Origin of the sequence: Rhodopseudomonas sp. P1, from assembly GCF_039642825.1 — a bacterium.
Classification (GTDB): domain Bacteria; phylum Pseudomonadota; class Alphaproteobacteria; order Rhizobiales; family Xanthobacteraceae; genus Rhodopseudomonas; species Rhodopseudomonas palustris_H.
In genome coordinates this window covers 5,217,844-5,318,559 of the sequence record NZ_CP088006.1, presented here as the reverse complement: position 1 = coordinate 5,318,559, position 100,716 = coordinate 5,217,844, and the positions used below count along the sequence as shown (strand labels likewise).

At 65.7% G+C, this 100,716-nt stretch carries 91 protein-coding genes, 1 tRNA gene and 2 riboswitches (1 of these 94 only partly in view); of the genes, 50 read left to right on the top strand and 42 right to left on the bottom strand.

From position 1 onward, the window contains the following. Positions 1-1,235: 1,235 nt before the first annotated feature. Positions 1,236-1,502 (bottom strand): 30S ribosomal protein S20, encoded by a 267-nt coding sequence (gene rpsT, locus LRC39_RS24570; RefSeq protein WP_107346358.1) that lies wholly within the window; start codon positions 1,500-1,502, stop codon positions 1,236-1,238. A 364-nt stretch (positions 1,503-1,866) separates the two neighbouring features. On the opposite strand from rpsT, the gene LRC39_RS24565 reads away from it, so the two are divergent. The 3 genes from LRC39_RS24565 (at position 1,867) to LRC39_RS24555 (ending at position 3,782) form a co-directional block, all read left to right on the top strand. Further along, a complete protein-coding gene (locus LRC39_RS24565; RefSeq protein WP_107357337.1) occupies positions 1,867-2,184 on the top strand; it encodes a hypothetical protein in 318 nt (105 codons plus the stop codon). Positions 2,185-2,352: 168 nt separating this feature from the next. Then, positions 2,353-3,009, top strand: a complete 657-nt coding sequence (msrA, locus tag LRC39_RS24560) for a peptide-methionine (S)-S-oxide reductase MsrA (RefSeq protein ID WP_346295947.1) — start codon at positions 2,353-2,355, stop codon at positions 3,007-3,009. Between the two features lie 131 nt (positions 3,010-3,140). Next, a complete protein-coding gene (locus tag LRC39_RS24555) occupies positions 3,141-3,782 on the top strand; it encodes a polysaccharide biosynthesis/export family protein (protein WP_264053737.1) in 642 nt (213 codons plus the stop codon). Positions 3,783-3,809: 27 nt separating this feature from the next. Here LRC39_RS24555 and LRC39_RS24550 read toward each other — a convergent pair whose 3' ends face one another. Both LRC39_RS24550 and LRC39_RS24545 read right to left on the bottom strand, forming a co-directional pair. Beyond that, positions 3,810-4,481, bottom strand: a complete 672-nt coding sequence (locus tag LRC39_RS24550; protein WP_346295946.1) for a dienelactone hydrolase family protein — start codon at positions 4,479-4,481, stop codon at positions 3,810-3,812. Positions 4,482-4,536: 55 nt separating this feature from the next. Further along, positions 4,537-4,905, bottom strand: coding sequence for a hypothetical protein (locus LRC39_RS24545; RefSeq protein ID WP_346295945.1), 369 nt, complete (start codon positions 4,903-4,905; stop codon positions 4,537-4,539). Between the two features lie 219 nt (positions 4,906-5,124). On the opposite strand from LRC39_RS24545, the gene LRC39_RS24540 reads away from it, so the two are divergent. Beyond that, a complete protein-coding gene (locus tag LRC39_RS24540; RefSeq protein WP_107346352.1) occupies positions 5,125-6,228 on the top strand; it encodes an HD domain-containing protein in 1,104 nt (367 codons plus the stop codon). Between the two features lie 114 nt (positions 6,229-6,342). Here the strand turns inward: LRC39_RS24540 and LRC39_RS24535 are convergent, their stop codons facing one another. Then, positions 6,343-7,929, bottom strand: a complete 1,587-nt coding sequence (locus tag LRC39_RS24535; protein ID WP_346295944.1) for an AMP-binding protein — start codon at positions 7,927-7,929, stop codon at positions 6,343-6,345. A 278-nt stretch (positions 7,930-8,207) separates the two neighbouring features. On the opposite strand from LRC39_RS24535, the gene LRC39_RS24530 reads away from it, so the two are divergent. Further along, on the top strand, positions 8,208-8,486 hold the full coding sequence (locus LRC39_RS24530; protein ID WP_346295943.1) for a DUF3551 domain-containing protein: 279 nt from the start codon (positions 8,208-8,210) through the stop codon (positions 8,484-8,486). 21 nt (positions 8,487-8,507) lie between these two features. Here the strand turns inward: LRC39_RS24530 and LRC39_RS24525 are convergent, their stop codons facing one another. From LRC39_RS24525 to LRC39_RS24515, 3 genes are all read right to left on the bottom strand, one after another. After that, complete coding sequence (locus LRC39_RS24525) at positions 8,508-8,735, bottom strand: FmdB family zinc ribbon protein (protein ID WP_107357330.1); 228 nt, start codon at positions 8,733-8,735, stop codon at positions 8,508-8,510. An 83-nt stretch (positions 8,736-8,818) separates the two neighbouring features. Next, positions 8,819-10,669, bottom strand: coding sequence for a DNA helicase RecQ (gene recQ, locus LRC39_RS24520; RefSeq protein WP_346295942.1), 1,851 nt, complete (start codon positions 10,667-10,669; stop codon positions 8,819-8,821). Positions 10,670-10,744: 75 nt separating this feature from the next. Continuing rightward, positions 10,745-11,098, bottom strand: a complete 354-nt coding sequence (locus LRC39_RS24515) for a MerR family transcriptional regulator (protein WP_346295941.1) — start codon at positions 11,096-11,098, stop codon at positions 10,745-10,747. A 71-nt stretch (positions 11,099-11,169) separates the two neighbouring features. Here LRC39_RS24515 and LRC39_RS24510 point away from each other — a divergent pair, with 71 nt between their 5' ends. Then, positions 11,170-11,544 (top strand): EthD domain-containing protein, encoded by a 375-nt coding sequence (locus LRC39_RS24510; RefSeq protein ID WP_346295940.1) that lies wholly within the window; start codon positions 11,170-11,172, stop codon positions 11,542-11,544. A 51-nt stretch (positions 11,545-11,595) separates the two neighbouring features. Here LRC39_RS24510 and LRC39_RS24505 read toward each other — a convergent pair whose 3' ends face one another. Together LRC39_RS24505 and LRC39_RS24500 are read right to left on the bottom strand one after the other, a co-directional pair. Continuing rightward, positions 11,596-13,146, bottom strand: a complete 1,551-nt coding sequence (locus tag LRC39_RS24505) for an AMP-binding protein (RefSeq protein WP_346295939.1) — start codon at positions 13,144-13,146, stop codon at positions 11,596-11,598. Between the two features lie 165 nt (positions 13,147-13,311). Then, positions 13,312-14,454, bottom strand: a complete 1,143-nt coding sequence (locus tag LRC39_RS24500) for an iron-containing alcohol dehydrogenase (protein ID WP_346295938.1) — start codon at positions 14,452-14,454, stop codon at positions 13,312-13,314. A 278-nt stretch (positions 14,455-14,732) separates the two neighbouring features. Between LRC39_RS24500 and LRC39_RS24495 the strand changes: the two genes are divergently transcribed. The 9 genes from LRC39_RS24495 to LRC39_RS24455 all read left to right on the top strand — a co-directional run bounded on the left by LRC39_RS24495 (position 14,733) and on the right by LRC39_RS24455 (position 24,817). Next, complete coding sequence (locus LRC39_RS24495; RefSeq protein WP_012497916.1) at positions 14,733-15,608, top strand: S-methyl-5'-thioadenosine phosphorylase; 876 nt, start codon at positions 14,733-14,735, stop codon at positions 15,606-15,608. 110 nt (positions 15,609-15,718) lie between these two features. Then, a complete protein-coding gene (gene mtnA / locus LRC39_RS24490) occupies positions 15,719-16,843 on the top strand; it encodes an S-methyl-5-thioribose-1-phosphate isomerase (protein ID WP_346295937.1) in 1,125 nt (374 codons plus the stop codon). A 179-nt stretch (positions 16,844-17,022) separates the two neighbouring features. Then, positions 17,023-17,331, top strand: a complete 309-nt coding sequence (locus tag LRC39_RS24485) for a hypothetical protein (protein WP_346295936.1) — start codon at positions 17,023-17,025, stop codon at positions 17,329-17,331. An 82-nt stretch (positions 17,332-17,413) separates the two neighbouring features. Then, complete coding sequence (locus tag LRC39_RS24480; protein WP_346295935.1) at positions 17,414-17,752, top strand: PepSY domain-containing protein; 339 nt, start codon at positions 17,414-17,416, stop codon at positions 17,750-17,752. Then, on the top strand, positions 17,752-18,417 hold the full coding sequence (locus LRC39_RS24475) for a response regulator transcription factor (RefSeq protein WP_107346761.1): 666 nt from the start codon (positions 17,752-17,754) through the stop codon (positions 18,415-18,417). The genes LRC39_RS24480 and LRC39_RS24475 overlap by 1 nt, the downstream gene beginning before the upstream one ends. Beyond that, positions 18,414-19,790: a sensor histidine kinase gene (locus tag LRC39_RS24470; RefSeq protein ID WP_346295934.1), complete on the top strand. Its 1,377-nt coding sequence runs from the start codon at positions 18,414-18,416 to the stop codon at positions 19,788-19,790. Before LRC39_RS24475 ends, LRC39_RS24470 begins: the two co-directional genes overlap by 4 nt. Before the next feature lie 88 nt (positions 19,791-19,878). After that, complete coding sequence (gene htpG / locus LRC39_RS24465) at positions 19,879-21,765, top strand: molecular chaperone HtpG (protein ID WP_346295933.1); 1,887 nt, start codon at positions 19,879-19,881, stop codon at positions 21,763-21,765. 87 nt (positions 21,766-21,852) lie between these two features. Beyond that, positions 21,853-23,538, top strand: coding sequence for an outer membrane beta-barrel protein (locus LRC39_RS24460; RefSeq protein WP_346295932.1), 1,686 nt, complete (start codon positions 21,853-21,855; stop codon positions 23,536-23,538). A gap of 85 nt (positions 23,539-23,623) precedes the next feature. Next, positions 23,624-24,817, top strand: a complete 1,194-nt coding sequence (locus tag LRC39_RS24455) for an ABC transporter substrate-binding protein (protein WP_346295931.1) — start codon at positions 23,624-23,626, stop codon at positions 24,815-24,817. Positions 24,818-25,081: 264 nt separating this feature from the next. Here LRC39_RS24455 and LRC39_RS24450 read toward each other — a convergent pair whose 3' ends face one another. From LRC39_RS24450 to LRC39_RS24435, 4 genes are all read right to left on the bottom strand, one after another. After that, on the bottom strand, positions 25,082-25,474 hold the full coding sequence (locus tag LRC39_RS24450) for an MAPEG family protein (protein ID WP_346295930.1): 393 nt from the start codon (positions 25,472-25,474) through the stop codon (positions 25,082-25,084). 67 nt (positions 25,475-25,541) lie between these two features. Then, positions 25,542-26,630: a lipocalin-like domain-containing protein gene (locus LRC39_RS24445; RefSeq protein ID WP_346295929.1), complete on the bottom strand. Its 1,089-nt coding sequence runs from the start codon at positions 26,628-26,630 to the stop codon at positions 25,542-25,544. After that, positions 26,620-29,085, bottom strand: a complete 2,466-nt coding sequence (locus LRC39_RS24440; protein WP_346295928.1) for an FtsX-like permease family protein — start codon at positions 29,083-29,085, stop codon at positions 26,620-26,622. Before LRC39_RS24440 ends, LRC39_RS24445 begins: the two co-directional genes overlap by 11 nt. Continuing rightward, positions 29,082-29,735, bottom strand: a complete 654-nt coding sequence (locus LRC39_RS24435) for an ABC transporter ATP-binding protein (protein ID WP_346295927.1) — start codon at positions 29,733-29,735, stop codon at positions 29,082-29,084. The genes LRC39_RS24440 and LRC39_RS24435 overlap by 4 nt, the downstream gene beginning before the upstream one ends. Before the next feature lie 272 nt (positions 29,736-30,007). Here LRC39_RS24435 and LRC39_RS24430 point away from each other — a divergent pair, with 272 nt between their 5' ends. Continuing rightward, positions 30,008-31,294 (top strand): MFS transporter, encoded by a 1,287-nt coding sequence (locus tag LRC39_RS24430; RefSeq protein ID WP_430624913.1) that lies wholly within the window; start codon positions 30,008-30,010, stop codon positions 31,292-31,294. Positions 31,295-31,411: 117 nt separating this feature from the next. On the opposite strand, the gene LRC39_RS24425 is transcribed toward LRC39_RS24430, so the two are convergent. Beyond that, entirely contained in the window at positions 31,412-32,632 is a 1,221-nt protein-coding gene (locus tag LRC39_RS24425) for an ABC transporter substrate-binding protein (RefSeq protein WP_346295926.1), read from the bottom strand. A 235-nt stretch (positions 32,633-32,867) separates the two neighbouring features. On the opposite strand from LRC39_RS24425, the gene LRC39_RS24420 reads away from it, so the two are divergent. Continuing rightward, complete coding sequence (locus LRC39_RS24420) at positions 32,868-34,124, top strand: hypothetical protein (RefSeq protein WP_346295925.1); 1,257 nt, start codon at positions 32,868-32,870, stop codon at positions 34,122-34,124. Positions 34,125-34,148: 24 nt separating this feature from the next. Here the strand turns inward: LRC39_RS24420 and LRC39_RS24415 are convergent, their stop codons facing one another. The 3 genes from LRC39_RS24415 to LRC39_RS24405 form a co-directional block, all read right to left on the bottom strand. Continuing rightward, positions 34,149-34,343 carry a hypothetical protein gene (locus tag LRC39_RS24415; protein ID WP_164571050.1) on the bottom strand — a complete coding sequence of 65 codons (195 nt, stop codon included), beginning with the start codon at positions 34,341-34,343 and terminating at the stop codon, positions 34,149-34,151. A gap of 172 nt (positions 34,344-34,515) precedes the next feature. Next, entirely contained in the window at positions 34,516-34,803 is a 288-nt protein-coding gene (locus tag LRC39_RS24410; RefSeq protein WP_107346332.1) for a hypothetical protein, read from the bottom strand. 174 nt (positions 34,804-34,977) lie between these two features. Continuing rightward, positions 34,978-36,999: a TonB-dependent receptor plug domain-containing protein gene (locus tag LRC39_RS24405; protein ID WP_346295924.1), complete on the bottom strand. Its 2,022-nt coding sequence runs from the start codon at positions 36,997-36,999 to the stop codon at positions 34,978-34,980. A 109-nt stretch (positions 37,000-37,108) separates the two neighbouring features. Further along, positions 37,109-37,311: riboswitch (cobalamin riboswitch) on the bottom strand. 131 nt (positions 37,312-37,442) lie between these two features. Between LRC39_RS24405 and LRC39_RS24400 the strand changes: the two genes are divergently transcribed. The 3 genes from LRC39_RS24400 to LRC39_RS24390 all read left to right on the top strand — a co-directional run bounded on the left by LRC39_RS24400 (position 37,443) and on the right by LRC39_RS24390 (position 40,786). After that, positions 37,443-38,159, top strand: a complete 717-nt coding sequence (locus LRC39_RS24400; protein ID WP_346297555.1) for a DUF938 domain-containing protein — start codon at positions 37,443-37,445, stop codon at positions 38,157-38,159. 75 nt (positions 38,160-38,234) lie between these two features. After that, positions 38,235-39,482 (top strand): MFS transporter, encoded by a 1,248-nt coding sequence (locus LRC39_RS24395; protein WP_346295923.1) that lies wholly within the window; start codon positions 38,235-38,237, stop codon positions 39,480-39,482. Between the two features lie 86 nt (positions 39,483-39,568). Next, positions 39,569-40,786 (top strand): MFS transporter, encoded by a 1,218-nt coding sequence (locus LRC39_RS24390; RefSeq protein WP_346295922.1) that lies wholly within the window; start codon positions 39,569-39,571, stop codon positions 40,784-40,786. A gap of 54 nt (positions 40,787-40,840) precedes the next feature. On the opposite strand, the gene LRC39_RS24385 is transcribed toward LRC39_RS24390, so the two are convergent. Beyond that, positions 40,841-41,386 carry a carboxymuconolactone decarboxylase family protein gene (locus tag LRC39_RS24385; RefSeq protein ID WP_346295921.1) on the bottom strand — a complete coding sequence of 182 codons (546 nt, stop codon included), beginning with the start codon at positions 41,384-41,386 and terminating at the stop codon, positions 40,841-40,843. Positions 41,387-41,551: 165 nt separating this feature from the next. Between LRC39_RS24385 and LRC39_RS24380 the strand changes: the two genes are divergently transcribed. Both LRC39_RS24380 and LRC39_RS24375 read left to right on the top strand, forming a co-directional pair. Continuing rightward, a complete protein-coding gene (locus LRC39_RS24380) occupies positions 41,552-42,736 on the top strand; it encodes an acyl-CoA dehydrogenase family protein (protein WP_107346758.1) in 1,185 nt (394 codons plus the stop codon). A 165-nt stretch (positions 42,737-42,901) separates the two neighbouring features. Further along, the gene (locus tag LRC39_RS24375) at positions 42,902-44,041 is read left to right on the top strand and encodes an acyl-CoA dehydrogenase family protein (RefSeq protein WP_346295920.1); all 1,140 of its coding nucleotides are present in this window, start codon (positions 42,902-42,904) and stop codon (positions 44,039-44,041) included. A 403-nt stretch (positions 44,042-44,444) separates the two neighbouring features. Here the strand turns inward: LRC39_RS24375 and LRC39_RS24370 are convergent, their stop codons facing one another. The 9 genes from LRC39_RS24370 to LRC39_RS24330 all read right to left on the bottom strand — a co-directional run bounded on the left by LRC39_RS24370 (position 44,445) and on the right by LRC39_RS24330 (position 54,565). Further along, a complete protein-coding gene (locus LRC39_RS24370) occupies positions 44,445-45,479 on the bottom strand; it encodes an amino acid ABC transporter substrate-binding protein (protein ID WP_164571057.1) in 1,035 nt (344 codons plus the stop codon). 40 nt (positions 45,480-45,519) lie between these two features. Continuing rightward, positions 45,520-46,113 carry a L,D-transpeptidase gene (locus LRC39_RS24365; RefSeq protein WP_107357306.1) on the bottom strand — a complete coding sequence of 198 codons (594 nt, stop codon included), beginning with the start codon at positions 46,111-46,113 and terminating at the stop codon, positions 45,520-45,522. 41 nt (positions 46,114-46,154) lie between these two features. After that, a complete protein-coding gene (locus tag LRC39_RS24360; RefSeq protein ID WP_107346324.1) occupies positions 46,155-46,286 on the bottom strand; it encodes a DUF2474 domain-containing protein in 132 nt (43 codons plus the stop codon). Further along, positions 46,283-47,287: a cytochrome d ubiquinol oxidase subunit II gene (gene cydB, locus LRC39_RS24355; RefSeq protein WP_346297554.1), complete on the bottom strand. Its 1,005-nt coding sequence runs from the start codon at positions 47,285-47,287 to the stop codon at positions 46,283-46,285. The genes LRC39_RS24360 and cydB overlap by 4 nt, the downstream gene beginning before the upstream one ends. Before the next feature lie 19 nt (positions 47,288-47,306). Then, the gene (locus tag LRC39_RS24350) at positions 47,307-48,713 is read right to left on the bottom strand and encodes a cytochrome ubiquinol oxidase subunit I (protein ID WP_107346322.1); all 1,407 of its coding nucleotides are present in this window, start codon (positions 48,711-48,713) and stop codon (positions 47,307-47,309) included. A 508-nt stretch (positions 48,714-49,221) separates the two neighbouring features. Then, positions 49,222-49,833, bottom strand: coding sequence for a sigma-70 family RNA polymerase sigma factor (locus LRC39_RS24345; protein WP_346295919.1), 612 nt, complete (start codon positions 49,831-49,833; stop codon positions 49,222-49,224). 204 nt (positions 49,834-50,037) lie between these two features. After that, a complete protein-coding gene (locus tag LRC39_RS24340; protein WP_107346320.1) occupies positions 50,038-50,778 on the bottom strand; it encodes a response regulator in 741 nt (246 codons plus the stop codon). Further along, positions 50,775-52,514: an ATP-binding response regulator gene (locus LRC39_RS24335; protein ID WP_107346319.1), complete on the bottom strand. Its 1,740-nt coding sequence runs from the start codon at positions 52,512-52,514 to the stop codon at positions 50,775-50,777. Before LRC39_RS24335 ends, LRC39_RS24340 begins: the two co-directional genes overlap by 4 nt. Then, positions 52,484-54,565, bottom strand: a complete 2,082-nt coding sequence (locus LRC39_RS24330) for a sensor histidine kinase (protein ID WP_346295918.1) — start codon at positions 54,563-54,565, stop codon at positions 52,484-52,486. The genes LRC39_RS24335 and LRC39_RS24330 overlap by 31 nt, the downstream gene beginning before the upstream one ends. Positions 54,566-54,738: 173 nt before the next feature. Between LRC39_RS24330 and ugpB the strand changes: the two genes are divergently transcribed. After that, on the top strand, positions 54,739-56,067 hold the full coding sequence (gene ugpB, locus LRC39_RS24325; protein WP_346295917.1) for a sn-glycerol-3-phosphate ABC transporter substrate-binding protein UgpB: 1,329 nt from the start codon (positions 54,739-54,741) through the stop codon (positions 56,065-56,067). Positions 56,068-56,073: 6 nt separating this feature from the next. Here the strand turns inward: ugpB and LRC39_RS24320 are convergent, their stop codons facing one another. From LRC39_RS24320 to LRC39_RS24310, 3 genes are all read right to left on the bottom strand, one after another. Continuing rightward, a complete protein-coding gene (locus LRC39_RS24320; RefSeq protein WP_346297553.1) occupies positions 56,074-57,045 on the bottom strand; it encodes a helix-turn-helix transcriptional regulator in 972 nt (323 codons plus the stop codon). A gap of 163 nt (positions 57,046-57,208) precedes the next feature. Continuing rightward, entirely contained in the window at positions 57,209-58,015 is an 807-nt protein-coding gene (locus LRC39_RS24315) for an SDR family oxidoreductase (protein ID WP_346295916.1), read from the bottom strand. A gap of 60 nt (positions 58,016-58,075) precedes the next feature. Further along, positions 58,076-59,134 (bottom strand): polysaccharide deacetylase family protein, encoded by a 1,059-nt coding sequence (locus LRC39_RS24310; protein WP_346297552.1) that lies wholly within the window; start codon positions 59,132-59,134, stop codon positions 58,076-58,078. Between the two features lie 155 nt (positions 59,135-59,289). Here LRC39_RS24310 and LRC39_RS24305 point away from each other — a divergent pair, with 155 nt between their 5' ends. From LRC39_RS24305 to phoB, 10 genes are all read left to right on the top strand, one after another. Continuing rightward, entirely contained in the window at positions 59,290-60,684 is a 1,395-nt protein-coding gene (locus tag LRC39_RS24305) for an OmpA family protein (protein WP_263989995.1), read from the top strand. Between the two features lie 3 nt (positions 60,685-60,687). Further along, the gene (locus LRC39_RS24300) at positions 60,688-60,984 is read left to right on the top strand and encodes a hypothetical protein (RefSeq protein WP_107346314.1); all 297 of its coding nucleotides are present in this window, start codon (positions 60,688-60,690) and stop codon (positions 60,982-60,984) included. 247 nt (positions 60,985-61,231) lie between these two features. Then, positions 61,232-62,266, top strand: coding sequence for a lysylphosphatidylglycerol synthase domain-containing protein (locus tag LRC39_RS24295; protein ID WP_107357295.1), 1,035 nt, complete (start codon positions 61,232-61,234; stop codon positions 62,264-62,266). A gap of 3 nt (positions 62,267-62,269) precedes the next feature. Further along, the gene (locus tag LRC39_RS24290; RefSeq protein WP_199851777.1) at positions 62,270-63,619 is read left to right on the top strand and encodes an ATP-binding protein; all 1,350 of its coding nucleotides are present in this window, start codon (positions 62,270-62,272) and stop codon (positions 63,617-63,619) included. A 148-nt stretch (positions 63,620-63,767) separates the two neighbouring features. Further along, positions 63,768-64,778: a phosphate ABC transporter substrate-binding protein PstS gene (gene pstS, locus LRC39_RS24285; RefSeq protein WP_346295915.1), complete on the top strand. Its 1,011-nt coding sequence runs from the start codon at positions 63,768-63,770 to the stop codon at positions 64,776-64,778. A gap of 210 nt (positions 64,779-64,988) precedes the next feature. After that, on the top strand, positions 64,989-65,990 hold the full coding sequence (gene pstC, locus LRC39_RS24280; RefSeq protein ID WP_107357293.1) for a phosphate ABC transporter permease subunit PstC: 1,002 nt from the start codon (positions 64,989-64,991) through the stop codon (positions 65,988-65,990). Position 65,991: 1 nt separating this feature from the next. Next, positions 65,992-66,855: a phosphate ABC transporter permease PstA gene (pstA, locus tag LRC39_RS24275; RefSeq protein ID WP_107357292.1), complete on the top strand. Its 864-nt coding sequence runs from the start codon at positions 65,992-65,994 to the stop codon at positions 66,853-66,855. Beyond that, the gene (pstB, locus tag LRC39_RS24270) at positions 66,852-67,673 is read left to right on the top strand and encodes a phosphate ABC transporter ATP-binding protein PstB (RefSeq protein WP_107357291.1); all 822 of its coding nucleotides are present in this window, start codon (positions 66,852-66,854) and stop codon (positions 67,671-67,673) included. The genes pstA and pstB overlap by 4 nt, the downstream gene beginning before the upstream one ends. A 23-nt stretch (positions 67,674-67,696) precedes the next feature. Then, positions 67,697-68,413 carry a phosphate signaling complex protein PhoU gene (gene phoU / locus LRC39_RS24265; RefSeq protein ID WP_107357290.1) on the top strand — a complete coding sequence of 239 codons (717 nt, stop codon included), beginning with the start codon at positions 67,697-67,699 and terminating at the stop codon, positions 68,411-68,413. A 73-nt stretch (positions 68,414-68,486) separates the two neighbouring features. Further along, positions 68,487-69,200: a phosphate regulon transcriptional regulator PhoB gene (gene phoB / locus LRC39_RS24260; protein WP_107357289.1), complete on the top strand. Its 714-nt coding sequence runs from the start codon at positions 68,487-68,489 to the stop codon at positions 69,198-69,200. Between the two features lie 349 nt (positions 69,201-69,549). Here phoB and LRC39_RS24255 read toward each other — a convergent pair whose 3' ends face one another. After that, positions 69,550-70,059 carry a GcrA family cell cycle regulator gene (locus LRC39_RS24255; protein WP_012497883.1) on the bottom strand — a complete coding sequence of 170 codons (510 nt, stop codon included), beginning with the start codon at positions 70,057-70,059 and terminating at the stop codon, positions 69,550-69,552. 476 nt (positions 70,060-70,535) lie between these two features. On the opposite strand from LRC39_RS24255, the gene LRC39_RS24250 reads away from it, so the two are divergent. From LRC39_RS24250 to LRC39_RS24240, 3 genes are all read left to right on the top strand, one after another. Beyond that, a complete protein-coding gene (locus tag LRC39_RS24250) occupies positions 70,536-71,747 on the top strand; it encodes an aspartate aminotransferase family protein (RefSeq protein ID WP_107357288.1) in 1,212 nt (403 codons plus the stop codon). After that, a complete protein-coding gene (gene argF / locus LRC39_RS24245) occupies positions 71,747-72,682 on the top strand; it encodes an ornithine carbamoyltransferase (RefSeq protein WP_107357287.1) in 936 nt (311 codons plus the stop codon). Before LRC39_RS24250 ends, argF begins: the two co-directional genes overlap by 1 nt. Positions 72,683-72,936: 254 nt before the next feature. Next, on the top strand, positions 72,937-73,977 hold the full coding sequence (locus tag LRC39_RS24240; RefSeq protein ID WP_107357286.1) for an Hsp33 family molecular chaperone: 1,041 nt from the start codon (positions 72,937-72,939) through the stop codon (positions 73,975-73,977). Between the two features lie 105 nt (positions 73,978-74,082). Here LRC39_RS24240 and apaG read toward each other — a convergent pair whose 3' ends face one another. Further along, complete coding sequence (gene apaG, locus LRC39_RS24235; RefSeq protein WP_011160302.1) at positions 74,083-74,475, bottom strand: Co2+/Mg2+ efflux protein ApaG; 393 nt, start codon at positions 74,473-74,475, stop codon at positions 74,083-74,085. 249 nt (positions 74,476-74,724) lie between these two features. Here apaG and LRC39_RS24230 point away from each other — a divergent pair, with 249 nt between their 5' ends. Genes LRC39_RS24230 through LRC39_RS24220 form a run of 3 tightly spaced genes read left to right on the top strand, consistent with a single transcriptional unit; the run spans position 74,725 to position 77,743 of the window. After that, on the top strand, positions 74,725-75,990 hold the full coding sequence (locus LRC39_RS24230) for an OpgC domain-containing protein (RefSeq protein WP_107357285.1): 1,266 nt from the start codon (positions 74,725-74,727) through the stop codon (positions 75,988-75,990). After that, on the top strand, positions 75,987-76,766 hold the full coding sequence (locus LRC39_RS24225) for an SGNH/GDSL hydrolase family protein (protein ID WP_107346303.1): 780 nt from the start codon (positions 75,987-75,989) through the stop codon (positions 76,764-76,766). The genes LRC39_RS24230 and LRC39_RS24225 overlap by 4 nt, the downstream gene beginning before the upstream one ends. Next, a complete protein-coding gene (locus LRC39_RS24220) occupies positions 76,766-77,743 on the top strand; it encodes an SGNH/GDSL hydrolase family protein (protein ID WP_346295914.1) in 978 nt (325 codons plus the stop codon). The genes LRC39_RS24225 and LRC39_RS24220 overlap by 1 nt, the downstream gene beginning before the upstream one ends. Positions 77,744-77,885: 142 nt before the next feature. Here the strand turns inward: LRC39_RS24220 and LRC39_RS24215 are convergent, their stop codons facing one another. Beyond that, positions 77,886-79,097, bottom strand: a complete 1,212-nt coding sequence (locus LRC39_RS24215) for an O-succinylhomoserine sulfhydrylase (protein WP_346295913.1) — start codon at positions 79,095-79,097, stop codon at positions 77,886-77,888. A 74-nt stretch (positions 79,098-79,171) separates the two neighbouring features. Then, a riboswitch (SAM riboswitch) is annotated at positions 79,172-79,251 on the bottom strand. Between the two features lie 110 nt (positions 79,252-79,361). Between LRC39_RS24215 and LRC39_RS24210 the strand changes: the two genes are divergently transcribed. Then, positions 79,362-80,468 (top strand): 2'-deoxycytidine 5'-triphosphate deaminase, encoded by a 1,107-nt coding sequence (locus tag LRC39_RS24210; protein WP_107346300.1) that lies wholly within the window; start codon positions 79,362-79,364, stop codon positions 80,466-80,468. Between the two features lie 251 nt (positions 80,469-80,719). Here the strand turns inward: LRC39_RS24210 and LRC39_RS24205 are convergent, their stop codons facing one another. Then, a complete protein-coding gene (locus LRC39_RS24205) occupies positions 80,720-82,063 on the bottom strand; it encodes a PQQ-dependent sugar dehydrogenase (RefSeq protein WP_346295912.1) in 1,344 nt (447 codons plus the stop codon). A 148-nt stretch (positions 82,064-82,211) separates the two neighbouring features. Between LRC39_RS24205 and LRC39_RS24200 the strand changes: the two genes are divergently transcribed. Next, complete coding sequence (locus tag LRC39_RS24200) at positions 82,212-83,261, top strand: hypothetical protein (RefSeq protein ID WP_346295911.1); 1,050 nt, start codon at positions 82,212-82,214, stop codon at positions 83,259-83,261. A 110-nt stretch (positions 83,262-83,371) separates the two neighbouring features. Beyond that, complete coding sequence (locus tag LRC39_RS24195) at positions 83,372-84,808, top strand: MATE family efflux transporter (RefSeq protein ID WP_346295910.1); 1,437 nt, start codon at positions 83,372-83,374, stop codon at positions 84,806-84,808. On the opposite strand, the gene LRC39_RS24190 is transcribed toward LRC39_RS24195, so the two are convergent. Continuing rightward, complete coding sequence (locus LRC39_RS24190) at positions 84,805-85,383, bottom strand: methylated-DNA--[protein]-cysteine S-methyltransferase (protein WP_346295909.1); 579 nt, start codon at positions 85,381-85,383, stop codon at positions 84,805-84,807. The two genes, LRC39_RS24195 and LRC39_RS24190, sit on opposite strands and share 4 nt — an antisense overlap. A 195-nt stretch (positions 85,384-85,578) precedes the next feature. Here LRC39_RS24190 and LRC39_RS24185 point away from each other — a divergent pair. Continuing rightward, a tRNA-Gly gene (locus tag LRC39_RS24185) sits at positions 85,579-85,652 on the top strand. Between the two features lie 256 nt (positions 85,653-85,908). Then, the gene (locus tag LRC39_RS24180; RefSeq protein WP_159059388.1) at positions 85,909-86,058 is read left to right on the top strand and encodes a hypothetical protein; all 150 of its coding nucleotides are present in this window, start codon (positions 85,909-85,911) and stop codon (positions 86,056-86,058) included. An 833-nt stretch (positions 86,059-86,891) separates the two neighbouring features. Here LRC39_RS24180 and LRC39_RS24175 read toward each other — a convergent pair. Beyond that, positions 86,892-87,425: a hypothetical protein gene (locus LRC39_RS24175; protein WP_346295908.1), complete on the bottom strand. Its 534-nt coding sequence runs from the start codon at positions 87,423-87,425 to the stop codon at positions 86,892-86,894. A 510-nt stretch (positions 87,426-87,935) separates the two neighbouring features. On the opposite strand from LRC39_RS24175, the gene LRC39_RS24170 reads away from it, so the two are divergent. Then, complete coding sequence (locus tag LRC39_RS24170; RefSeq protein WP_346295907.1) at positions 87,936-89,552, top strand: alpha-amylase family glycosyl hydrolase; 1,617 nt, start codon at positions 87,936-87,938, stop codon at positions 89,550-89,552. A gap of 137 nt (positions 89,553-89,689) precedes the next feature. Here the strand turns inward: LRC39_RS24170 and LRC39_RS24165 are convergent, their stop codons facing one another. The 3 genes from LRC39_RS24165 to LRC39_RS24155 form a co-directional block, all read right to left on the bottom strand. Further along, the gene (locus tag LRC39_RS24165) at positions 89,690-91,375 is read right to left on the bottom strand and encodes an alpha-amylase family protein (protein ID WP_346295906.1); all 1,686 of its coding nucleotides are present in this window, start codon (positions 91,373-91,375) and stop codon (positions 89,690-89,692) included. A 129-nt stretch (positions 91,376-91,504) separates the two neighbouring features. After that, on the bottom strand, positions 91,505-91,858 hold the full coding sequence (locus LRC39_RS24160; RefSeq protein WP_107357210.1) for a PRC-barrel domain-containing protein: 354 nt from the start codon (positions 91,856-91,858) through the stop codon (positions 91,505-91,507). Between the two features lie 479 nt (positions 91,859-92,337). Beyond that, positions 92,338-94,509: a TonB-dependent receptor gene (locus LRC39_RS24155; RefSeq protein ID WP_346297551.1), complete on the bottom strand. Its 2,172-nt coding sequence runs from the start codon at positions 94,507-94,509 to the stop codon at positions 92,338-92,340. A 186-nt stretch (positions 94,510-94,695) separates the two neighbouring features. Between LRC39_RS24155 and nikR the strand changes: the two genes are divergently transcribed. Then, positions 94,696-95,136: a nickel-responsive transcriptional regulator NikR gene (nikR, locus tag LRC39_RS24150; RefSeq protein WP_346295905.1), complete on the top strand. Its 441-nt coding sequence runs from the start codon at positions 94,696-94,698 to the stop codon at positions 95,134-95,136. Positions 95,137-95,152: 16 nt separating this feature from the next. Here nikR and LRC39_RS24145 read toward each other — a convergent pair whose 3' ends face one another. After that, on the bottom strand, positions 95,153-95,923 hold the full coding sequence (locus tag LRC39_RS24145) for a DNA-3-methyladenine glycosylase family protein (RefSeq protein WP_430624912.1): 771 nt from the start codon (positions 95,921-95,923) through the stop codon (positions 95,153-95,155). Between the two features lie 49 nt (positions 95,924-95,972). After that, positions 95,973-97,142 (bottom strand): IS481 family transposase, encoded by a 1,170-nt coding sequence (locus tag LRC39_RS24140; protein WP_346295641.1) that lies wholly within the window; start codon positions 97,140-97,142, stop codon positions 95,973-95,975. A gap of 117 nt (positions 97,143-97,259) precedes the next feature. Between LRC39_RS24140 and gluQRS the strand changes: the two genes are divergently transcribed. After that, on the top strand, positions 97,260-98,141 hold the full coding sequence (gene gluQRS / locus LRC39_RS24135) for a tRNA glutamyl-Q(34) synthetase GluQRS (protein ID WP_346295903.1): 882 nt from the start codon (positions 97,260-97,262) through the stop codon (positions 98,139-98,141). Between the two features lie 99 nt (positions 98,142-98,240). Beyond that, positions 98,241-99,458: an ATP-binding protein gene (locus tag LRC39_RS24130; RefSeq protein ID WP_346295902.1), complete on the top strand. Its 1,218-nt coding sequence runs from the start codon at positions 98,241-98,243 to the stop codon at positions 99,456-99,458. Here LRC39_RS24130 and LRC39_RS24125 read toward each other — a convergent pair. After that, complete coding sequence (locus tag LRC39_RS24125) at positions 99,385-100,278, bottom strand: YihY/virulence factor BrkB family protein (RefSeq protein WP_346295901.1); 894 nt, start codon at positions 100,276-100,278, stop codon at positions 99,385-99,387. The two genes, LRC39_RS24130 and LRC39_RS24125, sit on opposite strands and share 74 nt — an antisense overlap. Positions 100,279-100,416: 138 nt before the next feature. Here LRC39_RS24125 and LRC39_RS24120 point away from each other — a divergent pair, with 138 nt between their 5' ends. Together LRC39_RS24120 and LRC39_RS24115 are read left to right on the top strand one after the other, a co-directional pair. Further along, on the top strand, positions 100,417-100,611 hold the full coding sequence (locus LRC39_RS24120; RefSeq protein WP_107357205.1) for a twin transmembrane helix small protein: 195 nt from the start codon (positions 100,417-100,419) through the stop codon (positions 100,609-100,611). A 52-nt stretch (positions 100,612-100,663) separates the two neighbouring features. Further along, on the top strand, positions 100,664-100,716 hold the start of the coding sequence (locus LRC39_RS24115) for a cob(I)yrinic acid a,c-diamide adenosyltransferase (protein ID WP_346295900.1). 520 nt of this gene lie beyond the right edge of the window; only the first 53 of its 573 coding nucleotides appear in the window; its start codon is at positions 100,664-100,666; its stop codon lies beyond the right edge, outside the window.

Sequence of the window (100,716 nt, the reverse complement as noted above, 5' to 3'; positions counted from 1 at the left end):
TTCAGCAGCTTTTCAATTCCAGAGTTACGGGCCATCGCAGCGGCGAGCCATGACGGCTCACGCCATCGCCGCGACCAGCGAGTTGAGTTCGGACATGGCTCCGCCGCTTCGGCTGAAGCAGCCGGCGTCAGATCAGGGCCGAAGAGAGATGGAAAAAGGTCAGCTCAGCGGAGGACTCGACGGATAAACCGGAGTGTGAGCACGGCAATGACTATTGAAAAACGCATGGCCCGCGAAGGCGGAAAATTCAACCGGATGATCGGCAGGTTCGAATGATACGTCGACTTCGGTGCTCATGAAACCTCCCCCTCTCGCCGCGCTTGCGCGCGGCCAGACGTCGCCAAAACAAAACCGCGTCGATGCTCTCACCAAGACTGCGTCTGCATTCCGATGGATCGCCGGTGCCGTCGTTCGTCAGAAACCTTCGAACGAAGGCCTCCGCTTGAATTCAGACACGGCTTCGCCAGCCCCATATTGCTATGAGTTGCAGTTCGACCGTCATTTGGAAAAGCCACCAACATGCACACCGCCGCCGATTTGCATGTCCGCCCTTGGTTCTCAAACCGCGCTGATCTGAAGAGCCGTGGGCGTCGCGGGTGGACTATGAAAACCACGACGGCCCCTCCGCTGCAATGGATATGATTCCGAGGGGAGGGTGAAGATTTCGCCTCGACCGATAGCAGAACAGGCAACTAATCACTTCGGGATCGGCAAGATTTTGAATCTGTGCATAGATTCGATGTGCGCTGCGAGCGTGACATTTTGGCCGCGTGCCTAAAAGAATTTCATGAATCCTTTACCTTTGACGCTCGGGCGAGGGCGTTTTCCAAATGGTCGTCCGCGCTTTGCCGATAAGTGGTTCGCTCGCCGCGGATTTTTGTGAGCGCTCGGACAGGGTAACCCTTGTCACAAACGACCGCGTAGTTGCACGAGGAAGCGCGCGTCGAAAGTCAAGCGAGTCCGACAAAGATCGGAGTTCCTGCTGTGCCGCAGCGTTTTCTTGAGCCGTGCGTCAAGCACGGTTGACGCTTGGTGGTGTGTTGTTCCGGAACGAGGCAGGTGACGGCGAAGACGCGCGTCATTCGATTCAAATTATGAGCGAGCGCGTACCGTAATCGAGTGAGCAACTACGCGACCGGGCGCGGCGAGTATGACTATGCTGGCGCAAGCTGTCGCCGAAAAAGAAAATGCCCGGCAGAGCCGGGCATCGAAACCATCCAAGATGATGGTGAGAATTACTTCGCCAGCTTGGCGATGCTGTGGGTCAGGCGCGACACCTTCCGGCTCGCGGCGTTCCGGTGGATGATGTTGCGCTGCGCAGCGCGCATCAGCTCGGGCTCGGCGCGAGCCATTGCCTTCAAGGCCGCTTCGCGGTCGCCGCTCGCGATCGCCTCTTCGACGGTCCGGACCGACCCACGCATCTGAGTCCGACGCGACTTGTTCACCGCGGTGCGCCGGGCGATCTTGCGGGTCGCTTTCTTGGCGGAAGACGTATTAGCCATGATCTCTCAAATCCTGCAGCGGCCTCTGCTCGAGCGGCCGGGGCTGATTGGCGGAGCCGCAATCGCGACGCGCCGTGTGTTCCGGATGTTGCTGAAGATGCTCCCGGAGCCGACACGGCCGCAATTCACGGCGCCGCCCAAAGAACAGCGGCGGCAGGATCGCCCCTACCGCCATCGGCCGCGTTATACTGGCAGGGCCTTCCAGCGTCAACGGGGACGCGCGGTTCTAGGGCCCGGGGCGGTTCCGGCTCAGGGCCCGAGGCACGCCAGACGTGGTCCAAGTTGCTGACGAGGTTGAATTCTGCCGTTCCGCCCGGTAAGCCCGGCCTGGGGCACAGGCGAATTTCTGATCGGGGTGGTTGAGATGATCCGCGGCTTCTTTCGGCTGATCGGCCTGCTGTTCCTGACCGGGGGGTTCATCTTCCTGGTCTATGACGGCGCGCGGTCGGTCGCCGACAATTCGGTGCAGTGGACCAAGCTCGGCGACTTCTGGAACGACATCCACCAGGCCAGCCAGCAGTCGTTTCGCGACTGGGTCGAGCAGACCGCGCCGTGGCTTTGGACCCACGTGGCCAAGTTCGTGCTGACCCAGCCGACTTTCGCGGTGCTGGGCGTGATCGGGCTGGCGCTGATGCTGCTGTTCCGCCCGCGCAAGCCGCTGATCGGCTACGCCCGCGACTGACGGGCAGAGCGCGGCGTAACAATCTCGCCGCCGCTGCGAAGACACCTATATCCTGAAATTGAGTTGAGAGCCGATTGCATCAGCGCCACGCTGAGGCTCGGCTGTCGCCATCATGCGTGCGCGGACGCGCGGCACCCGCCGCCATCGGCCGCGCCGGGAGGGTCTTCGATGTTCTTCATGCGCAAATCGACCGCGATGCCGAGTGCCGACGAGGCGTTGCCGGGCCGGCCGACGCCGATCCCGACGGCACGGATGCATTTCGTGAACGGCAACCGGCTGCAGCCGCCGTTCCCGGAAAGCCTGCAGCAGGCGGTGTTCGGGCTCGGCTGCTTCTGGGGCGCCGAGCGCAAGTTCTGGCAGCTCGGCGACGGCGTTTACAGCACCGCGGTGGGCTATGCCGGCGGCTTCACGCCCAATCCGACCTATGAGGAGGTCTGCTCGGGCCGCACCGGCCACACCGAAGTGGTGTTGGTGGTGTTCGATCCGACCAAGATCTCCTACGAGGCGCTGCTCAAGACGTTCTGGGAAAGCCACGATCCGACCCAGGGGATGCGGCAGGGCAACGACGTCGGCTCGCAGTATCGCTCGGCGATCTACACCTTCAGCGACGACCAGAAGCGGGCGGCGGAAGCCTCACGCACGACCTATGGCGCGGCGCTGAAGGCCAAGGGCTATGGGCCGATCACCACCGAGGTCGCGCCGTCCGGTCCCTTCTATTATGCCGAGGACTACCACCAGCAATATCTCGCCAAGAATCCCGGCGGCTATTGCGGGCTCGGCGGCACCGGCGTGTCGTGCCCGGTCGGGGTCGGCGTCACCGCCTGACGATCGTAATCGTCCGCTGCCCCGACGGCGGACGGGCCTCGCGCGAGTACGGGGGCGGAAGCCAAACCCAAACCGTTTGTTAACCCTAACGGGGCATAAACGAAGCTGTCTCGTGGCAAGGGATAGCTCCAGTGCGTGTCGTAGGCGCGTTTCAAGTATCGATGATCATCGTGGCGACCGCGCTCGCGCTGGGCGGCTGCATGCGGCGGCCTGGGCCGGTCGCGATGGTGCAGCCACCGAACACCCTCGACACCATGGCCTATGGCGGCGGCGTTCCGCCGATGGCGGCTGCCTATGCGGCGCCGAGCGGGGAGCCGGCGTACCGGCTCGACGCCGGCGATCGCTTGCGCGTCGTCGTGTATGGCCAGGAAGGGCTCACCAACACTTATGCGATCGATGCCGCCGGCTCGATCACCATGCCGCTGATCGGCGCGGTGCCGGCACGCGGTCGCACGCCCGCCGGTCTGGCGGCCGAAATCACCGCGCGGCTGCGCCGCGGCTTCATTCGCGAGCCGTCGGTCGCGGTCGAAGTGGAATCGTATCGGCCGTTCTTTATCCTCGGCGAGGTCACCGCGCCCGGCCAATACCCGTACGTGCCGCATATGAGCGTCGAGAGCGCGGTCGCGATTGCCGGGGGCTTTACCCCGCGCGCCCAGCGCGACCGGGTCACGGTGACGCATCCGGAAGGCGGCGGCATGGTGCGCGAGGTTGTGCCGCTCGGCACGCCGCTGAGCCCCGGCGACACCGTCTATGTCGGCGAACGCTGGTTCTGAACCGGCGAGTGCGCCGTCAGATCCTGTTTACTTCAGATGCGCGGCGAAGAACGCCAGGCTGCGTTGCCACGCCAAGTCTGAGCTCGGCTTGTCGTAGCTGGCGCGTTCGTCGCAGCCGAAGCCGTGCTGCGCGCCCGGATAGACCAGAATCTCGACCTCCGGCCGCTTGGTCCGGATCGCGTCGACGTCGCGGAGCGGAATCCCGGAGTCCTTTTCGCCGAAATGCAATTGCGTCGGCACCAATGGCTTGTCGTCGGCGAAACGCACGATGGCGCCGCCGTAGTAGCCGACCGCAGCCTTCAGCCCGTGCAGCTTGGTGGCCGCCGCATAGGCGACGCTGCCGCCGAGGCAAAAGCCGATGATGCCGACCGGTCCGATGCTGCTGACGGCGTCGATCGCTGCCTGGGTGTCGCGCAGCATCGCCGGCCAGTCCGGATTGGCGACGAACTTGCGCGCCACCGCGATCTCGTCCGGCGAATAGCCGCTCTGGAAGTTGCGCTCGCTGCGATCGAAGATCGACGGCGCGAGAGCGACGTAGCCTTCCGCAGCGAGGCGGTCGCAGACGTTGCGGATGTGGTGATTGACGCCGAAGATCTCCTGGATCACCACGATCGCGGCTTTCGGCGTGCCGGCGGGATCGGCCCGATAACCGCCGAGTTCGAAACCGTCCGCAGCCTTCAGCGTGATGTCGTGTCCCACGGGCGATCCTTTGCGCGCGTTGATGATGATGTCGGTGCGACGAAGCCGGCGGCGGTTAGCGCCACATCCAGTTGCGGCCCCAGTCGCCCTTCCATCCTGCCAGCCGGCCGTGACGGAATTGCAGATACAGCCGGTCGCGGCGGTCGAAGAAGCCGCTGCCGCCCTGGGTGCGGATCACCATGAAAATCTCGTCGCCGGGTTTGCCGCTGACGTAGTTGAGCGGCATGCCGAGCGCTGTGGCCGCCTGGTTAGCATCCATGCCGAACACCAGCGGCGTGGTGTTGGACAGCGTCGCAACGAATGGCGGCGGGACGGTCACCGCGGGCTGTTGCGCGAACGCCAGCGCGGCCGATAGCAGCAGCGCGCCTGCCAGAGTTGCAGCACCACAGAGCCGAGGTGCGATCGCTAGATTTGTCGCAGTCATCTGTCCCCGTTCCGCCCCATTCATCCCGGCACTCTGTCACCGCAATCATAACGCTACGGCTGGTCAGAGCGAGACCTCGCATAATCACGGTTTTGACATTGTATCAAATGTGAATCGCGAAGGTCACGGCTCGTTAACAACGCCCATTAATCTCAGGGAACCAGTTTCTCGTTAGTGTAAGGACATTACCTGCCAACGGTAGCAATCCCGGTGACCTTCATGAATGCATTAGCCCGACAGCCCGCTTCCAACCCTGCGCCGCGCCGGCGTCTGTTGCTGGCGTCCGATCGCCGTGACGGCAGCGTCGACATCGCGGGCATTCTGGCGAGCGTGGCGGAGGTCGAGACGGTGCCGACGGCGCACCTGCCGGACGCGCCGGCGCGCGATCTGTCGGGCATCGTGGTCGATATCAATCTGCGCTCGGCCGACAGCGTGCAACTGGTTCGGCGCAAGCTGCTCGGCGGCGCCTATCAGCCGATGCCGCGGCTGTTCGTGCTCGCCGACGAGTTGCATCACGGCTCGATGCAGGCGTGGGCGCTCGGCGCGACCGACACCATCGCCCGTCCGTTCGATCCGCGCGATCTGTTGCAGCGGGTCCGCTCGGCGTTTCCCGATCCTTCCGAGGACACCGCGACCGCCCGCGCCGAAGCGCTGAGCGACGGCGTCACCGCCGCCCACAAGGTGCTGGTGAAGATCTTCGAGCGGCTGCACGGCAAGCCGCTGACGTTCCAGGACGTGATGCAGGCGGAAGGCCCGATCCTCAAAGCGATCAAGCGCTCGTCGCTCCGGGAATGGCTCGCCACCGTCGGCCGCCATCACGACGAGAGCTATCGGCTGTGCCTGTTCGCGACCGGCTTCGCGGTGGCGTTCGCGCAATATCTCGGCATGCGCGAAGAGGATCAGCGCCGGCTGACCCGCGCGGCGCTGCTGTACGACGTCGGCAAGGCGTATGTGGATGTCTCGGCGCTCGACAATCTCGACAATCTGAAGGGCGAGGCGCTGCGCAAATATCGCGAGCATCCGCGGCTCGGCTATGAGGCCCTGGTCGCCGAAGGCAGCTTCCCGCGCGAAACACTCGACGTCGTGCTGCACCATCACGAACTGCTCGACGGCTCGGGCTATCCCGACGGGCTGCACGGCGATCAGATCGCCGACATCGTCCGCATCACCACGATCGTCGATATCTTCGCGTCGCTGGTCGCGCCGCGCAAGAACCACAAGCCGATGTCGCCGCTGCAGGCCTTCATCACGATGGAGAACATGGGCGGCAAGATCGACCAGCGCCTGCTGCAGGCATTCCGCCCGGTGGCGATGGGCGGCTGATCGAGGCCTGTCGTTTCCGGGACACGAAGCGTGGACCCGGAATCGCTTCGTCCCGGCCCCCGAGATTCCGGGTTCGCGCCTCGCGGCGCGCCCCGGAATGACGCGCGGGGATGATTACTCCGCCAGCATCTTGCGGAGTTCGGCTTTCGCCACCTTCTCCAGCGTCGAGCGCGGCATGTCGTCGACCAGCCGCACTTCGCGCGGCCGCTTGAAGTCGGCAAGCGCGGCCGCGCAGGCGGCGGTGATGCGATCGGCAAAATCCGGCGGCGCTGCGGCGACGCCGCCTTGCGGGATCACGAACACCACCGGCACTTCGTCGAGCATCGGGTGTTTCTTCGCCACCACTGCGGCTTCGCGCACGCCCGGCACGGTGATCACCACCTGCTCGATTTCGGATGCCGCGACATTCTCGCCGCCGACCTTCAGCATGTCCTTGGCGCGGTCGCCGAACCGAATTGCGCCGTGCTCGAGCCGCGTCACGCGATCGCCGGTGATGAAGTAACCGAACTCATCGAAACTGTCGCGCGTCGCCGTCTCGTTGTGCAGATACTCCTTGAACAGCGACAGTCCCGGCACGCCCTTGATCAGCAGGTTGCCGGTGTCGCCGACGCGTGTCGGGGCGCCGTCGTCGCCGACGATGCGGATCGCGTATTCGGGCGCAGCGCGGCCGATCGACATCGGCGTGTTGGGCTGATCGGCTTCGGCGATGATGCCGTGGGTGATGGTCTCGGTCATGCCCCACCAGCCGATGATCTTGATGCCGAACGAGGCGAACGGCGGCGGTTCGGCGACCGCGGTGCCCCACAGCCGGAAGCGATGCGTCTTCGGGACCTCGTGCTCGAGCAACGCCTTCATGCAGAACGGGATCGTCGACAGCCAGGTGCAGCCATGCTCCAGCGAGACCTTCCAGAAGCGGCTCGCCGAGAACCGCGGCTGCACCACGACAGTGCCGCCGACCCACAGCGTCGACAGCATCGAATAGGCCAGCGCATTGGTGTGGAACAGCGGCAGATACAACAGGTGCACGTCATCGGCGCGCAGCGTCTGGTGTGCGGCGTTGATCTTGGCGCCCCACAGTGCGTTGGCGTGGGTCCACAGCACCGCCTTGGGTCGCGAGGTCGTGCCCGAGGTGTACTGCACGCTGCACGGCGCCAGCGGATCGGTCGGGCGACGCGGCCGATCGGCGCTGTCGCCAAACAGACTGTCGAACGAGTCGCCCTTTGCGACCGGCTGCGCTGCGATTGCCGCGCCGGGATCGTGTCCGATCACCGCCATCCATTTCAGCTTCTTGCAGTTCGTGGCCACCAGATCGGCATAGGCCGGCTGGGTGATGGCGGCGACCGCGCCGCAATGGTCGGCAAAGTACTCGATCTCTGCGGCGGCCGAGCGGGTGTTGGTGGTGACCGCAATTGCACCGAGCTCCGTGCAGGCGAACCAGGCGAGCAGAAACTCGACGCAATTGTCGAGATGGATCAGCAGGTAGTCGCCCGGCTTGATGCCGCGCTTGGCGAGGCCGGCGGCGAGCGCGCCGACGCGCTCATGGAATTCGCCGTAGCTCCAGCTCCGCGACGGGCCGTCGAACGGCGCCCAGATCACGAAAGGATGCTCGCGCCGCGCCTCTGCGTGCAGCTTCAGCAGCCACGGCACGTCCATTCCGTCGAATGGCGTCACCACGCCCGACGCTTCGATCAGCTGCGACATGTCTCGTCCTCCCTTTGTCCCGCGCGTGCTGCGCGTTGTTGTTGGCGTTCCGCGTTGCGCAATTCGCACGCGGTCGCATGATGGGGAGGTTTGCCATCCGCCGCGACGGCGCGCAATCGGTCCGGCCGGCGTCACCGGACGCGCGGATCGCAAGGCTCAGCGCGCAGTGCGGCGGCGACGCGTCGCAGCTTCGATGATGCTTTTGTGAAAGCCGGTCCGGAACGGCACTCGGACGCTGCGGTTCTGTCTCGCATCGGTGACAACACAAGGAGAGCGAGATGAGACGTCTGGCATTGGCAGTGATGGCGCTCGGCGCACTTGGCACGACGCAACTGATCGGCGCGCAGCCGGCGGCGGCGAGCGTCGAATATCCGTACTGCATCCAGGGCAAGCAGCAGGGTTATCCTGGCGACTGCAACTACGCCACCTATTCCTCCTGCCGCTTCACCGCGAGCGGTACCGGCGGCAACTGCGTTATGAATCCGCGCTACAGCGCGTGGGATCGCGGCTACGACAGCTACGGCTACGCGCCCGCCAACGCAGTCGGCGGCTATTGATCGGCTCGCGTGGGCGCGGTCCTAGAGACCGCGCTCCTTGCGACTGAAATTCGACAAATGCCCCTCGCGTGCCGCCTGAGCGCGAGCGGCTTTCATCACGCTCTTGCTCTTGCCGGGCGGGGCGGGGCGAGACACCAGCCGCTCCATTCGCCGGCTGCCGCAGGCCGGGCACGGCGGCTTGTCGTCGAAGCCGACCAGCAATTCGCTGTCTTTGTCGCATTGCTTACAATGGAAGCCGTAGAGCGGCATCGCGACACCTCCTGAAGTCCGTCAGGAGAAGCTGTGCAGGATCCGGACCACTTCCTTTAGGCTGGCGATGGCCCGGCAGCCGGCTAACGGTGTTCGCCGATCACCGCCAGCAGTGCGGCGCCGTAATGCTCGAGCTTCTTGTCGCCAATGCCCGGAATGCCACGCATCTCGTCCAGCGTTCGCGGTTTTGCCGCGGCCAGCCCATCGATCGTGGCATCGTGCAGCACCACATAGGCCGGCACGCCGCGAGCGCTGGCCACTTCAGACCGCCACGCCTTCAGCGCAGCAAACAGCTCCGGATCGCCGCTGGTCTCGCGCTGGGCGCCGCCGACCAGATCGCCGCGGCGCGATTTCGACCGCGGCGGGCGGCCGGTCTGCTCGCGCAGCGCCACCTCGGACTCACCCTTCAGCACCGCACGCGAGGTCTCGGTCAGCTTCAGCGCGCCGAACGCCTCGCTGTCCGGCGTCAGATGCCCGAGCGACACCAGTTGCCGTATCACCGCGCGCCATTGTTTCTCGCCAAACTCGCCGCCGATGCCGAACACCGACAGTTTGTCGTGGCCGAACTGCGAAACGCGCTCGGTCAGCCGGCCGAGCAGCACGTCGATCAGGTGTTGGGCGCCGAACCGCTGCCCGGTGCGATAGGCGCAGGACAGCAGCTTCTGCGCCGCCACTGTGCCGTCGATCACCTTCGGAGGGGTCAGGCAGTTGTCGCAATTGCCGCAGTGCGGGTGCGGCGAGGTCTCGCCGAAATAGCCGAGCAGCCGCGTGCGCCGGCAGCCGGTGGATTCGCACAAACCGACCAGCGCATCGAGCTTGCCCATCGACACCCGCTTGAAGGCGTCCGAGCCGCTGCTCTCGTCGATCATCCGGCGCTGCTGGACGATGTCGGACAGGCCATAGGCCATCCAGGCGTCGGACGGCTTGCCGTCGCGGCCGGCGCGTCCGGTCTCCTGGTAATAGGCCTCGATGCTCTTCGGCAGATCGAGATGCGCGACGAACCGCACGTCCGGTTTGTCGATCCCCATGCCGAACGCGATCGTGGCCACGATCACGATGCCGTCCTCATTGAGGAAGCGATCCTGATTGCGCGCGCGCACCTCCGGCGGCAGGCCGGCGTGATACGGCAGCGCGGTGAGGCCGGATTTGCTCAGCGTCTCGGCGATGTCCTCGACCTTGGCGCGCGACAGGCAATACACCACGCCGGAATGGCCGCGGTGGCGGTCGTCGATAAAGGCTTTGAGTTGGGCTGGTGCGTTCTGCTTGTCGACGATGGTGTAGCGAATGTTCGGCCGGTCGAAGCTCGACACGAAGCAGGGCGCATCCGTCAGCGCCAGTCGCTCGGCGATCTCGCGCCGGGTCAGCGCGTCGGCGGTCGCGGTGAGCGCGATCCGCGGCACGTTCGGAAACTTCTCGGCGATGGCCGAGAGGCCGACATATTCGGGACGGAAGTCGTGGCCCCATTGCGACACGCAATGCGCCTCGTCGATCGCAAACAGCGACAGCTTGGCTTTAGCCAGCAGCGCCAGACAGCGCGGTGTCAGCAATCGCTCGGGCGCGACATACAGCAGATCGAGTTCGCCCTTGAGGAGTTGCTGCTCGATCGCGTTGGCCTCGTCGTAGGACAGCGTCGAATTCAGCGCGGCCGCACGTACGCCGCTTTCCAGCAGCCCAGCCACTTGGTCGCGCATCAGCGCGATCAGCGGCGACACCACCACGCCGCAGCCGTCGCGCAGCAGCGCCGGCAACTGATAGCACAGCGACTTGCCGCCGCCGGTCGGCATCAACACCAGCGCATCGCCACCATCGGCGACATGCCGCACGATCGCTTCCTGCTGGCCACGGAACGACGGCAGCCCGAACACGTGGTTGAGAACCGACAGCGCCCGGGCGTCGAGGTCGTCGTCGGTCTGACGCGAAACCGGAGCGATCATGGGAGGCAGGCGAAGCAGGACATCTGCTGCATATAGCCGAAACTGTGAGATTTGCCTGCTGCGATGGCGCGGCGGTCACCGCAGCGGAGTCTGTTCCAGATAGGCGCGCAGCAGGCGGCGACTGGCCGCCAGCGCGGCGATCTGGCCGTCGATTTCAGCGAGCCGCCGGCGAATACCATCGCGGAACGCCGGGCAGGGCCGGAATCCGCTCGAATCCGGCTCGGCGCAGGGCAGCAGCAGCCGGATCTTCGCCAGCGTCAGCCCGGCGGCTTGCAGCGTGGTGATTCGCTGCACGGTCGTGATGTCGGCCGGACGGTACAGTCGGTACCCCGCTGGCGAGCGGCCGGGCCGCAACAGCCCCTCTGTCTCGTAATAGCGCAGCATCCGCGCGCTGACGCCGCAGCGGCGCGCCAATTCCCCGATCTGCATCGCGGCCTCTTGACCCTGACAACGCTGTCAAAGCGTAGCCTTGGAGCCGCCCACAAGCCAAGAGAGGACCGATGCTCAAGCTCACGATGTTCGTCCGGCGCCTGCCGGAGCTGTCGCGTGACCAGTTCGACAGCCATTGGCGTGATCGCCACGGCCCTCTGGTGCGGTCGCACCAGCAGGTGCTGCGAATCCGGCGCTATGTGCAAACCGTGCCGCTGCCAGATCCGGCCCAGCAATCGATCCGCGCCAGCCGCGGCTTGGCGGCCGCCGATTACGACGGCTGCGGCGAATTGTGGTGGGACAGTTTCGACGACCACAGCTCCGCCCGGGCCACGCCGGAGGGCCTGGCGGCGCTGCGCGAACTAATCGCCGACGAGCGCAGATTCGTCGATCTGTCGCGCTCTATTGCGTGGTACGGCACCGAGCGGCTCATCATTCCGGACTGACGCAACGCGCTGTCTGCGGGCGGGCCGAGGCGCCGCTCGCAACCGGCTGCATCACACGATCCGGCTGTTCTTGTTGCCCCAGTATCTGTCGCGCAGCAGGCGCTTGTAGAGTTTGCCGGTGGGGAGCCGTGGCAGTTCGTCCATGAAGTCGATCGAGCGCGGCACCTTCTGTCGCGACAGCGATTGTGCGCAAAAGGCAATCAGTTCGGCGGCGAGGTCGGCACCGGCGGCGACGCCCGGCATCGGTTGGACTACCGCCTTGACCTCCTCGCCGAGATCCTCGTTCGGGACGCCGAACACCGCGGCATCCGCGACCTTGGGGTGAGTGATCAAGAGGTTCTCGCACTCCTGCGGATAGATGTTCACCCCGCCCGAGATGATCATGAAGGTGGCGCGGTCGGTGAGGTGCAGGTAGCCGTCGTCATCGACATAGCCGACGTCGCCGACGGTGCTCATGCTGCCGTCTTCGGAGCGGGCTTCCTGGGTCTTCTTCGGGTCGTTGAAGTACTCGAACGGCGTGGCGGTCTTGAACCAGATCTGGCCGGGCGTGCCTTTCGGGCACGGCTTCATGCCGTCGTCGAGAATATGCAGGTCGCCGAACATCACCTTGCCGACCGTGCCGCGATGCGCCAGCCATTCAGCGCTGTTGCAGGCGGTGAAGCCGAGGCCTTCGGTGGCGCCGTAATATTCGTGGATGATCGGTCCCCACCATTCGATCATCTGTTCCTTGACCTGCGGCGGGCAGGGCGCTGCAGCGTGGATTGCTACTTCCAGCGTCGACAGATCGTAGGCCTTCCGCACCTCTTCAGGCAGCTTCAGCATCCGCGAGAACATCGTCGGCACGAGCTGGCTGTGCGTGACCTTGTGCTTCCCGATCAGCGCCAGATACTGCTCCGGATCGAAGTGCTCCATGATGATCACGGTGCCGCCGTCGCGGATGGTGAGGCCGACCGCAGCCTGCGGCGCCGAGTGATACAGCGGCGCGGGCGACAGATAGATCATGCCGTCGCGATACTTCCACAGCATGTTGAGGAAGTGGAACAGCGGCAGCGGTTCGGACGGCGGCTGCTCCGGCAGCGGGCGCAGGATGCCCTTCGGCCGGCCGGTGGTGCCGGACGAATACAGCATCGCAGTGCCGAGGCTTTCGTCGGCGATCGGCGTGTCCGGCAGATCCTTGGTCGCGGCGGCGAGCCCGACGATCCGCTCGCTCTCGCCGTCACCGTCGACCACCACGCACAGCGTGACGTTGGGGCATTCTTTCAGCGCCTCGCGGGCGACGTCGAGCTTGGCTTTCGAGGTGATCAGCGCGCGCGACTCGCTGTTGGTCAGGATGTAGGCGAGCTCGGCCGGCGTCAGGTAGGAGTTGACGCAGGTGTAGTAATAGCCGCTGCGCTCGCCGGCGGCGCACGCCTCGATGTAGCGGTTGTTGTTCTCCATGAAGATCGAATAGTGGTCGAACCGCTGCAGGCCGTGATTGCGCAACAGATGCGCCAGACGGTTGCTGCGAGCCTCGAGCTCGGCATAGCTCACCGTCTCTCCGGTGGAAGCCATGATGAAAGCGGGATGGTCGGGGCGGGTCTTCGCGAACTGGCCGGGATACATCGTGCTCCTCGTGCTGATGCGTGCCTGAGCTTCTGGTTTTCCGTCGTCATTGCGAGGAGCGAAGCGACGAAGCAATCCAGCGACGTGCACTGCGCTCCTGGATTGCTTCGCTACGCTCGCAATGACGATCTCATCGTTGTTGGTTCCGCGAAAGCAGGCGCGTCTTCACGCTGCGAGCTCCAGGATTTCCCGGACCTGCGCCGGTCCTTCGATCGGGCGCGGATTGCGCGGCACCCATGGGGTGCCCATGGCCTGGGTGGCGATCCGCTCGAAATTCTCGGGCCCGACGTTCACTTCGCGCAAGCTGCGCGGCATGCCGAGCACCCGGATCAGCGCGTCGAGCACGTCGCCAGCGTCTTCGCCGGGATGGCCCATCGTGGCGGCAACCAGCGCCTGGCGGTCGCGGTTGGCGGACTTGTTCCAGCGCATCACCGCCGGCAGCATGATGCAGGAGGTATGGCCGTGCGGCACGTCGAACACCGCGCCGAGCACATAGCCGATGCCGTGGCTGGCTCCCATCGGCACGCCGGACGACAGCGCGCCCATCGACAGCCAGGTGCCGATCTGACAGTCGAGCCGGGCGTCGAGGTCGGTCGGATCGGCTTTCACCCGTGGCAGCCCCGCGGCGAGCATCGAAAGACCGCGCAGCGCCTGGGCGTCACCGTAGGGGTGCGCCTCGCGCGAGCAGATCGCTTCGACGCAGTGGTCGACCGCCCGGATGCCGGTCGACAGAAACAGCCATTCGGGCGTGTGCAGGGTGATGGCCGGATCGAGGATCGCGGCGCGCGGCATCGTCAGCGGATGCGCCAGCCTCTCCTTCACCCTGGTGGCTTCGTTGGTGACGCCCGCGATGGCACTGAATTCGCCACCCGAGATCGTGGTCGGCACGCTGATCTGACGGACTTTGGGGGCGACCGGCGCGTTGATGTTACGGACGCGGTCGATCTCGGCGGCGCTCGAGATGTCGTTGGCGAGGCAGATCTGCACCGCCTTGGCGCCGTCGGTGATCGAGCCGCCGCCGACGGTGACGATGATGTCGGCCTTGATGGCGCGGGCCTGTTCGGTGGCGGCGATGACTGCCGCGCGCGGCGTATGCGCCGGCATCGCGTCGAACACCCCGGCGCAGCGGCTGCCGAGCGCATCTTTAATCTTGGCGATTTCATCGGTGGTGCGGTTCAGCGTCCCCGACACCATTAGCAGCGCGCGCTGCGCGCCGATGCGGTCGAGCTGAGCGGCGAGCGCGTCCGCCGCCGGCTGACCGTAGACGACCTCCTCCATGGCGCCGAACACGACGCGTCCAGTCATCACGTTGTTTCTCTCCCCTTGGCCGCTTTTGCGTGGCCTTAGCGATGATCCTAATCCGATCATCGTAGGTTCGGGAACAGGAAAATTCGTCGCGGTGGCGGCGCGTCATGGGCTTGTCCGACACCACGGTAAGATAAGACGTTTGGCTGATCCGCCGCCGTAAGGGGTTGTCGCTGCCCCGCCCGCATGTTGAATGCGGCGGCAGATTTGTTGTGACGCGTTTTCTTCACGCGAACCGGTGACCACTTCGCTCGAAAACGCTTTCGTCGGGGAGACAGTCCATGACTAAGGCCGTGCTCGGCATTATCGGTGGCTCCGGGATCTATGATTTGCCCGGGCTGGAAGACGTCCGAGAGGAAGCGATCGCGAGCCCGTGGGGGCAACCGTCTTCCGCGGTGCGGCGCGGCAATATCGCCGGCCTGCCGATCGTGTTCATGCCGCGTCATGACAAGGGCCACCGGCTGTCGCCCTCCGACATCAACTACCGCGCCAATATCGACGTGCTGAAGCGCGCTGGCGTCACCGACCTGATCTCGCTGTCGGCCTGCGGCTCGTTCAAGGAAGAGCTGCCGCCCGGCACCTTCGTGCTGGTCGATCAGTTCGTCGACCGCACCTACAAGCGCGAAAGCTCGTTCTTCGGCAAAGGCTGCGTCGCCCACGTCTCGATGGCGCATCCAGTGAGCCCGCGGCTGCGCATCCACCTTGCGGCTGCGGCGGAGGCCGAGGGCATTCCGGTGGCGCGCGGCGGCACTTATCTGTGCATGGAAGGCCCGCAGTTCTCCAGCTACGCGGAGAGCATGACCTACAAGCAGCTCGGCTATTCGGTGATCGGCATGACCAACATGCCGGAGGCCAAGCTCGCCCGTGAGGCGGAAATCTGCTACGCGACGGTGGCGATGGTCACCGATTTCGACTGCTGGCACCCCGACCACGACGCGGTGACGGTGCAGGACATCGTCCGCGTTCTCACCTCCAACGCCGAGAAGGCCAAGAGCCTGGTGGCGCGGCTGGCGCAGGACTTCCCGCGCGAGCACGAGGAATGCCCGATTGGCTCCGACCGCGCCCTCGATGCCGCCTTCATCACCGCCCCCGAAGCGCGCGATCCGGAACTGCTGAAGAAGCTCGACGCGGTGGCCGGGCGGGTTTTGAAGGCGTAAACCTCGTCATTGCGAGGAGCGGAAGCGACGAAGCAGTCCAGTGCTGGCATGTGAATTTCTGGACTGCTTCGCTTCGCTCGCAATGACCGATTCGATCTCAGCGAGGCACCATGAAAGTCGACGGCAAGCATACCCGCACGATCTGGCTCGAGGCTGATGGCTGGACCGTCGGCACTATCGATCAGCGCCGGCTGCCGCACGACTACGAGGTGGTGAAGCTGACCAGCTCCGATGACGCGGCCGATGCGATCCGCACCATGCTGGTGCGCGGCGCGCCGCTGATCGGCGCCACCGCGGCCTACGGCATGGCGCTGGCGATGCGTGAGGATGCCTCCGACGCCGGGCTCGATGCCGCCTACGCCAAGCTGGTCGCAACCCGGCCGACTGCGATCAATCTGAAGTGGGCGCTCGACGAGATGCGCCGCGCGCTCGCCCCAATTCAGCCGGCGGATCGCGTCGCGGCGGCGTATCGGCGTGCCGGTGAGATCGCCGATGAAGACGTCGCGATCAATCAGGCGATCGGCGCCAGCGGCCTGAAGCTGATCGAAGCGATCGCGGCGACCAAGAAGCCCGGCGAGCGGGTCAATGTGCTGACCCATTGCAACGCCGGCTGGCTCGCCACCGTCGATTGGGGCACCGCGACCGCGCCGATCTATCAGGCGTTCGATGCTGGTATTTCCATCCATGTGTATGCCGACGAGACCCGGCCGCGTAACCAGGGCGCGTCGCTCACCGCCTGGGAGCTGGGCCATCACGGCGTCGACCACACTGTGATTCCGGACAATACCGGCGGTCATCTGATGCAGCACGGGCTGGTCGATATCGTGATCGTCGGCACCGACCGCGTCACCGCGGATGGCGATGTCTGCAACAAGATCGGCACCTATCTGAAGGCGCTGGCGGCGGCCGACAACAAGGTGCCGTTCTATGTCGCACTGCCGTCGCCGACGATCGACTTCACCATCCACGACGGCGTCCGCGAAATCCCGATCGAGCAGCGCGAGGCCGCGGAAGTGACCGACATGACCGGCCGTACCAGTGATGGGCGGATCGAGACGGTGCGGATCGTGCCGCAGGGGTCAAAGGTCGCCAATTACGGCTTCGACGTCACCCCGGCGCGCCTCGTCACCGGGCTGATCACCGAGCGCGGCGTGCTGAAAGCCGACCGTGCCGCGCTGGCTGCCGCCTTCCCGGAGCGGGTGGCGCAGGCCAAGGAACTCCTGCGGGCGTCCTGAGTTCGTTCGGCGACGGCTTTTCGGCCCGGAGCGCGCCACCTCACCGGTATTGCTGCCTCGAAACGGCGTGCCGCGCGGCCGCCGCGTAACCCTGTGGAAACGCTCTCGCGCTCGCCACCTTTGTGGCTATGCTGGATTCGCGCCGGAGCCGACCCGCGCGCGCCCCAAGGACTCGCATTATGACCGATCAATCCAGGCCGCCGGAGCGGCCGCGCTATGAGCCGGAGATCATTCCGCCCGGACAGACCCATGATCCGATGGGGACGCGGATTTTCATCGACCAGAACACCACCGAGCACGTCTTCGTCGGCAAAGTCGGTCCGCTCGGGCTGTTTTTGATGGCGCTGGCGATCGGGGCGGCGATTGCGGTGGTGCTGGTGCTGCTGCTCGGGGCGTTTCTGTTGTGGATTCCCGTGGTGGGCCTGCTGATCGCCGCCGGGCTGGTGGCTGGCGTGCTGCGGCCGTTGTTTTCGCGGAACGGCGGCTGACGGCGGGTTTGATCATTGTCAGCGAGCGGTCAGCGGCCGGGCGCCAGACTGGCGGCTTCGAAAGGAGCCGGCCGAAGCACCGATGGGGCGCCTGTTCATTTTCATCTTCGCAGCCCTGATCGCCGCGGTACCGCTGCCGTCGGCGCGCCTGCTCGCGCATGAGCACAATCACGGCGCCCATGACCACCGCCAGGATCATGACGAAGCCCGCCTCGCTGTCGAGCGCGGCGAAATCCGCCCCCTCGCCGAACTGCTCGGCCAGATTCGCGACAAGCTCCCCGGCGAGATCACCGGCGTCGAGATCGAACGCCACCACGATCAGTGGCTGTACGAGTTCATCGTGGTCGACAAGGCCGGCCGGCTTTACGAAGTCTATGTCGATGGGCGCAGTGGCGAGATCCGGCGCACCAAGGAGAAGTGATGCGGGTGCTGGTGGTCGAGGACGACAGCCGGATCGCGTCGGAGCTGGCGCGCGGCCTCGGCGAAGCCGGTTACCTTACCGAGATCGTCGGTGACGGCGAAGAGGCGTGGTTTCGCGGCGATACCGAAGATTACGCCGCCATCATCCTCGACCTCGGCCTGCCTGGGCTCGACGGCCTCACCATCCTGAAGCGCTGGCGCGACAACGGCCGCCTTACCCCGGTGCTGATCCTCACCGCCCGCGGCAGCTGGGCCGAACGGGTCGACGGTATCGATGCCGGCGCCGACGACTACCTGCCGAAGCCATTCCAGATGGAGGAGCTGCTGGCCCGGCTGCGCTCGATCGTGCGGCGCTCGGCCGGCCATGCCTCGTCGGTGGTCACCATCGGCGAGGTCACGCTCGACGAGCGGCAGATGCAGGTCAGCGTCGGCGGCAAGCCGGTGTCGCTGTCGCCGCTGGAATACCGGCTGGCGTCCTATCTGGTGCTGCATCGCGGCCGGGTGGTGTCGCAATACGAACTGGCAGAGAACATCTACGGCCAGGACGACGCTCATGATTCCAACGCCATCGAGGTGCTGGTCGGCCGGGTCCGCCGCAAGATCGGCACTGAGCTGATCGAGACCCGCCGCGGCTTCGGCTACATCGTGCCGGACGAGCGTCCATGAAGCACAGCTCGCTGCGGCTGCGGTTGATCGCCGGTGGGGCTGCGGCGATCCTGGTCGCGCTCAGCATCGCCGGTTTCGCGCTTACGATCTTGTTCGAGCGCCACGTCACCCGCACCATCGCGGACGATCTCGAAGTGTCACTTAAGCAGCTGCTCGCCGGCATCGAGGCCGGGCCGGACGGAAAGCTCGTGGTGGTGCGTCCGCCGACCGATCCGCGGTTCTCCGAGCCGCTGTCCGGGTTGTACTGGCAGGTCGGTGACGACGGCGATCAGCTCGTCCGCTCGCGCTCGCTGTGGGACGACCGGCTGACGGTGCCGATCGATCAGCCCGGCCCTGGAGAGGTGCATCACCACGATATCGCCGGGCCGTTCGGCTCGCGGTTGTCGATCGTCGAGCGCCGCGTGCAGCTCACCATGGGCGGTAAGAGCGTCCCGATCCGGGCCGCGGTGGCGGTCGATCTGGCGCGGGTCGATGCGGCCGGTAAGGCGTTCGCGCGCGATCTCGTGGTCGCGCTCGGCCTGCTCGGCGTGGTGCTGGGACTCGCCACCTCGGTGCAGGTGATGCTCGGCTTGCGGTCGCTCGCGGCGCTGCGCCGCGACGTTGCCGCGATCCGCTCCGGCCGCAGCAGCCGGCTGCCCGAGGCGGTGCCGGACGAAGTCCGCCCGCTGGTCGAGGAGGTCAACGCGCTACTCGAAGCCCAGGCGCGTGAGATCGAGCGCTCGCGCGACCGTGCCGCCGATCTCGCCCATGGCCTGAAGACGCCGCTGGCTGCGCTCGCCGGCGATGCGGCGCGGCTGCGCGAGCGCGGCGAGGACAAGCTCGCACGCGATATCGAAGCGGTGGGCGCGGCGATGAGCCGGCATGTCGACCGCGAACTGGCGCGGGCCCGGCTGCGCGGCGCGGTACGGCGCGGCGAGAGCGTCGCGGTCGAGCTGCTGCCGCTGGTGCGCTCCCTGGTGACGATCCAGTCGCGCACCCCGGCCGGCCGCGCGATCGACTACGCCATCGAGGTCGCCGACTATGTGGCGGTGCCGATCGAGCGCACCGATCTCGCCGAGGTGCTCGGTAATCTGCTCGACAACGCCACTCGGCACGCCAAGTCCAGGGTCCGGATCGGCACCGCCTGCGACGCCGACGAATTCTGCATCGTGATTGAAGACGACGGCGAGGGTTTGGACGAAGCGGCGCGCACCGAGGTGCTGTCGCGCGGCATCCGGCTCGATCAGCGCGGCGAGGGCGCCGGGCTGGGCCTTGCCATTGTCCAGGACGTGCTCGACGCCTATGGCTGGGGCCTGCGGCTGTCACGCTCCGAGCTCGGCGGTCTCAAAGCCTGCTGCTGCTCCGCGGTGGCCTCGGCCGGTCCGGGCATCTAGGCCGGCGCGGCGATCTTGCCATCGCGCCCGACAGCGCTATATCCCGGTTTTCCCTCACATTCCTTCTCCAGGACCAGCGACATTCGCCATGACCATGACTGATACCGCCAGCGAGACGAAGCCGTTCCAGGCTGAAGTGGCCGAGCTTTTGAACCTGATGGTGCACTCGGTCTATTCCGAGACCGACATCTTCCTGCGCGAGCTGATTTCGAACGCGTCCGACGCGCTCGACAAGCTGCGCTACGAGTCGATCGCAAAGCCCGAGCTGATGGAAAAGGGCGGTGAGCCGAAGATCCGGATCATCCCGAAGAAGGCGCCCGACACCCTGACGATCGTCGACAACGGCATCGGCATGGACCGTCAGGAGTTGATCGACAATCTCGGCACCATCGCCAAGTCCGGCACCAAATCCTTCATCTCCAAGCTTACCGAGACCAAGGACAGTGCCGGCCTGATCGGCCAGTTCGGCGTCGGCTTCTACGCCGCCTTCATGGTGGCCGATAAGATCACCGTCACCAGCCGCCGCGCCGGCTCGAACGATGTGTGGACCTGGACGTCCGCCGGCGGCGCCGGCTTCGAGATCGCCCCTGCGTCCGAAGAGGCGGCAGCGCGGGTCGAGCGCGGCACCGAGATCGTGCTGCACCTAAAGCCTGACGCGTCGAAATATCTCGAAGACTGGCAGATCGAACGGATCGTCACCGAGTACTCGGACAACATCCAGTTCCCGATCGAGCTGGTGCCGGAAGAGGGCGAGCCGCGCCAGATCAATTCGGCCAGCGCGCTGTGGCAGCGCTCGAAGTCGGAGCTGAGCGAGGACGACTACAAGCAGGCCTACAAGCAGATCGCGGGCGCCTTCGACGAGCCGGCGATGACGCTGCATTATCGCGCCGAGGGCCGGCAGTCCTATGCGGTGCTGCTGTTCGCGCCGTCGACCAAGCCGTTCGATCTGTTCGAGCCGGAGCGCAAGGGCAAGATCAAGCTCTATGTCCGCCGCGTCTTCATCACCTCGGAAGCCGAGCTGCTGCCGCCCTATCTGCGCTTCCTGCGCGGCGTAATCGACTCCGAGGATCTGCCGCTCAACCTGTCGCGCGAGATGCTGCAGAAGAATCCGCAGCTCGCGCAGATCCGCACCGCGGTGACCGGCAAGGTGATCAGCGAGCTGGAAAGCCTCGCCGACAAGAAGCCGGAGGACTTCACCAAGATCTGGGACGCGTTCGGCCCGGTGCTGAAAGAAGGGCTGTACGAAGACTTCGAGCGCCGCGAGAAGCTGCTGTCGCTGGCCCGCTTCACCACCACGGCCGGCGAGAAGCGCTCGCTGAAGCAGTATGTCGAGGCGATGAAGGAGAACCAGACCGAGATCTACTATCTGGTCGGCGACTCGCTGGAACGGCTGAAGTCCAACCCGAAGCTGGAATCAGCCACCGCGCGCGGCATCGAAGTGCTGCTGCTGACCGATCCGGTCGATGCGTTCTGGACCTCCGCGCAGCTCGATTTCGGCGGCAAGCCGCTGAAGTCGCTGAGCCAGGGCGACGTCAATTTCGACCTGATTCCGAAGCTTGAGCAGGATCAGGACAAGGACAAGAAGGACGAGGCCAAGGCCGATGAGGCGACCGTGATCGCGGTGATCAAGGACGCGCTCGGCGATCGCGTGTCCGACGTCAAAGCCTCGCAGCGGCTGACGTCGAGCGCATCGTGTCTGGTCGCGGGCGGCATGGGGCCGGATCGGGAGCTCGAGAAGCTGCTGGCGCGCGCCAACAAGGGCGCCGGCTCCAAGCCGATCCTCGAGATCAATCTGCAGCATCCGCTGGTCGCGACGCTCGGCGATACCAAGACCGACAAGGCGGAAGCCGCCGATCTTGCTTTCCTGCTTTTGGAGCAGGCGCAGATCCTCGACGGTGAACTGCCCGAAGATCCCGCCGCCTTTGCCAGCCGGCTCAACCGGCTGGTGCTGCGTGGCGTGGTTGCACATGGTTAGCAGCTAGCTAACAAACAGGGTTACCACTTTTTTAATCCCTGGCGCGCACTCTGCTCGGCGTCGTTGTGCCGAGCAGAGTGTGTTGCCATGAGTCGAGTCCTTGTTGCCGCTGCCATGCTCGCGACGGTAGTTTCGCCGGCCGCAGCGGCCGACATGCCGCGCTTTCCTCCGCTGATGCCGGTCGCACCGGTGTCGTGGAATTGGGCCGGCCTGTATTGGGGCGTGCATGTCGGCGGCAGCTTCGGTTCGTCGAGCTTCAGCGACCCTGCCGGTGCCGGTCTTTACGGCGGCAGTGTTCGCAGCCCGGCGGCACTTGCCGGCATCCAGGTCGGCTACAACTATCAGCCGAGCGCAAATTGGCTGATCGGCGTCGAGGCCGATCTCAGTTCGATGAACGCCAAGGGCACCAACACCTGCATGGCGTCGTCGGGGTTGTTCATTTCGTCCAATTGCCGCGTCCGCCAGGATGCACTGGCGACGCTGACCGGCCGTGCCGGATTTATCACCGGCCCAGCCGGCCGCACGCTGCTCTACGCCAAAGGCGGCGCGGCTTTCCTGAGTGAACGGCTCGACATCGCCGTCGGCTATCCGCTCGGCAATTCGACCGCCCTCAATGACGGTCGCTGGGGTTGGACCGTCGGTGCCGGCATCGAACGGGCGCTCGCGCCGGCCTGGTCGGTGAAGCTCGAATACAACTACGCCGATTTCGGCAGCCGCGACATGGCGACGCCGGGCAGCGAACGGCTGGTGCCGGGCGTCGGTCTTTTCGCCACGCCGCCCGGCACCAGCAAGATCGAGCAGGACCTGCATGCGGTGAAGGTCGGCCTCAACCTCAAATTCGGCGGCGATGTCGACGCACGCTTCGACGACTATCATCTGCGCGGCTCCCAAGCCGGGATCGATGTCGTCGAACGCGGCGCGGTCGAGGTCGGCGGTCGCGTCTGGTACAGTTCGGGGCGCTTCCAGAAGGATCTCGGCGCGACGGTCGATCAGGGCACTCAGAATGTCCTGATCTCGCGGCTGACCTATCAAAGCACCGCCGCCTCGGGCGAGGCATTCGGTCGCGTCGATGGTCCCTACGATACCTTCCTCAAGGGCTTCGCCGGCGGCGGCACCCTGCTGAGTGGACATATGAACGACGAGGACTGGATCGCCCCTAAGCATATCCCCTATTCGAATACGCTGTCGGATCCGGTCAAGGGCAGCATCGCCTACGCGACGCTCGATGTCGGCTACAATCTCTTGCGTGGACCTGACTACAAGTTCGGTGGCTTCGTCGGCTACAATTACTATCGCGAGAACAAATCGGCCTATGGCTGTGTGCAGACCGCGGGCGCTACGTCGCTGGTTTGCGCGCAGCCGATCTCGGCTACGGTTCTCGGCATCACCCAGAACGACACCTGGCACTCGCTGCGGGTTGGCCTGAACGGCGAGTTCGGGCTCGGTCGCGGGTTCAAGCTCTCGGCCGATGCGGCCTATCTGCCCTATGTGAAGACCTTCGGAACCGACACGCATTTGCTGCGGACGGATGTCCCCGACAAGGTCTCGCCGTCGCAGGGCACCGGGCAGGGCGTTCAGCTCGAAGCCATCCTGTCGTATCAGTTGAACAGCGCTTTCAGCGTTGGCGCCGGTGCGCGGTATTGGGCGATGTGGGCGACCACCAACGCCTACACCAATATCTTCGGCACGGAGTGTCCCTGTCAGACCCAGCCGGCGCGCACCGAGCGCTATGGAACCTTCTTGCAAGCGGCTTACAAATTCGACGCTCTGTAACCACTGCCGTTGCTGCACAATCCGCTGGGCAGCGGCAATTTTCCTAACTAAGCTGCGCGCCAACCAAAACACTGGGAGGCACGTCATGAAACTCAAACTTCTTTCCGCCGCGCTCGCGGCGACTGCCCTCGTTGCCGTCACGCCGGCCTCGGCGCAGGGCGTCAAGATCGGCATCCTCAACGACCAGTCCGGCGTCTATGCCGACTACGGCGGCAAGTGGTCGCTCGAAGCCGCCAAGATGGCGGTCGAGGATTTCGGCGGCGAAGTGCTCGGGCAGAAGATCGAGCTTATCTCCGCAGACCATCAAAATAAGCCCGACAACGCCGTGGCGATCGCGCGCAAATGGTACGACGTCGACGGCGTCGACATGATCACCGAGCTCACCACGTCGTCGGTGGCGCTGGCGATCCAGGATCTGTCGAGGGAAAAGAAGAAGATCGACATCGTGGTCGGCGCCGCGACCTCGCGGATCACCGGCGATGCCTGCCAGCCTTACGGGTTCCATTGGGCGTTCGACACCCATGCGCTCGCGGTCGGGACCGGCGGTGCGCTGGTGAAGGCCGGCGGCGACACCTGGTTCTTCCTCACCGCCGACTACGCGTTCGGGTACGCGCTGGAGAAGGACACCAGTGAGATCGTGCTGGCGAGCGGCGGCAAGGTGCTCGGCTCAGTGCGGCATCCGCTGAATTCGTCGGACTTCTCCTCGTTCCTGCTGCAGGCGCAGGCATCGAAGGCCAAGGTGGTCGGTCTCGCCAATGCCGGCCTCGACACTGCCAACTCGATCAAGCAGGCCTCCGAATTCGGCATCGTCGCCGGCGGCCAGAAGCTGGCTGGGTTGCTGATGACGCTCGCCGAAGTGCACGGCCTCGGCCTCAAGGCGGCGCAGGGGCTGGTGCTGACCGAAGCCTATTATTGGGACCGCGACGACAAATCACGCGAGTTTGCCGAGCGCTTCTTCAAGCGCACCAACCGGATGCCGAGCATGATCCAGGCCGGCACCTATTCGGCAACGCTGTCCTATCTGAAGGCGGTGAAGGCCGCCGGCACCAAGGACACCGATGCGGTGGCCAAGAAGCTGAAGGAACTCCCGGTCGACGACGCGTTCGCGTCCGGCAAGGTGCTGGCCAACGGCCGCTTCGTCCACGACATGTATCTGTTCGAGGTGAAGAAGCCGGAAGAGTCGAAGAAGCCGTGGGATTACTACAAGCTGCTCGCCACTGTGCCGGGCGACAAGGCGTTCCCCACCGCGGCCGAGAGCGGCTGCCCGCTCACCAAGTAAGCGCTCGATCGAGCCTCTGAAATGAAAGCCGGCGCTCCGCAAGGGCGCCGGCTTTGCCTTGAGTCGGTTGCGCCGAGCGTTGTGCAACCTCTCCCGCTTGCGGGAGAGGTCGGATCGCGTAGCGATCCGGGTGAGGGCACTCCTCTCAGCGATCGATAACTCACTGCCTGGGGCGCCCTCACCCCAACCCTCTCCCGCAAGCGGGAGAGGGAGCCGGCTATGCGCGGGTCAAGCCCGCGCATGACGTCCGTGACGGAGGATGGTTCAAGCCCCCAACATCTGGTGCACGACGCCGTACACCGAACCACCCCACAGGAAGGCGGTCGCCACCATCTGCACCGCAAAACCCAGGCCGCGCTTCTCGGGGGCTTCGGCATAGCCCAGCATGTAGAGAATCCGCCCGATGATCCACACCGCGCCCGCCGCGGCCGCGAAGCCGTCGCTCAGATAGTACGCGAACAGCCATAGCGACGGCAGGAAGATCGGCATCCATTCCAGCGTATTGGCCTGCACGCGAAACACCCGCTCGAAATCCGGGTGGCCGGAGATCGCCGGCGCTTTGACGCCATACAGCATGCGCGCGCGCGCGACCTGCACCGAGGTGTAGAAATAGAACATCAACGCCAGAAGGGTGGCGATCGTGGTGTAATGAAACATCCAAGGGCTCCCAGACTAGGTTCGTTCTTGCCCGGCTTGATGGCCGCCGGTTGTGCGCAGCTTGAACTCAATATCCGGTCATCTCAAGATACCCGAAGCCGCTCCGGTTACCGTTGAACGCAATCGGCCCTTCCCAATACGGGAAGCTGGTCCCCATCCAGCTTTTCGGATTGAGCGGCGTGGTCTCGATCGCGAGGTCATGCCCGGCGACCGCCACGCGCCAGCGCGTCGGCACTTGGCGCGTCCCAATCGTGGTGACGCCGAGCGGTTCGAGCCGAATCTGATCCGGTGAAAGAGGCATGGAGCGGCCGTCGGCGCCGATCCAATTGCCGGCGAAGTAGTTGCTGCCGTCGCGCTGCCGCAGCCGGAACAGCATCACCTTCTCGCCGGAGGACAGATGCAGCGAGAACCAGTCCCAGCCGGTCTGGTCGGAAGCGAGCGGCTGGCTCGACCATTCGCGGTCCATCCAGGCCGATCCCTCGACCGCAATGGAGCGGCCGTCGAGCGTCAGCGTGCCGGAGGCGGTGAAATACGGCTGGCTGTAGTAATACGAAGCCTGGCCGCGCTCGGACTTGCGCGAGTAGCCGTTGTCGCCCTGCAGCACCAGCGGCCGATCGGCACTCAGCCGCAATGCGTAGCTGAAATCGGTGCCGCGCGCGGTCACCTCGAGCGGCGACAGCGTCACTGGCACCAGCGATGGATCGCCCTGCATCGCCCAATCGTCGATGACCGCCTTGAACGGCGAGGCCTCGACCCCTGCGACGCCCACCCCGCCGCGCGAAAACTTCTCGGCGAAACGATGGATGTCGGCGCTGGTGACGGCTGCGTGCGCCATCCAGATCTGCTGGTTGGCCCAGCCGTCACGTTGCGGGCCCGGCGTCATGGCTTGGCGGAACAGGGTCCACTGCGCCCCATAGGCGTTGCCGGCAGCATCCTTCAGATTGGCCGTGAGGTACCACCACTCGATCCGGAAATCCGGATGCGGACCATGGTCGTCGGGAAACGCCAGCGTGCGGCCCGGCACCACAGGAGCAAATCCGCCGGCGTCGCTGCCGAGGCCGGCAAAGCCCTGCGCCCACGCCCGCGGTGAGGCGAGAGATGCAGCAACAAGCCCGACGGTGAAGACGCGGCGGCTGATCCGGTCCCTAGCGCTCATCGGCAAACACCTTCACCAATCGCGCCGGCTGCATCCGCATCAGCTTCAGGATCGGCAGCGCCGCCGCCAACAGCGTCGCCAGCAGCGCGACGCCGACCAGCTTCGCCAGTTCGAACGGAAACACCTCGAACGGCAGCCGCCAGCCGAACGCTTTGACGTTGACGACCGCGATCAGGCACCACGCCACCATCAGGCCGAGCGGCAGCGCCACCAGCGCGGTGATCGCTGCCATCGCCAGCGTCTTCGTCAGTTCGATCAGCGCCAGCCGGCGGCGGGTGATGCCGATCGCCCACAGCGGCGCGACCTGCGGCAGCCGCGAGGCGCCCAGCGTCAGCAGGCTGGTCAGCAGTGCCACGCCGGCAATGCCGAGCGTGAAAGCGTTGAGCGCGGTGGTGACTGCGAAAGTGCGGCTGAAGATCTGCTTGGAGATCGCCTTGAGGGTCGATTGATCGGCGAGGCTGCGCTCCCCGAGCGCGAAGCTGCTGCGCAGCTCGGCGATCAGCGTGGGCACTTTTGCAGGATCGACCCGCAGCCCGAACCTGGTCTTGGCTACATCAGGGAAATGCGTCACCAGCGCGCCGAACGCGACGCCGAGCTGGCCGCGCGGATTGCCGTAGTCGGCATAGATCCCCACCACCTCGACCGGCCACGGGCCGCGGTCGCTCGGCACTACGATGCGGTCGCCGAGCTTGACGCCGAGCCGGCGCCACAGCTGTTCGCTGACCAGCGCCGCATCGCCGCGTGCGACGCGGTCCCAGACATCTGTGGTGTGCTCGAGCAGCGGCCAGTGATCACGATAGGTCGCATCGTCGGCGAAGCCGATCAGCTCCACCGGCTGGCCCTGCAGCTTCACCTCGGCACGAGCACCGGGCAGCAGAGACCTGACTTCGGGACGCCCCTTCAGCCAAGCCTTGATCTCGGTCGCCTGCTGATCGGTGGCCGCATTGAGATAGACCTCCGCGGCGAGCCGGCCGTCGAGCCAGCGCTGGAAGGTACGGCTGAAGCTCTCGACCATGGTGCCGACGCCGACATTGACGCCGAGCGCGAGCAGCAGCGCCGTCAGCGCCAGCGACAGACCGGATAGCTGCAGCCGGCTGTCGGCCCAGAACCAGGTCGTCAGCGGTCCGCGCGCCAGCTTCTCGCCGAGCGCCAGCACCAGCCCGAGGATCGCCGGCAGTCCGAGCGCGGCGCCGAGCAGGATCGCGGCAAGCACCGCAAAGCCCGACAGCAGCGAATCGCCGAACCACAGGAATCCGAAGCCGGCGGCGAACACCGCGAGTGCGGCTGCGCCCTGCACGATCAGCCAGCGATACTGCGCCTGCTGCCATGCGTAAGGCTGCGCGGCGGCGAGCACCGGAAGCCGCGCCGCCTTGACCAGCGCAGCGGAGGCCGCCGCGAGAGTACCGAGAATGCTGATGGCGATGCCGGCGAGCCACCACTCTGGCCGCAGCGACAGCTCGCCGGGATTCTGCGCGCCGTACAGGCCACGCAAGGTGGCGGCGACGTCGGGCAGCAGCGTCGCGGCGATCAAATAGCCGCAGACCAACCCGATCAGGCCGGCGAGCAGGGCGATCAGACACAGCTCGATCACCATCACGGCGTTGAGCTGCCGCGCCGAGGCGCCGCAGGCCCGCAAGGTGCGGAGCATCGGGCGGCGCTGCTCGAACGCCAGCCCGATCGCCGAATTGACGATGAACAGCCCCACTAAAAATGACAGCAGCCCAAACGCGGTGAGGTTGAGGTGGAAGCTGTCGGTGAGGCGCTCGAGTTCAGTGGCTGCATCCGGCTGATCGAGCTGCAGTCTATCGCCGACGATGTCGCGCAGCGGCGGACGCGAACCGCTTGGCTTGCTGCCGAGCAGTAGCCGCGACAGCCGGTCCGGCATGTCGAGCAGCTTCTGCGCAAGGCCGATATCGACCACCAGCACGCCGGGGGCGATCTCGGCCTGCGGCTTCAACGGCGGCAGATGCTGGCCGTTCGGCAGCTCAGGCGTGGCGCCTTCAGCCAGGCCGAATTCGCGCAGCGTCTCCGGCGCGATCAGCGTCTGGCCGGGTGGCAGGATGAAGCCCTGAAGATCGCCGGTGCCGAGCGCCGGCGCGGTGCGGGCTTCCACCGGCAGCGACAGCGGTTCGACGCCGAGCAGCCGCAGCGACCGGCCGCTCAGCCGGATCGCGCCTTCGACCGCCGGCGATACTTGCCAGCCGGCGCGGCGCAGATCGACATAGAGTTGCTGTGCGAAGCTGCCGCCGTCACGCGCCACCAGCGTCGCGGTGCGGTTGCCGCCGAGCGCCGCGGCGGCGCGGTCGTAACTGGTGCGGGCCTGTGCGTTCAGCGCCTGCACGCCGCTCCACAAGGCAGTCGCTGAGATCAGCCCGATCGCCAGGGTCGCGAGCTGCATCGGATGCCGTCGCCAGTGGCTGAGCAGCACGGCGAGGATCCACAGCGCGCGCCTCAATGGATCAGCCCCGCGTGCAGATGCACCCTGCGGTCGAGCATGCCGGCGAGACGTTCGCTGTGCGTCACCATCAGGAAGCCGCAGCCGGTACGGCGGACCAGATCGGTGGCGAGCGCCAGCACATCGTCGGCGGTTGCTTCGTCGAGATTGCCGGTCGGCTCGTCGGCGAGCAGCAGCAGCGGCTTGATCGCCAGCGCGCGGCCGATCGCGACGCGCTGCTGCTGGCCGCCGGAGAGTTGCTCGGGGTAGCGCTTCAGCAAGGCGCCGAGCCCCAGCCGCTCGATCAGCTCGCTGCGCCACGCCTCATCATGGTGGCCGGCGAGGCGAGCCTGGAATACCAGATTGTCGGCGACGGTCAGGCTCGGGATCAGGTTGAACTGCTGAAACACCAGGCCGAGCCGTTCGCGGCGGAAGGCGGCGCGCTCGGCATCCGGCATCGTCGAGATCGTTTCTTCGCCGAACGTGATGGCGCCGCCATCGGGCTGGTCGAGGCCGGCGATCAGATGCAGCAAGGTCGACTTGCCGCTGCCGGATTCGCCAGTCAGCGCCACGCTTTCACCCGGCTGCACCGCGAGGTCGACGCCGCGCAGCACCGCAACGCGGTCCTGGCCGGACACATAGGATTTGGTGAGACCGGAGACGATCAGCATGGGCGCAGTCCGCGCAGCGTGGCGATCACAGCGCGTCGCACGCGCCGGCGCGATCCGGTCATTCTTGCCTTCCAGTCTGTCGTCATTGGCCTGAAGGATATGGGGCGCGGCGCCGGTCACTCAAGACGACACGCTGCTGCGCCGCAAACAAGGTTGCGATGCACGCAAGCGCGGCGGCAGCGAATCCCTGATTGCATTCGCGTGGGAACAGCGGCAGCATTGCAACAGGTTCGCACTAAGCGCGCCATCAAACACGATCCAGGGAGCACGCCGTGACCGCGCAGCCGACGCCGCAGGGTGCCTGGAGGATTACCTTCCTGCTGTTTCTCTTCATGGTGGTGAACTTCGCCGACAAGATCGTCGTCGGTCTCGCCGGCGTGCCGATCATGCAGGAGCTGAAGCTCTCGCCCGAACAATTCGGCCTGCTCGGCTCGTCGTTCTTCTTCCTGTTTTCGATCGCCGCAATCGTCGTCGGCTTCGTCGTCAATCGCGTCGAGACCCGATGGGTGCTGCTGGCGCTGGCGCTGGTGTGGGCGGTGGCGCAGTTTCCGATGGTCGGCGACGTCTCGTTCGCAACCTTCGTGATCTGCCGCATCATTCTCGGCGCCGGTGAAGGGCCGGCGTTCTCGGTCGCGGCGCATGCGATCTACAAATGGTTTCCCGATCATCAGCGTACGCTGCCGACCGCGATCCTGTCGCAGGGCTCGGCGTTCGGTGTGATCCTGGCGGTGCCGGCGCTGAACTGGATCATCGTCAATCACTCCTGGCACTACGCGTTTGCGGCACTCGGCATCGTCGGGCTGATGTGGGCGGTGGCGTGGCTCGCGCTCGGCAAAGAGGGGCCGCTGGTACCTAGCCCTGCGGTCGCGGCAGCCGAAGTGCGAATTCCCTACGCCCGGCTGCTGACCTCACGCACCTTCATCGGCTGCGTGCTGGCGACCTTCGGCGCCTATTGGGCACTGTCGCTTGGGCTGACCTGGTTCACCACCTTCATCATCCAGGGGCTGGGGTTCAGCCAGCATCAGGCCGGGCTGATCTCGATCACGCCGTGGGTGTTCGGCGCCTGCGTTGTGCTGTTCACCGGCTGGCTGTCGCAGCGGCTGATGCAGCGCGGCGTCTCCAGCCGGATAGCGCGCGGCGTGCTCGGTGCGGCCCCGCTCCTGGTCGGCGGCGCCATCATCCTGATGCTGCCCTATATCGACAGTCCCGTTGCGCAGATCGTCGCCCTGGTGGTCGGCTCCGGCCTGTGCGGCTCGATCTACGTGGTGTGTCCGCCGATGATCGCCGAGTTCGCCCCGGTGTCGCAGCGCGGCGCCGCGATCGCGATCTACGGCGCGCTGTACACGCTGGCGGGGATCATCGCGCCCTGGGTGATGGGCAGCGTGCTGCAGCACGCCAGTTCGCTGCTGCACGGTTACGTGGTCGGCTACGCCATCAACGGCGCGGTGCTGATCGTTTCCGGCATCGCCGGCCTGGTGCTGCTGTGGCCGAACACCGAACGGGCAAGGCTGCTGCGCAGCGCCGAGCCGGTGTCTCTTGGACTCCGCAAGCCGGCCTGAGTTCGCTCGGTGGCGTGCCGAGCTTCGGCGCCTTCGCCAACTTCAGATGATCCAAAAATGGAAATGGCCGGGACGAGCCCGGCCATGACGTCGTTTAATGTGTTGCGCTGCTGCGGCTTACTGGCTCGCCGCGTCGGTGTTGAACACTTCGCCTTCCGGCACCCAGCTCTTGCCGTCGAACCGCGCGATCTGCATCTGGGTGTAGGGCGCGTAGCGGTCCGGACGGGTCGAGATCTTGATGCCCGGCAGCAGCAGCGGCGCCGCGGTCGGCTTGATGTTGGTCGCCTGCTTCAGCAGGTTGTCGCGGGTCAGGTTGTCGCCGCAGGCTTCCAGCGTCTTCACCGTCATGTAGGCCGAGATGTAGCCGATCACGACGCTGCTGTCGGCGATGTCGCCCTTCGGAAACGACTTGGCGAGGAAGTCCTTGAATTCCTTGACGTCGGCGTCGTTCTCGAACCGCGGATCGGTCGGGGTCTTCATCGCAAGAGCGGTCAGCAGCCCGGTGGAAGCTTCGCTGCCGGCCGGCTCGAGAACACCCTTGATCGAGCTGGCGACGCTGACGACGAAGTTCAGCGGCTTCCAGTTCAGTTCATGCACCTTGCGGATCGCCTGCGCGCCGAACTTCGGCGTTGCCATCGTGAACAGCGTATCGGCGCCGGACGCCTTCAGCGCGACGATCTGCGAGTCGACGGTCGGGTCGGTGACCTCGTAGGTGACCTCCTTGACGATCATCGTCTTGGCCTTGTCGCCGAGGCCGTCCTTCAGGCCTTTGACGTAGTCCTTCCCGGCGTCGTCGTTCTGCGAGAACACGCCGAGCTTGGCGTCGGGTTTGTTCTTCAGCAGGTATTTGGCGAAGATCATGCCCTCCATCTGGTAGGGCGGGTAGAGCTGCGTGGTCCACGGGAAGTTCTTCGGATCGTCCCACTTCGCCGCGCCGGTCGAGATGAAGATCTGCGGCACCTTCTTGGCGTTGAGATATTTCTGAGTAGCCGAATTGGTCGGCGTGCCGACGGTGCCGACGATCGCCAGCACTTCTTCCTGCTCGACCAGCTTGCGGGTTTGCTCGACCGTCTTGGGCGGCGAATAGGCATCGTCGAGGCTGATCAAATTGATCTTGCGGCCGTTGACGCCGCCTTTGGCGTTGATCATCGCGTAATAGGCGTTCTGGACTTGTCCTTGCACGCCATAGGCCGAGGCCGGGCCGCTATACGGCATGGTCTGGCCGATCTTGATCTCGGTGTCGGTGACGCCGGGGCCGTATTGCTTCTGGGCGAAAGCAGGCTGAGCTGCAGCGAGCGCGAGAGCGCTGGCCAGGAGGAGCGAGGTGCGAATGGACAAATGTGTTTCCTCTCGTTGAAAGCCGCACTCTGCGGTGCGGGCTGAAGGTCGATCGCCCGAGCTTGTTGTTTGCGGTGCGATCTTGCTTACGGTCTCACGAGAACCGCTGCGGTTCAATTGAATTACGTGGTGACGTAGCAGCGCAGGCCGCTCGCATCTGCACAAATTTCGTGAAACGGACTAAGTGCTGCTAGACTGACGCCTGATGGGATCAGGGAGTATCAGTAGCGACGCGATGATTACTCCCGCACATCGCCGGCTGCGTGTGCTGCTGTCCGAGGGCGGCAGCACCTCGGCGCGCCAAGCGATCACCGTGCTCGGCCTCGCCGGACATCACGTCGAGATTTGCGATCCATCGCCGCTTTGTCTCGGCAGGTTCTCGCGCTTTGTGTGTGCGGTGCATCGCTGCCCGCCGCTGCGCCGCGATCCCGCCGGCTATCTCGGTTTCGTAACGGACCTGCTGGCGACGCGCCGGTTCGATGTGCTGTTGCCGATCCACGAGCAAGGCTTGGTGTTCGCCCGCGCGTCCGACCGCATCGCAGCGCAAACCGGCGTGGCACTGCCGCCGTATGCCAGCTACCGCACCGCGGTGACCAAGGCCGGCTTCAGCCGGTTGTTGGAATCGCTCGGTCTGCCGCAGCCGCCGACCCGGATCGTGACCTCGGAGGCCGAACTGCGCGAGGCCGCTCGCGCTCCCTGCGTGATCAAGACCTCGGTCGGCACCGCCAGCCGCGGCGTCTGGCAGGCGCTGGATCAACCGACGCTCGATCGGGCGGTGCGTGAGCTGGTCGCAGCCGATGGATTTGCCGGCGAGGTGTTGGTGCAGGATTTCGTTGCGGGCCGGATCGAGCATGCCCAGGCGGTGTTCGATCGCGGCGCACTACTGGCGCTGCACGCCTATCGACAGGCCGCATCAGGGGCGGGCGGCGGACCGGCGCGTAAGCTCAGCACGCGGAGCGATGAGATTCGTCAAGACGTCGCCACGATCGGCGCCGCCCTCCGCTGGCACGGCGCGCTGTCGTTCGATCTGATCCGGCCGGCGAACGATGCGCGGCCGCTCTATATCGATTGCAATCCGCGCTTGGTCGAGCCGATGAGCGCGCAGCTTGCGGGGCTCGACCTCGTCGATCTGCTGCTGCGGCTGTCGCTGGGCGAACATCCGCCGGTGGCCGCGCCGTCGCGGGATGGTGTCCGTAGCCATCTCGGCATGCAGGTGCTGCTCGGCTGTGCGCTGGGTGGTGGCACGCGGTGTGACGTGATGCGGGAGTGCGCGCGACTGATGCTGCGGCAGACACCTTATGTGGGCAGCGCCGAGGAGCTGACCGCTGTGCTGCAGGATTGGTGCAGCGCGGTGCCGCTGGCCGCAACGGCCCTGATCCTGCTCGCCCAGCCAAGTCGGGCCGCAGCGCTGGCGGCGAAAGGTTGGGGCGATCATCTGCTCGATGTGGCGGCGCTGGCGCGGATCGATCAAGGATTTGGTCAACAGGCTTGATGCGCCGTCTCGTGCGCCGGCCTGTTACAGATCCTTGGTATAGTCGTCGCGATCGCGGGACGGCGCGCAGATGTCGCCGGTCTCGTACAGATCGTCGTCCGGGGCAGGCGCGGGATTCGGCGGCGTGGGCTTGGCTTCGCCTTTCCCCTCGCTATTGCCGGATTTCTTGTCGCGTTTGGGAGCAGCGGCCTTGGACCGCTTGCGTAGGAAGCCGATCATTGGCTCTCGGTTCCGTAATGGCCGGCGCGGGTGGTCCGAAGGCGCACACGCGGCCAGCGTTGTTGTCAGCTCAGTTCAACTGCGACGACGACCCAAGACTAGACTGGTTCGTCAAGGCCCGCACGCAATTTTCGCATCGTGCGATGCCGCAGTGCGATGCGTTGCGTCGCGATCAGGTCCGCCGACCTGAGCTCTGCTGGTCGGCCAGCCATTCCGACAAGGGGCGCGGCTTGTCGTCTTCGACCTTCTTGGTGCCTCGCTTGGTGGGGGAGGCCGCCGTTCTGGTTCGCTTGGTCTTGCTCGATGTCGCCGATTGCGGCATCGCAGCTTCGCGGGCGAGCCGCAGGGCGCGCAGGCGCGCCATGTTGTCCAGGACCGCCTTTGCCGCGGCGTCGCGTTCGGTCTTGCCGCCGTCGCCTTCAGCGGCGCTGCCAGCGCGGTGATCGTCGTCGTTCGTCATTCTTCCAGTTCAATTGCATTCAATTCGGGAGGCGGCGTGATAGCACGAAAAAAGCCTCCGAACAGCCTTTCGACATTCGGAGGCTCTTCGACATTGGTTTCGCGCATGAGCCCGTGTGCGGGGAACATGGCGTCCGCCGCCGACTGGTGCGGCGGCGGCCGCACACGATGGTCGCTAGTTGGTGACGCGGACGCCTGCGAAAGCGCCGAATCCGGGCTGCAGGAAGCCGACCGGCACCTCGTATTTCTTGTCGAACAGGTTGTCGATGCGGCCGAACACGGTGACGTGCGGATCGACCTCATAGCTCGCCGCCAGGTTCACGGTGGTGAACGACGGCGCGTCGAGCAGCGTGGTGCCGAACCGGTCGTAGTCGACCCACGAGCTGGTGTAGAGCACGGTCGCCGACACCGTGGCGCGCTCGACCGGATTCCAGATCGCCGCCATCGTCACCTTGTTGTCGGGACGCCGCCGCAGCTTCTGGTCGGTGGTCTGGTCAATGGCGTGCGTATAGGTGTGGTCGACCCGGAAGCGCAGCGTCTCGGTTGCCTGCCACGACACGAACGACTCGACGCCCGAGGTGCGCGCCATGCCGATGTTCTTGTAGCTGTAGCCACCGATCGTCACGTCGTAACCGGTCGAGTTGATCAGATCGTTGATCTCGTTGTTGAAGTAGGTCGAACCGAAAACGACGCGGTTGGCGAACAGCGGCTGTTCGAAGCCGACGTCGTAGCCCTTGCTGGTCTCCGGCTTCAGCGCCGGGTTGCCGATCGTCGCGTAGGCCGGGTTGTTGACATAGAGCTGGGTCAGCGTCGGCGCCTTGAAGCCGGTGCCGTAGGTCGCCTTCAGCCGGGTCTCGAGGGTCGGCACGATGAACACCGGCGCGACACGCCAGGTCGAGTGTCCGCCGAAGCTGTCGTTGTCGTCGTAGCGCACGTTGGAGACCAGGAAGAAGTTCTTGGTGAACTCCGACTGCAATTCGACGAAGCCCGCGGTGTTGCCGGTGCGGGCGCGCAGCGTCTTCTGCTGGTAGTTGCCGGCGAAATCATAGTCTCCGACCGAATTGGTCCGGATCGTCTCGTCCTGGCGTTCGGTGCCGACCACAAGTTTCTGCCCGTAGCCGACGTCGAGCACGCCCTTCCAGTCGAACTTGGTGCGTTCACCGGTGTACGAACTCGGCGGCGATATGCCGGTGGCGAAGGTGAAGATGTTGGTGGTGAAATCCGGGTTCGGATTAAACGTCCGATTCCACTCGTTGCTGTAGCTGACGCCGAACGTGCTGGTGAAATTGCCGAGCGGCGACCAGACCGCTTCGCCGCGGGTCATGAAATCGCGGCTTGCGGTCGTGCTCTGCAGCGTCTCGGGGAACGAGTTCGGATAGCGCGAATAGTCGTCGCCGGTGAAGCCCTTGTGGGCGTCAGTGTAGCGCGCGACGTAGTTGAACGCGAGTTCGTCGCTGGCGCGGACGCCGAGCCGCGTCGAATAGGTCAGGTTGTCGTAGTTGTCGTTGTTGCGTTGCTGGCCCGGGGCCAGCAGATTGAGCGGCGTCACCGGCAGGCTGGTCGTGCGATAATGCGCGACGTTGAAGGCGTAGTCGAAATTGTCCTGCGAGCCGGCGGCGCGCGCAGTCTGGTTGAAGGTGCCGAACGAGCCGCCTTCGATCGAGCCGGTCAGCTTGGCAGGTCCGCTGCCGCGCTTGGTGACGACGGAGATCACGCCGCCGATCGCGTCCGAGCCGTACAGACCGCTCTGCGGGCCGCGCAGCACTTCGATCCGCTCGATGTCCGAGGTCAGCAGGTTGGCGAAGTCATAAGCGCCGTTCGGCTTGCTCGGGTCGCCGGCGTCGATGCCGTCGATCAGCACCTTGACGTGGTTGGAGTTGGTGCCGCGCATGAAGATCGCGGTCGAGCCGCCGGGGCCACCGGTGCGCACCACATTGAGGCCGGGCACCATGCTGAGCGCGTCGGCGGCGGTGCGCTGCTGATAGCGGGCGAGATCATCCGCGGTGATCACGGTCACCGAGCTGGCCACCTGCTCGCGCGGCGTTTCGGTGGCGGTGGCGCTGACGACGATCTCGGGCAGCACGTCCTGCGCGGCGGCAGGCGTGGCGAGCGAGAGCGCGGGCACCAGGATGGTGGAGGCGAGAAGCGCGCGTGAAAGTGCGGAGCAAGGCCGCGGCGCGGCGGGTCGGGATTGCATTCGGTTCAACCTCGGCTGACGTCTGTGGCACGTCACAGCGAACGAGGTCTCACCGAGCTTTTCGAAAGCGGTGAAGACAATGCCTGCAATTCCCGGCCGGCAACTTCGCGTGTGACCACGAATGACGGCAGGTCTCCTGGCTCGCAGTTGATCTTCCGTCGCCTTCCCAGGACCGAGGTTCCCAGTGGCATCCGACGAAAGACGATCCGCTTACAGTTGCGGGAACAGCTACGGCCTAGAACGCGAAAGTGTCTGCGTCCGCACCGTATTCCCTTTTCATCCCTCTCGGGAACCGTCACTGCCATTAGAAGTCGCGGAATTGGCGAGTCAATTCGCCCATGGCGGCGAACAGGTGCAATCGTGGTCGGATTGTGACGAGCTGTGACTTGCGTGTAACAGGCGGGTCTGTACACCTCGCACGATAGTGGATGCGGCAGGTGGTGATGGCGGAGTTCGTGGTGGAGTTCGGCAAGGACGGGCGGCGGGTCGAACCCGACGGCCGGCTCGATGCCGCCGCGTTTCATCGCAACGATGCGCCGATCCGCACCGTGCTGGCCCGGCTGCTCGCCGGGCGACAGGGCGACGTACTCGAAGCCGGCAGTGGCACCGGCCAGCACATCGCAGCGCTGGCGCGCGAGCATCCGGACATCGTGTGGTGGCCGAGCGACGTCAACGACCAGCACCTCAAGAGCATTGCCGCCTGGCGCGCTCATGCGGCGCTGCCCAATCTGCGGCCGCCGCAACGGATCGACCTGGCCGATCCCGCCTGGTCGGTGGCGCCGGCCGACGGGGCGGAGTCCGGGCCATTGCTGGCGATATTCTGTGCCAACGTCGTCCACATCGCGCCGTGGCGCGTCGCCGAAGGGCTGCTGGCTGGCGCCGGACGGCTGCTAAGCCAGGACGGCATGCTGGTGCTGTATGGACCGTTCAAGCAGGACGGCAAGCACACCGCGCTCAGCAATGCGGTGTTCGACACCAGCCTGCGCGACGCCAATCCGGAATGGGGTGTCCGCGATGTTGCGGATCTGGAAAAGCTCGCGGCCGGCGCCGGTCTGGCGCTGAGCGAGATCGTCGAGATGCCGGCCAACAACCTGATCCTGGTGTTTGTACGGGCAAAACCGGCGGAGGCCCATGCGACAGCCGGTGGCCCGGCGGGTTGATCACGCACCGCTCGGCCCTATGATGCGCGCGCAATCGCCGGCCGTCGTCGGCCGGTGCGAGGAGAATCCCTGCCGATGGTCGATGCGACGGCCAACGACATCGTCGAAGACGATGCCCGTGCCCGTTCCAACGTGGTGCGGCTGGTCGCGGCGCAGGCGCTGACCGGCGCCAACGCCGCGGTGATCTTCGCGACCGGCTCGATCATCGGCGCGCAGCTCGCGCCGGAGATGTCGCTCGCGACCGTGCCGCTGTCGATGTACGTGCTGGGCCTTGCCGCCGGCACGCTGCCGACCGGTTGGATCGCGCGGGTTTACGGTCGCCGCGTCTCGTTCATGATCGGCACCGGCTGCGGCGCGCTCACCGGCGTGCTCGGTGCTGTCGCCATCCTGTACGGCTCGTTCCTGCTGTTCTGCATCGCGACATTCATCGGCGGGCTGTATGCCGCCGTGTCGCAGTCTTATCGGTTCGCCGCCGCCGATGGCGCCAGCGCTGCCTATCGCCCGAAGGCGGTGTCGTGGGTGATGGCCGGCGGCGTGTTCGCCGGCGTGCTCGGTCCGCAGCTCGTGCAGTGGACCATGGACGTCTGGCAGCCTTTTCTGTTCGCATTCTCCTATGTGGTGCAGGCGGCGATCGCGCTGATCGCGATGGCGGTTCTGTGGGGCGTCGATGCGCCCAAGCCGAAGCCGGCCGAGCGGGCCGGCGGCCGGCCACTGCTGGAGATCGTGCGGCAGCCGCGCTTCATCGCCGCGGCGCTGTGCGGTGCCATTGCCTATCCGATGATGAATCTGGTGATGACCTCGGCGCCGCTGGCGATGCAGATGTGCGGCCTGAGTGTCGGCGATTCCAATTTCGGCCTGCAGTGGCACATCGTGGCGATGTACGCGCCGAGCTTCGTTACCGGCTCGCTGATCGCCAAATTCGGCGCGCCGCGCGTGGTCGCGGCCGGCCTGATCCTGGAAGCGCTCGGCGCGTCGATCGGCCTGCTCGGCGTCACTGCCCCGCATTTCTGGGCGACGCTGTTCGTGATCGGCGTCGGATGGAATCTGGCGTTCGTCGGCGCCTCGGCGCTGGTGCTGGAGGCGCATCAGCCGAGCGAGAAGAACAAGGTTCAGGCGTTCAACGATTTCATCATCTTCGGGCTGATGGCGCTGGGTTCGTTCTCGTCCGGCCAGCTGCTGGCGAACTACGGCTGGACCACCGTGAATCTCGCGGTGTTCCCGCCGGTGCTGCTCGGCCTGATCGTGCTGGCGATCACCGGTTGGTCGAAAGTCCGGAAACGGGTGGCTGAAGCCGCCAGTGAACTATCCGATCGCGGCGTCTGAGCCGCGCAACAACACGTCCGGCCTCGAACCGGGACAGGGAGTGAAGCAATGCCGTCGCGTGCGACCGGCCGCGCTCGCCGCCGCCGATGGTGACCGCTCCCTCTCCCGACGAGACCTCGTTCCGCTATCGCGGTTGGCGGATCGTCGTGGTGTGCTTCATCGTCGCCACCTTCGGCTGGGGGCTCGGCTTCTACGGCCAGAGCGTGTACCTCGCCGAACTGGCCCGACTGCATGGCTGGCCATCGTCGCAGATCGCGACTGCCACCACCTTCTTCTATCTCGCCGGCGCGCTGCTGGTGGCGTTCGTCGGCGATGTGATCCGCGCCATCGGCGCGCGCGCCTGCCTGCTCGGCGGCATTGCGGCGATGGCGCTCGGCACGGTGCTGCTCGGCCGCATCGACGCGCCGTGGCAGCTCTATGCGGTGGATGCGATCCTCGCGGTCGGATGGGCCGGCACCAGTCTCGGCGCGATCACCAACACGCTCGGCCTGTGGTTCGACCAGCGCCGCGGCATGGCGATCAGCCTGGCGCTGAACGGCGCCAGCTTCGGCGGCATCGCCGGCGTGCCGCTGCTGGTGTCGCTGATCGGCGCGCTCGGTTTCACCGGGGCAACCACGGCGGCGGCGATCGCCGCGGTGGTGCTGCTGATGCCGCTGGTCGCGATCGTGGTCGCGCCGCCACCGCATCTCTCCAGTGCTGCAGCGGCGGCCACCGTGCCGCGGGCGCTGTCCTCCGGCGCGATCCGCAGCGGCGCGCTACGCGACCTCGGTTTTCTGACCGCCACCATCGGATTCTCACTGGTGCTGTTCGCGCAGGTCGGGTTCATCGTCCACCTGATCGCCTATCTCGATCCGCTGATCGGACGGGAGCGTGCCGCGGTGGCGATGTCGCTGCTGACCGCGATGGCGGTGGTTGGCCGGGTGTCGCTGTCGGTGGTGATCGATCGCCTCAATCAGCGTCTGGTTTCGGCGCTGTCGTTCGCCAGCCAGGCGGTGGCGCTGGGTGTGATCATCTCCACTCGCGACGCGACGCTGCTGCTGGTCGCCTGCGCGCTGTTTGGCTTCTCGGTCGGCAATCTGATCACCTTGCCGGCGCTGATCATCCAGCGCGAATTCCCGGCGTCTTCGTTCGGCATCCTGGTGGCGCTCAACACCGCGATCAACCAGGTCACCTATGCGTTCGGCCCCGGTGTGATCGGCCTGCTGCGCGACGCGTCGGGCAGCTACACGCTGCCCTTCGTCGGCTGCATCGCGCTGCAGCTCGCCGCTGCAGCGCTGATCATGGTGCGACCGAGGCGAAGATAACCGTTTCTGTGGTCATCCGGAGCGCGCGTCCTCGGCGTATCCCAAAGGACTGCTTTACGCCAGTTCCGGCGTCTCGCCGTCGGGAAGCGGGAACTGGTAGGCGTTGAGCGTCATCGACACCATGGTGTAGTAGCCGCAAAGCCCGATCACTTCGACCAGGCCGCGCTCGCCGAGCAGTCGCATCGCTTCGTCATACAGCGGCTGCGGCAGTCCCTTGGCTTCATGCAAGGCACGGGCGACGTCGTAGATCACCTGCGCCTTCGGATCGTCGAAAGTGGGCGTGCGGCGGTCGCGGATCGCGTCGATGATATTGGGATCGAGGCCGCCATCGAGCGCCATCTTCTTGTGCGCGTACCATTCGAATTGCGCGGTCCAATGCCGCGCGGTGACCAGGATGGCGAGTTCGGATTCCGCCGCGGTCAGCGAGGTGTCGTAGCGCAGGAAGGCGCCGAGCCGGGTGGCATGCCGGGCCATCTCCGGGCTCGCCAGCCACGCCATCATCGGCGGCGGCGGGCTGCCGCGCTTGCTGGCGATCGACTCATCATAGATCGCGCGTTGCTCGGCACTCATTTCGCCAGGCGAAAGCAGATTCAGGCGCATCCTCGGTTGTCCTCTTTGGCTGTCGGGGCTCCGTTCCCTAGCACATCGCCGCAAGACCGCCGCCCGAGACGGATATTGAATTCCACCGCGCGACGCGCCAAGGTCGCCGCCAACAAATGCATCGCCGGCGTGCAACGCGCCGGCGCAAATGTGGATGGAAACCGCATGACCGATCTCGATACATTCCGCGCCGAGACCCGCGCCTGGCTGGAGGCCAATTGCCCCGCCGAGATGCGCACGCCGATGCAAGGCGACGAGGACAATTTCTGGGGCGGCCGCAACGCCAAATTCGCCTCCGAGGCGCAGAAAGTCTGGTTCGAGCGGATGCGCGACAAGGGCTGGACGGTGCCGGACTGGCCGACGCAATACGGCGGCGGCGGGCTCGATGGTGCGCGCCACAAGATCCTGCGCGAAGAGATGGCGGCGATCGGCGCGCGCTCGCCGCTGTCCTCGTTCGGCATCTGGATGCTCGGGCCGGCGCTGCTGAAATACGGCAACGAGCAGCAGAAGGCCGAGCATCTGCCGAAGATCGCGCGCGGCGAAATCCGCTGGTGCCAGGGCTATTCCGAGCCGAACGCCGGCTCCGACCTTGCGTCGCTGCAGACCCGCGCCGAGAGCGACGGCGACGATTTCATCATCAACGGCTCGAAGATCTGGACGTCTTACGCCAACTACGCGGACTGGATTTTCTGTTTGGTGCGGACCGATCCGACCGCCAAGAAGCATGACGGCATCAGCTTCATCCTGTTCGACATGACCTCGAAGGGCGTGACGACCAAGCCGATCCTGCTGATTTCCGGCAAGTCGCCGTTCTGCGAGACCTTCTTCGACAACGTGCGGGTACCGAAGTCGCACGTCGTCGGCACCATCAACCGCGGTTGGGATGTGGCGAAGTATCTGCTGCAGCACGAGCGAGCGATGATCTCCGGGATGGGCGGCCGCGACGGCGGCCGGCCGCTCGGTCAGGTCGCGGCGGATTCGCTCGGCACCGACGAGAAGGGTCGGCTCGATGATCCGATCCTGCGCGGCCAGATCGCCACGTTCGATGTCGACGAGGCGGCGCTGGCCTGTGCGGCGGAGCGGGCGGTCGATCTCGCCAAGGCCGGGCAACTGCATCCGGCGTTCTCGTCGGCGATGAAGTACTACGGCACCGAGCTGAACAAGCGCCGCCACGAGATCCTGATGTCGGCCGGCGGCATCGATGCGCTGGAATGGGAGAGCGAGCGCAGCCAAGAAGGTGCCCGCGCCCGCGCCTGGCTGCGCACCAAGGCCAATTCGATCGAAGGCGGCACCAGCGAGGTGATGCTCGGCATCGTCGCCAAGCGCATCCTGGATCTGCCGGGGGCGTAGTTAGCCGGCACACCCTCTCCCCGAGTCATTCCGGGGCGCGCGCAGCGCGAGCCCGGAATCCATAACCACCTCCAGGGGATATGGATTCCGGGCCTGCGCCCCAGGGGGCGCATCCCGGAATGACGAACTCAAAGTCATCACTCCGAATTCATTGGATCATCACCCATGGCTCTCGTCCTTACCGAAGAACAAACCATGCTGCGCGACTCGGCGCGCGGGCTGATCGGCGACAAGGCGCCGGTCGCGCATTTCCGCAAGCTGCGCGACGAGCGTGACGCCACCGGCTTTTCCCGCGACTTGTGGAAGAGCTTCGCCGAGATGGGCTTTGCCGGCCTGCTGGTGCCGGAGGAGTTCGGCGGCTCGGGGCTCGGCTGCGTCGAGGCCGGTGTGGTGATGGAGGAGATCGGCCGCAACCTGACGCCGTCGCCGCTGCTGTCGACCGCGATCCTGGCGGCGTCCGCGCTGGCGCGGGGCGGTTCGGACGCGCAGAAGAAGGCTTACTTGCCGAAGATCGCCGACGGCTCGCTGATCGCCGCCCTCGCAGTCGACGAAGGCGCCAAGCACCGGCCGGCGAAAATCGCGCTGGCGGCGACGCGCGCCGGCAATGGTTTCAAGCTGAAGGGCGACAAGGCGCTGGTGGTCGACGGCCATGTCGCCGACCTTCTGATCGTCGCGGCGCGCAGTGCGGGGCAACCTGGTGACGCGGATGGGCTGACGCTGTTCCTGGTAGACCCGAAGGCCAAGGGCGTCGCGATCGAGCGCACCGTGATGGTCGACGCTCACAACGCGGCGCGGATCAGCTTCGACGACGTCGAGGTGAATGCCGATCAGGTCCTCGGCGATGTCGATCGCGGCGGCGCGCTGCTCGAGGCGGTGCTGAACGTCGGCCGTGCTGCCGTCGCAGCCGAAATGCTCGGCGTTGCCGACGAGGCGTTCGGGCGGACGGTAAGCTATCTGAAAGAGCGCAAGCAGTTCGGCAAGCTGATCGGCGAATTCCAGGCGCTGCAGCACCGCGCCGCGCATCTCTACACCGAGATCGAAATCCTCCGCGCCGCGGTGCTCAAGGCGCTGCAGGCGGTCGATGCCGACGCCGCGCAGGCGCGGGTGGCGGTCGCGGTCGCCAAGGCCAAGGCCGGCACGGTGGCGACGCTCGCGGTGCAGGAAGGCGTGCAGATGCACGGCGGCATGGGCATGACCGACCAGTTCGATATCGGCCTGTTCATGAAGCGCGCCCGCGTGCTGCAGGAACTGCTCGGCGACAGCGCCTACCACGCCGAGGCACTGGCGGAGTGGAAGAAGTACTGAAGCGCAAAGCGACGGCCGCCCTCGCTTCTTTTTGTCTCACGCACTCTCCACTCGTCATTCCGGGATGCGCCGCGCAGCGGCGCAGGCCCGGAATCCATAGCCCCTGAGCTCTCGGTTAAGCACCGGCGATGCCGTGCCCAACAGCATGCGCAGGGGGTATGGATTCCGGGCTCGCGCTGCGCGCGGCCCGGAATGACGGACGAGAGGGTGCTATCAGCGGTTGGCGTTCAACGCCAAAGACCTTCAACCCCGCCCACAGCCGTCATCCCCGCGTATGCGGGGATCCAGTATTCCAGAGACTTCGTTGCTGATCGCCGGCGCTCTGCAATACTGGGTCGCCCGCCTTCGCGGGCGATGACGGTCGAGAGTGTAACAGCGCCGACGAGACGGACTGACGCCGTTTCTACCTGATCGGCGGCGCGTATTGGATGCCGCCGTTGCTCCAGAGCTGGTTCATGCCGCGCGGGATGCCGAGTTTGCCGACGTTGCGGTCGTAGACTTCGCCGTAATTGCCGACGTGGCGGATGACGCGGGCGGCCCAGTCCTTCGACAGGCCGAGATCCTCGCCGAACGCGCCTTCGGTGCCGACCAGGCGCATCACGTCCGGCTTTTTCGACTTCAGCGCTTCGCCGATGTTCTGCGAGGTGACGCCGAGCTCTTCGGCGTTGATCATGGCGTACAGCGTCCACTTCACGATCATCATCCAGTCGTCATCGCGCTGGCGCACCACCGGTGCGAGCGGCTCCTTGGAGATGACGTCGGGCAGGATGACGTGGTCGCCGGACTTCTCGAAGGTTTTGCGCAGCGCGTAGAGCTGCGACACGTCAGCCGTGAAGGTGTCGCACTGGCCGTCCTTGTAGGCCTTCACGACGTCGTCGAACTTCTCGGACTTGACCTCCTGAAACTTCATGTTGTTGGCACGGAAGTAATCGGCGAGGTTGAGCTGGGTGGTGGTGCCGTTCTGGACGCAGACCTTGCTGCCGTCGAGTTCGACCGCGCTGTCGATCTTGCGCGAGGCCGGCACCATGAAGCCCTGGCCGTCGTAATAGGCGACCGCCGGGAAATACAGGTCGTAGTTGGTTTCGCGCGACATGCTCCAGGTCGAGTTGCGCGACAGGATGTCGACCTTGCGGCTCTGCAGCTCCTTGAAGCGCTCGTTGGCGTCGAGCGCAACGAACTGAACCTTGTTCGGATCGTCGAAGATCGCCGCCGCCACCGCGCGGCAGAAGTCGACGTCGAAACCGGTCCAGTTGCCCTTGTCGTCGGGCGTCGAGAACCCGGGCAGGCCCTTGTTGACGCCGCACAGCACGGCGTCGCGGCGGATGGTGCGCTTCAGCGTCTTGGTGTCGTAGCGCTCATAGGTGATCGCTGCCGCCGCGATGCCCGCAGCGACCACGAGCCCGATCGCGAGCCCGGTCTGAAACGTCCGTTTGAACATGCTGAGTCTTTCGCAATGAGAAGGGAAGGCCGCCGCGCCGTTACAGCTCGGGCTTTTGCCGGACCACCACCTTGGTGCCGACCGGCACGCGGTCGTACAGGTCCATCACGTCGGCATTGACCAGCCGGAAGCAGCCGGACGAAATCGCGGTGCCGATAGTGTCGGGTCGGTTGGTGCCGTGGATGCGATACACCGTCGAGCCGAGATACATCGCCCGCGCGCCGAGCGGATTGCCCGGGCCGCCGGCCATGAAGCGCGGCAGATAAGGTTGGCGCTGGATCATCTCCGGCGGCGGCACCCAATCCGGCCATTCGGCCTTGCGCGAAATCTTCAACAGGCCTTGCCAGGTGAAGCCTTCGCGGCCGACGCCGATGCCGTAGCGCAGTGCGCGGTTGTTGCCCTGAACCAGATACAGATAGCGTTCGGAGGTCTGGACGATGATGGTGCCGGGCGCCTCGGTGGTGCGGAAATACACCATCTGCTTCTGCCACTCCGGCGGCAGCACGTAGCCGTCATCGGCGATCAGGCCGGGCTCGTCACCGGGATCCTGCTGCTGCGCGTAGCTCGGCATCGCAGCGAGCGTGACCAGGGCTGCCGCGGCCACCACCCGGCTCAACAAGCGCGGAAATCTCATGATACCCCCATCGCAAACCACTGGCGGGGCTATGTATCACGTCAGCCCTTACCGATCCACAACCGCAGCAGCAGCGAGACCAGCGTCACCGCGCCGACACCGGCGAGCCACAGCGCCACGAACCACAGCAGTCGTCGTGGCAGCGGCGTTTTCGGTTCAATCGGCGCGCTCAATGATAGCCGTTCTCCGGATCGACCTTGCCGCGAAACACCCAATAGGCCCACGCAGTGTAGGTCAGGATGATCGGCACCAGGATGGCGACGCCGACCAGCATGAACAGCTGGCTGTTCTCCGGCGCGGCGGCCTGCCAGATGGTGATGCTGCGCGGCACCACATAGGGCCACAGGCTGATGCCGAGGCCCGCATAGGACAGCGCGAACAGGCACAGCGTCAGCAGGAACGGCTGATAGTCGCGGCGCTGCGCCAGCGCGCGCAGCAGCAGCGCGGTGACGATGGCGACCGCGAGCGGCACCTGAGCGGTGGCCAGCACGTTCGGCCAGGCGAACCAGCGCTGCGAATAGTCGTAGCTGAGGAACGGCGTGGCGGCGCTGACGGCGACGATTGCGGCGAGCAGCGCGAACAGCAGCCAGCGGCTCAGCCGATACGCCTTCTCGCGTAGGTCGCCGGTGGTCTTCATCACCAGCCAGGTGGCGCCGAGCAACGAATAGCCGATCACCAGCGCGACGCCGGTGAGCAGGCTGAACGGCGTCAGCCAGTCCCACCAGCCGCCCGCATAGCCGCGGCCTTCGACGTGAACGCCCTGCAGCAGCGCACCGAGCGCGATGCCTTGCGCCAGCGTCGCCACCAGCGAGCCGAGGAAGAATGCCATGTCCCAGCGGTTGCGCTCGCGCTGGGTGCGCCAGCGGAATTCGAACGCGACGCCGCGAAACGCAAGGCCCAGCAGCATCGCGATGATCGGCGTGTACAGTGCCGGCATCAGCACCGCATAGGCCAGCGGAAATGCCGCGAACAGCCCGCCGCCGCCGAGCACCAGCCAGGTCTCGTTGCCGTCCCACACCGGCGCGACGCTGTTCATGATGACGTCGCGGTCGCGCTTGGTGCGAAACAGCGGAAACAGAATGCCGAGGCCGAGGTCGAAGCCGTCCATCACCACATAGACGAACACCGCAAAGGCGATGATGAAAGCCCAGATCGTCGCGACGTCGTAAGCCATAGTCACAGCCGAATCCTGCTCAACTGAATCTGCGGGTGGCGATCGCCGGCGCCGGCGTGATGCCGGCGGCGCGTTCGGGCGTATCGCCGCGCGGGCCTTCTTCGCCGTGGTGCGGCGGATGCGCCATCAGTCGCAGGATGTAGACCACGCCTGCGATGAAGATGGCAAAATACACCACGATGAAGGCGATCAACGACGTCGCCACCGCCGGGGCGGCCAGCGGCGATACTGAGTCGACTGTGCGCAGCAGCCCGAACACGGTGAACGGCTGCCGCCCGGTCTCGGTGGTCACCCAGCCGGCCAGCACGGCGACGAAGCCGGCCGGGCCCATCGCCAGCGCGAAGCGGTGCAAGGGGCGGGATTCGAACAGCCGGCCGCGCCAGCGCAGCCACAGGCTGAACACGCCGAGGCCGAGCATCAGGAAGCCGAGCGCGACCATCACGCGGAACGACCAGAAGGTGATCGGCACCGGCGGCCAATTCTCACGCGGCACGGTGTCGAGGCCGGCGAGCGGCGCGTCGAGCGAGTGCTTCAGGATCAACGACGACAGTTTAGGAATCTGCAGCGCGTAGCGCACCACCGCGGCGTCCTGATCGGGCAGGCCGAACAGGATCAGCGGCGCACCGTCAGGATGGCTCTGGTAGTGGCCTTCCATCGCCATCACCTTGGCGGGTTGGTGCTCCAGCGTATTGAGGCCATGCGCGTCGCCGGCGAAGATCTGGATCGGCGCCACCACGGCGATCATCCACATCGCCATCGAAAACATCATCCGCGCGCCGGGCTGCCGGGTGTTGCTCAGCAGATGATAGGCGCCGACCGAGCCGACGACGAGCGCCGTGGTCAGATAAGCCGCCAGCACCATGTGGGCGAGACGATACGGGAATGAGGGATTGAAGATCAGCTTGAACCAGTCGACCGCCACGAACTGCCCGGCCTCATTGACGCCGTAGCCGGTCGGGGTCTGCATCCAGGAGTTGGCCGACAGAATCCAGAACGCGGAGGTCAGCGTACCGATCGCGACCATCAGCGTGGCGAGGAAGTGCAGCCGCGGCCCCACCAGCTTGAGGCCGAACAGCATCACGCCGAGGAATCCCGCCTCGAGGAAGAAGGCGGTGAGCACCTCATAGGCCATCAGCGGGCCGAGCACCGGGCCGGTCTTGTCGGAGAACACCGCCCAGTTGGTGCCGAACTGGTAGGACATCACGATGCCCGACACCACGCCCATGCCGAACGCGATGGCGAAGATCTTCATCCAGTAATTGAACAGGTTGATGAAGACTTCACGCTTCGTCCACAGCCACAGCGCTTCGAGCACCGCGAGATAGCTCGCAAGGCCGATCGAAAAGGCGGGGAAGATGATGTGAAACGACACCGTGAAGGCGAACTGGAGGCGCGCCAGCACCACCGGATCAAGACTTTCGAACATCCCACCGATCCGTAGACGTGAGCGTAAGATGATGCGCACATCATCGAGCGACTATGTATCGCCGCAGTGCATCGATGCCTAGACGGCAGCGGTTAACAATTCCGCGACGACGCTGCACTCAATCGAAAATCGTCCGGTTTGTTCCTGATTTGCGTGGCGTCGATCGTGCTGCGGCAACACAACGCATTGGCGTACCTTCAACAAGGCAAAACCCGGACGAGGGGGCATCTCGTCCGGGTCCCTTGGAGGCCTACGATGGGGTGTCGGAGGCTTTGAAAATTCGCTGTCGCGCGACCTATGTTTGGTGGCCGCTGCGTCGATGAAGATCACCCTAGCAGGCTGATCTTTCCGTTCGATGTCGTCGATCGTTTCAATTGTTTCGTTCGACGATTGAGCATCGCTGTGTTGACTATAGTGACCACCACATCGTGGCACGAGGGCGGCGAACCAGAACCTCTCCAAACTGCCGGCGTGCGACCAAGCGGCGCGGACAGCCTCGCGTGCGACGTCAGGCCGCGAGGCTTTCGACGCCGTAGCGCTTCAGCAATTCGGCAAGCTGCTTGCGGGCGTAGAACATCCGGGTCTTCACCGTGCTCTGCGGAATGCCGACAATGCGTCCAACTTCCTCGACCGACTTCTCATGGTAGTAGACGAGATTGATGATCTCGCGATGCGCCGGCGACAGTTTGGCAATGCAGGCGCGCAGGATGTCGCTGGTGCGGCTGCGGTCGAGCGCGGTCTCCGGCGAGTCCGAGCCGTCGGCGATCTCCAGCACGTCGTCCTGGTCGATATCTTCGTGCTGGCGCTGGCGCAGCGCGGTCAGCGACTTGAACCGGGCGATCGACAGCAGCCAGGTCGACACCTGAGCGCGGCCTTCGAACTGCCGGGCGGTCCGCCACACGTCGAGGAAGACTTGGCTGACCAGGTCTTCGGCGGTCGCGGCGTCGCGCACCATCCGCAGGATGAAGCGATACACCCGCACATTGTGCCGGGCGTACAGAGTATGCATCGCAGTCCGGTCGCCGCCCGCAATGCTGGCGAGCAGCATTTCATCGCTCGTGGCTCTGGCGGCCAGGATGCCCAGGCGGCCGGCGTCGTTGAGCGCAATGACGTTCTGCATGACGAGCTCCCTTCGTGCCGCGCTCCCCCGCGGCGTGTTGGGAGAACTACTAGCCAGCTACCGTTTCAGGAGGTCTGCGCCGGAGGGGAAAATGGTTTCGTGGCGAAATGGAAGTGTTTCGTCGCCGGAGCCGCGACGAAACATTCGGACGGAAAAGCGAGGGAAATCAGGCACTGCAGCCAGCGATACCGGCGGTGAGCCGGTTCAGGCGCGGTCGCTGGCGGGCGAGAACAAATAACCGCCGCCGCGAATTGTCCTGATTACGGCCGGCTTCGTCGGGTCCGGCTCGATCTTGCGGCGGATCCGCATGATGCGGAGATCGACCGCGCGGTCGAAAGCTTCGGCGTCGCGCGCATTCGCCAGCTCCAGCAGCCGCTCGCGCGACAGCACCCGTTTCGGATTGGCGGCGAACACCTTCAGCAGACCGAACTCCGACGCCGTCAGCGGATGCTCGTTGCCGTCGTCGTCGCGCAACGCCTGGGCTTCGAGATCGAGCCATTTGGTGCCGAACCGCACCAGCTGGGCGCTGTCGGCCTTGGCGGCGCTCGCTGGCTCTGCGGCGGCGGGCTTCGGCGGCGCCGCGCGGCGCAGCACCGACCGGATCCGGGCCATCAATTCCCGCAGCTCGCAAGGCTTGGCGATGTAATCATCGGCGCCGAGTTCGAGGCCGACCACCCGGTCGATCGGGCTTGCGGTCGCGGTCAGCATGATCACCGGAACGTTGGACTTGGCCTTGAGGTCGCGGATGATCGAGAGCCCGTCCTCTTCCGGCATGTTGAGGTCCAGCACCACCAGGTCCGGCAGCTTGGTGGCGATCTCGGCACGCAGGCTCTTGCCGCCATCGCACAGCGTGACGGCGAAGCCGTGCATCTTGAGATAGTCGCCGACCATCTCGCGGGCCGGAGCTTCGTCGTCTACGACGATGATGTGCGGGTTCTGACTCATGACACCGACGCTGCGGGCAGAATAATGGTGAAAGTCGCGCCCTGACCGGGGCCGGGGCTCTCGGCGATGATCTCGCCGCCATGCATGTCGACGATCTTCTTGACGATCGACAGCCCGAGGCCGGTCGAGCTTTCGCCCGCCGTCGGCTTGGCGGACAGTCGCTGGAAACGCCCGAACAGCCGGCTCAGATCTTCCGGCGACAGCCCGGCGCCCTCGTCGGTGACACGGATCATTGTGCTGTCGCCATCCCCGTCGACCTGCAGGGCGATGTTGCCGCCGATCGGGCTGTATTTGATGGCGTTGCTGACCAGATTGTCGATCGCCTCCCGCATCCGGTCGGAATCGCACATTGTCGCGCAGGCCTCCGGCGTCGACACCGAAATCACCTGCTGCTTGTTCTGCGCCATCGGCCGGTTGGCCTCGGCGACCTCGCCGACCAATGCCGCGATGTCGACGGCCTCGCGCCGGATCGAGATGTCGAACGCATCCGCCATCGCGTCCGAGATCAGATGATCGACCATCAGCGTCAGTCGCCGGGTGGCGTCGCGGATATGATCGACCTGGGCGATGACGTGGTCCTTGGAGGATTCGGCGCCGATCAGCTCGGTCAGCATTTCGGTGCGACCGAGGATGACGCCGAGCGGGTTCTTCAGGTCGTGCGCGACAGTGCCGAGGATCTCGTTCTTGAACGCATTGGCGCGCTGCAGCCGCAGCCACTGCGTCGACAGCCGACGATTGGCCTGGGTCAGCGCTCGGGTGCGCTGGGCCACCCGCTCTTCGAGCTGGGTGTTGGCCTCATGCAGCTGCCGATACAGGATGACGTTGTCGAACGCGATCGACAGCCGGCTGCCGAAAATCTCGACCAGCGAACGGTCGGTGTCCGACAGTTCGCGCTCGGCCTGCAGCAGCACCACCACTTCGCGGCCGCTGCCGGTGCGGATATAGAGCACGGTGCGATGGTCGGCGAATTCGTGCTTGCGGCGCCGGAACGCCTCCTCGACCATCTGGCGCAGGTCGGGGTCGAGCGAATTGCTGTGGCCGGTGGGGCCGATGAAGCGACTGTAGCAGCCTGAGCCTGCCAGCACCGCCAGTTCGTCGCCGGCGTCGCGCAAGACCAGGATACCGGCGCAATCGACATTGAGCAGCGAGGCGAGCTGGGTCAGCACGCCCTCGGCGAGCCGCTGCATCGATTTGAAGTCGTACAGCGTCGAGGCGGCGTCGATGATGATTTCCAGGCCGCGCCGGGTCTGCACCATCCGCTCGAGTTGCTGATAGCTGCGCAGCGCCGCAGTCAGCGAGGTGAACAGTTTGTCGGCGGTGAGCTCGGTCTTTGCCTTGTAGTCGTTGATGTCGTAGTCGACGATGACGCGGCGCTCGGGCGCCTGGCCTGGCTGGCCGGTGCGCAGGATGATCCGGACGGTCTCGTTCTTGAGGTCGTTGCGGATGAACTCCACCAGGTCGAGGCCGGCCGCATCGGTCTCCATGATGACGTCGAGCAGCACCGCGGCGATGTCGGGGTTGGCGCGCATCAGTTCGCGGCCTTCGGCGCCCGAATAGGCCGACAGGATCTCCAGCCCCTGGTTGTTGAGGCTGTAGTCGCTCAGCGCAAAGCGGGTGCCGTCGTGAACCGCGGTGTCGTCGTCGATCACCGCGATTTTCCATTTCCGTGCGCCCGATACCTCCGGCGTCGAATCGGCGTCTTCGATCAGCTCGAGGATATCGTCCTGGTCGGCCATTGCAGGTTTCCGTCGATGGGCGGGGCAGCGGATGCCGCTCCGCCAGTGGCGGTTTTCGGCATGATAATGCGAAAAGTCGTGCCTTGTCCTAGTCTTGATTCCAGCATCATCCGGCCGCCGAGCTGCTGGGTCACCAGATTGTAAACGATGTGCAGGCCGAGCCCGGTGCCGCCCTCATTGCGGCGGGTGGTGAAGAACGGGTCGAAAGCCTGGCGCTGCACGTCCGGCGTCATACCGGCGCCGTCGTCGGCGAAGATGATCTCGATGTCATCGTTGCCGCGCGGCCGCGCCGTGATGGTGATCGTTCCGGAGCGTCCGTCGGTGAAGGCGTGGTTGGCGGCGTTCAGAAACAGGTTGGTCAGGATCTGCCCGTAGGCGCCGGGGTAGCCATCGATCACCAGGCTTTCCGGCACGTCGATGTCGAGCCGGATTGGCGCCCGCTTCAGCACCGGCTTCAGACTGGCGACGATCTGATCGGTCGCCTCGTGCAGGTTGAATTGCCGGCGTTCGGCGTGGGACCGGTCGACCGCCACCTGCTTGAACGACTGGATCAGTTCGGCGGCGCGCTGCAGATTGCCGACGAGCTGCTGGGCGGCGTCGCGCGTGCTGCGGACGAACTCGTCGAGCTGCGAGCGCCGCAGCGGCGTATCGCCTTTCAGCTCGGCCTCGAAGGTGGTGGCCCGTCGGGTGAAGCTCGACGCCACCGTCAGGCTGATGCCGATCGGATTGTTGACCTCGTGGGCGACGCCGGCCACCAGACTGCCGAGCGCCGCCAGCCGTTCGGCGTCGATCAAATTCTGCTGCGCGGTTTTCAGTTCGAGCAGTGCGCTCTCGGCTTTTTCTTTCGACTCGCAAAGATCGTCCTGCGCTTTGCGCTTGTCGATCGCGTTCTCGCGGAACACTTCGACCGCGCGCGCCATCGCGCCGATCTCGTCCTTGGCCTCGGTGCCGGCAACGCGGCGGTCGTAATTGCCCGAGGTGATGGCGTGCATCGCGGAGAGGATCTGCTGCAGCGGCAGGCGGATGCTGAGCGCGATGATGATGCCGGCCGTCATGATGACGCCGAGGAAAATCAGCGCGATCGACAGAACTTTGCGCGAAATGCCGGTGAGGGTGCGGTCAAACGTCTCCTGCGCCTTCTGTTCGCGCTGGCGCATCTTCACCGACAGCGCGTCGATCGCCGCGATAGTGGCGGCCTGGCTGGCGTCGATCGAGTTGCGTAAAAGATCGCTGCGCTTGGCGAGCTGATCGGTCAATTCCTGCAGGCCGTCGCGCAGCGCCGCGGTGCGCAGCTTCAGCTTTTCAAGCGCCATCTTCTGCAGATCGTTGTCGGCGAGATTGCTCATCACCGGTATCGTGCGCTCGATGGTCTCGGTGTTCTGCTGGGCTTCTTCGGCGGCCTGCTGCGACAGCGACAGGTAGTAGGAGTTGGCCGCCACCAGCATCGCGGTGAAAGCCTCGCGGGCGCGGCCGAGCGGCGGCAGGATCAGCGCGTCGCGCTGGCCGGTGGCGCCGCCGATCACCGCAAACAGCGCCGCGATATCGCGGGCCGGCGCCTGTACCTGGTTCTCGTAGGTGGATTTGATGGTGGTCTGCAGCGCCCGCAGGTCGCCGAAGCCGCCGAGGAAGCGTTCGGTGGCGCGCTCCAGCTCTTCGACCGAGCCCGACAGCATCGGATCGGTGGAGGCGCGGTTGGTCAGCGTGCCCAGCACCGCTTCGCGCAGCAGCAGGATCTCGGCGAACAGATCGGGGCTCGGCTGATTGATGTAGCGATGGATCAGGTTCTGCAGCCGCCCGGTCTCGCTTTCCAAGAGCGCCAGGATCTTGTCGGACTCCCGCACCTGGCGGACATCGTCCCAGGCGGTGCGGAGCACCCGCGTGCCGCTCCAGATCAGGCTCACCAGCACCAGCACGACCAGCGAGTTCAGCGCCGCGATCGACAGGATACGCCAGCGGATCGGCACCGCGCGCACCAAGCCGACGAGGCCGGTGCGGCCGCGCCGGTCCGGCCGTGGCTCGGTATCAGCGGGCTGCGGGGCGACCGGATCCAACTCAGTCGACCTCTGCAGCGGCGCGCACAGTGTTGCCGTCAGGGACCTCGGCTCGGCTGGACAGCGGCAAGTTCAATCCCATACAGTTGGTGCCGGTCGCAGGGACCGGAGAAGTCCCACCAAGCTAGCAGATCAGCCTGGGCGATGGCTATCGGGAGTGAGCGCATCAGGCGATGGCCGGAATTTTGGGAAGACTCGCGCAAATCGCCGCCACCTTGCTGGTTTGCGCCACCGCCGGTATCGCCCCTGCCGGCGCCGCCACCGAAATCGCCTGGTGGCACGCGATGTCCGGCGAGCTCGGCCGGCAGCTCGAGAAGCTGGCGGCGGATTTCAATGCGTCGCAATCCGATTACCGCGTGGTCCCGACCTACAAGGGCAACTACACCCAGACGGTGACTGCGGCGATCTTCGCGTTCCGCTCCTCCAGCCAGCCGACGATCGTGCAGGTCAACGAGATCGCCACCGCCACCATGATGGCGGCCAAGGGCGCGGTCTATCCGGTGTACGAACTGATGCGCGACGAGAGCGAAGTGTTCTCGCCGGCCGATTATCTGCCAGCCGTGACCGGGTACTACACCGATCTCGACGGCAACATGCTGTCGTTCCCGTTCAACGCGTCGACGCCGATCCTGTACTACAACAAGACGCTGTTTCGGCGCGCCGGGCTCGATCCGGAGGTGCCGCCGGCCACCTGGCCTGACGTCGGGATGATGGCGAAGCGTCTGATCGACGCCGGCGCGACCTGCGGCTTCACCACCTCGTGGCCGTCCTGGGTGCACATCGAGAATTTCTCCGCCTATCACGACCTGCCGTTGGCGACCCGGTCGAACGGGCTCGGCGGGCTCGATGCCGAATTGGTGTTCAACAATCCGGCGGTGGTTCGCCATATCGCGCAGCTTGCCGATTGGCAGAAGACCAAGATCTTCGACTATGGCGGCCGCGCCACCGCGGCCGAACCGCGCTTCCAGCAGGGCGACTGCGGCATCTTCATCGGCTCGTCCGCAACGCGGGCCGACATCCTGGCCAATGCCAAGTTCGACGTCGGCTACGGCCGGCTGCCGTATTGGCCGGACATCGCCGGAGCACCGCAGAACACCATCATCGGCGGGGCCACGCTATGGGTCCTGCGGGGCCGTACGGCGGGAGAATACAAGGGCGCCGCCAAGTTCTTTGCCTATCTGTCGAAGCCGGAAGTTCAGGCGGCCTGGCATCAGCACACCGGCTACCTGCCGATCACCAAGGCGGCCTACGACCTGACCCGTGCGCAGGGCTTCTACGACCGCAATCCCGGCACCGCGATCTCGATCGAGCAGATCACGCTGAAGTCGCCGACCGAGAATTCGCGCGGGTTGCGGCTCGGTTCGTTCGTGCTGGTGCGGGCCGCGATCGAAGACGAGATCGAGCATGCGGTGCGCGGTGAAAAATCTGCGAAGGACGCGATGGATGCCGCGGTCGATCGCGGCAACAAGCTGCTGCGGCAGTTCGAACGCACCAAGCCGTAACGGCGCTTACGGCGTCGCTTGGCGCAGGCCGAACGCGCCGGCATCGCGGCTCAGCACCGGCGACACCATCGCGACCAGCTTCTGAGCGGCGGCTTCGACCGACAGCCCGGCAGTGTCAAGCACGCCGGCGGCGCGGGCATACAGCGGCTCGCGGCTCTGCAGGATGGTGCGCAGCTCCTGCATCGCGGCGCGGTCGTCGGCCATCGGCCGCAGGTCGCCCTGGCCGCGCACCCGCGCCATGTGCTCCTCCGGCTCGGCCTTCAGCCAGATCGTATAGAACGAGGTCAGGATCTGATCGAAGGTGATCGGCTCGGAAACGATGCCACCGCCGGTCGCCAGCACGATCGGCTCCTGGCGGGCGAGCAGCCGCGACAGCGCGGTCTGCTCCATCCGGCGGAAGCCTTCTTGGCCGTACAGCGCGATGATCTCGGATACCGACAGCCCGTTCTGGCGTTCGATCTCGCGGTTCAGTTCGACGAAGCTCCAGCCGATGCTGTCGGCCAGCATCTTGCCGAGGGTCGACTTGCCGGCGCCGCGCAGACCGATCAGCGCGATGCCGTGGAAGGTCGCCTCCCGCTCCAGTCCGCCGAACCGGCCGAGGCCGGACAACACGTCCTTGGCATGCGCGATCTGCACCGGAGTGGCGCGCCGCACCAGATCGCGGATCACCGGCCAGTCCGCCGACGACTCGTTGGACGGCAGCAGGTCTTCGAGCGGCGTCGCCAGCGCTTCGGAGATCCGGCGCAGCAGCATGATCGACACGTTGCCTTTGCCGCTTTCGAGCTGGGCGATGTAGCGCTCCGAGATGCCGGAGACCTTGGCCAGCACCTTGCGCGACATGCCGCGTCGACCGCGCATGGTGCGGACATGGCGGCCGAGGTCGAGCAGAAAGCTCGCGTCGGTATCGTCTGGCTCGGCCATCTCGGTCCGTTCACATCTGTTTGGAGAATGATAATGCCGGCCGAAAACGCCAGCAATCGAACGGATGCCGTTCGATGCATTATAATTCAAGGCAAATTTCGTCAGGTGGGACGCAAAACCGCAGCCCGCGCGCTTTCGGGCGCGGGGCGTCGCGGTGGAGCAATTTTGACCGGAGAGGTCGGCTCTGGCGCTTCGAGCGGGAGACCGAAGCGCGGTGGCGTTACGCCCAGCCGTCGCCCTTGATGCCCGGGTTGGCGAAGGCGACGCCGCCGTCGACCGTCACGGTCGAGCCGACCACATAGTCGCCGGCGCGCGAGGCGAGGAACACGGCGGTGCCTGCCATGTCCTCATCGGTGCCGATCCGGCCCGCAGGGACACGCTTGGCGACCGCATCGGACTCGTCGCGCGCCGCTTTGTTCATATCGGAGGCGAACGGACCCGGTGCGATCGCGGTGACGACGATGTGGTCCTTGATCAGCCGCACCGCCAGCCGGCGGGTGAGGTGGATCAGGCCGGCCTTCGACGCCGCGTAGGGATAGGTCTCGAGCGGATTGACGAAGATGCCGTCGATCGAGGCGATGTTGATCACCTTGCCGGGCTGTTCGGCGCTCGCGGCGGCGCGCAGCAGCGGCGCCAGCGCCTTGGTCAGGAAGAACGGCGTCTTGACATTGAGGTCCATCACCTTGTCCCAGCCGCTCTCCGGGAATTCGTCGAAGTCGGCCGCCCAGGCGGCGCCGGCGTTGTTGACCAGGATGTCGAGCGAGCTCTCGCGGCGCTTGATCTCGGCGGCCAGCATGTCGATGCCCGCCATGGTCGAGATGTCGATCGGCAGCGCAATGCATTCGCCGGGATACATTTCGGTGAGTTCATCGGCGGTGGCCTGACACGCTGCGGCCTTGCGCGCGGTGATGTAAACGCGCGTCGCGCCATAGGCGAGAAAGCCGGCCGCGATCATCTTGCCGATGCCGCGCGAGCCGCCGGTCACCAGAGCGACGCGGCCTTGCAGCGAAAACAGATCCTTGAACATGACATCTCCCTCGGGGCTTTGGCCGCCTGTTTGAGGCGGCCAGGGAGGTGAGTCAAGAAATCACGCCGCAGCGACGCGGCGGAAGCCGTTCCACACGGCGGTCGCTGCCCCGGAAGTCAGCACCGGCAACAGCCGGTCGTCCTGGTAATGACCGTTGAGCGAGACCCGCGGCAGCGCGGTGAGATGATCGGCGCACTCGGCGAACATCATGCCGGGGCGTGTGGTCACCGCAGTCTTGTAGCCGACCGCCTGGGCGATCGCGAATTCGCGCGGGCCTGCCGAAGCCCTGTCGCCATACGGATAGGCGAGGTGATCGACGGCCTGTTGCAGTTCGTCCTGGATGCGTGCGCGGCTGCCGGTGAGTTCGTGCGCGGCGACCAGCTCGGTCTGGCGGCGCAGCATGCAATGGGTGATGCCGTGCGCGCCGATCGTCACCAGCGGGTGCGCGGCGAAGCTGCGCAGTTCGTTCCACGGCAGGCACAATTCGCGCGCCGCGGCGGTTTCGTCGATCCCGTAACGCAGACACAGCGCCGTCATCGCGGCATCGAGATCGCCGCCGTTCGGCAGGCTGCGCAACAGATCGTGCAGCCGGTCGAATGCCGCCTGCTTGGCTTCGGGCGTCGCCGTGTCGAGACGCAGCTCCTGGCCGTCGATCGACACATCGATCCGGCTCTGGGCGGCGATCAGCCGTTCCAGCGTCACCCACCACAGCCGGCCGGTACCTTCGGCGAAGTCGCTGGTGACGAAAACGGTGAACGGTGCGCCGAACTCTTCGAACACCGGCAGGGCGAAATCGCGGTTGTCGCGATAGCCGTCATCCAGCGTGATGCAGGCGAAGCGACGGCTGAAGTCGCGCGCACGCAGCCGCCGGTGCAACTCGTCCATCGGCACCAGATCGATTCCGAGCTCGCGCAGATGGCGCAGCGTGGCGCGGAGGAAGTCCGGCGTGACCTCGAGGTGGCGATTGGGCTGAAACGAATCGTCGCGAGCCGGCCGCACGTTGTGCAGCATGAAAACCGTGCCGATTCCGGAAAAGATCGGGCGCAGCACCCGATGCGCGCCGGTGTAATAAAGGGCTTCGAGCCCGGCGCGGATAATATTGTGGCGAAAGTGCTTCATCGAATAGCGGCCGCTCAATTTCTGCACGATGCTAGGCGCCGACGGTTGAAGAAACGGTTATGGGAAGCGCAACTTTGGTTGCTGTTTCCTTGAATTGCGTTTGACAGCCCTCCAACGGTTTGATTTCTCTCTGCTTCTGATCCACGGGAAGCGGAATGCGCGGACTCTACAGCTCCAGCGGTAAATGGTGGCCCGGCGCCATTCCGTTGGTTATCCTCTGGGCTATCGCCGCTTGGACGACGATGCCGGCCGTGGAAGCCGATCTTGGCGCTCGCGCCACGGCTGCGCTCAAGGACACCGTCCTCGACAAAACGAAGATCACCGCAGCGGGCCGCGACATCACGCTGACCGCCGAGGCGTTCTCCGAAGAAGGGCGCCGCGCCGCGGTGTCCGCGGTCGAGGCAGTGCCGGGCCTCCGTTTGGTGAACGACCGGACCAAGCTGGTACCGGAAGCCTCTCCTTATGTCTGGTCAATTGAGCGCGATGTCGTTCGCGTGACCCTGACCGGCAGCGCGCCGCTGCCGGCGAGCCGCACCCGGCTGGCCGATGGCGCGCGGGCGGCGGTGAACGGCACTGAAGTGGTCGACCGGATGGCGCTGGCGCGCGGCGCTCCGCAACGGTTCGACGCCGCCGCGATGCTGCTGATCGACCAGATCGCCAAGCTGAAGCAGGGCAAGATCACCCTCACCGGCACCCAGGTTGCGCTGAAGGGCATGGCCAAGGATCTCGGCGGCCGTGAATCGATCGCCGCGGCGCTGCGCAGCCTTCCCGACGGCTACACGGTTGGCGAGAACGATATCGAGGCGCCGCCTTACGTTTTCCGGGCCTACAAGGACCCGGTCGCCGGGCAGGTTACGCTCGACGGCTATGTGCCGGACAATAATGTGCATGCGGCGCTGGCCGCGGCCACCGGCCGCAAGTTCTTCAGCGAAAAGGTGGTCGACAACCTCAAGGCGAGCGTCGGCGCCCCGAAGGGCTTCCTCGAAGCCGCAACGCCGGCGCTCGGCGCGCTGTCGCGGCTGTCGACCGGCACTCTGGTACTGTCAGACCGTGAGGTTCATTTGTCCGGCGACGCCCTTTACGAGGTCGCCGCCAATCAGATCCGCGGCGGCCTGAACAAGGAGCTGCCGCAGGGCTGGACCGTGAAGGCCGATCTGTCGGTCAAGCCGGCCGCCGCGCCGGTCGATGCGTCGGTGTGCCAGCAATTGTTCAACGGGCTGCTGGCCAAGGCCACCATCCAGTTCGAATCCGCCAGTGCCAGAATCGACAAGGATTCCGCCGCGCTGCTCGACCGGCTGATCGAGACCGCGATGCGCTGCCCGAACGCCAAGATCGAAATCGCCGGCCACACCGACAGCGACGGCGACCCCGCGTTCAACCAGTCGTTGTCGGAAAAGCGCGCCCGCGAGGTGGTCGACTATATGGTGCGGGCCGGCCTGTCGCCGGAACGCCTCCAGGCATTCGGCTACGGCAGCAAGATCCCGGTCGCCGGCAACGACACCGACGCTGGCAAGGCGAAAAATCGCCGGATCGATTTCGTGGTCAGGTGACGCATGGTGGCTTTGGCGGATTTCTTCTGGGGCTGGCTGGTCGGTTCGCTGCTGCTCGGCTTCGCGGTAGGCTGGATCTCGGTGGTGCATCGCGGCCCGAGCTTCTCGCGCAATGCCGGGCTCGGTATCGCCGGCGTCGCAGCGGTGCTGGTTGGGCTGTCGCTCGCCCGTCTGGTTCCCGGCCGGGCCGGCTATTGGCTCGACCTTTTCCTCGCCATGCTGGCCGCCTATCTGATCGGGTGTGCCATCGGTTCATGGCTCCGCTACTGGGTGGTCGCGCGGCAATCGCAGCGGCCCTGACCACAGCTTTCGGCCGTGATCGACCGAGCGCTGCGACGATAGGTCCCGCGCTGCAACGAAGTCCCAATAATGCGAAGCGCAGCCGGCCGGCTGAAGCGGATTTGAAGCGTCCCGCACCGTCCTGCGGCGTTGACCGAATTCCACTTGGCTGGAAAACACGCTACCAACGATGTGCGGCCGGCCGAAACACGGCGACAGGGCCGGGACACCAGGGGTAGAACGCGGGCGAAGGGGATTCGAGGTCTCGATGCGGATCGCAATACGCAGAACGATCGAAGTTCTGCGCGAGAAGCAAATCCTGCACAAACTCGGTGTTGCGGTCAGCATCGCGGTCATCGCGGCCGCTTGCTACGTTCTGTACCACATCCTGCGCGGCATCGACCATGACCGCGTGCTCGACGCGATGAGCCAGACCGAGCCGACCTCGATCGCGCTCGCTGCCTTGTTCGTCGCCGCCGGCTATTTCACCCTGACGTTCTACGATCTGTTCGCCGTTCATGCGATCGGCCGCGACGACGTGCCTTACCGGGTCAACGCGCTCGCCGCCTTCACCAGCTATTCGATCGGTCACAATGTCGGCGCCAGCGCGCTGACCGGCGGCGCGGTGCGCTACCGGATCTACTCGGCCTGGGGGCTCGATGCGATCGACGTCGCCAAGGTGTGTTTCCTTGCCGGCCTGACGTTCTGGCTCGGCAATGCCGCGGTGCTCGGCCTCGGCGTCGCCTATCATCCCGAGGCGGCGTCTGCGGTCGATCTGTTGCCGCCGGCGGTCAACCGCGTGCTGGCGCTGCTGATCCTTGCCGGCTTGATGGTCTATGTCGCGTGGGTTTCATTCAAGCCGCGCTGCGTTGGGCGCGGCAGTTGGACGGTCACGCTGCCCGGCGGCAAGCTGACGCTGCTGCAGATCGCGATCGGCATCGTCGATCTCGGCTTCTGCGCGCTCGCGATGTACGTGCTGACGCCCGATGAGCCCAATGTCGGATTCGTCGTGGTCGCGGTGATCTTCGTGTCGGCGACGCTGCTCGGTTTCGCCAGCCATTCGCCCGGTGGGCTTGGCGTGTTCGACGCCGCGATGCTAGTCGGGCTGTGGCAGATGGACAAGGAAGAGCTGCTCGCCGGCATGCTGCTGTTCCGCCTGCTGTACTACATCGTGCCGTTCGTGATATCGGTCGTCGTGCTTGCGGTCCGGGAGATCGTGCTCGGTGCGCGGCTGAAGCGGGTTCGTCCGCTGGCCGAAGCGCTGAAGCCGGAACCGGTGCGCGGAGATCCCTCACCAGGTTGAGCCATGACCACCGCACCCGCGCCCGACGAGCAAGCCCGCCCGGTCCGCGAACTCGTGCTCGCTCCGCCGACGCCATCCTCGACATCGCTGCTGACGCATTGGTCCGATCGGCTTCGGCACGCTGCAATCATCCTGATCGCCGGGGCGCTCGCGCTCACCGCCTTGGTGCTGTTCGCTCAGCTCGCGATCGGCCCGGCGATCGCGGCGTTCGCCTGCTTGGTCGCCGCCGCGTTGGTGCCGTGGCGGCTACATGACAGCTCCAGCGCGCTCGACGATGCGCTCGGCGTCAGCCCGGTGGAAATGCCGGTGGTGCGCGCCATCGTCGGCGGCATGCCCGATCCGGCGGTGCTGCTCGATCGTGCCGGCCGCGTCATTCATCTCAACGCCGCTGCGGCGCAGCTCGCGCCGGCCCTGCGGGTGCGAGAGCTGGCGCAGTTCGCGCTGCGCAGCCCCGAGATCGTGACCGCGCTGCGCGAGGCGATTGCGACCTCGGAGCCGCGCCGCGCCACCTATCTCGATCACGGCTCGATCGAACGCTGGCTCGAACTGATCATCGCGCCGGTGCAGGTGCCGACCGCGTTCGGCGGCACCGATCAATGCATGCTGATGACATTCCACGATCTGACGCCACTGCGCCGGGTCGAGGAGATGCGTGCTGACTTCGTCGCCAATGCCAGCCACGAGCTGCGTACGCCGCTCGCGGCCTTGTCTGGCTTCATCGATACGTTGCAGGGGCAGGCCCGCGACGATCCGAAGGCGCGCGAGCGCTTCCTCGGCATCATGCACGCTCAGGCGACCCGGATGGCGCGGCTGATTGACGACCTGCTGTCGCTGTCGCGGGTCGAGCTCAGTGCGCATGTTCGTCCCGATGCGATGATCGACCTGAAGCCGCTGATCAAGCAGGTCACCGACGGCCTCGAACCGCTGGCGAAGGAACGCCAGGTGGTGATTGAGCTGGAGCTACCGGAGGACGCCGCGACGATTGCGGGCGATCGCGAAGAGCTGCTGCGGGTGTTCGAAAACCTGATCGAGAACGCGCTGAAGTATGGCGCTTCGGGCGGCCGGGTGGTGGTCTCGGTGGTGGCTGCCGTGTCGGGCGACGGCGTGCCGGAGTATCGCGCGTTGGTGCGCGATTTCGGCCCTGGTATCCCGCCCGAGCATCTGCCGCGACTGACCGAACGGTTCTACCGGGTGGACGTCGGCGACAGCCGCTCTCAAGGTGGTACCGGGTTAGGATTATCGCTGGTGAAACATATTGTTAACCGTCACCGCGGCCGTCTTTTGATCGAAAGCGTGCTGAAAAAGGGCGCGACTTTTACCGTCTGTTTCCCTCAGGGAAAGCCCCAGGTCTGAGTCGAATAATCATTCGATTTCAGGCGCTTAGTGCAGTCACATGACTGTCATCAAACCCTCATAAAAGGTCAACCGACCGCCCGTAGACGGGCGGGGTAAGCGCAGTCGGGCGCGCTGAGCGCTTCGCTTACAGATGGAGACCTTCCCCATGAATTTCATCAAGGCAATCGTCGCGGCCGGTCTGGTTGCGGCGTCGACCTCGGCCTTCGCCGCCGACATCACCGGCGCTGGCGCCACCTTCCCGTACCCCGTCTACTCGAAGTGGGCCGATGCCTATAAGAAGGAAACCGGCAACGGTCTGAACTATCAGTCGATCGGTTCGGGCGCCGGCATCAAGCAGATCATTGCCAAGACCGTGACCTTCGGCGCCACCGACGCGCCGCTGAAGCCGGAACAGCTCGACAAGGAAGGCCTGGTGCAGTGGCCGATGGTGATGGGCGCCATCGTGCCGGTCGTGAATCTCGAAGGCGTGAAGCCGGGCGAGATGGTGCTCGACGGCGAGACCCTGGCCAACATCTACATCGGCAAGATCACCAAGTGGGACGATCCGGCGATCAAGAAGCTGAACCCGAAGGTCAGCCTGCCGAGCGACGCGATCACCGTGGTTCGCCGCTCCGACGGTTCGGGCACCACCTTCAACTTCACTGACTACCTGTCCAAGGTCAGCGCTGACTGGAAGACCAAGGTTGGTTCGGGCACCGCGGTCGAGTGGCCGGTCGGCGTCGGCGCCAAGGGCAACGAAGGCGTTGCCGGCAACGTCGGTCAGACCAAGAATTCGATCGGTTACGTCGAATACGCCTACGCCAAGCAGAACAAGCTGACCTACACCGGCCTGGTGAACAGCGCCGGCAAGACCGTGCAGCCGACCATCGCGGCCTTCCAGGCTGCGGCGTCGAACGCCGACTGGGCCAAGGCTGCGGGCTACTACCTGATCCTGACCAACCAGCCGGGCGAAGCCTCGTGGCCGATCACCGCCGCGACCTTCATCCTGATGCACAAGGAGCCGGTCGATAAGGCGGCGTCCGCCGAAGCCGTCAAGTTCTTCAAGTGGGCGTTCGAGAAGGGCGCCAAGGCTGCCGAAGAGCTCGACTACATCCCGATGCCGGAACCGGTCGTCAAGCTGATCGAGAAGACCTGGGCCTCGGACATCAAGAGCTGATAGTCTGGCGTCTGGCTGCGATCCGGATCCAACCGGGTCGCAGCAAGACGTTCACGCGAACGGCGGACCCCGAGGCTTCGGACACTCGGGCTCCGGCTTTGCACCGCAGTCGGTGCTGGCGCGACCCTCGATCGCGCATCCGGTTTTCAATTCAGATCTCCAGCCGCGAGGCGCGGTTTCGGCCCTGCAGTAGGCATGAGGAGAGTTAGCGTGGCGGACATGGCGGTTGAGACGACCGGGTTGCAGACGGCTGCCGGACCTTACGATCGGGCCAAGGCGCTCAGCGCCTTCAAGCTCGGCGACAAGACCTTCTATTGGACGACGCGCGCTTGCGCGATTTCGGTGCTGCTGATCCTCGGCGGCATCATCATCTCGCTGATCGTCGGTGCTTTGCCGGCGATCCGCGAATTCGGTCTCTCGTTCCTCACCACCTCGCGCTGGGCGCCGGCCAACGATCCGCCGGTCCTCGGCGCGCTCGGCCCGATCTACGGCACGCTGGTGACGTCGCTGATCGCGATGATGATCGCGATCCCGGTCGGCCTCGGCATCGCGATCTTCCTCACCGAGCTTTGCCCGATGTGGCTGCGCCGCCCGATCGGCCTCGCCATCGAACTGCTCGCCGGCATTCCGTCGATCATCTATGGCATGTGGGGCTTCTTCGTGCTCGGCCCGTTCCTGGCCTATCACTTCCAGCCGGCGATGATCGCGCTGTTCGAAGGCGTGCCGGTGCTGGGCGATATCTTCGCCGGTCCGCCGTCCTATCTCAGCCTGTTCAACGCCTCGCTGATCCTCGCCATCATGGTACTGCCGTTCATCACCGCGATCTCGGTCGACGTGTTCAAGACCGTGCCGCCGGTGCTGAAGGAAGCCGCCTACGGCGTCGGCTGCACCACCTGGGAAGTCGTCCGCAGCGTCGTGATCCCGTACACCCGGGTCGGCGTGATCGGCGGCGTGATGCTGGCGCTCGGCCGTGCGCTCGGCGAAACCATGGCGGTGACCTTCATCATCGGCAACTCGTTCCGGATCTCCGGCTCGATCTTCGCGCCCGGCACCACGATCTCGGCGGCGATCGCCTCAGAATTCGCCGAGAGCGATGGCCTGCATCAGTCAGGCCTGATCCTGCTCGGCCTGCTGCTGTTCATTCTGACCTTCCTGGTGCTGGCGGCCGCCCGGCTGCTGTTGCTGCGGCTCGAACTGAAGGCGGGCAAGTAAGATGTCGCCGATCCATCTCGACAACCCGATCTACAAGCGGCGTCACCGCAACGACCTGGTGATCAAGGTGCTGTGCTCGGGGGCGGCGCTGTTCGGCGTCACCTGGCTGGCGCTGATCCTGTTCACGCTGTTCTGGAACGGCCTTGCCGGCCTCAATCTCGAAGTGTTCACCCAGAACACGCCGCCGCCCGGCTCGAGCGAGGGCGGTCTTCTGAACGCGATCGTCGGCTCGGTGCTGATGACCATTCTGGGCGTCGGAATCGGCGCGCCGCTCGGGCTGTTCGCCGGCACGTATCTGGCCGAATACGGCAAGTACGACAAGCTGACCTCGGTGATCCGCTTCATCAACGACATCCTGCTCAGCGCCCCCTCGATCATCATCGGCCTGTTCATCTACGGCGCGGTGGTGGTGACCATGGGTCGGTTCTCGGCGCTCGCCGGCGCGCTGGCGCTGGCGGTGATCGTGATCCCGGTGGTGGTGCGCACCACCGAAGACATGCTGCTGCTGGTGCCGAGCTCGCTGCGCGAAGCCGCCTCGGCGCTCGGCCTGCCGCGCTCGCTGGTGATCCGCCGGATCGCCTATCGCGCCGCCCGCGCCGGTCTGATCACCGGCATCCTGCTGGCGACCGCCCGTGTCGCCGGCGAGACCGCGCCGCTGCTGTTCACCGCGCTCAGCAACCAGTTCTTCAGCCTGGATCTGACCAAGACGATGGCCAACCTGCCGGTGACCATCAACAACTTCGTCCAGAGCCCCTACGCTTACTGGAAGCAGCTCGCCTGGACCGGCGCGCTGCTGATCACCCTGACCGTGCTTGCCCTGAACATTGGCGCGCGCATCATCGGCGCCGAGAGGACCACGAAATGACCGAGATCTCGATCGCCACCAGCGTTCCGTCCGCGATGCCGCCGATCGGCGCCCAGCCGGACGGCCCGGCCAAGGTGACCGTACGCGACCTCAACTTCTACTACGGTCAGAACCACGCGCTGAAGCACATCAATCTGGCGCTCGCCACCAACCGCGTCACCGCGTTCATCGGTCCGTCGGGCTGCGGCAAGTCGACCCTGCTGCGCATCTTCAACCGGATGTATGATCTGTATCCGGGGCAGCGCGCCGAGGGGCAGGTGCTGCTCGACAACACCAACATCCTCGACCCCAAGCTCGACCTCAACCTGCTGCGCGCGCGGGTCGGCATGGTGTTCCAGAAGCCGACCCCGTTCCCGATGACGATCTATGAGAACATCGCGTTCGGCGTCCGGCTGTACGAGAAGATCTCGAAGTCGGAGATGGACGGACGTGTCGAGAAGGCGCTGCGCGGCGCGGCGCTGTGGAACGAAGTCAAAGACAAGCTCAATGCCTCCGGCCTCAGCCTGTCGGGCGGTCAGCAGCAGCGGCTGTGCATTGCCCGCACCATCGCGGTGCGGCCGGAAGTGATCCTGTTCGACGAGCCGTGCTCGGCGCTCGACCCGATCTCCACTGCCAAGATCGAAGAGCTGATCGACGAGCTGAAGGAACAATACACCATCGCGATCGTGACCCATAACATGCAGCAGGCGGCGCGCGTGTCGGAGTCGACCGCCTTCATGTATCTCGGCGAGCTGATCGAGTTCGGCCCGACCAACAAGATCTTCACCTCGCCGAGCGATCGGCGCACCCAGGACTACATCACCGGCCGGTTCGGCTGACGCGGCGGGCGAGGAGCACGGATATGGGATTCGAACATACCACCAAGGCGTTCGACGGCGACCTGCAGGATCTGACCCGGCTGGTTGCGGAGATGGGCGGCCTGGCCGAGCGTCAGATCGTCGACTCGGTCGATGCGCTGATCCGGCGCGACGTCGCGCTGGCCTCCCGCGTGGTCGCGGCCGATGCCGAGATCGACCAGATGCAGCGGAGTATCGAAGAGCGCGCGGTGCTGACCATCGCGCGGCGCCAGCCGATGGCGATCGACCTGCGCGAAATCGTCGGCGCGATGCGCGTCGCCACCGACCTCGAGCGGATCGGCGATCTGTCGAAGAACATCGCCAAGCGCGTCAATGCGATCGACAGCGACTTCCATCCGCTGAAGCTGATCCGTGGCCTCGAGCACATGACCGACCTCGTGCAATCGCAGGTCAAGGCGGTGCTCGATGCCTATACGGCGCACGATCTGCCGGCCGCGATGGTGGTGTGGAACGGCGACGAGGAAGTCGACGCGATCTGCACCTCGCTGTTCCGCGAGCTGCTCACCTACATGATGGAAGATCCGCGCAACATCTCGTTCTGCATTCACCTGATGTTCTGCGCCAAGAACATCGAGCGGATCGGCGATCATGCGACCAACATCGCCGAGACGGTGTTCTACATGATCGAAGGCCAGCAGATCATGGACAAGCGTCCGAAGGGCGACATGACCACCTTCGCCAACGCGACGCCTGGCAACTGACGCTGCTCTGGCGGCCGGCCCGCCGGGCCGGCGCCATGGGACGGATCGAGACGACACTGAGACGAGGACGACGATGGCTGCGCGCATTCTGGTAGTTGAAGACGAGGAAGCGCTGACGACGCTGCTGCGATACAATCTGGAATCAGAAGGTTACGAGGTCGAGACCGTCGCACGCGGCGACGACGCCGACACCCGGATGAAGGAGCGGATTCCGGATCTCGTGGTCCTGGACTGGATGCTGCCGGGCCTGTCCGGCATCGAACTGTGCCGCCGCCTGCGGGCGCGCAACGACACCAAGCAACTGCCGATCATCATGCTCACCGCGCGCGGCGAGGAAAGCGAGCGCGTCCGCGGGCTCGCCACCGGGGCGGACGATTACATCGTCAAGCCGTTCTCGGTGCCGGAGCTGCTGGCGCGGGTGAAGGGCCTGCTGCGCCGTGCTGCGCCGGAGCGGCTCGCCACCGTGCTGGCGTATGGTGATCTCGAACTCGATCGCGACAAGCGCCGGGTGGCGCGGTCCGGCCGGCCGATCGATCTCGGCCCGACCGAGTATCGCCTGCTCGAATTCTTCCTGGAGCACCCGGGCCGGGTGTTCAGCCGCGAGCAGCTGCTCGACGGCGTCTGGGGGCGCGACATCTATATCGATGAGCGCACCGTCGACGTGCACATCGGCCGCCTGCGCAAGCTGCTCAATATCGGTCGCGAGCAGGACCCGATCCGCACCGTCCGCGGCGCCGGCTACGCGCTCGACGACCGCTTCGCCAAGGTCGAAGGCAGCCCGTCGTAGTTGTTAGCAGGTTTGCGACGTCGGGTGGGCAAAGCGAAGCGTGCCCACCAAGACACTCGTTTCAAATCACGATGACCGCGAGCGTGATTTAGCGACACGTGGGAACGACGCGATGGCGGCGTTTGTCGACTCTATCGCTTTTGCAATCGTTCAGCTGCGGCCTCAGCCCAACATAGCAGCGTCATTCTCCGCGAAGGCGGAGGATCCAGTATTGCAGTGAGTGGGGGGAAGTAACCGACGCTCTGGAATACTGGGTCGCCCGCTTTTGCGGGCGATGACAGTTTGGAGGGATGGCGCAGCCCTGCGCTGCACGCGCGGTTTGCCGCGGCCTCGGGCAGGCGGCGTCAGTCTAGCGCGTGGTCTTGGGAGCTGCGCGGCGGCGATCGCCGACCGGCTGATAGGCGATGCGCGAGTGATGCGCGCAGTAGGGCAGGCCCGGCAGCGACTTGCCGCCGCAGAAGAAGAATTCCGGGCTCGACGGGTCGCCGACCGGCCAGTGGCAGGTGGCTTCGTTGAGTTCCAGCAGCGACAGCCGCTGGTTCATCGGAACCACGTTGTCGAAGGCGATCGGATCGGGCTCGGCTTCCACTTCGAAAGCGTGCGCCAGCGCGGTGTTGCCGCGCGCCACCGGGCGGGTCACCCTCATCATCTGCTGCACCGGGCGCGCCTTGCGCGGCCGCGGCGCTGCCGACGTGGGGCTCTTGGCCCGGCCCGACAGGCCGAGGCGGTGGACCTTGCCGATCACGGCATTGCGGGTAACGTTGCCAAGCTCGGCGGCAATTTGACTCGCCGACAGCCCGCCCTCCCACAATTTCTTCAACTGCTCGACGCGCTCGTCGGTCCAGGTCAATGCCGTCATAGTTCTATCCCTTCCTGCCGCGGGCGCCGAAGGGCGGCGCGGAACCGCGGCTGTGAGGTCGTCAAAATCTCAGCTGTCAGAATCCCTTAGCGCTCGCCGGACGACCCTTGCCGCCCCGGCGTTACGCCTCATCCGAGAACTCGAAATGGATTACAAACCGCGCACGAGATGTCGTACCCGACAGTCAAAAGGCTACAATATGCCGTGACTCGCGCGCAAGAGTCCGACCCGGTGCGTCCACACCTTCTCCTGTGAGTGAGTCCGCGAAGCCACAACAAACAGCGCGAGTGCTGCTTTCCGGCAGCACTTCGTCGAAGCTCCGTGTTGACAGTGAGTTCGACGCTTCTAGAATAATCCCACGTGCCGCCTGGAAAGGCGGCACGTTTCGTTTCCGGGGTACGTTGTCCCAGACTGCGTTCGTGTCATGCGCGTGACGCGGCCGGCCGGCGGCCCGCTATTTTCCGATCGGATCGGCCATGTCTCAGAGCGCTTCAACGTCCCATCTCCTCCCGGTTTTCGCCAGAGCGGATGTCGCGTTCGAGCGCGGCGAAGGTGTCTGGCTGCACGGAACTGATGGCGAGCGCTACCTCGACTTCACCAGCGGCGTCGCCGTCAACGCGCTCGGCCATTGCCATCCGCATCTGGTCGAAGCCTTGCAGCAGCAGGCGACCAAACTGTGGCACATGTCCAACCTGTTCAAGAGCCCGGACGGCGAGAAGCTGGCGGCGCGGCTGTGCGAACAGAGCTTTGCCGACAAGGTGTTCTTCTGCAATTCGGGTGCTGAAGCGGTCGAGTGCGCGCTGAAGATGGCGCGGCACTACCACTTCTCCAAGGGCGAGCCCGAGCGCACCCGGGTGATTACTTTCGAAGGCGCGTTCCACGGCCGCACGCTCGGCACGCTCGCCGCTACCGGCGCGGCAAAGTACCTGGAAGGCTACGGCAAGCCGCTCGACGGTTTCGATCAGTTGCCGCTCGGTGACCTCGATGCGGTCAAGGCCGCGATCGGTCCGACCACCGCCGCGATCCTGATCGAGCCGCTGCAGGGCGAGGGCGGCGTGCGCTCGCCGGAGCTGGCGTTCTTCCGCGGCCTGCGTGAGCTGTGCGACGCGCACGGCCTGCTGCTGATCTTCGACGAAGTCCAGACCGGCATGGGCCGCACTGGCGAACTGTTCGCCTATAAGCGGGTCGGCGTCGCGCCGGATTTGATGTCGCTGGCCAAAGCGCTCGGCGGTGGCTTTCCGATTGGCGCCTGCCTGTCGACCGCGGAAGCCGCGAAGGGCATGGCGCCGGGCGCGCACGGTTCGACCTTCGGCGGCAATCCGCTGGCCGTCGCGGCCGCCAACGCGGTGCTCGATATCATGCTGCAGCCGGGCTTCTTCGACCACGTCAAGAAGATGTCACTGCTGCTGAAACAGAAGCTCGCCGGCGTCGTCGATCGGCATCCGCGCGTCGTCAGCGAAATCCGCGGCGAAGGCTTGCTGCTCGGCCTCAAGGCGGTGGTGCCGTCGCCCGAGCTGATCGCGGCGCTGCGGGCCGAGAAGCTGCTCACCGTCGGCGCCGGCGACAACGTCGTGCGTCTGCTGCCGCCGCTGATCGTCAGCGAGGCCGAACTCGACGAAGCGATCGGGCGACTGGAGCGCGCCTGCGTCACGCTTGCCGGGCAGGCGGCGCAGAAGGAGGCGGTGTGATGAGCAGCTCCAGCAACACGCCGCGGCACTTCCTCGATCTGACCGAACTGCCGACCTCCGAGCTCCGCAACATGCTGGCCGCTGCGGTCGCCATGAAGGCGAAGCGCAAGGCGAACGCCGATGCCGACAAGCCGCTGGCCGGCAAGACGCTGGCGATGATCTTCGACAAGCCGTCGACCCGGACGCGGGTGTCGTTCGACGTCGGCATGCGCCAGCTCGGCGGCGAGTCGATCATGCTGACCGGCGCCGAGATGCAGCTCGGCCGCGGCGAAACCATCGCCGACACCGCGCGGGTGCTGTCGCGCTTCGTCGACATCATCATGATCCGCATCCTCAATCACGAGGCGCTGCTGGAGCTCGCCGCCAACGCCACCGTGCCTGTGATCAACGGCCTGACCCGCAAGTCGCATCCGTGCCAGGTGATGGCCGACGTGATGACGTTCGAGGAGCATCGCGGCCCGATCAAGGGGCGCACCATCGCCTGGACCGGCGACGACAACAACGTGCTGGCGTCGTTCGCTCACGCCGCGCAGCGCTTCGACTTCAAGCTCAACATCGCCACCCCGCCGCAGCTGTCGCCCAGCAAGGCGCTGCGCGACTGGATCAAGCAGAGCGGCGCGGCGATCACCATCGGCACCGATCCGGAGGAAGCCGTGCGCGGCGCCGACTGCGTCGTCACCGACACCTGGGTGTCGATGGGCGACAAGGACGGCGAGCATCGCCACAATTTGCTCAAGCCGTATCAGGTCAACGCCAAGCTGATGTCGCTCGCCCACAAGGACGCGATCTTCATGCACTGCCTGCCGGCGCATCGCGGCGAAGAGGTCACCGACGAGGTGATCGACGGCCCGCAGTCGGTGGTGTTCGACGAAGCCGAGAACCGCCTGCACGCCCAAAAGGGCATTCTGGCCTGGTGCCTCGGCGCGGTCGCGTAGTTACTTCTTCCCATGTGAGCGAAGCGCCCGCCGTGCCCCTCCCCCTTGCGGGGAGGGTCGGCCGAGCGAAGCGGAGGCCGGGGTGGGGGTGCTCCGAGCACTGAGCGTGTGGCTCCCCCACCCGACCGCGCCTTACGGCCGGCCACCCTCCCCGCAAGGGGGAGGGAGACTAAAGCCTGCCCCTTGGCATCGCTGCCATTCGCCTTCCAGTCCGGCCCTTTCGAACTTCGTCCTCTGCCCCCAGATAAGCGCCCATGACCTCACAAGCCCCCGATCCGACCACCCCCGAGATGCCCTCCGTGCGCGCGCCTTCCGCGGTGCCGATCGACGACAGCGTGCTGCCGTTCGAAGTCGGCCCGCTCGATCTGCGCGGCCGGCTGACCAAGCTCGGCCCGGCGCTCGACGAGCTGCTCGCCAAGCACGCCTATCCGGTGCCGGTCGCCAAGCTGCTCGGCGAAGCCATCGTGCTGGCGACGCTGCTCGGCTCGTCGCTGAAGTTCGACGGCCGCTTCATCTTGCAAACCCAGACCGACGGCCCGGTGTCGTTCCTGATCGTCGACTTCCAGGCGCCCGACCGGCTGCGCGCCTATGCGCGCTACGACGAGGCCAAGCTCGAGCCCGGCCTCAGCTCCGGCGCACTGCTCGGCAACGGCCATCTGGCGATGACGATCGATCAGGGCCCCGACATGCGGCGCTATCAGGGCCTCGTGGCGCTCAACGGCGGCGGCCTGGAGGAAGCTGCGCACGAGTACTTCCTGCGCTCCGAACAGATCCCCACCAAGGTGCGGCTCGCGGTCGGCGAAGAGTGGCGTGGCGGCGAGGGCGGCCGGCATCACTGGCGCGCCGGCGGCATGCTGCTGCAATTCCTGCCGAAGTCGCCGGAGCGCGCGCGCCAGGCCGATCTGCATCCCGGCGACGCGCCGGAAGGCACCCAGGTTCACACCGTCGATGAGGACGACGCCTGGGTCGAAGGCCAGTCGCTGATCGCGACCGTCGAGGACGTCGAACTGATCGATCCGGATCTGTCCGGCGAGCGGCTGCTGTATCGGCTGTTTCACGAGCGCGGCGTGCGCGTGTTCTCGTCGCTGCCGATCAAGGCGGAATGCTCATGCTCGCGCGACGCCGTCTCCCGCATGCTCGCCCGCTTCGCCCCGCAGGACCGTGCCGACATGGTCAAGGACGGCAAGGTCGTGGTGACCTGCGAGTTCTGCTCATCGGTGTACGAGTTTACGCCTGAAGAGGCGGGGGTGGAGGCGGACGCGGGTGCGACGGACGCCGAGGCGACGAGCAAGTAGTGAGCAGGTCGTAGGATGCGTTGAGCCGAAGGCGAAACGCATCATCACGGCGTGCGGAGTCTCACCTGGGTTTCGCTCCGCTCCACCCAGGCTACGAGCGCACGATCAGTTCAGCGTCCTTTTCCCTTCCGGGCTATCGAGCGAAAACGGCGGGACGTCGATCTCGAATTTTTCGCCCGCTTCGGTTTCCATCTGATAGCGGCCGGCCATGAAGCCGGAGGCGGTCGGGAGGGGGACGCCGCTGGTATATTCGAACCGTTCGCCCGGCGCGAGCACCGGCTGTTCGCCGACCACGCCTTCGCCGCGCACTTCCTGGGTTCGGCCAGAGGCGTCGGTGATCACCCAATGCCGGGTGCGCAGCTTGACGGTTTCTTCGCCCGAATTGGTGATCACCACGGTGTAGGACCAAAAATACTGCCGGTTCTCCGCCGAGGAACGCTCCGGCAGATAATTGGGCTCAACGGTCACTTCGATCCGGCGGGTGACGGCGCGGTACATGCTCGATTTCCAGCTCTTGGCCCAAATATAGCGAAAATCAGCGTTGAAACCAGTCGTTCGGAACGACTTTCAGGTTGTGGTCGCGGGCCTCCGCGGTTTCAACATAGTTCCGCGTTAGCCAGCGGCCGCGCCGGAGCGGCGCCCTTCATGGCTGCGTCAGGGTGTCCGCCGAATGCCGTCAGACCTTCGCCGCCGGCAGCTCGGCTGCTATAGCAACGACAGGCGCATTGCGCGCCGCAATGGAGCCGCATGACTCCTCCCGTCACCACCGTTGCCGAGCCGATCACCGGTGCGCCGCCCGCAGGCGGTCCGCCGGCCGAGCCGGCTGCGCCGCCATCGCGGCCGGCGACCCCGCCGCCACGCAAGCCGGCGCCGAAGCGGGAATTGCGGCTGGATCTGTTTCGCGGTCTGGCGCTGTGGCTCATCTTCATCGATCACCTGCCGGCCAACGTGCTGACCTGGTTCACGCTGCGGAATTACGGTTTTTCCGACGCCACCGAGATCTTCATCTTCATCTCCGGCTACACGGCGGCCTTCGTGTACGGCAAGGCGATGACCGAGCTCGGCTTCGTGGTCGCGGCGGCGCGCATCCTGAAGCGGGTCTGGCAGATCTACGTCGCGCACGTGTTCCTGTTCACGATCTTCCTGGCCGAGATCTCCTACGTCGCCACCAGCTTCCAGAACCCGCTGTACTCCGAGGAAATGGGCATCCTCGACTTCCTCAAACAGCCCGACGTCACCATTGTGCAGGCGCTGCTGCTGCGGTTTCGCCCCGTCAATATGGACGTGCTGCCGCTGTACATCGTGCTGATGTTCTTCCTGCCGCCGATCCTGTGGCTGATGCGGCGATGGCCCGACATCACGCTGGGGCTGGCGACGCTGCTGTACGCCGCGACCTGGCAGTTCGACCTGCATCTGACCGCATATCCGAGCGGTGCCTGGGTGTTCAATCCGTACGCCTGGCAGTTGCTGTTCGTGTTCGGCGCCTGGTGCGCGATGGGCGGAGCCAAGCGGCTGTCGCGGGTGCTGGCGTCGAAGGTCACGCTGTGGCTGGCGGCCGCTTATCTGGTGGCGGCGTTCTACGTCACGCTGACCTGGTACACGCCGCAATTGTTCCACACCCTGCCGAAATGGCTCGAGCAGTGGATGTACCCGATCGACAAGCCGAACCTCGACGTGCTGCGGTTCGCGCACTTCCTGGCGCTGGCGGCCCTGACGGTGCGGTTCATTCCGCGCGACTGGCCGGCCTTGAACTCGCCCTGGTTGCGGCCCTTGATCCTGTGCGGCCAGCACTCGCTCGAGATCTTCTGCATTGGCATCTTTCTCGCTTTCGCCGGCTATTTCATCCTGGCGGAGGTCTCCGGCGGCGCGGTGCTGCATTTCTTCGTCAGTGTGACAGGGATTTGCATCATGTCTGCCGCTGCGTGGCTGTTCTCGTGGTACAAGAATGTGGCGAGCAAGGCCGGGGCGCGACCACCACCGGACGCCGACCTCGCAGGAGGCGATGCAGCATGAAGGCCGTGGCGATGGCCGGCTTGAAGTGGATGGTGGCCGTGGCGCTGCTCACGGCGGTCGGCTTGTCGCCCCGCGCAGCCGTCGCCGAGGATGCTCCCACCTGTGTTCCGCCAGCCTATCTGCTGGCCAGCGAAGCCAAGCTGAAGGGCGTCGCCGCGGCGCTGAAGACCACCCACAAGCTCGACATCCTGGTGGTCGGCAGCCGTTCTTCCACCATCCTGTCGGCCGAAAACAGCTCGTATCCCGGCCGGTTGCAGACCCTGCTGCGCGACCGTTTCCCGGGCGTGACGATCAACGTGATGGTCGAGATGCGGCCGAAGCGCACCGCGGCCGACATTGCCACCGGGCTGGCGGCGCTGGTCGCCGAACGCAAGCCTGTGCTGGTGATCTGGCAGACCGGCACGTTCGACGCGATCCGCTCGATCGACCCGGACGATTTCCGCACCGCGTTGGGGCAGGGCATCGATGCGGTGAAGCAGGCCGGCTCTGACATCATCTTGATGAATTTGCAGTATAGTCCCCGCACCGAGACCATGATCAATCCGGCGCCGTATCTCGACGCGATGCGGGTGGTGGCGCAGGAACACGACGTCCCGCTGTTCGACCGCTTCTCTCTGATGCGCCACTGGAACGAGACGGGCGAATTCGATCTGTTCAGCCCGGCGCCGGGGATTGATCTGGCGCTGCGCGTGCACAACTGCCTGGCGCGCGCGCTGATGGCATTCGTCATCGAGGCTGCGCAGACCGATCCGGCGGAGGCAAGGACCCAGCGTTAATGAGAGTTTCCGGCCCTTTGAGATCGACCGCCGTCGCGGCGTTTTTGGCGACGGCGTCCCTCCTGATCGCTCCTCCGCAAAGCTTCGCGCAGACCCCATCGGAGCCAGCCCCGCCAGCTGCCGAGGCGGCGCCGGTCGTGGCGCCCGGCGAGGGCGAGGTCGATGTTTCTACGCTCGAGCGCAAGAAAACCGTCGCGGGCGCCGCGCTCGACAAGATCAAAGATGTCGCCAAGCAGGCCGGTGACATCCTCGGCCGAGTGCCCTGCCTGCCGCCGAAGGGCGGCGCCAAGTCGATCGGAGCTTTGCCGCGGGTGGCGCGCAAGCTGGCCGATCACCGCCCGGTGGTGATCGTGGCATTCGGCTCGTCCTCCACCCAGGGCTACGGGTCGACGTCGCCGGCCTTCAATTATCCGAACCGGCTGGCGGCCCAGCTCCGCCGCCATTATCCGGCCTCCGACATCACCGTGGTCAACAGCGGCAAGGGCGGCGAAGACGCGCCCGAAATGATGCGGCGGCTGAAGTCGACGGTGCTGGATGCGAAGCCCGATCTGGTGATCTGGCAGGTCGGCACCAACGCGATCCTGCGCAACCTCGATCCGGCCGACACCGGCAAGCTGGTCGACGACGGCATCAAGGCGATCCAGTCCGCCGGTGCCGATATCGTGCTGGTCGATCCGCAATACGTGCCGCGCGTCAACGAACGCGGCGAGAACGCCGGCAAGATGATCAAGGCGCTCGGCCGGCTCGCCGAGCTGCGCCGTGTCGGCATTTTCCCGCGGTTCGAAGTGATGAAGGAATGGCACGAGCAGCAGGCCATCCCGTTCGACAAGTTCGTCATCGCCGACGGGTTGCACATGAACGATTGGGGCTACGCCTGCTTCGCGCAGCTGCTCGGCGACGGCATCATCCGCTCGGTCGACCAGGTCCGCCTCGGCACCGCCGGTCCGAGCGACGTCACGGCATTCCGGCCGATGTAACGAACGACGCGATGACTGCGGTCATCGCGCGCGCAATCACCTGATCGACGTCACGTAACCGCCGGTCACGACGTTACCGAAACAGTCCCGGACGACGCTTTGCGTCGCCCGATACTTTACGTTGCTGCCGACGGCGGCTCGCTCACACCTTGTCGAGCGCGGCGAGCAGATCCTCGATCAGATCGTCTTTGTGTTCGAGGCCGGCCGACAGCCGGATGAAGCCTTCGCTGATGCCGAGTTCGGCGCGCGCTTCCGGCTTCAGCCGCTGATGCGTCGTCGTCGCCGGATGGGTGACGAGGCTCTTGGCGTCGCCGAGATTGTTGCTGATCTTCACCAGCTGCAGCGCATTGAGGAAGCGGAACGCCTCGGCCTTGCCGCCCTTCACTTCGAAGCCGACCAGCGTCGAGCCGGCGCCCATCTGCTTTTTCACCGTGGCGGCCTGCGGGTGATCGGCGCGGCCCGGATACACTAGGCGCGGCACCTTCGGATGGCCAGCCAGCGCATCGGCGATCGCGGCCGCATTGGAGGTCTGCTTCTCGACCCGGACTGCCAGCGTTTCCAGGCCCTTCAGCAGCACCCAGGCGTTGAACGGCGACAGCGACGGGCCGGTCTGGCGCAGATACATCTGGATGTGTTCTTCGATGAACGCCTGCGACGACAGCACCACGCCGCCGAGACAGCGGCCCTGGCCGTCGATGTGCTTGGTGGCGGAGTACACCACGACGTCGGCACCGAGCTGCAGCGGGCTCTGCCAGATCGGCGTCGCGAACACGTTGTCGACCACGAGCCGTGCCCCGGCGGCATGCGCAATCTCGGCGATCGCGCCGATGTCCAGCACGTCGAGGGTCGGGTTGGTCGGGCTCTCGAGGAAGAACGTCTTGGTGTTCGGCCGGACCGCGCGCTGCCACTGGTCGAGATCGAGGCCGTCGACCAGCGTCGACTCGATGCCGTAGCGCGGTAGCAAGTCTTCGACGACGTAGCGGCACGAGCCGAACATCGCCTTGGAGGCGACGACGTGATCGCCCGCGCGCAGCGGCGCCAGCATCGCGGCGGTCACCGCCGCCATGCCGGTGGAGGCCGAGCGCGCCGCTTCGGCGCCCTCGAACTCCGCCATCCGCTGCTCGAAGCTGAACACGGTCGGGTTCGAGAACCGCGAATATTGGAAGCCGGCGTCGTCGCCGGTGAAGCGCGCTTCGCACTGCTCGGCGCTCTCGTAGACGAAGCCCTGGGTCAGGAACAGCGCCTCGGACGTCTCACCGAATTGCGAGCGCAAGCTGCCGGAATGCACCAGGCGGGTCTCGCGGCGGAAATGGGCCGTGGCGGGAACGGGAATGGTCGGTTTGGACTCGGACATGTGGTCTCCAGCGTGCCCACATCGGACGATGCGGGCACAAAAAAACCGGCCTGGGGCTCAACCCTCGGGCCGGGACCACAACGTCCCCGGCCTGTTTAGCGACTTGTTTAACGTGGCTGCAAGCCGGCCGGCTCAAATCACCACGGGATAAGTCGGGCTCTTAATCCTCCGTACTCTTCCCGTCAAGCCGGGCTTCGGCTAGCGGTTGAAGCTCGTATCTGAGTTTCCCGGAGGGCATGGCTTGCGCTCCGAAGGACCGACATCGTGCCGTTCACCCTGCCGCCCGACGCCAACGGAATTCTGCCCGACCGCATGATCGCGGCGATGACGGAGTCGGGCCTGATCCTGCCGGACTATCCGTTCGTCGAGAGCCAGATCCAGCCGGCCAGCCTCGACCTGCGACTCGGGCCGATCGCCTACCGGGTGCGCGCCAGCTTCCTGCCGGGGCCGGACTGCACCGTGGCGGAGCGGATCGACGAGCTGAAGCTGCACGAGATCGACCTGTCGGACGGCGCTGTGCTGGAGACCAACTGCGTCTATATCGTGCCGCTGCTCGAAAGCCTGGCGATGCCGCGCCACATCGTGGCCGCCGCCAATCCGAAAAGCTCGACCGGCCGGCTCGACGTATTCACCCGGGTGATCGCCGACGGCACCCGCCGCTTCGACATGATCGGCGCCGGCTATCACGGCCCGCTCTATGCCGAGATCAGCCCGAAGACCTTCCCGGTGCTGCTCCGCGAAGGCTCGCGGCTGTCGCAGGTGCGCTTCCGCGTCGGCCAGGCCACGCTGGAGCAGGACGAGCTCGACGCGTTGCACGACGCCGAGCGGCTGGTCGATGCCGACGACGCGGACCTCACCGGCGGCGTCGCGCTCAGCGTCGATCTCTCGGGCGAGAACTCCGACGGTTTTGTCGGCTACCGCGCCAAGCGCCACACCGGCGTCGTCGATATCGATCGCCGCGGCGGCTATGCGGTCGGCGAGTTCTGGGAGCCGATCGCGGCCCGCCCCGACGGCACGCTGATCCTCGATCCCGGCGAATTCTACATCCTGGCTTCGAAGGAAGCCGTGCAGGTGCCGCCGGACTACGCCGCCGAGATGGTGCCGTTCGATCCCTTGGTCGGCGAATTCCGCGTGCACTATGCCGGCTTCTTCGATCCCGGCTTCGGTTACGAAGGCGCCGGCGGATCGGGTGCCCGTGCGGTGCTGGAAGTTCGCTCGCGCGAAGTGCCGTTCATTCTCGAGCATGGCCAAATCGTCGGCCGCCTGATCTACGAAAAGATGCTGTCGCGCCCCGACGCGATGTACGGCCAGCGCATCGGCTCCAACTACCAGGCCCAGGGCCTGAAGCTGAGCAAGCACTTCAAGGCGTGAGGCGGACTATCCCGCTCCTTCATCGCCTTGGCTGTGTTCGAGCCGGATGCTATCGTTCTAGCATGAAGACATTGCCGGTCACGAAGGTCAGTGCCGAGCAGTTTCTCGTCTGGCCGGGGCTGGCCGTCGCCACAACGCAATCGTCGTGACTCTGACGGCCGCGATTTCGGGAGCGTCTACGATTGGTCGCGCAGGACTCCAGTCTCTCCGAATGACCGCGATCGAGCCCGCTCCAGTCGGTTTGCGGCCGTTCAATTGGACGCTGCCTCAGTACCCGCCGGGGTCACCCGCCAGATCGCGTTGCCGACGTCGTCGGCGACCAGCAGCGCGCCGCGCTGGTCCAGCGCGACACCGACCGGGCGGCCCTGCGCCTGTTCGTCGGCGTTGAGGAAGCCGGCCAGAACGTCGCGCGGTGGCCCGGACGGTTTGCCGCCTTCGAACGGGATGAAGATCACCTTGTAGCCGGAGTGCGGCTTGCGATTCCACGAGCCGTGTTGGCCGACGAAGGCACCGCCCTTCATCGCGTCGGGAAACAGATCGCTGGTGTTGAAGGCGAGCCCGAGCGAGGCCGTGTGGTTGCCCAGCGCGTAGTCCGGCACGATCGCTTTCTCGACCAGATCCGGCCGCGGCGGCTTGACGCGGTCATCGACGTGCTGGCCGAAGTAGCTGTACGGCCAGCCGTAGAATCCGCCGTCCTTCACCGAAGTCATGTAATCGGGCACGAGGTCGCTGCCGATCTCGTCGCGCTCGTTGACGACCACCCACAATTCGCCGGTCTCGGGATGAAAGGCCGGACCGTTAGGGTTGCGCAGGCCGGACGCGAACAGCCGCGTCGCGCCGCTCTCCCGGTCGACCTCGATCACGGCGGCGCGGTTTTCCTCGACCGCCATGCCGTGTTCGGCGGCGTTGCTGTTGGAGCCGGAGGTCGCGTACAGCTTGCTGCCGTCCGGGCTGGCGACGAGATCCTTGGTCCAGTGATGATTGAGCGGGCCGGCCGGCAGATCGGCCAGCTTTTCGCCCGCTGCGGTGATCCGGGTGTCGCCCGGATTGTAGGGGAAACGCACGATCGCATCGGTGTTGGCGACGTAGAAGTCGTTACCGACCAGCGCCATGCCGAACGGCGAATTGAGGCCCTGGAGGAACGTCTCGCGGATCTCGGCGACGCCGTCGCCGTCGGCATCGCGCAGCAGGGTGATGCGGTTGGCGCTTGGCGTCCGGGCGCCGGCCTGCCCCATGACGTACTCGGCGACCCGGCGCTTGAGGCCCTTGCCCTCTTCGGGGCGTTCCGGCGCGTTGGTTTCTGCCACCAGCACGTCGCCGTTCGGCAGCACGTGGATCGTGCGCGGGTGATCGAGCCCCCTCGCGAACGCCGTCACCGCAAGTCCCTCGGCCGGTTTCGGCGTGGCGCCCTCCGACCAGCCCACCGCCTTGGCGATATTGACCGTCGGCAACAGCGTGTTCGCCGGCTTCGGCAGCGTCGGCGAGGGGCCGAAATCCTCGCCCTGCGCCAGATTGGACTGATCGCCGCAGGCCGCGAGCGGCAGCACCAGGGCGAGGCACAGGGCGAGCCGGCTGGTTGGAAGCGATCGGCGCATCGACAAATCTCCACGGGAGGAACTGAACAATGGCAATGTCGGAAGCGGGGTTGTGTTCAAGTCCCACCCGTGAAAATCAGTGAGACGGCTGGTCGCAGGGCGGCTGCGGCAGAAACCACGAACAAGAACGACAACGGGAAGAGAGCCGATGGGAGAAGCGTCCGAGACCGCGCAGGCGGTGCGGTCGCGCGCATGGCGCGGCGTCGCCGATCTGTATCATGCGGTGTTCACCGGCTTGGTCCTGTCTCTGGTCAGCCGCCGCGGCACGGCGGATGCCGCCGAATTCGTATTCCGGGTGTTTCGCCGTCAGCAGCAGGAACGGTTCGTCTCCGGCCTCGCCAAGCTTGGGCTCAGCGATCTGCCGCCGGCGGTCGCGGCGGCGCAGTATCACTATCTGTCGAACTGGATCGGCGGCGTGCATGTCGAATACATGTACGAAACCGATCGCAAGGCGTGGATCCGCTATCCGCCGCCGCGCTGGATCTGGCGCGGCACCGCGATCTGCGGCGTGCCTTCGGAGGTATCGAAGGCGATGCTGCGCGGCTGGCACGCCAACAATGGCGTCGCGCTCGGCAATCTCAAGCTCGGCTTCGTCTGCACCAAACAGAGCGTCGACGGCCAGGATGGATTGGAAGGCTATTACTACGAGGCCGACCACGCCCTCAAGCCGGATCAGCGACTGCAATTCGCCCGCCATCTCGAAGCGCCGCTGTTCGATCCGGCCGCGGCGCCGGCGCTTCCGGCCGAAAGCTGGCCGAAGTCGCGGCTGGAGAAGGCCTATCGCAACTACGCGATGGAATATGTCCGCACCGCGGCCCCAACCCTGGTGCAGCTGTTCGGCCCGCTCGATGGCGGCTATCTGCTGCATCTGACCGGCAAGCTGATCGGGATGCAGAGTTACGACGAGCTGGCACCGGCGCTCGGCGTCACCGGCCGCGATGCCGCTGGCTTCGCCGCGATGCTGCGCGCGCTGCTCGATGCGCAGGGTGATGAGGTCGAGCTGCGCGAGGTCGACGGCGGCTTCGAAGTGCGGCAGCGCGGCTGGAAACTGATGGACGGCGTTGCCGACGCCGATCCGGCCTGCGTCCGGGTGCTCGAAGGTCTGGCCGAGGGGCTGGCCGCAGCGTGCGGCCGGGGCATCGCTGTCAGCCTGGCCGGCGATCACCGCACCGCCTCGCTGGTTTGGACGGTGCGCTGAGCCGTTCCGACCTATCTGCGGGTGGCCATGCGCGGTGCGACCATCGCGCCGGCCCGGAACGGTGATAGGAAGGCTGACGCCCGGCCGAAGATCGGGCTCGGGGGAAACGCATGTCCGATATTGCCGTGGCGGAGCTGCCACCGGTCGCGCAAGCCGCGCCGGCTCCGCCTGCGCCGTCGCCTCCGCCCCCCAGAAATCCGCTGCTCGACGACGGCATCCTGCGCACGCTGCTGCGGCTGTCGTGGCCAAACGTCGTGGCGTTGACCGCCGGCACCTGCGTGGCGATCGCCGAGACCTCCTATATCGGCCGGCTCGGCACCGAGGCACTTGCCGCGATGGCGCTGGTGTTTCCGTTCGTGATCCTGACCATGACGATGTCCGGCGGCGCGATGGGCGGCGGCGTCGCGTCGGCGATCGCGCGGGCGCTCGGCTCCGGCGATGACGACCGCGCCGCGGCACTGGCGATGCACGCGCTGCTGATCGGGCTGTGCTTCGGCCTGGTGTTCACGGTCGGGATGCTGACGTTCGGCGAGCGGGCGCTGGCGCTGCTCGGCGGCCGCGGCGCGGTGCTGAGCCAGGCCGCCGGCTACGTGCACATCTTCTTCGCCGGCGCGGTGGTGCCGTGGCTGATGAACACCTTTGCGGCGATCCTGCGCGGCACCGGCAACATGAAGCTGCCGTCGCTGATGATCCTGAGTTCGGCGATGCTGCAGATCGTGCTCGGCGGCGCGCTCGGCCTCGGTTTCGGGCCGATCCCGCGGTTCGGCATGCCGGGCGTCGCTGCCGGCACGCTGACGGCGTTCTCGATCGGCGCTGCAGTGATGGCCTGGGTGATCTTCTCCGGCCGCGCCGGGGTGAAGCCGCGGCTCGCCGGCCTGCGGATCGAGCGCGGCATGTTCGTCGACATCCTGAAGGTCGGCGCGGTGTCGTGCTTCTCGCCGCTGCAGTCGGTGCTGACGATCACGATCTTCACCCACATGCTGGCGCATTTCGGCACGGCGGTGCTGGCCGGCTACGGCATCGGCGGCCGGCTCGAATTCATGCTGACCTCGATCGCGTTCGCGGTCGGCATCGCCTCGGTGCCGATGATCGGCATGGCGATCGGCGCCGGCCGGGTGAAGCGGGCGCGGCAGATCGCCTGGACGGCGGGGCTGGTGTCGTTCCTGTTCGTCGGCGTGGTCGGCACCGGGATCGCGATCTTCCCGCACCTTTGGATCGACCTGTTCACCGACGACACAGCGGTGCGGCTCGCCGGCGAGCAGTATCTGCGTGCGGCCGCGCCGATGTACGCCTTCATCGGGCTGGCGATCTCGATGTATTTTTCCGCGCAGGGCGCCGCCAGGGTGCTCGGACCAGTGCTGGCGCAGACCGGGCGGCTGCTGTTCGTCGTGATTGGCGGCTGGCTGCTGATCAAACACCACGGCAGCACCGGCAGCTTCTATCTGCTCGCCGCCGGATCGATGGTGCTGCTCGGGCTGACGTCGGCGCTCAGCGTGCTGGTGACGCGCTGGGGGCCAAAGCCGCCGGCCGTGCCGATCGTCCGCTAGCGGTCAGCCTGCCGCGGGGCAAACGGCAGCAGCACGTCGAACAGGCTTGGGCCGCTGGTGGCGAGCGCGCCTTCGAGCGACAGCAGGCGCCGCCGGGTGATGGCGCCGCCATTGGCGCAGATGCCGCTGGTGTCCCCTGCGGCTGCGAGCGCGCGGTGGCACGGCACGATCAGGGCGAACGGGTTGCGCCGGATCGCCTGGCCGACCGCATGCACGGCGCCGGAGGCGCGGAGCTGCTTGGCGATCTCCGCAAAGGTCAACGTCTCGCCGCGCGGGATTGCGCGGACCGCCGCATAGACGCGGCAATCGAACGTCGGAATCCCGCCGAGATCGAGCGCAACGTCGGAGAAATCCCACGGCTCGCCGCGCAGCGCCGCCGCAATGCCGTCGATCACCGGTTCGATCCAAGCCTCGGCACGGCTCTCGCGGGCATCCGGGCAGAGCCGCAGCAGCTGGCGGCGGGTATCGATCTCGCGGCTTTCGGCCAGCTGCACGGCAAGCACGCCGCCGCGATCCCATGCGATCGCGCAGCGGCCCATCATAGTGTCGAAGATCGTATAGGCAGCCCCAGCCATGTCACAACCATACCAGCGAAAAGCGGGGACGCATCTGGAAAGTAAACAAATTATTAACAACATTAACGAGTCGACCGCGCCCTGCGGCGAGGGGGCTGCGGCGTCGCGCGCGGCACCCGTCGATGATCGCCCCTTGGCGGCGCGCCCGGTCTCGGCTAGATCAGAGTCCGTCGCCGCGTCAGCGCGGCGCCCGGCGCGGGCGTAGTTCAATGGTAGAACGGCAGCTTCCCAAGCTGCATACGAGGGTTCGATTCCCTTCGCCCGCTCCAACCTCCCTACGCCTTTCCCTGATCCCGATCGGCTGTTGTTGCGGGTTACCGCGAAGCGGTTGCGGCTTCCGCCAAACCAGCGTTGTTCGGTACGCTATCGCGCGCCAATTCCGGAGTTGGGGCCGTTGTGGCGGCTTGCTCTGCGCTGCGCGCACGGCAGCCTGCATCCGGAGTGTGCTCCGGTTGATCGGCGTCAACGCCGCCGCCGCCGATCAGCAGGAAGCTTAGTTACTGCTTCATTGCAGGGGGTACGGCAATGACGACCACCATGATGACTTTCGACATCTTGCTGTTGGCTGCGGCCGCAGTGTCGACGGTGCTGATTTTGTTCGGCGTAGTAATCGCGAGCGGTCATGAAGGCGAGCATCAGCACGCCAACGCCCGCGTGATGTCCCGTCACGACTGATCGTCACACGACCTTTCGCGGTCGGCCTCAGGACTTGCCGACCGCGTTGTTCAGGTCGTGCTTGATCGTCTCCAGCAGCGAATTCAGCACATCATTGTGCGCAGGCGCTTGGCTGCGCGCAGGTGCCGGGATCGGTCTGTTGGGTGAGCGATGCTGAGCAGAAGGTGTGACCGGCGGCAGTGGTGCCGGTAAAAGCAGTTGCGCCGTGGTAAGCCGATTTCCGGCAGGCTGAGACTTGATGTTTAGTCCGGGCGGCGCCGGTCGCTGTGGCACAGCGGATGTCCGAGGCGGAGGATGAGCGGCGCTTCGAACCGGTGGGAGCACTTCACGGGTTGCCACGGGTGGGCGAGTTGCGGCTTTCCGAGGGGGCCCCATCACGGCTGCCGTCTGTGGCTGCCGCAGTGAGGCCGGCTTCGCCGGTGCGAGCGACGCGGCGCCTTCCGGGCTGACAAAATCGCCGTACAATACGTCGCTGTGGCGGCCCATCCACCACATCGCTGCCGCATAAACCGCAGCGAGTCCGATAATTCCGATCAGGCTGAGCTCCAACATCAGGCGGACCTCGCCGTTGCAAGGTGCACTAATCGCGTCCTTGCTGTCGTTGACCGGGATAAGCGCCTCCAGTCGGCGGTGACGGTCGGCGCTGTGCCCTGGATGCTGAACTCTGTGTGCGGCGAACGCATATGTACTCCCGGAACTAATCGATTGATTCCGGAACCTACTTGGCCGTGCAAGTCATTTTTAATCTAATTCAAAATTGTTGCGACGCAAAAAAGAAGCGCCGGGCAAAGCCGGCGCTTCTAGCAACTCAATAAGTGATCGGCGATCGCCGATTAGCGACCGGCCAGCACCGGCAGGCCGAGCATCGACGAGAACGGCGCCGGGTTGTTGATCAGCTGAGCCGAGGCCTTCTGATTGCTGGCGAGCGACGACCTGGCGTCCTGATTCTTGGTCAGCGACGACCACGGCTTCTGGCTCGAAGCGAGGGACGACCACGGCTTCTGCGACGCCGACAGCAGCGGACCGAACATCGAGGACAGGAAGAAGTTCGGGCTGGTCAGCTCGGGGAAAATGCCGCCGAGGGTGGTGCGGGAGTCGGTCAGCCGCGGCGCGCCGGTCAAGCGGGCGGACGAATCCACCAGCGAAGCGCTGCTGCCGTGGCGAGAGGAGACGTCGCGGATCGCGCCGTGGCGGTTGAGGATCGCGTCGGCCTGTCCACCCTTGCCGAACGGCGGGTCGACCGTGACCAAGGTACCGTCCTTGTCGCTGGAGACGATCGCGGCGTTGCTGAACGAAGCGGCCTTGAGCTCCGCGACGGCCGCCTGCGCCTTGGCCGCGTCCTGATACACCTTGAAGATCTGCGTCATTACTACCTTCCTCTAGAGTGATGCGTTGGTTGGAATTTCAGTCTTTGACCGACAATTCGTTGGCAACCCACCCAGTTCCCAACTTGGCATAGTTTCGCGACGCGGCAAGCCCTGCAAACACCAGGTTACCGGCGGCATCGCGCCGCAGCAGAACCTGCTTGCTTGCAGTAAATAATCACTTGCGATCAAGACGGTTCGATCAACTCCAGCCGGATCGTCAGTTCACGAATGCGTTGACCGGTAGCCCGGTATAGTTTGTCCTCGGCATCGACGCCGGCCGCCAAGCGCACCGTGCCTCCGATTCTTGCCGGGCTGATCCTGACGCTCATCTCCGACAGACGGATGACTCTGGCGTGGCCCGGTGCCGCCGCCCCGTCCAGGGACGTCAGACGCAAGGCATCCGTTCACCGCCCTGACGCACGACTGTGCAACCACAGCGATCCGGATTCGGCCGTGCTCGGAACAAAGCCGCGCCCTGTCGCGTCTGAGACCGACAGGGGAGAGAGCTGAATGGAAACCGTTGCGGGCGCGTCGTGGTGGATGGCGGGGGTGCTGTATCAGATCTATCCGCGCTCGTTTCAGGACAGCAACAGCGACGGCATTGGGGATTTGCGCGGCATCATCGATCGGCTCGGCTATCTGTCCGATCTCGGCGTCGACGCGATCTGGCTGTCGCCGATCTTCCCGTCACCGATGGCGGACTTCGGCTACGACGTCGCCGACTATGTCGACATCGACCCGATCTTCGGCACCATGGATGATTTCGACGCGCTGGTGCTCACCGCGCATGCCCGCGGCCTGAAGGTCATTCTCGATCTGGTGCCGAACCATTCGTCCGACCAGCACCCGTGGTTTGTCGAGAGCCGGTCGTCGCGCCACAATCCAAAGCGCGATTGGTACATCTGGCGCGATCCGGCGCCGGATGGCGGGCCGCCGACCAATTGGCTGTCGGAATTCGGCGGCAGCGGTTGGGAATACGACGACGCTACCGGCCAATATTACTATCACGCCTTCCTGAAGCAGCAGCCCGATCTCAACTGGCGCAATCCGGAGGTGCGGGCGGCGATCTTCGACGCCATGCGGTTCTGGCTGCGCAAGGGTGTCGATGGCTTTCGGGTCGACGTGATCTGGCATTTGATCAAGGACGACCAATTCCGCAACAACCCGCCCAACCCGGATTTCCGCCCCGGCGTGCCTCCGCACGCCGCGCTGCTCCCGGTGTATTCGGCCGATCGGCCGGAGACGCTCGCGGTGGTGGCTGAGCTGCGCAGCGTGATCGAGGAGTTCGATCATCGTCTCCTGATCGGCGAGATCTATCTGCCGGTCGAGCGGCTGGTGGCGTATTACGGCGCCGGGCTGAAGGGCGCGCAGCTGCCGTTCAACTTCGCGCTGCTGTCGACGCCATGGCGTGCCCGCGAGATCGCGGGGCTGATCGAGCGGTACGAGCTGGCGCTGCCGTCGGGCGCATGGCCCAACTGGGTGCTGGGCAATCACGACCGGCCGCGGGTGGCGGGCCGTGTCGGACCGGCGCAGGCGCGCGTCGCTGCTATGCTGCTGCTGACGCTGCGCGGGACTCCGACGATGTATTATGGCGATGAGCTCGGCATGGAGCAGGTCGAGATCGCGCCCGAGGACGTCCAGGACCCGTTCGAGAAGAACGTGCCGGGGATCGGTGTCGGTCGCGACGGCTGCCGTACGCCGATGCAGTGGGACGCCTCAGCGAATGCCGGCTTCTCCGATGCTCGGCCGTGGCTGCCGCTGGCGCCCGACGCCACCCAGGACAACGTCGCCAATCTGCGGGCGGACGCGCAGTCGATCCTTAATCTGTATCGCGCGCTGCTGCGGCTGCGGCGGCAACTGCCACAGCTCGCGCTCGGCGATTATCAGCCGCTCGCCGCGGACGGCGACCTGTTGCTGTATCGCCGGCATCATCAGGGTCAGTCGGTGCTGGTGGCGCTCAATCTCGGACCGGATCCGATCTCGGCCGCGTCGGACGCCATCGGGCTCGATGGCGAGGTACTGCTGTCGACGATGCTCGACCGCGCCGGCGAACGCATCGGCGCCACGCTCGATCTCCGCGGCAACGAAGGCATCATCGTCGGCCGTGCGCCGGAGGAGGTGGTGTAGCCGCCCGAGCCCGACCTTTTCCAGCAGCTTCTCCGTCATTGCGAGCGAAGCGAAGCAATCCAGGGCTTCGGGCACTGAGGTGCTGGATTGCTTCGTCGGCTCTGATCGCAATGGCGATTGGAAAGACCCCCGATTGTTCAGGCCTTTGCGCGTCCGCCGCCGTCGACTTCGGTCCGGCGCAGCAGATAGTCCAGGCCGCCGACCCTGAACCAGCGATAGCCATAGCCCTCGATCAGCAGCTTGTGCCGACCGCGGCTGGCGCGGCTGTGATTGTCGCCCAGCAGGTCGATCAAGGTATCGCCGGCATCATCGGGCAGCCCGACCGCGAATGACACCTCGCGTGGCTGCTGGTCGAGATTGTGCACGAACAGCACCGAATTGTTGCGCCAGTCGTAGCGCAGGATCAGCACCGCCGGATCGCGCGCGGCGATCACCTTGAAGTCGCCCCAGCCGATTTCCGGCACTTCCTTGCGCATCCGGATGATGCGTTCGGTCCAGTTCAGCATCGAATCCGGATCGCGGCGCTGCTGGGCGACATTGACGTGCTCGAAGCCGTAGGCGCCGTTGTCGATCACCGGGATCTCCGGCTTGTCGCTCTTGGTGAAGCCGCCGTGCGGCTCGGTCGACCATTGCATCGGCGTGCGGGCGCAACGCCGCTCGGGCAGCGCCAGATTGTCCCCCATCGCGATCTCATCGCCATAGCGGATCACCGGCGTGCCCGGCAGCGTCATCATCAGGCTGTAGGCGAGCTCGAGCCGGCTCTGATCGCCGCCGAGCATCGGCGCCAGCCGTCGCCGGATGCCGCGATCGTAGAGCTGCATGGTTTTGTCCGGACCAAACTTCTCGAACACGATCCGTTGCTGCGGCTTGGTGAGCCGGCCGAGATCGAGCTCGTCGTGGTTGCGCAGGAACAGCCCCCATTGCGCGGTGGCGGGTCGCGGTTTGGTGGCGGCGAGCGCTTTGGCCAGCGGGCCGGTGTCGGCGGCGGCGAGCGCGTAGAACAGATGCTGGTTCACATGAAAATTGAACATCATCTGCATGCGTTCGCCGTCGTCACCGAAATAATGCAGATCGTCTTCGGTGCGGACGTTGGCCTCGGCCAGGATGATCGAGTCACCTTTGCGCCATTGCAGGAATTCGCGGAAGGTCCGCAGCATGTCGAACTGTTCGACCGGCTTCTTGACCTTCGGACCTTTGGTTGCGATCACGAACGGGACCGCGTCCATCCGGAAGCCGGACACGCCGAGCTGAATCCAGAACCCCATGATCTTCAGGATCTCTTCCTGCACATAGGGATTGGCGGTGTTGAGGTCGGGCTGGAATTCGTAGAAGCGGTGGAAGTACCAGGCCTTCGCCTGCTTGTCGTGAGTCCAGGTCGATTTCTGCACGCCCGGAAACACCATGCCCTGGTCGGCGTGGGCGGGCTTCTTATCCGACCACACGTACCAGTCGCGATAGGGCGAGTTGGGATCGGCGCGTGCCTGTTTGAACCAGGGGTGCTGGTCGGAGGTGTGATTGACCACGAGGTCGATGATCACCCGCATGCCGCGCTGTTTGCAGCCGTGGGTGAATTCGACGAAGTCGCCGAGCGTGCCGTAGCGCGGGTCGACGCCGTAATAGTCGGAAATATCGTAGCCGTCGTCCCGATAGGGCGAGGGCTGAAACGGCATCAGCCAGATCGCCGTGACGCCGAGTCCGTGCAGATAGTCGAGCCGCCTTGTCAGGCCCTTGAAGTCGCCGATGCCGTCGCCATTGGCGTCCATATAGGTCGCGACCGACAGGCAATAGATCACGCCGTTCTTGTACCAAAGGTCGTCGATCATCGGCGCTCGGCGGCTTGGGGGAGGTGATTGATGGCGTCATTGCGAGGAGCGAAGCGACGAAGCAATCCAGCGCTGTGCTCGGCGTTCCTCGCTTCGCTCGCAATGACGGACAGATTGACGGCGTTTCCGTCAGGTCAGCGCCACGCCGTAGTAATCGTCGACCTGACGCGCGCCGCGCCAATCCCATTCCGAGCCGCGACCGTATTTCGGCGCGCGTTCGAGCTGGTCGATCGTGACCATCACCTGATAGCCGCCGAGCTCGACATTGTATTTCAGTGCCGGCCAGGGCAGCGGATAGTGATCGTCGCCGATGCCGAGGAAGCCGCCGAACGACAGCACCGCGTAGGACACCCGGCCGCTGACCTTTTCGATCATCAACCGCTCGATCGAGCCGATCTTCTCGCCGTCCGGCCCGTACACAGCGGTTCCCTGCACCTTGTCGCTGCCGATCAGCTTGAGGGTTTCGTTGGCTTCTGGGTTCATGTTGGTCTCCCTGTGGAGCGAAACCAACGAGCGGATCGAAAACCTGTTCCGCGCCCGAGCCAGCGTCATCGCCTCTTCACAAACCGGAGAATCGTACTTATCCTCTCTTCATCGGAAACAACGGAAGGAGGTGGTCCAGTGTCTCTCTCGAAACGCTGTCACCTCGCTGGGGACGCCCGCTGAGGTTGGCTGACTGAGCATCGTCGCGGCGGGCACGAGACCCGCTCGCCGGAAGTGATGCACGAGCAGTGAGCCGCTCGGCCGAGGCGTCTCGCAGCGCCTGGGAACCAGCGAGTTACGAGGCGCGCGTCGGCGTTCACACGCCGGCGCGCGTTTGTGTTTTGGAGCACTTTGTCACGTCAGTGACTGTCGCTCAGCGACTGTAGTCCGGATGCAGCGAAGCGAATCCGGGTCTTTGTCTGCGGCTGCCCGCATTCCGCTGCGCTGCATGCCGGCTACGGCGCATGCGGGCTACGGCGTTAGAACGAGCCTGCGAGCGTCAGTCGCACCGCGGTTGGCTCCGCCGGATGAACATGGCGGTCGTTGATGCCGCCCAGCGGCTCGCCGGGCAGTCGTGACAGATAGTAATATTCGATCTGATTGGTCTTGGCGTTGAACAGGTTCAGCACGTCGAGCTGCAGCCGCACGCCATTGTCGAAGCGATAGCCGGCGCGGGCGTTGAAGATCAGCGACGACAACGAATGCACGCTGTCGTCCTCGATCAGCGGCCGCGGTCCAAAATAACGCCCCTTCAGTGCGCCGAACCAGCCGCGTTGTTCGCCGAGCGTGATGCCGGCGCTCGCCACCCAGGCCGGCGCGCCGGGAATGAAGTCGCCCGCCGGGTCGAAATCCGTAAACCGCGCTTTCGTATAAGCAACGTCGAGATCGACGCCGAGCCAGGATAGCGGCCGGTATTGGCTGGTCCACTCGACGCCGACGCGGCGGCTCGGCCGGCTCGGTTCGGTGGTGCCGGCATCGCCGACGAATAACAGCTCGGAGTCGAAATCGAGCACGAACACCGCGAGCGAGGTCGTCAGCCCCGGGATCGATCTGTTGCGGATGCCGAGTTCGGCTCCCTTGGAGCGCACCAGCAGCGGCACGCGATTCACCGGATCGCCCGAGTTGGGATCGACCGTGATGGTGGCGCCGCGGATGTCGTTGCTGTGCAGCCCGGTGCCGGCGTTGCCGTAGAACTCGGTGCTGGCCCAGGGGCCGAGCACGATGCCGGCTTTCGGGCTGGTCATCGCCGCCGACGCATTGCCGGAGTTCGCCGGATTGTCGCTGATCACCCGGCCGGTGAAGAAGTCCTGGCGCACGCCGGCGGTGGTGCGCAGCCAATCGGTCCAGCGCACGGTGGTGTCGGTCCACAGCCCGAGCGACTGCTCGGAGACGTCGTCGGCCCGCACGGTCGACAGCCAGTCACGCTGATAGGTCTTGTTGAGGCCGACATTGATGGTGTCGGAACGCGTCTGCAGTCCGACCCGGGTTTCCAACGGCAGTCCGGCAAACCGGTAGTCGAAGCGCTGCGTGCCGTTCAGCCCGAGCACGGTGCGGCGGTCGTGCTGGTTGAACTGGTCGCCGTTCACGGGATCGTCGAGGAAGTAGGTGAAGTTGTTATAGAGCTGCAGCGACGAGCGGATCACATAGGCGTTGATGTCGGTCTGGCCGATGTCGCTGGATTTCGCAAACCGGCCCGACAGGCTGTAGCGGCTGGCGATGCCGCCGTCGGTCGGATCGAGCGATCCGTAGCGGCCGATCAGGCCCTGGTCGATCGCGCGCTGCGCCACCTGGTCGGTGGAGGTCCAGCGGTTGGAATAGGCCATGCCGGTCAGCGAGAAGCCGTCGGTCGCGGTGCCCTGGCTGTAGCGCAGCACGCCGTTCAGCTTGCGGACGTTGTCCGGCACGTCCCACGGGCCGTTGTAGGTGTTGGCTTCGAACGCGGCGAGCCAGGTGCCGTCGCCGACACGGGTCGAGCCGGCGCCGAGCAGCCGGCGATAGCCGAAGCTGCCGACCGTCACCTCGGCGAGGGTCTTGGGCATTGCCCGCAGATACTCGATGCCGAGTGCGCCGGCCGAGCCGAAGTCGCCGACGTCGGCGAAGTACGGCCCCTTGCGCACCGTCATGGTGCTGATCAGTTCGGGGATCAGGAAGTTGACGTCGGCATAGCCCTGGCCGTGTCCATGGGTCGGCATGTTCACCGGCATGCCGTCGATGGTGATGGCGAGATCGGTGCCGTGGTCGAGATTGAAGCCGCGCAGGAAGTATTGGTTGGCTTTGCCTTCGCCCGAATGCTGGGTGACCACCAGTCCGGGCGCGGCTTCCAGCGCTTCGCCCGGCCGCATGAACGGCAGCGCGTTGATCTCCGCGCCGGTGATGACGCGGCTGCTCGCGGCCTGATTCTGCGGTGCGCTCATGGCATCGGTTGCAGCGTTACTGCTCGGCGCTGACGACGATGAGGAGGCGGACGGTGATGGTGCCGGGACAGCGCGGCCGTCGCGCGCAGCGGTCGCGGGGGCGTGTCGCCGCGGCGGCTTGGGCTTGGCTTCGGCCGGGGCGTCGATGGTGACCTGCGGCAGCGCCTGCTCGGCCCACGCCGTGCCATTCACCACAGCAAAACTCAACACGATGCAGCCGACCGCGCAGCCGCGCATCATCTCTCGCCGGACACTCGCCACGCGCACCCCCTCGTGTCCTGCATCGTTGCAAGACGCGCCCGCCCCAAATCTGTTATCGCAGGCGGTCCCGGCAGAGCGCCCACGGTCGCAGCGTGCCCGGCGAGTATGACGAAGTCAATCAAACTTCATACTGACAACCTGGTAACCAGCAAGAGGCACTCGATGCACCGCGTCACCATCACGCTCGACGACGACCTGATGGAGAAGCTCGACGCCATCATCGCGGCGCGCGGCTACCAGAACCGCTCCGAGGCGATCCGCGATCTGGCGCGGATCGGCATCCAGCAGACCGCGGCGGAGACCGCCGGCGGGCATTGCGTCGGCGCGATGGTCTATACCTATGATCACTCCAAGCGCGACCTGCCGCGCAAGCTGACGCAGAGCTTCCACCATCACCACGATCTGTCACGCGCCACGATGCACGTGCATCTCGATCATGATCAGTGCCTGGAAGTGACGATCCTCGACGGCAACGCCAGCGAACTGCAGCATTTCGCCGACCACATCTTCGCCGAACGCGGCGTCCGCTATGGCCGGCTGGTGACGATTCCGGCGGAGCCGCCTTCAGAGGATCACGACCATCATCACGAGCATGAGTCGTGATCTTGAACGGAAGCCTTCAGCGTGACGGCGACTTCCGCACGGGAGGCGTCTTTGCCGGGGCTTTCTTCGCCACGACTTTCGCCGCCTTGTCGTCGCCGATCACGCCCTCGCGCCGCTTCACTGCGTGGTAATAGGCCCACCACAGATGCGCCGCGGCGCCGCGTAACGGGCGCCAGGGTTCGGCGAGCGGCGCCATCTGTTTCACGGTCGGGCGCGCTTTCAGGCCGAGGCCGATCCGCATCGCTTCCTGCACCGCGAGATCGCCGGCCGGCCAGGCGTCGCCGTGGCCGAGGCAGAACAGCAGATAGATGTCGGCGGTCCACGGCCCGATGCCGTGCAACGCCGTCAGCGTGGCGTGGGCGGCGTCGGCGTCTTCTTCAGCCAGCACATCGAGGTTGAGCCGTTCAGCGGCGAGCTCCTTGGCCAGTGCCTTCAGCGTCTTGATCTTTGCGGTTGAAAGACCGAGCCGCGCCAGCCGGTCGGCCCGCGCCCGCTTGATCGCGCCGTGCTCGAACGGATCGAACGCCGCGGAGACCCGGCCCCAGATCGCTGCGGCCGACGCGGTCGAGAGCTGCTGGCCGCAGACGATCGCGGCGAGGCCGGCAAAGCCCGGCTCGCGCCGGCGCAGCGCCGGCATGCCGGCGACCTGAAGCACGGGCTTGAGCCGCGGGTCCCGCTTCACCAGCGCGGTGATGGCGTCCTCGAGGTCGGCCTGGCTGTCGAGATGAATGGTCATCAGGTGGTTCGGCTTTCCGGCGTCATGCGCGGGCTTGACCCGCGCATCCATCCGCTATCGTAAAAGAGTCTCTCATCCGATGGATTGCCGGATCAAGTGTTCAGCCCGGAGACATAGTCGACACGTGTTCGGAGACATGACCGACACTTTCCACGCCCGTCAAGTCGATGGTGGCGACTTGGTGGGCAGCGAAGAACACGCCGTATTTGCCGTCGGTGGAGAGCGGCCTGATGGCCAAGCGCTCTCCGGCGAAGGCTTGCGGCACCTTCCACAAACGACCTTTGAAGCTGACATAGGCCTTGGTTTTCGAGACGGATCGGACGATGTCGCGCTCATCGTATTCTGGAGCCGGCAGGCGGTCCGGCAGAGAACGCCGGCTCGGCTGGTAGCGATCAGCAGGCACCAGCTGGCCTAGCGACTCGTGAGGGCGCTCGAAGTTGTACACCTCGCGCCAGGAATCGAAGGCACGTTGCGCCTCGGCGAGGTCGCGCAAGGGCCGCAGTGCAAACACCTCGTCGTCCAGCGTGCGATGAAAACGCTCGTTCTTGCCGCGGCTCTGCGGGTGATAGGGACGACTACGGATCACCCTGATGCCGAGCTTGAGCAGCCACACCGAGAACCATGTCCAGCGCTCGCCGGAACTGTCCGACCACGGCGAGCCGTTGTCGACGAAGATCGTGTCGGGCAAGCCGTAGTGCCGGAACGTCGTTTGCAGCCTGTCCTGCACGGTTTCGCCGCGCTGATCGGCGCAAGCCTGGAGGCACAGATCGTAGCGTGAGTGATCGTCCACCACGGTCAGCGGATGGCAGCGGACGTCGTTGCCGAGCCGAACCCAGCCTTTGAAGTCCATCTGCCAAAGCATGTTCGGCGCCGGCATCTCGAACCGCAGCGTCGCCGGTGGACCGCCGGCGGCAGGCTTGATCCGGCCGTGCCGGCGCAGGATCTCGTGGATCGTCGACACCGCCGGAGCGTGCTGTCCGGACCGCTCCATCGAGCTGGCGATCTTGCGCGCGCCCCATGCCGGATGCGCATCACGAACCGCCAGCACCTGTGCCTCACACGCCGCCGAGGTCTGCCGCGGGCTGTCGTGCGGCCGCCGCGACAGGTCGGCGAGATCACCTCCGGCCGCCCATCGCTCCAACCATTTGTAGCCGGTCGTCCAATGAATGCCGAACCGCCGGCACAGCTCGCGCCGGTTCGCCCCCTCCTGCATCGCAAGCCGTACGAACTCGCGTCTCTGATCCACTGCCGACACCTCACGCCAGGGCATGGACTTGGCCTCCAACCGCCAAATCCAGCCACTATGATGCGTCGACTATGTCTCCGAACACCCGTAGGTCATGTCTCCGGGCTGAACATCAAGTCCGGCAATGACGTCAGGGGTTCAATGCCGCCACCCGTTTTCCGATTTGCCCCGAGCCCGAACGGCTATCTGCATCTCGGCCACGCTTTCTCGGCGCTGCTGAATGCCGATCTGGCGCGGGCGAGCGGTGGCCAGCTGCTGCTGCGGATCGAGGACATCGACCGCACCCGATGCCGGCCGGAATTCGAGCAGGCGATCTATCAGGATCTGTCCTGGCTCGGCATCGGCTGGGACGGCGAGGTGCGGCGGCAATCGGATCATCTCGAGCTGTACCGTGACGCGGTGACGCAACTCGCCGCCAAGGGGCTGATCTATCCGGCGTTCGAAACCCGCGCCGAGATCGCCCGGCTGGTCGCCGATCAGGAAGCAGTGTCGCCATGGCCGCGTGATCCCGACGGCGCGCCGCTGTATCCGGGAGCCGGCAAGCAGCTTTCGCCCGCGCAGCGCGACGAGCTGATCGCCGCCGGTGTGCCGTATGCACTGCGGCTGGACATGTCGGCTGCGATCGCGTTGGCCGGCGAACTGAGCTGGCAGGAACTCGGCAAAGGACCGGACGGCGAAACCGGCACCATCGCGGCGCGGCCGGAGGCGTGGGGCGACGTCATCATCGCGCGCAAGGAAACGCCGACCAGCTATCATCTATCGGTGGTGATCGACGACGCGCTGCAGGGCATCACCGAGGTGGTGCGCGGCGCCGATTTGTTCTGGTCGACCTCGGTGCATCGGCTGCTGCAGCAACTGCTCGGCCTGCCGGCGCCGGTGTATCGGCACCATGCGCTGCTGCGCGATGCGGAGGGCCGCAAGCTGTCGAAATCCACCGGGTCGACCGGCCTGCGCGAGCTGCGCGCCGCCGGCGTCACGCCGGCCGAGATCCGAACCTTGGTCGGGCTTGCGGCGCCCATCTGAACGCCGCCTGATGCCGCCTGCATCGATCCCGGCGCCCACGCGCGGCGTGACTCCACAGCGGCGAGCGTGGCATTGTAGCCGGGACGGCTCGGGGGACTCATGGCGGTGAAATCGCGCGCGTTGCGCAGCGGGCGGACGCAGGTCAAGCGGACGCCGCCGAAACGCGTCCGTCGCAAGAAGCCCGCCTCGTCCGGCATGATCGAGACCGTGCTGGCGACCTTCGCGCACGAGGTCCGCACCCCGCTCACCGGTATCCTGGCAGTCAGCGAATTGCTGGCGACCTCCGATCTCAACGAGCGGGAGCGCCGCTGGGTCGACACCATCAAGGCCGGCGCCGAGCATCTGTCCGGCCTCGCCACGCTGTTCGTCGACGCCGCCCGGCTCGGCACCACCGGGCTCGGGCTGCGGTCGGAGTTCTTCGATCTGCGGGCGCTCGCCCGCCATGCCGGCGATTCGCTGTCGGGCCGCGCCGCCGCCAAGGGGCTGCGGGCCACGGTGACGATTTCGCAGCGGCTGCCGGGCTTTGCGATCGGCGACGCGGTTCGGCTGCGCGCCGCGCTGGAAAACCTGATCGACAACGCGGTGAAATTCACCGAGCACGGCGACGTGGCGCTGAAGGTCACCGCCGCAGCCGCCGGCCGCGGCAAGGCGCAGGTGTCGTTCGCGGTGTCCGACAGCGGCATCGGGCTGTCGCTCACCGAGATCAAGCGGCTGTTTCGGCCGTTCTCGCAGGCCAATGTCAGCATCGCGTCGCGGTTCGGCGGCGCCGGCCTCGGTCTGTCGTCGGTGCGGCAAATTGCCCGGGCCCTCGGCGGCGACGTCTCGGTGGCGCAGCGGCCGCGCGGCGGCACGGTCTTCACCCTGACGGTGACGCTGGAGCGGGCCAAGCCGCCGCAGATGGCGACGCCGGACGGTGCAATCCGCGCCACCGGCGGCGGGCGGCTGCGCATCCTCAGCGTCGAGGACAATCCGTTCGGGCGCGTGGTGCTGAACGCCATCCTCACCGAGCTTGGCCATTGCTGCGAATTCGTCGGCAGCGGCGAGGCGGTTCCGGAGCGGCTGGCGAAGGCCGAGTTCGACGCGGTGCTGATGGATATGGTGCTGCCGGGCATCAGTGGCGTCGAGGCGATCCGGCTGATCCGTGCGCTGCCGCCTCCGCTGCGCGCGGTGCCGATCATCGGCGTGTCGGGACGCGACCAGGACGAAGTGGCGGCCCGTCAGGCCGGCGCCGATGCGTTCCTGCTCAAGCCGGTTTCGCCCCGGGCGCTCGCAACTGCGCTTCTTGCAGCGTCATCCCCTCGGGCAGCCGCGACTTGATGATCGCGGCGTTGAGTTCGCCGCCGTAAACGAAAATCGCGGCGATGAAATACAAGAACACCAGCGCGATGATCACCGAGGCGAGGCCCGCATACATCGACACGTAGTTGTTGGCGAACCGCGCCAGATACATGCCGAAGGTGATGCCCGAGATCAGCGACGCGGTGATGGTGAAGACGATCCCGGGCAGGATCTGCCGGAACGACCGTCGCCCTGCCGGCAGATAGGCGTGCAGCAGGAACAGCGCCACAGTCAGCGCCGTGATCGCAATGCCATAGCGGCCGATCGTCAGCAGCGGCTCGTTATTGTGCACCAGCAGCGGCACGTAGTGCCGGGCGGTGGCGAGGATCAGCGGGCCGAGCACGATCAGAAACCCCATCGCCAGCGCGGTAAAAGCCGCCACCAGGGTGTAGCCGATCGACTCCAGCCGCAGCAGATACCACGGCCGGGGCTCGATCACCGCATAGGCGCGGTTGAGCCCGACCCGCAGGCTCTCGACGCCGTTGGAGGCAAAATACAGCGCCAGCAGCAGGCCGATGGTCAGCACCCCGCCGCGGGTGGTGGTCAGGACGTCGTGGATCTCGCCCGACAGCGTACTGGCGACCTGCGCGGGCCAGACGTCGAGCAGCAGTTCGGCGGCGCGGTCGGCGAGTTCGCGCGAGCCGACGAAGCCGGCCAGCGAGGTGAGCACGATCAGGAAGGGAAACAACGCCATCAGGGTCGACAGCGCGATATGGCTGGCGATCGCCCATCCGTCGTCGGCCAGGAACGTATAGAGCGCATCGACTGCGACCGCATAGGCGTAGCGGATCTGCCTCACGGGTCACCTTGTCACGAGTTGCGGCCGGCGGGATGGCAGAACCTTAGCATTCGATACTAACCGCCTCCACCCGGGATCGTTGCGCCCGACCATGCGGCAGGGATAGCGCGGGATCAGTAGCGGTGTTATGAAACCTAGATGGCATCCTTCCTGAGTTCAATCGCCCTGCCGGTCGCGCTCTGCGCCGTGGCTCTGGTGCTCATGCTCGGTCTGATCAACATGATGCGGGGCGGTTCGCCGAACCGATCGCAGACCCTCATGCGCTGGCGGGTCTTGCTGCAATTCGTCGCCATCGTCATCACCATGCTTGCGATCTGGGCGATGGGCCGTTAGCTGCCCACCAACTCCCGGCTCACTTGGTTTCCCGCAGCAGGATCCCCGCGCGATGGTCGTTCTCAATCGAATCTACACCCGCACCGGTGACGACGGCACCACCGC

What these genes read in the sequence shown, in the direction of transcription:
- LRC39_RS24445 (WP_346295929.1), bottom strand. Translation starts at nt 26,630, where the DNA reads ATGAGCGCTAGGGACCGGATCAGCCGCCGCGTCTTCACCGTCGGGCTT.
- LRC39_RS24470 (WP_346295934.1), top strand. Translation starts at nt 18,414, where the DNA reads ATGAAGCACAGCTCGCTGCGGCTGCGGTTGATCGCCGGTGGGGCTGCG.
- LRC39_RS24205 (WP_346295912.1), bottom strand. Translation starts at nt 82,063, where the DNA reads ATGCGCCGATCGCTTCCAACCAGCCGGCTCGCCCTGTGCCTCGCCCTG.
- phoU (WP_107357290.1), top strand. Translation starts at nt 67,697, where the DNA reads ATGGGATTCGAACATACCACCAAGGCGTTCGACGGCGACCTGCAGGAT.
- LRC39_RS24375 (WP_346295920.1), top strand. Translation starts at nt 42,902, where the DNA reads ATGGCTCTCGTCCTTACCGAAGAACAAACCATGCTGCGCGACTCGGCG.
- LRC39_RS24120 (WP_107357205.1), top strand. Translation starts at nt 100,417, where the DNA reads ATGGCATCCTTCCTGAGTTCAATCGCCCTGCCGGTCGCGCTCTGCGCC.
- LRC39_RS24290 (WP_199851777.1), top strand. Translation starts at nt 62,270, where the DNA reads ATGACCACCGCACCCGCGCCCGACGAGCAAGCCCGCCCGGTCCGCGAA.
- LRC39_RS24230 (WP_107357285.1), top strand. Translation starts at nt 74,725, where the DNA reads ATGACTCCTCCCGTCACCACCGTTGCCGAGCCGATCACCGGTGCGCCG.
- LRC39_RS24400 (WP_346297555.1), top strand. Translation starts at nt 37,443, where the DNA reads ATGGCGGAGTTCGTGGTGGAGTTCGGCAAGGACGGGCGGCGGGTCGAA.
- pstB (WP_107357291.1), top strand. Translation starts at nt 66,852, where the DNA reads ATGACCGAGATCTCGATCGCCACCAGCGTTCCGTCCGCGATGCCGCCG.
- LRC39_RS24545 (WP_346295945.1), bottom strand. Translation starts at nt 4,905, where the DNA reads ATGACTGCGACAAATCTAGCGATCGCACCTCGGCTCTGTGGTGCTGCA.
- LRC39_RS24250 (WP_107357288.1), top strand. Translation starts at nt 70,536, where the DNA reads ATGTCTCAGAGCGCTTCAACGTCCCATCTCCTCCCGGTTTTCGCCAGA.
- LRC39_RS24350 (WP_107346322.1), bottom strand. Translation starts at nt 48,713, where the DNA reads ATGTTCGAAAGTCTTGATCCGGTGGTGCTGGCGCGCCTCCAGTTCGCC.
- LRC39_RS24295 (WP_107357295.1), top strand. Translation starts at nt 61,232, where the DNA reads ATGCGGATCGCAATACGCAGAACGATCGAAGTTCTGCGCGAGAAGCAA.
- LRC39_RS24155 (WP_346297551.1), bottom strand. Translation starts at nt 94,509, where the DNA reads ATGCGCGGCTGCGCGGTCGGCTGCATCGTGTTGAGTTTTGCTGTGGTG.
- LRC39_RS24170 (WP_346295907.1), top strand. Translation starts at nt 87,936, where the DNA reads ATGGAAACCGTTGCGGGCGCGTCGTGGTGGATGGCGGGGGTGCTGTAT.
- LRC39_RS24130 (WP_346295902.1), top strand. Translation starts at nt 98,241, where the DNA reads ATGGCGGTGAAATCGCGCGCGTTGCGCAGCGGGCGGACGCAGGTCAAG.
- htpG (WP_346295933.1), top strand. Translation starts at nt 19,879, where the DNA reads ATGACCATGACTGATACCGCCAGCGAGACGAAGCCGTTCCAGGCTGAA.
- LRC39_RS24480 (WP_346295935.1), top strand. Translation starts at nt 17,414, where the DNA reads ATGGGGCGCCTGTTCATTTTCATCTTCGCAGCCCTGATCGCCGCGGTA.
- LRC39_RS24145 (WP_430624912.1), bottom strand. Translation starts at nt 95,923, where the DNA reads ATGGATGCGCGGGTCAAGCCCGCGCATGACGCCGGAAAGCCGAACCAC.
- LRC39_RS24315 (WP_346295916.1), bottom strand. Translation starts at nt 58,015, where the DNA reads ATGTTCAAGGATCTGTTTTCGCTGCAAGGCCGCGTCGCTCTGGTGACC.
- LRC39_RS24540 (WP_107346352.1), top strand. Translation starts at nt 5,125, where the DNA reads ATGAATGCATTAGCCCGACAGCCCGCTTCCAACCCTGCGCCGCGCCGG.
- LRC39_RS24485 (WP_346295936.1), top strand. Translation starts at nt 17,023, where the DNA reads ATGACCGATCAATCCAGGCCGCCGGAGCGGCCGCGCTATGAGCCGGAG.
- apaG (WP_011160302.1), bottom strand. Translation starts at nt 74,475, where the DNA reads ATGTACCGCGCCGTCACCCGCCGGATCGAAGTGACCGTTGAGCCCAAT.
- LRC39_RS24405 (WP_346295924.1), bottom strand. Translation starts at nt 36,999, where the DNA reads ATGCAATCCCGACCCGCCGCGCCGCGGCCTTGCTCCGCACTTTCACGC.
- LRC39_RS24390 (WP_346295922.1), top strand. Translation starts at nt 39,569, where the DNA reads ATGGTGACCGCTCCCTCTCCCGACGAGACCTCGTTCCGCTATCGCGGT.
- LRC39_RS24215 (WP_346295913.1), bottom strand. Translation starts at nt 79,097, where the DNA reads ATGTCCGAGTCCAAACCGACCATTCCCGTTCCCGCCACGGCCCATTTC.
- LRC39_RS24305 (WP_263989995.1), top strand. Translation starts at nt 59,290, where the DNA reads ATGCGCGGACTCTACAGCTCCAGCGGTAAATGGTGGCCCGGCGCCATT.
- LRC39_RS24530 (WP_346295943.1), top strand. Translation starts at nt 8,208, where the DNA reads ATGAGACGTCTGGCATTGGCAGTGATGGCGCTCGGCGCACTTGGCACG.
- LRC39_RS24165 (WP_346295906.1), bottom strand. Translation starts at nt 91,375, where the DNA reads ATGATCGACGACCTTTGGTACAAGAACGGCGTGATCTATTGCCTGTCG.
- rpsT (WP_107346358.1), bottom strand. Translation starts at nt 1,502, where the DNA reads ATGGCTAATACGTCTTCCGCCAAGAAAGCGACCCGCAAGATCGCCCGG.
- LRC39_RS24505 (WP_346295939.1), bottom strand. Translation starts at nt 13,146, where the DNA reads ATGTATCCCGGCCAGTTCGCGAAGACCCGCCCCGACCATCCCGCTTTC.
- LRC39_RS24450 (WP_346295930.1), bottom strand. Translation starts at nt 25,474, where the DNA reads ATGTTTCATTACACCACGATCGCCACCCTTCTGGCGTTGATGTTCTAT.
- LRC39_RS24420 (WP_346295925.1), top strand. Translation starts at nt 32,868, where the DNA reads ATGATTACTCCCGCACATCGCCGGCTGCGTGTGCTGCTGTCCGAGGGC.
- LRC39_RS24510 (WP_346295940.1), top strand. Translation starts at nt 11,170, where the DNA reads ATGCTCAAGCTCACGATGTTCGTCCGGCGCCTGCCGGAGCTGTCGCGT.
- pstS (WP_346295915.1), top strand. Translation starts at nt 63,768, where the DNA reads ATGAATTTCATCAAGGCAATCGTCGCGGCCGGTCTGGTTGCGGCGTCG.
- LRC39_RS24190 (WP_346295909.1), bottom strand. Translation starts at nt 85,383, where the DNA reads ATGGCTGGGGCTGCCTATACGATCTTCGACACTATGATGGGCCGCTGC.
- LRC39_RS24225 (WP_107346303.1), top strand. Translation starts at nt 75,987, where the DNA reads ATGAAGGCCGTGGCGATGGCCGGCTTGAAGTGGATGGTGGCCGTGGCG.
- LRC39_RS24525 (WP_107357330.1), bottom strand. Translation starts at nt 8,735, where the DNA reads ATGCCGCTCTACGGCTTCCATTGTAAGCAATGCGACAAAGACAGCGAA.
- LRC39_RS24370 (WP_164571057.1), bottom strand. Translation starts at nt 45,479, where the DNA reads ATGTTCAAACGGACGTTTCAGACCGGGCTCGCGATCGGGCTCGTGGTC.
- LRC39_RS24395 (WP_346295923.1), top strand. Translation starts at nt 38,235, where the DNA reads ATGGTCGATGCGACGGCCAACGACATCGTCGAAGACGATGCCCGTGCC.
- LRC39_RS24535 (WP_346295944.1), bottom strand. Translation starts at nt 7,929, where the DNA reads ATGTCGCAGCTGATCGAAGCGTCGGGCGTGGTGACGCCATTCGACGGA.
- LRC39_RS24565 (WP_107357337.1), top strand. Translation starts at nt 1,867, where the DNA reads ATGATCCGCGGCTTCTTTCGGCTGATCGGCCTGCTGTTCCTGACCGGG.
- msrA (WP_346295947.1), top strand. Translation starts at nt 2,353, where the DNA reads ATGTTCTTCATGCGCAAATCGACCGCGATGCCGAGTGCCGACGAGGCG.
- LRC39_RS24345 (WP_346295919.1), bottom strand. Translation starts at nt 49,833, where the DNA reads ATGCAGAACGTCATTGCGCTCAACGACGCCGGCCGCCTGGGCATCCTG.
- LRC39_RS24200 (WP_346295911.1), top strand. Translation starts at nt 82,212, where the DNA reads ATGGGAGAAGCGTCCGAGACCGCGCAGGCGGTGCGGTCGCGCGCATGG.
- LRC39_RS24175 (WP_346295908.1), bottom strand. Translation starts at nt 87,425, where the DNA reads ATGACGCAGATCTTCAAGGTGTATCAGGACGCGGCCAAGGCGCAGGCG.
- LRC39_RS24385 (WP_346295921.1), bottom strand. Translation starts at nt 41,386, where the DNA reads ATGCGCCTGAATCTGCTTTCGCCTGGCGAAATGAGTGCCGAGCAACGC.
- LRC39_RS24340 (WP_107346320.1), bottom strand. Translation starts at nt 50,778, where the DNA reads ATGAGTCAGAACCCGCACATCATCGTCGTAGACGACGAAGCTCCGGCC.
- pstA (WP_107357292.1), top strand. Translation starts at nt 65,992, where the DNA reads ATGTCGCCGATCCATCTCGACAACCCGATCTACAAGCGGCGTCACCGC.
- LRC39_RS24140 (WP_346295641.1), bottom strand. Translation starts at nt 97,142, where the DNA reads ATGCCCTGGCGTGAGGTGTCGGCAGTGGATCAGAGACGCGAGTTCGTA.
- LRC39_RS24475 (WP_107346761.1), top strand. Translation starts at nt 17,752, where the DNA reads ATGCGGGTGCTGGTGGTCGAGGACGACAGCCGGATCGCGTCGGAGCTG.
- LRC39_RS24240 (WP_107357286.1), top strand. Translation starts at nt 72,937, where the DNA reads ATGACCTCACAAGCCCCCGATCCGACCACCCCCGAGATGCCCTCCGTG.
- LRC39_RS24195 (WP_346295910.1), top strand. Translation starts at nt 83,372, where the DNA reads ATGTCCGATATTGCCGTGGCGGAGCTGCCACCGGTCGCGCAAGCCGCG.
- LRC39_RS24460 (WP_346295932.1), top strand. Translation starts at nt 21,853, where the DNA reads ATGAGTCGAGTCCTTGTTGCCGCTGCCATGCTCGCGACGGTAGTTTCG.
- cydB (WP_346297554.1), bottom strand. Translation starts at nt 47,287, where the DNA reads ATGGCTTACGACGTCGCGACGATCTGGGCTTTCATCATCGCCTTTGCG.
- argF (WP_107357287.1), top strand. Translation starts at nt 71,747, where the DNA reads ATGAGCAGCTCCAGCAACACGCCGCGGCACTTCCTCGATCTGACCGAA.
- LRC39_RS24435 (WP_346295927.1), bottom strand. Translation starts at nt 29,735, where the DNA reads ATGCTGATCGTCTCCGGTCTCACCAAATCCTATGTGTCCGGCCAGGAC.
- recQ (WP_346295942.1), bottom strand. Translation starts at nt 10,669, where the DNA reads ATGATCGCTCCGGTTTCGCGTCAGACCGACGACGACCTCGACGCCCGG.
- mtnA (WP_346295937.1), top strand. Translation starts at nt 15,719, where the DNA reads ATGAAAGTCGACGGCAAGCATACCCGCACGATCTGGCTCGAGGCTGAT.
- LRC39_RS24160 (WP_107357210.1), bottom strand. Translation starts at nt 91,858, where the DNA reads ATGAACCCAGAAGCCAACGAAACCCTCAAGCTGATCGGCAGCGACAAG.
- LRC39_RS24455 (WP_346295931.1), top strand. Translation starts at nt 23,624, where the DNA reads ATGAAACTCAAACTTCTTTCCGCCGCGCTCGCGGCGACTGCCCTCGTT.
- gluQRS (WP_346295903.1), top strand. Translation starts at nt 97,260, where the DNA reads ATGCCGCCACCCGTTTTCCGATTTGCCCCGAGCCCGAACGGCTATCTG.
- LRC39_RS24365 (WP_107357306.1), bottom strand. Translation starts at nt 46,113, where the DNA reads ATGAGATTTCCGCGCTTGTTGAGCCGGGTGGTGGCCGCGGCAGCCCTG.
- LRC39_RS24415 (WP_164571050.1), bottom strand. Translation starts at nt 34,343, where the DNA reads ATGATCGGCTTCCTACGCAAGCGGTCCAAGGCCGCTGCTCCCAAACGC.
- LRC39_RS24255 (WP_012497883.1), bottom strand. Translation starts at nt 70,059, where the DNA reads ATGACGGCATTGACCTGGACCGACGAGCGCGTCGAGCAGTTGAAGAAA.
- LRC39_RS24335 (WP_107346319.1), bottom strand. Translation starts at nt 52,514, where the DNA reads ATGGCCGACCAGGACGATATCCTCGAGCTGATCGAAGACGCCGATTCG.
- ugpB (WP_346295917.1), top strand. Translation starts at nt 54,739, where the DNA reads ATGGCCGGAATTTTGGGAAGACTCGCGCAAATCGCCGCCACCTTGCTG.
- LRC39_RS24180 (WP_159059388.1), top strand. Translation starts at nt 85,909, where the DNA reads ATGACGACCACCATGATGACTTTCGACATCTTGCTGTTGGCTGCGGCC.
- LRC39_RS24380 (WP_107346758.1), top strand. Translation starts at nt 41,552, where the DNA reads ATGACCGATCTCGATACATTCCGCGCCGAGACCCGCGCCTGGCTGGAG.
- nikR (WP_346295905.1), top strand. Translation starts at nt 94,696, where the DNA reads ATGCACCGCGTCACCATCACGCTCGACGACGACCTGATGGAGAAGCTC.
- LRC39_RS24515 (WP_346295941.1), bottom strand. Translation starts at nt 11,098, where the DNA reads ATGCAGATCGGGGAATTGGCGCGCCGCTGCGGCGTCAGCGCGCGGATG.
- LRC39_RS24220 (WP_346295914.1), top strand. Translation starts at nt 76,766, where the DNA reads ATGAGAGTTTCCGGCCCTTTGAGATCGACCGCCGTCGCGGCGTTTTTG.
- LRC39_RS24310 (WP_346297552.1), bottom strand. Translation starts at nt 59,134, where the DNA reads ATGAAGCACTTTCGCCACAATATTATCCGCGCCGGGCTCGAAGCCCTT.
- LRC39_RS24495 (WP_012497916.1), top strand. Translation starts at nt 14,733, where the DNA reads ATGACTAAGGCCGTGCTCGGCATTATCGGTGGCTCCGGGATCTATGAT.
- LRC39_RS24300 (WP_107346314.1), top strand. Translation starts at nt 60,688, where the DNA reads ATGGTGGCTTTGGCGGATTTCTTCTGGGGCTGGCTGGTCGGTTCGCTG.
- phoB (WP_107357289.1), top strand. Translation starts at nt 68,487, where the DNA reads ATGGCTGCGCGCATTCTGGTAGTTGAAGACGAGGAAGCGCTGACGACG.
- LRC39_RS24410 (WP_107346332.1), bottom strand. Translation starts at nt 34,803, where the DNA reads ATGACGAACGACGACGATCACCGCGCTGGCAGCGCCGCTGAAGGCGAC.